Here is a 106,725-nt window from a genome sequence, read left to right as displayed (position 1 = left end):
CGCAGCGACGTCGGCCGGGGCTTCGCCCGTCAGCATTCAGGAAGGCCTCCATGGCGCGAGTCACAGTCGAAGATTGTCTGGAAAACGTCGAAAACCGCTTCAAGCTGGTGATGATCTCCACCCAGCGTGCCCGTCAGCTGGCTCGCGGCTCCCGCGACGCCCTGCTGCCCTGGGAGAACGACAAGCCCACCGTCATGGCGCTGCGCGAGATCGCCGAAGGCCTGGTCGATTCCAGCGTGCTGGATGAGCCCGTCGAGGCCGCGCCGATCCGCCCTCGCCCCGAGGCCGAGCCGGGCATCCCCGCCGAGGAGTGATCCGGCCCGCCGGAGTCCCGCCGACGCCTCCCCCAGGGCCATCACGAAACCTTCAGGGCGCGCCGCATGTTCACCATCGATGACCTGGCCGACCGTCTCGGCGGCTACCTTCCCCAGGACGAGATCCAGCAGGTCAAGCGTGCCTTCTACTACGCCGAGCAGGCCCATGACGGCCAGCGTCGGCGGTCCGGCGAGCCCTATGTCACCCACCCCCTGGCGGTGGCGAACATCCTCGCCAACATGCACATGGACCATCAGAGCCTGATGGCGGCCATGCTGCACGACGTGATCGAAGATACCGGGGTCGCCAAGGAGGCCCTCGGCGAGCAGTTCGGCAAGCCGGTGGCCGAGCTGGTCGACGGTGTTTCCAAGCTGACCCAGATCACCTTCGAGGACAAGGCCGTCGCCCAGGCCGAGAACTTCCAGAAGATGGTCCTGGCGATGTCCCGGGACATTCGGGTGATCATCGTCAAGCTGGCCGACCGGCTGCACAACATGCGCACTCTCGGCGCGCTGCGCCCGGAGAAGAAGCGCCGCATCGCCCGCGAGACCCTGGAGATCTACGCCCGGATCGCCAGCCGGCTGGGCATCAACACCATCCGCGTCGAGCTGGAGGACCTGTCCTTCCAGGCCCTGCACCCGATGCGCGCCGAGCGCATCAAGCGCGCCGTGGCCAGCGCCCGGGGCCATCGCCGCTCGACGATCCGCCAGGTCCAGAACAGCCTGCAGAAGAGCCTCGACGACGAGGGCCTGAACGGCTCCGTGGTGGGCCGTCAGAAGCATTTGCTGTCGATCTACCGCAAGATGCGCGACCAGCGGAAGTCCTTCGCCGAGATCATGGATGTCTTCGGCTTCCGCATCATCACCGAGAACGTCGACAGCTGCTACCGCATCCTCGGCGTGGTCCACAACCTCTACAAGCCGGTGCCGGGCCGCTTCAAGGACTATATCGCCATTCCCAAGGCCAACGGCTACCAGAGCCTGCATACCACCCTGTTCGGCAGCGGCGGCATGCCCATCGAGGTGCAGATCCGCACCCGCGAGATGGAGGCCATGGCCAACAACGGCATCGCCGCCCACTGGCTCTACAAGGCTGGCCAGACCGAGCACCCCATCGCCGAGGGCAGCCACGCCCGGGCCCGCGCCTGGGTCAAGGGGCTGCTGGAGATGCAGCGCCACGCCGGGGACTCGCTGGAGTTCATCGAGCACGTCAAGAACGACCTCTTCCCCGACGATATCTACGTCTTCACGCCCAAGGGCGATATCATGGAGCTGCCCCAGGGCGCCACGGTGATCGACTTCGCCTACAGCGTGCACACCGATATCGGCAACAGCTGCATCGCCTGCCGCATCGACCGTCACCTGGCCCCGCTGTCCTCCCGGCTGCAGAGCGGCCAGACCCTGGAGATCATCACCGCCCCCGGCGCCCGGCCCAACCTGGCCTGGCTCAACGTGGTGGTCACCGCCAAGGCGCGCTCGGCGATCCGTCATGCCCTCAAGCACCAGCAGCACACCGAGGCCGTCCAGCTCGGGCGCCGGCTGCTCAACAAGGCCCTCGCCGAGTTCGAGACCAGCCTCGAGGAACTGCCCGCCAAGCCGCTGGAGGTGCTGCTCGGCGAGCTCGGCCTCAAGAGCGAGGATGCGCTGCTGGAATCCATCGGGCTCGGCACCCGGGTCGCCCATGTGGTGTCGCGCCGGCTGGTCGACCTCCAGCATGGCGAGCCGGTCCCGGCCCGCAGTGAGCGCCGGGCCCAGGGTCCCATCCTGATCAGCGGCGCCGAGGGCATGGTGATCAAGTTCGCGCGTTGCTGCCATCCGCTGCCCGGCGACCCGGTCATCGGGCACCTCTCGGCCGGCAAGGGTATCGTGGTGCACCGGGCCGAGTGCCGCAACCTGGCCGACCTCAAGAGCGACCCGGACAAGCTGTTCGCCCTGGAGTGGTCCGACCAGGCCGATGAGGATTTCCCCGTGCCGCTGCGTCTGGAGATCGAGAGTCGCCGTGGCCTGGTCGCCGAGCTGGCAAGTCTCGTCACCGATGCCGACGCCAACATCGAGCGCATCGGCATCGAGGAGCGCGATGCGCGGCTGTCGATCGTCAACCTGACCCTGGCCGTGCGCAATCGCGTGCACCTGGCCCGCATCATCAAGCGCCTGCGCAACCTGTCGCATGTCGGCAGGATCACCCGCCTGGGCAATTGAAGCGTCCCGACCCCGCCCGTCGCGATCGCGGCGGGCGGGGTCTTTCATTAGCAGGACCCACCGCTAACAACACACGGAGCACATCATGAGCAACAAGGCCGTCATCAACACCGACCAGGCACCCGCCGCCATCGGTCCCTATTCCCAGGCCATCAAGGCCGGCAATACCGTCTACCTGTCCGGGCAGATCCCGCTGGACCCGGCCACCATGGAGATCATCTCCGACGACTTCGAGGCCCAGGCCCGCCAGGTGTTCACCAACCTGAAGGCGGTCTGCGAGGAGGCCGCCGGTACCCTGCAGGACGTGGTCAAGCTCAACCTCTACCTGGTGGACCTGGACAACTTCGCCATCGTCAATCAGGTAATGGAGGAATTCTTCAAGGCCCCCTATCCGGCCCGGGCCGCCGTCGGCGTCAAGGCGTTGCCCAAGGGCAGCCAGGTGGAAGCGGAAGCCGTGCTGGTCATCGGCGACTGAGGAAAGGTGGCCGCCTGGCGGCCCCGTCCCGTGGATAACTGAGTCAGCGACGCCATGCGACTCTTCCTGGCCCTGGTGCCGCCGCCGGCCCTGCGCCGGCGGCTGGGCACCCTGGCCGATGCCGCCCAGGCCCGCTGCGGCGGGCGGCGCATGCCCGATGACGGCCTGCACCTGACGCTGGCCTTCCTCGGCGAACAGCCGATCGAGCGCGCCGAGGCGCTCGCCGCCTGGCTGGCGCGCTTCTCGATCCTGCCGGGAAGCTGGCGGCTGGATGCCTGGGGCCACTTCCGCCGCCCGGGGATCGTCTGGGTCGGCGGGGCCGAGGGGGAACCGGCCCTGAGGGACCTGCAGCGCCAACTCTGGGACAGCCTCGAGGAAATGGGCATCACGGGTCGGCCCGACCGCTTCGCCCCCCACATCACCCTGCTGCGCAAGGCCCGGCGGTCGCCCGGCCCCGAGCTGCCGCGCATCGCCATGACATGGGACTATACTCGGGTAGAGCTAATACAGTCGGTCTTAAAGCAACAGGGTAGCCACTACCGCTCCCTCGCGCGGACCGTTCTGCCCGAGGAACTGCCATGACTCGCCTGCTACCCCGATGCACGACCGTCACCGTCCTCGCCGCCTGTCTCGGCAGCCCGCCGGCCGGCGCCGCCCCCAGCCTCGAGCTCGGCGCCACCAGCGAGGGCACCCCGACGCTGGGCGTGAACCTCGACTGGATGCATGACCTGAGCCACTGGCACCCGGCCCTCGACCTGCGCCTGGCCACCGGCCTGCTGCTGCTGCCGGGCGAAAACGGTGAGGACAACGCGGCCTGGAAGCTGAACCCGGCGCTGCGCTACCACCTCAATGGCGGCCGCGCCTTCCTCGAGGCCGGCCTGGGCGGAGGGCTTTTCATGGAGACGGAGGTGGGCGACCAGGCGCTGTCCACGGCCTTCCAGTTCGAGAGCCGCCTCGCGGTCGGGATGCATTTCGCCTACGGCGGCGAGCTCGGCGCCAGTGCTGCCCACTATTCCAATGCCCGGATGGACCTGCCCAACGAGGGGTTCGAGGTCTACGCCCTGGTCTATCGCCAGCCGCTCTAGTCCCCCATGGGGCCCAGGCTGGGCAAGCCGGCTAGCTCAGCGCCGAGCCGGAGGGCAGGAAGCCGCCCTCGCGCAGCACCTGGGCGTAGCCTTCCCGGAAGGTGGGGTAGCGGAAGCGATAGCCACTCTCGAGCAGGCGGGTGTTGTCGCAGCGCTTGCTGGCCCGGCGACGCAGCGGTGACTGGATGGTCTCGGTGGCCTCGACCTTGAGCTGCCCGGCGAGCCAGGTCATTACCTCGTGGAGCGGTGTGGGTTCGCAGTCGCTGGCCAGGTACAGCTCGTGGAGCGACTCGCCGGCGAGGACCCGGCCGATCAGGTGGGCCAGCACGCCGGCGCAGTCATCGCGATGGATGCGGTTGGAGTACATGGCCGGGGTCGCCGCGGCGATGCGCCCCTCGCCGACCTGGCGGATCAGCCGGTCGCGACCGGGACCATAGATGCCCGAGAAGCGCACCACGGTGCCCGGCAAGGGGTGTTCGATCAGCGCCTGCTCGGCCTCGCGCATCAGCTGCCCCGAGAAGCCGGCAGATTCGGCGGGGCTGGTCTCGTCCACGACCTCGCCGTCCTGCTGGGCATAGACGCTGGTGGAAGAAACGAAGAAGACGTGTTTCGGCGCCTGGTGGCGTCCGGCATACTCGGCCAGCACCGCCTTGAGGCCATCCGGGTAGGCCGTCCGATAGGCATCCTCATCGAAGTGATCCGCACTGACCACGTAGACCAGCAGATCGGCATTCGGCAGCTCGGCGAGCGCCGCGGCATCGGCCAGATCCGCGGCACACCCCTCGATGCCGCTGTCGGTCAATTTTTCGGCCTGGCGCCGCACGCCGACGACTCGATGGCCGGCCGTCATCAGCTCGCGGCCCAGCGTCGTCCCGATATCACCACAGCCCAGAATCAGCGTCGTGTTCTTCACCTTTCCTTCGCCCCCTGATAAAAAGTCCCTATCGGATGAGGGTGCCCTTATCGTGGGGCCCGTCACGCACATTAGAGGATGCCCCGGCACCAAGATGACTCTAACAGAACTCCGCTACATCGTAACCCTGGCCCAGGAGCGCCATTTCGGGCGCGCCGCCGAGCGCTGCTTCGTGTCCCAGCCCACTCTCTCGGTGGCGGTGAAGAAGCTCGAGGAGGAGCTGGGCGTGGCGCTGTTCGAGCGTTCCAAGTCCACCGTCCAGGTCACGCCGCTGGGCGAGAAGATCGTCGAGCAGGCCCAGCGGGTTCTGGAGCAGAGCAGCGTGATCAAGGAACTGGCCACCGCCGGGCGCGACCAGCTGGCGAGCCCGCTGCGCATCGGCGCCATCTATACCATCGGTCCCTACCTGTTTCCGCACCTGGTGCCGGAACTCACCCGCGGTGCGCCCCAGATGCCGCTGTACATCGAGGAGGGCTTCACCGGCGACCTGCGACGCAAGCTGCGCAGCGGCGAGCTCGATGCCATCATCGTGGCGTTGCCCTTCACCGAGACCGACGTGGTGACCAAGCCGCTCTACGAGGAGGCCTTCGAGGTGCTGATGCCGGCCGACCACTCCTGGGCCAGCCGACAGAGCATCGACAAGGAGAGCCTCCTCGAGGAGCGCCTGCTGCTGCTCGGCGAGGGGCACTGCTTCCGCGACCAGATCCTCGAGGCCTGCCCGGCCATCAGCCACAAGCTCAACAGCCCCCACAACACCCTCACCGCCGAGGGCGGCTCGCTGGAGACCATCCGCCACATGGTGGCCTCGCGCCTCGGCATCACCGTACTGCCGCGCTCGGCCATCGGTACCAGTCACTACGAGAGCGGCCTGCTGGTCAGCCGACCCTTCACCGCACCGGCTCCCGGGCGGACCGTGGCCATCGCCTGGCGTGCGAGCTTCCCCCGGCCCCAGGCCATCGATGCGGTGACCGAGGCCATCCAGCGCTGTCGCGCGGCCGAGCCGTCCCCGGCATGAGTGGCCTCGACGCCCCCGTCACGGACCTCAAGGGCGTCGGCGAGGCGCTGGCCCTGAAACTGTCCCGACTGCGCATCGAGACCGTCACCGACCTGCTGTTCCATCTGCCGCTGCGCTACCAGGACCGCACCCGTATCACGCCCATCGCCACCCTGCGCACCGGCGGGGAGGCCGTGGTGGAGGGCGAGGTCATGGCCGCCGAGGTGGTCCGCGGCCGGCGCCGCAGCCTGCTGGTGCGCCTGCGCGACGGCTCCGGCATCCTCAGCCTGCGCTTCTTCCACTTCTCGCCGGCCCAGCAGCAGCAGTTCCGCCCCGGGGGCCGGGTGCGCGCCTTCGGTGAGGCTCGGGCCGGCGCCACCGGGCTCGAGCTTTACCACCCGGAATACCGGCTGCTGGGGGAGGGCGCGCCGCCGGTGGAGGATCACCTGACCCCCATCTACCCGACCACCGAGGGTCTGCACCAGACCCGCCTGCGGGCGCTGATCGACCAGGCCCTGGCGCGCCTCGACGCCGCTCCCGGGGCCCTGCCGGAATGGCTGCCCGAGGCGCTGCGCCAACGCTTTGCCCTGCCCGAGCTCCACCACTGCCTGAGCGTGCTGCACCATCCGTCGCCGGAGGTCGACCCCGGCCTGCTCGCCGAGGGCCACCACCCGGCCACCCGGCGGCTGGCCCTGGAGGAGCTGCTGGCCCACCAGCTGAGCCTGCGGGAAGTGCGCCTGCGCATCCAGGCCGACGGCGCCCCGCCACTGCCCGACGGGCGCGGGCTGCAGGCGCGCTTCCTGACTCAGCTGCCCTTCTCGCTGACCGCCGCCCAGCGCCGCGTGCTCGACGAGATACATGCCGACCTCGCCGGCGAGATGCCCATGCTGCGCCTGGTGCAGGGCGACGTCGGCTCGGGCAAGACGGTGGTGGCCGCCATGGCGGCGCTATCGGCCATCGCCGGCGGCTGCCAGGCGGCCATGATGGCCCCTACCGAGCTCCTCGCCGAGCAGCACTACCGCGCCTTCCAGCGCTGGTTCGCGCCGCTGGGCATCGAGGTGGCCTGGCTGGCCGGCAAGCTCAAGGGCAAGGCCCGGCTGGATACCAAGGCGGCGATCCTCGACGGCCGGGCGCAGATGGTGGTCGGCACCCATGCGCTTTTCCAGGGCGACGTGCACTTCCAGCGCCTGGGCCTGGCGATCATCGACGAGCAGCACCGCTTCGGCGTTCACCAGCGACTGGCGCTGCGCGAGAAGGGCGAGGCCGGCGGCCTGACCCCCCACCAGCTGGTGATGACCGCCACCCCCATCCCGCGCACCCTGGCGATGAGCGCCTATGCGGACCTGGATGTCTCGGTGATCGACGAGCTGCCCCCCGGCCGCACTCCGGTGACCACGGCGGTGGTGCCCGATGAGCGGCGCCCCGAGGTGGTGGCACGGATCCGCCATGCCTGCGCCGAGGGCCGCCAGGCCTACTGGGTCTGCACCCTCATCGAGGAGTCCGAGGCCCTGCAGTGCCAGGCGGCGGAGGCCACCCGCGACGAGTTGGGGGAGGCCCTGCCGGAACTCGCCATCGGCCTGGTCCATGGCCGCATGAAGGCCGCCGAGAAGGCGGAGGTGATGGACGCCTTCAAGGCCGGCGAGCTGGACCTGCTGGTGGCTACCACGGTAATCGAGGTGGGCGTCGACGTGCCCAACGCCAGCCTGATGATCATCGAGAACCCCGAGCGACTCGGCCTGTCGCAGCTGCACCAGCTGCGTGGCCGCGTGGGCCGCGGTGCCACCGCGAGCTTCTGCGTGCTGCTCTACCATCCGCCGTTGTCGGATCACTCACGGCGCCGACTGACCGTGATGCGCGAGACCACGGACGGCTTTCGCATCGCCGAGCAGGACCTGGCGATCCGCGGCCCCGGTGAAGTGCTGGGCACCCGCCAGACGGGACTGGCCGCCATGAAGATCGCCGACCTGGAGCGCGATGCCGACCTGCTGCCCTCGGTCTCGCCGCTGGCCGAGGCACTGCTGGCCACCCGGCCGGAGGCCAGCCGACCACTGATCCGCCGCTGGCTCGGCGAGGAGGCGGGCCGCTATGGGCAGGTCTGACAGCTGGAAGCTGGAAAACAGGCTCATCCGGCACACGGCTCGATCAAGCCTTGTCTTCGAGCTTCCAGTCGCGAAGCGGCGCTCTTCAAGCTTCCTAAAGGTGCTTGAGCAGTCCTTGAAGCTTCTGCAGGTCGCCGGCATCGCCGACCAGGCGCACCTTGCCGGCCATCATGCCGTCGAGGAAGGCCTTCTGGGTGGGCTTTTTGAGCACCTGAACGGCCGTGTCGGCATCCTCGAAGCGCAGCTCCAGGTCGAGATCCACCGGCAGGCCCGGGCCGGTCTCGATCCCCCCGGGCGACATGCGATAATAGCGGGCGATGGCCAGGTTCTCCGTGGCGATCCCCCAGTCGAGGTGGCGCATCTCGGCCAGGCGGTCACGGAATCCCGCCTTGCGGCGCAGCGCCCGCTTGAGCAGCATGCCCAGTACCCACAGCAACAATCGCAGCTTCATCGGCGCCCATCCGGGGAAGGAAATCGGGAATAGCCGTCAGAACGTCCGCGGCCCGCCATGGGGCGGGCCGCAGCGGGTCCAGCTGGCCTTACTTGCCGACGGCATCCTTGAGGCCCTTGCCTGGCTTGAAGGCCACGGTCTTGCTGGCCGGAATGGTCAGCGGCTGGCCGGTCTGGGGGTTCTTGCCGGTGCGAGCGGCACGCTCGCGCACGGTGAAGGTACCGAAGCCGATCAGCGAGACATCCTTGCCATCGGAGACACTGCCCGTGATCTCGTCGAGGATGACATTCAGGACCTGGCTGGCCTTGTCCTTGGATAGATCGGCACGCTCGGCAATCGCCGCGGCGAGTTCTGGTTTGCGCATACAGCCCTCCTGGTTTCGATGAGCTACCGGTGATCCCACCGGCTTGTTGTTCTTCACGGGAAATCCGTGACTGCCCCACTCGCATGCGGCCGAGAGGGCGACATGCGAATGACGCCACTGTGCAACGCGACTCCCTGGCGTCCCGGCAACCCGGCAACCCGGCAACCCGGGGCGCCATCGTTGACGTCACTAGCCTAGCAATGGCGGTGCAGCCCGCGCCAGTTCGACTTTCCGACGCACGCAGCCGCCTGTCAACGCAAATCCAATCAAACGACCGTCTTCATCCTCGGCGAGGGCCGTCAGGTCTCGGCCTTTTCCCTCGAGACGCCAGCGGGCGGGGGCCTCGGTGGGCGGCAGCGACACCACCGGCAGCAGCGGCGTCTTGACCAGCACCGGCCAGGGGCCATAGCGCACGGAGGTCGGCGTGCCGGCCAGGGTCCTGGCCAGGGCCTTGGCGCCGGCCTGCAGCGGCTGGACATACATGGCATTGAGGCCATCGACACAGGCCACATCGCCCAGGGCGAAGATGCCGGGGGCCGAGGTGGCCAGCCGGCGATCGGTGTGGATGCCCGCCGGGCCGACCTCGAGCCCGGCGGCCGCGGCCAGCTCGCTCCGCGGTCGCAAGCCGGTGGCCACCAGCACCAGGTCGGCCTCCAGGCTCGCGCCATCGTCCAGGCCCAGCCCCACGCGGCTGCCGAGGGCCATCAGCTCGCGCACCGTCTGCCCCGTATGGAGCCGGATGCCGGCCTCGACGAAGGCCTCACCCAGGGCATGGCCCAGGGGCTCCGGCAGCAGCCGCGGCAGGGGCGCCGGTTCCGGGGCGACCAGCTCGACCGCATGGCCGCCGGCGGCCAGGTCGTTGGCAAACTCGCAACCGACCAGGCCGATGCCGACGATGGCGATCCTCGCCGGCCGCCCCAGGGTGGCCAGGACCCCGTGGAAGCCCCGGTAGTCGTCGAGGTCGTTGATGGTGAAGACCCGCTCCGCCACGGCCTCGGGAATCGCGAAGGGGGCGACCGGCGCGGCCCCGGTGGCCAGTACCAGCTCCCCATAGGTCAGGCGCTCGGCCCCGAGGGTCAGGGCCCGTGCCTGCGGGTCGAGGGCCTCGACCCGGCTATGGGTGCGCATCACCACCCCCAGCTGGTCGGCCACCTCGAGGGCCGAGCGGCTGGCCAGACGGGCGGGCGGCAGGCCCTTGGCAAAGCCGGTGGAGAGCAGTGGCTTGGAGTAGTCGTCACCACCGTCGGCGGTGATCAGGGTGATCGGCCGCTCGGCCTGGCCGGCACGCACCTGGCGCGCCAGGCCGAGACCGGCCATGCCGGAGCCGATGATGGTCAGGGGAGCGGTCATGCAATTCCTCGCTGCAAGAGGCACGGCAGTCCGTTACGGGATGGCCCCTAGGGGCCCGAACGGAATGGCGTATCGGCAAGCCATGGTACACTAGCCGCCCTTTGGATTGGACGCGGAGTAGAGCGGTGAAGCACGGCCCGGCACTCGCCCCCCGGTGGCGCCCCCTGGCGGCGGCGCGCCCGGCCATGAGCCCCGCCTGGTGGCACTGGGTCGCCTCCCGCGATTCCCTGACCAGTCGCCTGACCGAGGCCGGCCATCCCCGGCGCTTCCGGGTCCGCCTGCTCGGCCAGGGTACCGGCCGCCCCCGCCGCGACGAGGCCCTGGCCCTGGGCCTGCCGCTGGGTCGGCGGGCCTGGCTGCGCGAGGTGGCGCTGACCCTGGACGACCGCCCCTGGGTGATCGCCCGCTCGGTGGCACCGCTCGCCCAGCCGCACGGCCGGCGCCTCGAGCGGCTGGGCGAGCGCTCGCTGGGCCACTGGCTGTTCCGCCAGCCCGACCTGGAGCGCGGCCCCATCGAGGTCAGCGCCGACCCCGCCCCCTTCCAGCCCACCGCCGGCCCCTGGGGGCGTCGCTCGGTGTTCCGCCATGGCGGCTTCGCCGTGCTGGTGCAGGAATTCTTCCTGGAGACCATGGCGGATGACCTCGCCCTGCCTTCACGGTAGGCTTGGGCGGCAGGTGCCGAGGTGAGCCCGCCCCTGGCACACGCCCCGTTCGACCCACCCGAGAGACCCTGATGGACCGAACCCTGATGCGCCCCAAGGGGCTGGCCAGACTCCCCGACTTCCTGCACCTGACCCGTCTCGACCGCCCCATCGGCACCTGGCTGCTGATGTGGCCGACCCTGTGGGCACTCTGGGTGGCGGCGGGCGGCCTTCCCGAACGCCGGCTGCTGCTGATCTTCGTGGCCGGCGTCTACCTGATGCGCGCCGCGGGCTGCGTGGTCAACGACTACGCCGACCGCCACTTCGACGGCCACGTCAAGCGGACCCGCGACCGCCCCCTGGCCAACGGTCGCATCGCCGAGGGCGAAGCCCAGGGTCTGTTCGCGATCCTGATCATGGCCGCCTTCGTGCTGGTGTGGTTCACCAACCCCTTCACCGTGATGCTGTCCCTGGTGGGGGTGGCGCTCGCCGCCGTCTACCCCTTCATGAAGCGCTATACGCACCTGCCCCAGGTGGTGCTGGGGGCGGCCTTTTCCTGGGCCATCCCCATGGCCTTCGGGGCGGTGCTCGGCCATGTTCCCATGGAAGCCTGGCTGCTGTTCGCCGCGAACCTCGCCTGGACGGTGGCCTACGACACCGAATACGCCATGGTCGACCGGGACGACGACCTGAAGATCGGCATCAAGTCCACGGCGGTGCTGTTCGGTCGCGCCGACCGACTGATGATCGGCGCGCTGCAACTCGTGACCCTGGCCCTGCTGGCCTGGGCCGGATTGCGTCTCGGCCTCGGCGGCTTCTTCTGGCTGGGGCTGGCCGCCATGGCGGCCACCTTCGGGCACCAGCAGCGGCTGATTCGCCATCGCGAGCGCGAGCGTTGCTTCCAGGCCTTTCTCAACAACCACTGGTCGGGGCTGCTGGTCTTCGCCGGCATCGGCCTCAGCCTGTGGCCGGGACCGGGCGGCTGAGGGCGACAGGCCCAGGCTGTCACGGTATTGTCACAAGGACATGCTGTCATCGTCACCGACCTGTCATTGACCTGACCATGAGGCACCGGGATGACCGCCAAGACCGTACTGATCGTCGATGATGAAGCGCCGATCCGCGAGATGATCGCCGTGGCGCTGGAGATGGCCGACTATCGCGTCCTCGAGGCGGACAATGCCCAGACCGCCCATGCCATGGTCGTCGACCACCAGCCCGACCTGGTGCTGCTCGACTGGATGATGCCCGGCACCAGCGGTATCGAGCTCGCCCGGCGCCTGAAGCGCGAGGAGAGCACCGCCGAGCTGCCGATCATCATGCTCACCGCCAAGGGCGAGGAGGACAACAAGATCCAGGGGCTCGAGTCGGGGGCGGACGACTACATCACCAAACCCTTCTCCCCCCGGGAACTGGTGGCCCGTCTCAAGGCCGTGCTGCGCCGGGCCACCCCCCGCGGCGTCGAGGACCCGGTGGAGGTCGACGGCCTGATGCTCGACCCGGTCAGCCACCGGGTCAGCGTCGACGGCCAGTCCCTGGAGATCGGCCCCACCGAATACCGGCTGCTGCAGTTCTTCATGACCCATCAGGAGCGCGCCTACACTCGGGGACAGCTGCTCGACCAGGTCTGGGGCGGCAACGTCTACGTCGAGGAACGCACCGTCGACGTCCATATCCGCCGCCTGCGCAAGGCTCTGGGCGAGCCCCACCAGCAACTGATCCAGACCGTGCGCGGCACGGGCTACCGTTTCTCCGCCAAGGGCTGACGTGAGCCGGCTGTGGCGACGGGAACTGTGGCGACTGGCGGCCCTGGTGCTCGCCGGCGTGCTGATCGGCTGGCCGTTCTCGACCGTCGGGGCCGGCGTCGCCGTGGCACTGGCCCTGTACCTCTTCTATCAGCTGCGCCAGCTGCATGCCCTCCAGCAGTGGCTGACGCACCACCCCCAGGACGAACCGCCGGCGGCCTCCGGCCTGTGGGGCGAGCTCTTCGATCGCCTCTATCGCTACCAGAAGGGCCAGCGCATCACCCAGCGGCGGCTGCGCGATACCCTGCGGCGCATCCAGGAGTCCTCGGAGGCGATGCGCGACAGCGTGGTGATGCTCGACCGACACGGTGACATGGAATGGTGGAACAGCGCCGCCGAGCGCATGCTGGGCCTGCAGCCGGCCCATGACCGGGGCCAGCACATCACCAACCTGCTGCGCGATCCGCGCTTCGTCGACTATCTGCATGCCCGGGACTACCGCGAGCCCCTGACCCTCTCGTCGCCGATCGACGAGCAGATGATCCTGCAGTTCCAGATCACCCTCTATGGCGACGACGAGCGGCTGCTGATGGCCCGCGACATCACCCGCCTCCATCGCCTGGAACAGATGCGCCGCGACTTCGTGGCCAACGTCTCCCATGAGCTGCGCACCCCGCTGACGGTGCTGGCGGGCTATCTCGAGACCTACGGTGACATGGCCGACCAGCTCCCCCCACGGCTGGGACGGGGCATCGCCCAGATGCAGAGCCAGACCACGCGGATGCAGAACCTGGTCAACGACCTGCTGCTGCTGTCACGCCTGGAGATCGACCGGGGTGGCCAGGACGACACCCGCCTCGACCCCGCCACCCTGCTGGACGCCGTGCGCCGCGATGCCGAGGCGCTCTCTGCCGGGCGTCACCACCTCGAAGTGGTCGTCGAGGACCCGCGGGGGCTGCAAGGCTCGGAGAAGGAGCTGCACAGCGCCGTCTCCAACCTGGCCTTCAATGCCGTCCGCTACGCCGGCGAGGGCAGCCGGATCGTGCTGCGCTGGCGCGCCTGGGGCGAGGGCGCCTGCCTGGAGGTGGAGGACGATGGCGAGGGCATCGACCCCCTGCATATCCCTCGCCTCACCGAACGCTTCTACCGCGTCGACAAGGGGCGCAGCACCGCCACCGGTGGCACCGGCCTGGGACTCGCCATCGTCAAGCACGTGCTGCTGCGCCACGACGCCCGCCTCGAGATCGACTCCCGCCCCGGCGAGGGCGCCACCTTCCGCTGTCTGTTTCCCGCCACCCGACTGGTCGATGGCCAGCCACAGCCAGCCACGCAGCGCGCCTGACCTCCTCCCTTTCTTGACGCAGGTCAGCTCCGATGTCATTGCCTCGCCGCGGGCTTCAAGCCGGGACGCCGGGCGCCGATATCGCCAGTGGAATCCGCTCTCGGCCGCCCCCGCGCGAGCCGCTGCCCCCGCCCTGTTATGGAGTGATGCGTCCATGTTCGCCCTGCTGCACCGCCTTCCCGTCTCGCGGAAGTTCTGGCTGGTACTGGCCCTGCCCTTGCTGGCCCTGGCCTGGTTCGCCACCAGCGGCGCCATCGAGCGCCAACGCCTCGCCGCCAACATGGACAGCCTCGTCCAGCTAACGCGGCTCTCGGGCCAGGCCGGCCAGCTGATCCATGCCCTGCAGCTCGAGCGCGGCATGTCTGCGGGCTACCTGGGCAGCCAGGGGCGGCGGTTCGGCGACCGCCTGGCGGCCCAGCGCCCGACGACCGATGCCCGGTACGTCGCCTTCGACGAGGCGCTGGAGACGCTGGACCTGGCGGCCCTCGATACGCAGCTCGCCGAGAATGCCAACGAGGTCCGCCGCCGTATGGCCGAGACCGCCGCGATGCGCCAGAGGGTCGATACCCTGGCCGTGGCGAGCAACGAGGTGGTGGAGCACTACACTGCCCTGAACGCCTCCCTGATGGCCATGGTGGGGCGCCTGAGCCATGTCGCCGACGATGCCGGGATCACCCGCCAGCTGGGAGGATACGCCAGCCTGCTGCAGGCCAAGGACCTGGCCGGCATCGAGCGCGCCCTGTTGGCCAACGCCTTCGCTGCCGATGGCATGTCGGAGACCCGGTATCGCCGCCTGCTGGCCATGTTCGGCCGCGAGGCCGCCTTCCTCGCGGGCTTTCGCACCCAAGCCGACACACCGTTGAGCGAGCGCCTCGACCAGACCCTCAGCGGCCCGACGATCACCCGGGTCGAGGCATTGCGCCGACTCGCCATGGAGCGGGGCACCGGGGGCGGCTACGGCGTCGATCCCCAGCAATGGTTCGACTGGCAAACCGGCAAGATCGAGGGACTCAAGGCCGTGGAAGAAGCGGTGGCGATGCAGATCCTGGACGCCGCCACGGCGCTGCGTGACGAGGCGCAACGTAAGCTATGGCAATACCTGGCGATCGCGCTCCTCGCCTCGGCGTTGGCCCTCGCGCTGTCCAGCCTGATCGTCCACAGCATCCTGGGGCCACTGAACCGCAACCTGGAGGCCATCCGTCAGCGCGGCAGCGACCTGACCCGACGCCTGACAGTGCCCGGCAGCGACGAGCTATCGTCGCTCTACCAGGCGTTCAACGCGTCCTCGGACGAAACCGAACGACTGGTCGGCAGCATCCGCCGCGGCGCCCAGTCCGTGGAGCTGGCCAGCGGCGAGATTGCCATGGGCAACCAGGACCTGGCGCAGCGCACCGAGGAGCAATCAGCGTCGCTGGTCGAGACCGCATCCAGCATGGAGCAGATCACTGCCACTGTGCGGCACACCGCCGAGACCGCTCGCCAGGCCGAAACCATGACGGATCGGGTCGCCGACGAGGCCGGCGTGGCGAGCCGTGTCGCCGGCGAGGCCCGAGAGGCCATGCAGCAGATCCATGCCGCCAACCAGCAGGTGACCAGCATCGTCGGCGCCATCGATGGCATCGCCTTCCAGACGAACCTGCTGGCCCTGAATGCCTCGGTCGAGGCGGCTCGCGCCGGGGAGCATGGCCGTGGCTTCGCCGTGGTGGCCAACGAAGTGCGTCAGCTGGCCAGCCGCAGCGCCGAGGAGGCCGAACAGATCCGCCGGCTGATCGACAACAACGTGACCCGCATCGACGCCGGCGAGGCCCTGGTCAAGACCACCAGTGATACGCTGGACACCATCGCCCGGCAGGTACGTGACCTCGACGCCCTGGTCCGCGACATGTCGGCAGCCACCGACGAGCAGTCGACTGGCATCGAGCAGATCAACCAGGCCATGGCCCAGCTGGAGGAGGTCACCCAGCAGAATGCCGCCCTGGTCGAGCAGGTGGCCGCCGCCAGTCGTTCCCTGGATGATCAGGCCAGCGAGATGAACACCCTGATCGGACGCTTCCGGATCCGAAATGTCGGAGGCGATGCCATCGGGCCTGGGCAAGCCCGCGCCGTCAAGCCTCGGGCGGGGCCGCGCCGAACCGGCGTGACCCCGCCCCCGGGGCCTCAGCGTGCCCGGGGCGGTGCCGCCTGGCCGAGCGTCGCGAGGTCGCGGTAGTGGCGATCCCACATCAGCACCGCTGCGGCCACCGCGCCGGGCAACAGGAACAGATTCGCCAGCGGCAGCCAGGTGATCAGCGTCACCCAGCCGCCGTAGCTGAGTGTCGGCCAGCGCCGCGCCGCGAGGCGCCGGCGCATGTCGCCGAAGGTCACCTGGTTGTTGTCCATGGGGTAGTCGAGGTAGGTGATGGCCATGGTCCAGGCCGAGAACAGTGCCCACAACACGGGAGCGACCAGGTTCAGCACGGGGATCCAGCTGATCACGAAGAGCACTGCCATGCGCGGCAGGATGTAGCCCAGCTTGACCAGCTCACGCCCCAGGGCGTCGACGGCGGTGCGCAGGAAGCCGCGTTCATCCAGCGGCGCCCGGCCGGTCACTTCGCGCTCGACCCGTTCCGCCAGGAAGCCGTAGAAGGGGGCGGCGATCAGGTGGGTCACCAGGGTGAAGCTGAAGAAGACGATCACCACCAGGCTGATCAGGAACAGCGGCCAGATCAACCAGGACAGCCAGTCGAGCCAGGTCGGCACCATGGCCATCCACCCGTCCAGCCAGCCGCCGAAATGGGCCAGCACGAAGGCCAGCATGACGGCATAGACGAGCAGGTTGACGAGAATCGGCAGGAACACATAGCGGCGCAGCTCCCGGGAGTAGACCAGTCGGGTCCCCCGGGACAGCGCCGTGAAGGCATCCAGCATCGGTGTCATTTCCTCCATCACGACGAAAGCGGCCGTCGCCAGGGGCGACGGCCTGTCCAGAGACAGCCGGCGACGGGGGCCGTTCAGCCTTCGCCGAGCACGTCCTCGTCGAGATCATCCGGGTCCGTGTGGCGGATGTCGAGCCCCTTGACCAGGTAGACCACATACTCGGCCAGGTTGTTGGCGTGATCGCCGATCCGTTCCAGCGCCCGCAGGATCCACATGATGCCGAGGACCGGCGAGATCGCCCGGGCATCCTCCATCATGAAGGTCATCAGCGAGCGCATGGCCGTCTTGTACTCGTTGTCGACCTGGTCGTCCTCCTGTACCACCTTGAGCGCCAGCTCGGTGTCGAAGCGGGCGAAGGAGGTCAGGGCATCGCGTACCATCTTGCGCACGTGCTCGCTGATGATCCGCACCTCGACGAAGCCACGGGTGCCATTGTGGCTCTCGACCAGCTCCCCGGCATTGCGGGCGATCTTGCTGGCCTCGTCGCCGATGCGCTCCAGGTCGGAGGCGGCACGAATCACCGCCAGCACCAGGCGCAGGTCAGAGGCCGCAGGCTGGCGACGGGCCAGCACGCGCGTGCACTCATCGTCGATCTTGATCTGCATGTCGTTGACGGCACGGTCATTCTCGACCACCTGCCCGGCCAGGGTGGAATCCCCGTCGAGCAGGGCTCGGACGGCATCCTGCACCTGCTTCTCGACCAGGCCACCCATGGCCATCAGGTGGGTCTTGAGCTCCTCGAGCTCATGATTGAACTGCCGCGAGATGTGCTGGCTGTGGATATCGCTGGTGATGTCCATGAGACTCTCCTGGGGGCGCAGGGCATCAGGCCATGCGTCCGGTGATGTAATTCTCGGTGCGCCTCAGGCGCGGATTGGTGAAGAGGGTATCGGTGGGGGCATACTCCACCAGCTCGCCGTTCTGCAGGAAGGCGGTGTAGTCAGAGACCCGCGCCGCCTGCTGCATGTTGTGGGTGACCAGCACCAGGGTCAGGCTCGCCTTCAGGTTGCGGATCAGCTCCTCGACCTTGAGGGTCGAGATCGGGTCCAGGGCCGAAGCCGGTTCATCGAGCAGCAGCACCTCCGGCCCCACCGCCAGGGTGCGGGCGATTACCAGGCGCTGCTGCTGGCCACCCGACAGCGACCAGGCGGAGGCCCGCAGCCGGTCCTTCACCTCATCCCACAGGGCCGCGGAATGCAGCGCCCACTCGACGATGTCGTCGAGGCGTCGCTTGCGCAACCCACCCTGCAGGCGCAGCCCGAAGGCCACATTGTCGTAGATCGACATGGGGAAGGGGTTGGGCGCCTGGAAGACCATCCCCACCCGGCGACGCAGCTCTGCCACCGCCACCTCGGGCGCATGGATATCCTGCCCCTCGAGGCGGATCTCGCCCTCCTGCACCACCTCCTCATTGAGGTCGTGCAGGCGATTGAGGGCCCGCAGCAGGGTCGACTTGCCGCAGCCCGAAGGCCCGATGAAGGCCGTGACCCGATGCCGCGGCACCCGCAGGGTCAGGTCGTGGAGGGCCGGCTTGTCACCATAGCGCAAGCCGAAGCCACGAATCTCCAGACTGGTGGCCTGGGGATCGAAGTCGATGAACGCTCCCCCGGCGGGGCGCGCCTCCCGCGTCACTGGCATCAGGGCTCCTTGGGGCGACGGCAGTACCTCAATACGACGAGAGGGTACCGTGGCGCGATCTCAGATGATGGCGCAGAAATATTGCAGTCAGGTTAAGCATCAGAATAACCAGCACCAAGAGCAACGCCGTGGCGTAGATCAACGGCATCGCCGCCTGGACATCGCCACCGTGAAAGGCCGCATCGAAAATATGGTACCCCAGATGCATGAACTTCCTCTCAAGATGCAGGAAGGGGAAGTCGCCGTCCACCGGCACCTGGGGGGCCAGCTTGGCCACGCCGACCAGCATCAACGGTGCCACCTCTCCCGCCGCCCGGGCCACCGCCAGGATCACGCCGGTGAGCATGGCCGGCGTGGCCATGGGCAGTACCACCCGTGTCAGCATCTCCAGGCGCGTCGCCCCCAGCGCCAGGGCTCCCTCGCGCTGGCGGTGGGGGATGCGTGCCAGGCCCTCCTCGGTAGCCACGATGACCACCGGCAGGGTCAGCAGCGCCAGGGTCAACGACGCCCACAGCAACCCCCCGGTGCCGAAGGTCGGCGAAGGCAGCGAGGCCTCGAAGAACCAGCTGTCCAGGCGCCCGCCGATACCGTAGACGAACACGCCCAGGCCGAACACGCCGTAGACAATCGAGGGGACCCCGGCGAGATTGCGCACCCCGATGCGCACCAGACGGGTCAGGCGGCCCTGGTGAGCCACCTCGTTGAGGTACACCGCCGCCAGGACCCCGAAGGGCGTGACCAGCAGCGACATCAGCATCACCATGAGGATGGTGCCGAAGATCGCCGGCCAGACGCCGCCGGCGGTGTTGGCGGCCCGGGGCCCCTCGGAGAGGAAGCGCCAGACGTCCTGTCCCCAGGCGACGAGCTTGTCGAAAGCGGTCATGGCATTGGGGCGCCGGGCCCGCACGACCTCCTCCAGGGGCTGGATCAACCGCTTCCCGGACACGCTCTCCAGCACCAGGCTGGCCCCAGCCAGGGACGCACGCAGCTCGGCGACCCGGGCCTCGGCCATCGCCAGCGCCTGCGTGGCCTCGCTCTCGCCTTCACGCTCCAGGCGACGTACCAGCGGCAGGATGGTCTGCTCGCGCAGCTCGCGTATCGCCTCGCGGCGCGCCTCGAGTTCCAGCAGGCGCTCCTCGAGGGCCGACCAGGCCGCCTCGCCCTCGAGGCGGGGACCCGCCTCTGGCGCGAGGGCCACCAGCCGGCCGATGAACTCGCTCCAGCGGCGACGTTCCAGTACCACCAGCTCCTGCGGATAGTCGACGTCCCGGATCGCCGTCAGCGCCACCCAGTCCCAGATGGCCCCGTCCAGGTCGCGGTTGCCGGTGCGGTAGAGTCGCTCACGACCACTGCCGCCGGGCAGCGGGGCCTCCCTCACCGCCCGGCCGGCCAGCTGCCGACCGTCCTGCAGCGTCACCAGGGCGACATCCGCGGACCAGAAATGGCCCAGCCCGCGGCTCACCAGCAGCCCCAGCAGCAGGGCCAGCAGCAGCAACGACAGCGACACGCTGCCGGCGGACAGCCAGGCCCAGGGCCCCTCACCGCGGGGCAGGCGGGCGCGCCCCGACTCGCGACGCCACCACCTCATGACGGGCCTCCCAGACGACGGTAGCGACGGCGCAGCCGGGTCCGGACCACCTCGGCCAGGGTATTCACCAGGAAGGTAAAGGCGAAGAGCAGCAATGCTGCCAGCAACAGCAGGCGATAGTGGGTGCCTCCCGGCGCGGCCTCCGGCAACTCGATGGCGATACTGGCCGCCAGGGAGCGCAGCCCGTCCAGCGGGTTGGCCGTCATCAGAGCGGTATTGCCGCTGGCCATCAGCACGATCATGGTCTCGCCCACTGCCCGACCGGCACCGATCATGACCGCCGAGAGCACTCCGGGGCTGGCCGCCGGCAGCATGACCCGCCACAGGGTCTGCCAGCGGGTCGCGCCCAGGGCCTGGGCCCCCTCGGCGAGGCTTCTCGGCACCCCGGAGAGGGCATCCTCGGCCAGGGCATAGATGCTGGGAACGACCGCGAAGCCCATGGCCATGCCGACGATCACCGCATTGCGGTTGGCATAGTCCAGTCCCAGGGTGATCTCCAGCCAGCTGCGCAGGTCGCCGCCGAACCAGAGGCTCTCGAGGCGAGGCCCCAGCCAGTGCGCCAGGAGCCAGGTCATTACCAGCCAAGGCATCAGCCACAGCGCCGCCCAGCCCAGCGGCAGGCGTTGCTGCAGCCTGGCCGGCAGCTGTCGCCACAGCCCGCCGGCGAGCAGCAGGCCGGGCGGCAACAGCAGCAACAGCGCCAGCGCCAGGCCCAGGTGACGTTCCAACCAGGGTGCCAGCACCAGGCCGGCAACGAAGCCGATGACCACCCCGGGCAGGGCTTCCATCAGTTCCAGGGTGGGTCGCAGGCGGGCCCGCAGGCGGCGCGGCATGAACAGGGCCGAATGGGCCGCGGCCCCGAGGGCCAACGGCACGGCGATCACCAAGGACCAGGCGGCCGCCTCCAGGGTCCCCCAGGCCAGGGGCGTCAGGCTGAACAGCGGGCCGCCATCGTCGCCGAGTGTCGGCTGCCAGCGGTACGCCGGGGCCTCCAGCCCCGCCAGGTCCTGGGGCAACCACAGCGTCTCGAGGCCCACGCCGGGGGACTGGGCAGGCCAGAACAGTGGCATCACCTCGACCACCAGGAAGACCGCGATGCCCATCACCGCGGCGATCACGCCGATGCCTCCGGCGGTGATCAGGGCGGTGGCCAGGCGGTCGCGGCCCTGGCGCAGGCGCTGGCGCATGGGCAGGTTGGGAGCGGATGGCTTCATGGGGTCCCCGCCGGGATGGGTAAGCTAGCGGAAAAATACGACATTGTCATGACAGCCGGGTGACAAGCCCTATCGCGGCTCGAACCCCAGCTGTCGCCGCTGTCGCGACAGCACGGCCTCGGGCAGCGAGACGAATCCGAGTTCCTCGACGATCGCCTGTCCCTCGGCGGACAGCACCAGCTCGATGAAGGCCCGTTCCGCGGCCGGCAGGGACTCTCCCGGCGGCAGGTTGACGTAGAGGCGCAGATCCCGGGCCAGCGGATAGTCGCCGCGGCGCACGGCGGCCGGCACAGGGGCCCGGCGCACGCCCTCGGCATCCCGCAGGGGAACCGGCCGGACGCTGGGTGTCAGGTGGTTGAGACCGGCATAGCCGATGGCCTGAGGATCCTCGGCCACGGCCGCCACCACCGCGGCCGACCCGGGATGCTCGCTGACCGAGGGGCGGAAGCGACCGCCACACAGGGCCTCCCGACGAAACAGGCCATGGGTACCGGAGACGGCGTTGCGTCCATGCAGCACGATGCGCCCGGCCGGTCTCTCGAGCCCCAGCGAGGCCCAGCGAACAATGCCGCCCGCGGCCCCGCAACGATAGGTCTCCGAAAAGATGGCATCGAGCTGCGGCCGGGAGAGACTCGGCAGCGGATTGTGCCGATGCACCACCACCACCAGGGCATCCCGGGCCACCACCACCTCCCGGGGCGGATAGCCGTAGCGGTCCACGAAGGCCTGGTGTTCGGCCTCGGTCATGGGCCGGGACATGGGGCCCAGCAGGGTGGTCCCCGCGGTCAGGGCCGGGGGCGCGCTGGCCGAGCCGCTGGCCTGCAGCTGGACCCGCATCCCCGGGTGCTGACGGGCGAGTCGCTCGCCCCAACGGAGCATCAACCCCGCCATGGTGTCCGAGCCGACGGTGTCCAGGGTTCCGCTGCGATGCTTCGCCGCCGCAGGGCCGGCAAACAACACGGCCAGGATCAACAGCGCGGCCCAGAAGGGAGAGCGATGGACCCGTGTCATGCATCCTCCAGGGGAGACAGGCGCGAAGGCCCGCATTGCGTGGCATGATGTCGCAAAGGTGGAGCCTCCAGGGCCTTGCCGTTTATCATGAGTTGCCGATCCAGAGGCCCGCGGCACCGTCCCGGCTCCGGTTCCTGAGACCGTTCACAACAACAAGCCAGGAAAGCTCCCCCTCATGACCGATCTCGACGATATCCCGGCGCCCCGGGGCCAGTTGACCCTCAAGCTGGTGGCGAGCCGCCAGGACACCAACTTCCATGGCGATATCCCCGGCGGCTGGCTGGTTGGCCACATGGATCAGGCCGCCGAGCTGGCCGCCGGCCGCGAAGCACTCGGGCGCACGGCCACCGTGGCCATCGAGGCCATGGACTTCCTGTGCCCGGTACGCGTGGGCTCCATGGTCAACATCTTCACCGAAGTTCGCGAGATCGGCCACAGTTCGATCAAGATCGATGTGGAGGTCTGGAGTCGCGCGCCCCACGAGCGGGACCCCGACGAGTTGCACAAGGTGACGGAGGCACGCTTCGTGATGGTGGCCCTGGACGACAACGGGCGAATCCGCGCGGTACGGCAGGGCGGTTGAGGCCCGCCCCGCCGCTGACCAACCAGGCCAACGGGCCGCCCCGGGCTCAACCGACCAGGCGGTCCCGGGCCTTGAGGTAGGCGAACTCGCCGACGTCGGTGAAGGGCCTGACCTGCTGCTGGAAGTCGCGATAGGCCTCGTACACCCGGCGCGACGCCTCGTCGCTCGCCACCTGCTGCTGGAGGACCCGCTGCGAGGATTCGTGCAGCGCTGCCATGACGTCATCGGGGAAGGAGCGCAGCTTCACCCCATGCTCCTCGACCAGGGTCTTCAGCGCCTCGGCGTTACGGTAGGCGTACTCGCTGATCATCGCCAGGTTGGATGCTCTGGCCGCCTCGCTCACCACTGCCTTCAGATCATCCGGCAGGGCCTGCCAGGCGTCCAGGTTGACCGTGCCCTCGAGGATGGCACTGGGCTCGTTCCAGGCCGAGGTATAGTAGTACTCCGCCACCTGGTGCAGGCCGAAGGCCAGGTCGTTGTAGGGGCCGACCCAGTCCGCGGCGTCCAGCACCCCAGTCTGCATGGAGGTGAAGATCTCGCTGCCCGGGATGGTCAGGGTGGTCACGCCGATGCCGCTCATCGCCTCGCCGGCCAGCCCCGGCAGGCGCAGCTTGAGCCCCTGCATATCCTCCAGGGAGTTGATCTCCTTCTTGAACCAGCCGGCCATCTGGGTGCCGGTATTGCCCACCGCGAAGGGCTTGAGGTTGTGCTCGGCGTAGAGCTCGTCCCACAGTGCCTGACCGCCGCCCTGGTAGAGCCAGGCGTTGGTCTCGGTGGTGGTCATGCCGAAGGGCACTGCGGTGAAGAACTGCGCGGCCGCGACCTTGCCGCGCCAGTAGTAGGACGCGGAATGGCCCATCTCTGCGGTGCCGCCGGACACCGCGTCGAAGACCTCGAGGGGGGGGACCATTTCGCCGGCACCGTGGACCCGGACCCGCATGCGGCCCCCGGACATCCGCTCGATGCGTTCGGCGAACTCGTTGGCACCGGTACCCAGCGCAGGGAAGTTCGTGGGCCAGGAAGTGACCATGTTCCAGGTGACGGTCTCCTGGGCGCTGGCGGTGGAGACGAAGGGCGCAGCGACGGCACCGGCGGTACCGGCCCCCAGGGTCTTGAGGAAATTGCGGCGTTCCATGACGGGCGCGACTCCTTGATGATTGTTGTGTGGCGCGCCGTTCGGCCCGCCTGTCCGTCCAGCAGTATGCGTGAAAGCCGATTTCAGCGGCAAGCGAACGACCGAGTGCATGGCCGATCTCGACAGGCATTCACGGGACGCGCTGACTGATGGCCTGAGTGTTGACCGGCGGGGGCGCCTAGCCTGGCCGCCGGCGGCCAGAAGGGCAAGTTTAGCTCCATACGACACCAGGCACCTCCCTGCGGTGCGGTTCGTCGAGTGCACCAATCCGTCAGGGGTTGCCTAAAGCGGCGTGAGCTTGGCGAAGCCCAGCACCAGCCACTTGTCCCCCTCGCCCTCGAAGCTGACCTGGACGCGGGCCCGCTCGCCCTCGCCCTCGGCATTGAGAATCACCCCCTCGCCGAAGATCGGGTGATTGACCCGCTGGCCCAGCGACAGCGAGGGCAAGTCGGCGCCCCCGTCGACGGCGTCCTGACGCAGGCCCGGGGTGGGACGGGAGGCAGTGACCGGGCGCGAGATCTGGCCGCGCAGGCGCACCTCCTCGAGATATTCCTCGGGCAGCTCGCGCAGGAAGCGCGATGGCCGCTGGAAGGTCTCCTTGCCATGCAGCCGACGCAGCTCGGCGTGGGTGAGATAGAGCTTGCGCATCGCCCGGGTCAGCCCCACGTAGCACAGCCGGCGTTCCTCCTCGAGGCGACCGGGCTCTTCCAGGGACATCTTGTGGGGAAAGAGTCCCTCCTCGACGCCGGCGACGAACACCACCGGGAACTCCAGGCCCTTGGCCGAGTGCAGGGTCATCAGTTGCACGCAGTCCTCGAACTCGTCCGCCTCATGGTCGCCGGCATTCAGCGCCGCCTCGGCGAGGAAGGCCTCCAGGGCCGTCGTGCCCTCCCCGACCTCCACGGGCTCCAGGGCTTCGCCCTGGGTGAAGGCCTTGGCGGCAGTGACCAGCTCCTCGAGGTTTTCGACCCGAGCCTGCCCCTTCTCGCCCCGCTCGTTGCGGTGGTGTTCCACCAGGCCGGAGCGTTCGTTGACGTGGTCGATGATCTCGTGGAGCGCCAGGCCGGCGGTCTCGTTGTCGAGCCGCTCGATGAGGTCGGCGAAGGCCTTCACCGAGCTGGCGGCACGGCCCCGGAGGGCCCCATCCAGCGGGGCGTCGTGCAGGGCCTGCCAGAGGGACACCCCGGCATGCCGCGCCCGTTCGCGCAGCACCTCGACGGTACGGGTGCCGATGCCCCGGGCCGGGACATTGATCACCCGCTCCAGCGAGGCGTCATCATCGCGGTTGAGCAGCAAGCGCAGGTAGGCCAGGGCGTTCTTGATCTCCAGGCGCTCGTAGAAGCGCTGCCCGCCATAGATCCGGTAGGGCACACCCTGGCGAATCAGCGTCTCCTCGAGCACCCGGGACTGGGCGTTGGAGCGATAGAGGATGGCGATCTCGCGGCGGTTGATGCCCTCCTCGACCTTCTCGCGAATGGTGTCGACGATGAAGCGGGCCTCATCCAGATCGTTGAAGCCGCTGTAGACCGAGATCGGCTCGCCCCGCTCGCCGGCGGTCCACAGCTCCTTGCCCATGCGCTCGGCGTTATGGCGAATCAGGGCGTTGGCGGCATCGAGGATGGCACTCGTCGAGCGATAGTTCTGCTCCAGGCGCACCGTCTTGGTGGAGGGAAACTCCTGCTCGAAGCGGCGGATGTTCTCGATCCGCGCGCCCCGCCAGCCGTAGATGGACTGGTCATCGTCGCCGACCACGGTCATCGGCGTGTGCATGCCGGTGAGCAGCTTGAGCCAGGCGTACTGCAGGGTATTGGTGTCCTGGAACTCGTCGACCAGCACATGGCCGAAGCGCTCCTGGTAGTGGGCCAGCAGCGCCGGGTTGTCGCGCAGCAACTCGAGGCTGCGCAACAGCAGCTCGCCGAAGTCGACCAGGCCGCCGCGCTCGCAGGTCAGCTGGTAGCGTTCGTAGAGCTCGACCATCTGGCCCAGGTAGGCATCGCCATGGGCCTCCACCTGATGGGGACGCAGGCCCTCCTCCTTGCAGCCAGAGATGAAGGACTGCACCTGGCGCGGCGGGAAGCGCTCGTCGTCAATGCGATGGTCCTTCAGCAGGCGCTTGATCAGGCGAAGCTGGTCGTCGCTATCGATGATCTGGAAATGCTGGGGCAGGCGGGCATCCTGCCAGTGGGTACGCAGCAGGCGATGGGCGATGGAGTGGAAGGTCCCGACCCAGACGTGGCGCAGCGAGATGCCGAGCAGGGCCTCCAGGCGGGTGCGCATCTCCCGGGCGGCCTTGTTGGTGAAGGTCACCGCCAGCACGGCATAGGGCGAGAGCCCCTCGGCCTGCATCAGCCAGGCGATGCGGTGCACCAGCACCCGGGTCTTGCCCGACCCGGCGCCGGCCAGTACCAGCATGTTGCCCTGAGGCGCGCTGACGGCCTCGCGCTGGGCCGGGTTCATGTGGTCGAGAATCGCCGTGACGTCGTCCATAGCGGGAAGGCATCGCTGCTTGGAAAATGGGCCGACAGCTTACCATAGGGGCGAGGGGCGAGGGGCGAGGGGCGAGGGGCGAGGGGCGAGGGGCGAGGGGCGAGGGGCGAGGGGCGAGGGGCGAGGGGCGAGGGGCGAGGGGCGAGGGGCGAGGCAGTATCCCCTCCGGCTGCAAGCTACAAGGGATTTTCCTTGCAGCTTGCTCCTAGATGCTTGTAGCTGGCCTCAGGCCTAGGGCTTGCCTTCCTGCTCGGGGAAGCGCAGCGGGTTGAGGCTCTTCTTCACCGCCTTGAGCTGCTCGGCGAGCTTCGGGCCACGGGTCTTGGCCACCCCGACCGCCAGGACGTCGATCAGCACCAGGTGGGCGATGCGCGAGCTCATCGGCGTGTAGATCTCGGTGTCCTCGTGGACGTCGATATACAACGGCAGGGTGACCTCGTCGGCCAGCGGCGAGCCGCTGGGGCAGAGGCCGATCACCGTGGCGCCGGCATCTCTGGCCATTCGCACGCTGGCCACCAGGGCCCGGGTCCGCCCGGTCTGGGAGATGGCCACCACCACGTCGCCTTCCTTGAGGGTCGCTGCGGACATGTTCTGCATATGCGGGTCGGCATAGGCCGCGGTGGAAATCTGCAGGCGGAAGAACTTGTGCTGGGCATCGAAGGCCACCGCCCCGGAGGCGCCGAAACCGTAGAACTCCACCCGGTTGGCCATGCCCAAGGCGTTGATCGCCTTGCTCAGCGCCTCGTTGTCCAGCCGGTCGCGCACCGAGAGCAGGGTGCCGACGGTGGAGTCGAAGATGCTGTGGGAGAATTCCGCGACCGAATCGCTATCGTTCATCGAGAACTGGGCGAACTGGCTCCCGGTGGCCAGCATCTGCGCCAGCTTGAGCTTGAAGTCCTGGAAGCCGTTGCAGCCCAGGGCTCGGCAGAAGCGCACCACCGTGGGCTCGCTGACCTTGGCCTCGGTGGCCAGGTCGACGATACGCATGTGGATCACTTCGTCGGGGTTGCGCAGCACGAAACGCGCCACCTTTTGCTCGGAGCGACGGAAGTGCTCCATGCGGCGTCTCATCTCATCGAACAGGCCAAGGCTCACGCGGCACTCCTTGTCGGCGAGTCACCGAGCGGGCAGTCGGCGCGCCACGGGACTCAGCGGGTTATGGGCCATAGTATGCCCCATACGGGCCCTCGAGGGGGAATCTCGCCTTCCTCGCTGGCCTGGCCGGGTACGGACGCCATCGCCAGGGAACGTTGGCGCCCTGACCGTCATCATTCTGTCAAGTGAGGTATAGTAAGACTTGCAGTGTCGCGCAGCGTCCCCGATGCCGGCACCCTCACTGCAGACAGGAGAGTCGATCATGCGCAATGTCGAACGGTTAACCTCCGTCAAGAGCGAACTTCTCGACATCTTCATGAGCATGGAAGTCGCCGAACATGAACAGCGCTCCCGCACGGCGGCGCAGCGCAACCTGCGGGCCCGGCGGGGCATCGAGCTCCACGAGGAGTTCAAGCGCCTCAGCCAGGACATCGCCGACCTGCCGGAGGACGAGGCCAGCGACGACGAGATGCATTGACCTCGACCGTTCCGGACCGCACCACCGCACATGCAGAGCCCCGCCGCAGCGGGGCTCTGAGGGGACGCTCTCCCCCGATGATCGCCGGCCTGCCTTACAGGCTGGAGACGAACACCACCGCCACGCCGATGGGGGCGATAAACCGGGTCACCAGGTGCCAGATGCCGGCCGCGGTGCCCGACAGCCCCAGCTCTCGGGCCACCTCATGGCGATCCAGCTGCCAGGCGGTGAACAGGATCACCCCCAGCCCGGTCAGCGGCAGCATGAACTTGCTGGTCAGCTTGTCGAGCAGGTCGAAGACGTTGAGGCCGAACAGCACCGGGTCGCTCCACAGGTTGAACGACAGCAGCGCCGCGATCCCCAGCCCCCAGGCGGCCACACCGGCCACCAGGGTGGCGGCCACGCGGGACAGCGGGGTGCGCTCCTCGACGAACTCCACCACGGGCTCGAGCAGCGAGATGGCCGAGGTCAGGGCGGCAAACGTCAGCAGCAGGAAGAACATCAGCCCGAGGATGATGCCGCCGCCCATCTTGCCGAAGGCCAACGGCAGGGTGACGAAGATCAGGCCTGGACCGGAGGCCAGGTCGAGATCATTGGCGAAGACGATGGGGAAGATCGCCAGACCGGCGCCCAGGGCGATGACGGTGTCCATGATCACCACGGTACGGGCGGTCTTGAGCAGGTCGACTTCCTGGCCCAGGTAGGAGCCGTAGGCCATCATGATGCCCATGCCCAGGGACAGCGTGAAGAAGGCATGACCCAGGGCCGCCAGGACGGTCTCGCCGGACAGGGCGCTCCAGTCCGGATTGAACAGGTAGGCCAGTGCCTGGCCGAAGTGGCCGGTGGTCATGCCATAGCCGACCAGCACCACCATCAGCACGCCGAGCGCCGGCATCAGAGTGCGCACGGCACCTTCCAGGCCCTTGGTCACGCCACGGGCCACGATACCGATCACCAGCAGCATGAACACCGAGTGGCCGGCCAGCAGCAGTCCGGGGCTGGCCAGCATGGCATTGAACAGCGCGCCGATGCCGTCGGCATCCTGGCCGCTGAAGGCCCCGGTGACCGAGTTCAGGGTGTAGTACAGCGACCAGCCGCCGATCACGCTGTAGAAGGAGAGGATCAGGAAGGCCCCGAGGATCCCGCTGATGCCGACCAGCATCCAGGCTCGCGGGCGGCCGGCGCCCTTGGCCAGATCGGCCATGGCATTCGCCGGATTGTTCTGGCCGCGGCGGCCGATCAGCCACTCCGCCACCAGTATCGGCAGGCCGATCAGGCCGATGCACAGCAGGTAGACCAGCACGAAGGCTGCGCCACCGCTCTCCCCCACCATGTAGGGAAACTTCCAGATGTTGCCCAGGCCGACCGCGGACCCCGTCGCCGCGAGGATAAAGGCTAGCCGGGACGACCAGTGTGCATGTTGATGTTGCTTGATGGACATAAATCACCCTGATGGTACGTGTCGTCATCGATCGATCGGATGCGATGACGGCGTTGTGGTTGTAGTCGCCACGTCCGCACCCCCCGGATCGCGGGATGGTGCATTCAAGGGCATAACGAATGCCGAGCAGGATCGCTGCCGAGGCAACGCATCCGCCGACCGGGTGGCGGCGGAAACCTCATGGAGGGATATAGGCAAGATCACGCAGGATAGGCGTGAAACTCCGCAATATCCGATGGCAAGTGACGATCGACCCGTAAAAGTATCCGATCATACGCTTGATGACCAGCCATCGACGTGAAACCTGCCCGGCTTTTGAGGTCGATCAGAACAGCCGCGCCTGACGCTCGCCGGGAAAGGCCGGCAAGGCCGGCAGGTCGGTCCGTGCCGCCAGATCCCGGTAGAGCCGCCGGGCCAGCTCGGGCGCCTGACGGTTGTCGGCGGTATGCACAAAGAGGAAAGGGGTTTTCCCCTGTTTTATCCACAGGTCGAGGCGATCGATCCAGGGGGCGAAATAGCGGATATTGATCGCCGCGTCAACATGCCCGATGAAGCGAACCACCGGATGATCTGCCGTGGAGAGCACGTGCAGTGGACGTTTCGGCTTTTCACCCTGGGCCTGACGCAGGCCGGGATGGTCGCCGGCCGACGTGGCGAACAGCGGGCGGACATCGAGCATGACACGGTTCACGCCATGACTTATCAACAACCTGTTGAGAGCCGTCTCGGCCGCTCCCTTGTGGAAAAATTCCCTGTGTCGCACCTCCACGGCGCAGGGAATGGCCTTCGGCCAGCGGGCCAGCAGGGCCTCCAGCCGGGGCAGCTCGTCGGCGCCGAAGTCCCGGGGCAGCTGGATCATCACCGGACCGAGGCGATCGTGAAGGGGAGCCAGGGTCACCAGGAAGGCCTCGAGATCCCCCTCGATCCCGGCCAGTCGGCGCTCGTGGGTCAGGCTCGCGGGCAGCTTGAAGCAGAAACGGAAGGCCGACGGCGTCTGGCGCGCCCAACCGGCCACGGTCTCCGACCGCGGGGCCCCGCTGTAGAAGGTGGTGTTGCCTTCCACGGCGGAGAATACCCGGGCAAAGTCGTCCAGGTGGCCATCGCCGCCCCCGTGCGGCGGATAGAAACCGCCGCGCCAGTCGGGGTTGGCCCACATGGGCAGGCCCAGGTACAGGGGCGTCGGGGGGGCCGCCGCGCTCACTCCACGGTCACAGACTTGGCTAGGTTGCGCGGCTGGTCCACGTCGGTGCCCTTGAGCACCGCGACATGGTAGGAGAGCAGCTGCAGCGGCAGGGTATAGAGGATCGGCGCCAGCGCTTCGTGCACATGGGGCAGGCGCAGCACATGGACCCCCTCTTCCTCCGCCAGGCCCACTTCGTCGTCGGCGAAGACGAACAGCTCGCCGCCCCGGGCCCGCACTTCCTGGAGGTTGGACTTGAGCTTGTCGAGCAGCTCGTCATTGGGGGCCACCGAGATCACCGGCATCTCGCTGTCGACCAGGGCCAGCGGCCCGTGCTTGAGCTCACCGGCCGGATAGGCCTCGGCATGGATGTAGGAGATTTCCTTGAGCTTCAGGGCCCCCTCCAGGGCGATGGGGAAGTGCGCGCCGCGACCCAGGAAGAGGGCATGGTGCTTCTCGCCGAAGGCCGTGGCCAGTGCCTCGATGGCCGAGTCCAGGGTCAGCACGCGGCGTACCAACCCCGGCAGGCCGCGCAGGGCCTCGACCAGGTTGGCCTGTTCGTCGGGGTCCTGGCCGCGCACTCGGCCCAGCGCCAGGGTGAGCAGCATCAGCGCGGTCAGCTGGGTGGTGAAGGCCTTGGTCGAGGCCACCCCGATCTCCGGGCCGGCCTGGGTCATCAGTGCCAGGTCGGATTCCCGCACCAGGGAGCTGCCCGGCACGTTGCAGATCGCCAGGCTGCCCAGGTAGCCGCGCTGCTTGGCGAAACGCAGGGCCGCCAGGGTGTCGGCGGTCTCGCCGGACTGGGACAGGGTGACGAAGAGCGTGCCCTCGGGGACCACCACCTGGCGGTAGCGGTACTCCGAAGCCACCTCCACCTGCACGGGGACGCCTGCATAGCGCTCCAGCCAGTAGCGCGCCACCAGGCCGGCATGGTAGCTGGTCCCGCAGGCCACCAGGTGGATCTGCCGGACGCCGGCGAACAGCGTCTCGGCCCGGGGCCCGAAGCTCTCCACCAGCACGCTGCGATCGCCCAGCCGCCCTTCCAGGGCCGCGGCGATCACCGCCGGCTGCTCGTGGATCTCCTTGAGCATGAAGTGGCGGTACTCGCCCTTGCTGGCGGCGCCGTCGCCGTGCTCGAAGGTCTGGATCTCGCGGGTCACCGGGGTCCCCGCGGCATCGAGGATGGTGATCTCCCCGCCGGCGGCGAGACGCACCACGTCACCCTCTTCCAGGTAGATGAAGCGATCGGTGACGCGCAGCAGGGCCAGGGGATCGGAGGCCAGGAAGGCCTCCTCGATCCCCACGCCCACCACCAGGGGGCTGCCCTTGCGCGCCCCGATCACCACGTCCGGCTCGTCGGCGTGGATCACGCCCAGGGCATAGGCCCCGTCGAGGCGCGCCACTACTCGCTGCACCGCGCCGAGCAGGTCGCCTCGACGCGCCTCGCGCTCGAGCAGGTGCGCGACCACCTCGGTATCGGTCTCGGAGGCGAAGGAGTAACCGTCGGTCTCGAGCTCGTCGCGCAGGGCCTCATGGTTCTCGATGATGCCGTTATGCACCACCGCCAGTCGCTCCCCGGACTGGTGGGGATGGGCATTGGCCTCGCTGGGCCGTCCATGGGTCGCCCAGCGGGTGTGGGCGATGCCGCTGTGGCCGGCCAGGGGGGCCGCCACGAGCTTGTCCTCCAGGGCCGCCACCTTGCCCAGGGCGCGGCAGCGCTGCAACCGGCCGTCGCCGGCCCGGATGGCCATGCCTGCCGAGTCATAGCCGCGGTACTCCAGGCGCTTGAGGCCCTCGAGCAGGATGCCCTGGACGTTGCGCTGGGCGACAGCGCCGACGATTCCACACATGCCGTTCTCCTCAGTAGTCCTTGTGCTTGACCGGTCGCTGCCACTCTTCCTTGGTGATCAGCCGGGCTCGGCTCACCGCCAGGGCATTGTCCGCCACGTCGCGGCTCAGGGTGGAGCCGGCCCCCACGGTTGCGCCCTTGCCGACGCTCACCGGGGCCACCAGGGCGGTGTTGGAGCCGATGAAGGCGCCATCGCCGATCTCGGTGTGGTGCTTGTTGGCGCCGTCGTAGTTGCAGGTGATGGTGCCCGCACCGACGTTGACGTCCCGCCCCAGCCGGGCATCGCCCACATAGCTCAGGTGGTTGATCTTGCTGCCCTCGCCGACCTCGGCGTTCTTGGTCTCGACGAAGTTGCCGACCCGCGCGCCCACGGCCAGCCGCGAACCGGAACGCAGCCGGGCAAAGGGCCCGATGCGATTGTGGCCGGCGGCCACGGCGCCCTCGATGACGCTATGCGGCTCGACCACGGTCTCGGCACCGATGTGACTGTCGCGGATCACGCAATGCGGGCCGATGCGCACCCCCTCGCCGAGCTCGACGTCGCCCTCGAACACGCAGCCCACGTCGATCTCGACGTCGTGCCCACAGGTCAGGGTGCCCCGCACGTCCAGCCGTGAGGGATCCAGCAGGGCCACGCCTTGCGCCATCAGCGCCTCGGCAATATCCGCCTGGTGGGCGCGCTCGAGACGGGCCATCTGGGCGCGGTTGTTGACGCCTTCCACCTCCAGGGGACGCGCCGGCTGGGCGGTGGCGATCTTCACCCCCTCGGCGGCGGCCATGGCGATGATATCGGTGAGGTAATACTCGCCCTGGGCATTGTCGGCAGACAGCCGGGGCAGCCAGCGACGCAGCTGGGCGGCGGTCATGGCCATGATGCCGGTGTTGCATTCGCGAATGCTACGCTCGGCCTCGGAGGCATCCTTGTGCTCGACGATGGCCACGACCTCGCCGGCTTCGTTGCGCAGGATACGCCCGTAGCCGTTGGGCTCCTCGAGGGTCACGGTGAGCAGGCCCAGGTGCTGCTCGTCCACCTCCGCGAGCAGCTCGCGCAGGGTCTCGCGACGGGTCAGCGGAACATCGCCGTAGAGCACCAGTACCTTGCCGTCACCGAGGGCATCCAGGGTCTGGGCCACGGCGTGGCCGGTGCCCTTCTGCTCGGCCTGCACGGCGAAGCGCACGCGACAGTCGGCCAGCGCCTCGCGCACGTGCTCGGCACCATGCCCGACCACCACATGGGTTTGCTCGGCGTCAAGCCCCCGGGCCGTATCGATCACGTGACGCACCATGGGCTTGCCCGCCAGGCGGTGCAGCACCTTGGGCAGGGTGGAACGCATCCGGGTCCCCTGCCCGGCCGCCAGTATCACCACGTCGAGGCTCATCATGACTCCTTGTCCGGTTGTCTCAATCGTTTCATTCTAGGGTGTTGGCCGATGCGGCATCCACGTCGGCTCGTGCTTGGTCATCACGCCCCGGCTCGTCGGCCACCTCGAGACCCAGCTCCTCGACCACCGACTCGCCGAGCCGCTCGGCAAAGGCCGGGCTCGCCAGACTTCGCCAGCCGTCACCGTCGCGCACCAGCATCAGCACGGCCAGCGCCTCCTGGCGAGCCAGCGCCATGCCCTCCTCCTCGCCGAGCACCGTCATGGCCGTGGACCAGGCATCGGCCCGGGCATTGGAGGGATGCATGACGGTCACGGAGGCCAGGCGGTGACGGATCGGCCGGCCGGTGCGCGGGTCGATGGTATGGGAATAGCGCCGGCCGTCTTCCTCGAAATAGTTGCGATAGTCCCCGGAGGTGGCCACCGAGGTATCCTGCAGGGCCAGCACATGCTGGGCCTGAGGGCGGCCGTCCCGCGGCACCTCGATGCCGATGCGCCAGGGCGCCTGCTCGGCGTCGCGGAAGCCGGCAACCTTGAGCTCGCCGCCGAGATTCACCAGGTAGTGCTCGAGCCCCTGGGCCGACAGGTAGGCGGCCACCCGGTCGGTAGCATGCCCCTTGGCCACCCCCGAGAGGTCCACGAAGACGTCCCGCAGGCGCCGTGCCCGGCCCTCGTCGACGTCCAGCTCCAGGGTGTCCATGCCGACCTCGGCCAGCCGGGCGGCGATGGTCGCCGCGTCGGGGACGGCCCTGGGGCGCGCCTCGGGCCCGAAGCTCCACAGGTTGACCAGCCCGCCGACGGTGACATCGAAGGCGCCGCCACTGCTCCGGGCCACGGAACGGGCGATGGCCAGCACCTCGATCAGGGGCGCGGAGAGCGACTGCCACTCGCCCACCGGCGCCTGGTTGAAGGCCACCAGCTCGGCATCGTCGCGGTAGGTGGACATGGCGGCATCCACCGCCGCGAGCTCGGCGAGAATGCCCGCCTCGAGGGCGTCGCGCCGCTCGCCGGTGATCGGGTCGGCGATGGTCACCTGGTAGAAGGTGCCGAAGATGTCCCCCTCCAGGGTCACCGGGGAGGGCAGGGGCTTCGGCGCCTCGGAGCAGCCGGCCAAGAGGAGCAGCAAGAGGAGGACGACGGCAGGATGACGGGACACCAGAGGCATGGCACAGGAACTCCGAAAGATGGCCAGGGGAGGCTAGCCGAACAGCCAGATCAGCGCGACACCGAGCATGAGACGATAGACCACGAAGGGCTGCATGCCGATCCGCTTGATGAACACCAGAAAGAAGTGGATACACAGATAGGCGCTGATGCCGGACAGCAGCGTACCCGCCGCCAGGTCGAGCCAGGCTACCGGGGCCGGCGATTCGGCGAGGCTCAGCGCCTCGAGCCCGCCGGCGAGCACGATCACCGGGATCGACAGCAAAAAGGAGAAGCGCGCCGCGGCCTCGCGGTTCAGGCCCAGCAGTAGCGCCGCGGTCATGGTGATGCCCGACCGCGAGGTGCCGGGGATCAGGGCCAGGGCCTGGGCCAGGCCGATCCACAGAGCATCGTGCCAGTGCATGTGGTACTCGTTGCGTGACCCGCGATGCCGCCAGTCGGCATAGCCGAGCAGCAGGCCGAAGACGATCAGCCCGCCGGCGAGGACCAGCGGCGAGCGCATCACCACCTCGATGCTGTCCTTGAAGGCCAGTCCCACCACGCCCACCGGTATGGTCGCCAGGATCACCCACCAGGCCAGGCGGGCATCCTCGTCGGTGCCGCGCCCTGCGACGCTGCGCCCCCAGCTGCCGACCATGGCGACCAGTTCGTGGCGAAAGTAGAGTACCACCGCGGCGAGGCTGCCCAGGTGCAGGGCCACATCGAAGGCCAGGCCCTGGTCGGACCAGTCGGTCAACACGGGCAGCAGGATGAGGTGGGCGGAACTGGAGATCGGCAGGAACTCGGTCAGTCCCTGGATGAAAGACAGCAGGACAATCTGTAACCAATCCATGGAAGTATCCTGTGAGATGTTTGGAAACGGCGTTCGGGCGGAGCCAGAGAATACACTTTCGGGGCCACCCTGTCCGCCCCGCGGGTCAGCCCGCGGACAGCATCAGGGTGGCGAAGCCGAAGTAGATCAGTACCCCGGAGGCGTCGATCAAGGTGGTCACCAGCGGCGCCGAGGCGGTGGCCGGGTCCCAGCCCAGGCGGTCGAGCACGAAGGGCAGGCACATGCCGAGCAGGCTACCGAACAGCACGATGGCGATCATGCTCACCGCCACCACCAGGGCCACCGCCTCGCCGGCCCGGATCACTCCGATGGGGGCCACGGCCAGCGCCATGGTCAGGCCGAGCGAGCCGGCGACCAGCAGCTCGCGACCCAGCAGCTTGCCCCAGTCCTTGACCCCGACGTCACCGGTGGCCATGCCGCGCACCATCAGGGTGGCGGCCTGGGCCCCGGCGTTGCCGCCGCTGCCGATCAGCAGCGGCAGGAAGAACACCAGCGCCACCTGGGCGGCGATGGTGTCCTCGAAGTAGGCGATGCCGGCACCGGAGAAGAGGTTGCCGAACACCAGCAGCACCAGCCAGGTGACGCGCTTGCGGTACAGGCTGGCGAGCGGCACCCGGCTGACGCCGTCTTCCAACTGGCCGATGGACATCCCCTTGTGGATATCCTCGGTGGCCTCGGACTCCACCACATCCATGGCATCGTCATGGGTGACGATGCCCACCAGGCGACGCGTCTCGTCGACCACCGGCACGGCCAGCAGGTCATAGCGGGCGACCAGACGGGCGACCTCCTCCTGGGGAGTGTCGACGGCGGCATGGATGACGTCGCGGATCATCAGCTCGTCGACCCGGGCTCCCGGCCTCGCCACCATCAGCTGGCGCAGCGACATGGTCCCGGCCAGGCATCCCTCGGGATCGATCACGTAAAGCTGGTACACGGTCTCGGCGTCCGGCGCGGTCTGGCGCACCCGCATCATCGCCCGGGACACCGTCATGCCGGTGGGGATCGCCACGTAATCGGAGGTCATCAGGGCCCCGGCGGTGCCCTCCTCGTAGCTGGCCAGGCGCTTGAGCTCCTCGCGCTCCTGACGCGCCATGCGCCGCAACAGCGCCTCGCGGCGGTCCTCGCCGAGCACCTTGAACAGGTCGGTGCGCTCGTCGGCGCCCATTTCCTCGAGCACCGCCAGCAACACGTCATCGCCCATGGCCTCGGCGATGACGAGCTGCTCCTCGGCGTGCAGGTGGCCGATCACGCTGGCCCGCCGCTCCAGAGGCAGGCAGGCCAGCAGGGCGCGGCCGCGCAGCACGTCGTCATCCTCCAGCAGCTCCTGAAGGATCTCGGCGATGTCGGCGGAGCGCAGCTCGGGCAGCTGGGCATCGAGGCGCGCGCGGTCGTTCGCCTCCAGGGCGGACAGCAGTGCGGTCTTGTGAGGCATCAGGGACTCATCGAGTGGCATCGGGCTCATCCTCGCGATGCCTGAACGTGCAGGCAACCGAAACGAAAACGCCCCCCGACACGTGTCCGGGGGGCGCGATCGTCATGCATGGCAGGAGCCCTGGATCAGCTCCGGCCCACCTTGCGGCGCAGCTGCTGGATGGTCCTCAGCTGGGCCATCGCCTCGGCCAGCTCGGCCGAGGCACGGGTGTAGTCCATCTCCGCGGACTTCTCGTCCATCGCCTTGAGCGCCTGCTGGCGAGCCTCTTCGGCGGCGGCCTCGTCGAGGTCATCGGCGCGGATGGCCGTATCGGCCAGCACGGTGACGACCTCGGGCTGTACCTCGAGGAATCCGCCCGAGACGTAGAAGTGATCCTCGTCACCTCCCCCCAGGACGATACGGACCGGACCGGGGGCCAGCTCGGTGAGCAGCGGCGTGTGACCGGCCAGGATCCCGAGATCCCCCATGCGCCCGGCCGCCACGACCTGCTCGGCGGTCCCGGAGAAGATCGACGCCTCGGCGCTGACGATCTCGCACTTGAAGCTTTTCGTCATGATGACGTCTCCCAGGTGGAGGGATTACTTCATCTGGTTGGCTTTCTCGACGGCCTCGTCGATGGTACCGACCATATAGAAGGCCTGCTCCGGCAGCTCATCGTACTCGCCGTCGAGGATGCCCTGGAAACCGCGGATGGTTTCCTTCAGCGACACGTACTTGCCGGGAGACCCGGTGAAGACCTCGGCGACGAAGAACGGCTGCGACAGGAAGCGCTGGATCTTGCGCGCCCGGGAGACGGCCAGCTTGTCCTCGTCGGACAGCTCGTCCATGCCCAGGATGGCGATGATGTCCTTGAGCTCCTTGTAGCGCTGCAGCACGCCCTGCACACCGCGGGCGGTGTTGTAGTGCTCGTCGCCGACGACCAGCGGATCCAGCTGACGCGAGGTGGAGTCCAGCGGGTCGATAGCCGGGTAGATGCCCAGCTCGGCGATGGAGCGCGCCAGTACCACGGTGGCATCCAGGTGCGAGAAGGTGGTCGCCGGGGACGGGTCGGTCAGGTCGTCCGCGGGCACGTACACCGCCTGCACGGAGGTGATGGAGCCGGCCTTGGTGGAGGTGATGCGCTCCTGCAGGACACCCATCTCCTCGGCCAGGGTCGGCTGGTAGCCCACCGCGGAGGGCATGCGGCCCAGCAGCGCCGAGACCTCGGTACCGGCCAGGGTGTAGCGGTAGATGTTGTCGACGAACAGCAGCACGTCGCGACCTTCATCGCGGAACTTCTCGGCGATGGTCAGGCCGGTCAGGGCCACGCGCAGGCGGTTGCCGGGCGGCTCGTTCATCTGGCCGTAGACCAGCGACACCTTGTCGAGAACGTTGGACTCCTCCATCTCGTGGTAGAAGTCGTTACCCTCGCGGGTCCGCTCGCCGACACCGGCGAACACGGAGTAGCCGCTATGCTCTGTGGCGATGTTGCGGATCAGCTCCATCATGTTGACGGTCTTGCCGACACCGGCGCCGCCGAACAGGCCAACCTTGCCGCCCTTGGCGAAGGGGCAGACCAGGTCGATGACCTTGATGCCGGTCTCCAGCAGCTCGCTGGTGGCTGCCTGGTCGGCATAGCCCGGCGCCTTGCGGTGGATCGGCATGCGCTCTTCTTCGCCGATCTCGCCTGCCTCGTCGATGGGCTCGCCCAGCACGTTCATGATGCGGCCCAGGGTCGCCTTGCCCACCGGCACGGAGATGGCCGCGCCGGTGTTGGTGACGTCCATGCCGCGCTTGAGGCCCTCGGTGGAGCCCATGGCGATGGTGCGCACCACGCCGTCGCCCAGCTGCTGCTGGACCTCGAGAACGGTCTCCTTGTCGGAGACCTTCAGCGCGTCGTAGACCTTGGGAACATCGTCCCGCGGAAACTCTACGTCAATCACCGCGCCGATGATTTGTACGATACGTCCGCTCATCTTGGTTCCTCTCAAATACCTGCAAATGAAACCTGCTTGCCGGGAGGGCCGCGCCCTCCCCCGGGCTATACGGCGGCGGCGCCACCGACGATCTCGGAGATTTCCTGGGTGATGGCCGCCTGACGGGCCTTGTTGTACACCAGCTCCAGGTCGTCGATCAGATTGCCGGCGTTGTCGGTGGCACTCTTCATCGCGATCATGCGCGCGGCCTGCTCGCAGGCCACGTTCTCGACCACCGCCTGATAGACCTGCGCCTCGACGAAACGCACGAGCAGGCTATCCAATAGCTCCTTGGCATCCGGCTCATACAGGTAGTCCCAGCTACCGGGACGCTTGTGTTCTTCGTTCTGCGCATCATCCGCGCCCATCTCGGCGGACAAGGGCAGCAGCTGACGGACCACCGGCTTCTGGGTCATGGTGTTGACGAACTCGTTGAACACCACGTAGAGGCGGTCCAGCTTGCCCTCGTCGTACGCATCGAGCATCACCTTCACGCTGCCGATCAGGTCGTCCTGTGACGGGGCCTCGCCCAGGCCGCTCTTGGCCGCGACCAGGCTGCCGCCGTACTTGCGGAAGAAGGTGGTGGCCTTGCTGCCCAGGGCGCAGAAGTCGAGCTCCGCGCCGCTGTCGCGCCAGGCCTTGGCCTCCTTGACGACGGCCTTGAACAGGTTCACGTTCAGGCCGCCACACAGGCCACGGTCACTGGACACCACGATGTAGCCGACCCGCTTGACCTCGCGCTCCTCCATCCACGGATGCTTGTACTCCGGGTTGGCATCGGCGATGTGGCCCACGACGTTGCGGATCTGCTTGGCGTAGGGCTGGCTGGCCTTCATCCGGTCCTGCGCCTTGCGCATCTTCGACGCAGCGACCATCTCCATGGCACTGGTGATCTTCTGCGTGTTCTTGATGCTCCCGATCTGGGTGCGTATCTCTTTTGCAGCTGCCATAGCGATCTACCTTTGTTCGTGGCCTCAGAAAGCTCCAGGGCCCGCCCCCTGGCGGGGACGGGCCGACGGGATTACCAGCTCTGAGTCGCCTTGAACTTGTCGAGACCTTCCTTCAGGCCATTCTTGATCTCGTCGCTGTAGTCGCCGGTCTGGTTGATCTTGTCGAGCAGTTCGGCGTACTCGGACTTCATGAAGTCCTGCAGGGCACGCTCGAAGTCCAGCACCTTCTTGACATCGACGTCCTCCAGGTAGCCCTCGTTGGCGGCATACAGGGAGACGGCCATCTCGGCCACGGACATCGGCGAGTACTGGTGCTGCTTCATCAGCTCGGTGACGCGCTGGCCATGCTCGAGCTGCTTGCGGGTGGCCTCGTCCAGGTCGGAGGCGAACTGGGCGAAGGCCGCCAGCTCGCGGTACTGGGCCAGGGCCAGGCGCACGCTACCGCCGAGCTTCTTGACGATCTTGGTCTGGGCCGAGCCGCCGACGCGGGATACCGAGAGGCCGGCGTTGATGGCCGGACGGATGCCCGAGTTGAACAGGTCGGTCTCGAGGAAGATCTGACCATCGGTGATGGAGATCACGTTGGTCGGCACGAAGGCGGAGACGTCACCGCCCTGGGTCTCGATGATCGGCAGTGCGGTCAGCGAGCCGGTCTTGCCCTTCACCTCGCCATTGGTGAACTTCTCGACGTAGTCGGCGTTCACGCGAGCGGCACGCTCGAGCAGGCGGGAGTGGAGGTAGAAGACGTCACCCGGGAAGGCTTCGCGGCCCGGCGGACGACGCAGCAGCAGGGAGACCTGACGATAGGCCACGGCCTGCTTGGAGAGATCGTCGTAGACGATCAGCGAGTCTTCGCCGCGGTCGCGGAAGTACTCGCCCATGGTGCAGCCGGAGTAGGCGGCGAGGAACTGCATCGGGGCCGGATCGGCGGCGCCGGCGGCGACCACGATGGTGTGTTCCATGGCGCCGTGCTCCTCGAGCTTGCGCACCACGTTGGCAATCGTCGACTGCTTCTGGCCGATGGCCACGTAGACGCAGGTGACGTCCTTGCCCTTCTGGTTGATGATCGCGTCGATGGCGATGGCGGACTTGCCGATCTGGCGGTCGCCGATGATCAACTCACGCTGGCCGCGGCCGATCGGCACCATGGCGTCGATGGACTTGAAGCCGGTCTGGATCGGCTGGTCGACGGACTGGCGGGTGATGACGCCGGGGGCGACCTTCTCCACCGCGTCGGTCATCTTGGCATTGATGTCGCCCTTGCCGTCGATGGGGTTGCCCAGGGCATCGACCACGCGGCCGCGCAGCTCGGGGCCCACCGGCACCTCGAGGATGCGCCCGGTGCACTGGGCGGTCATGCCCTCTTCGAGCTGCAGGTAGTCGCCCAGCACCACGGCGCCGACATTGTCACGCTCGAGGTTGAGCGTCATGCCGAAGATGCCGCCGGGGAATTCGATCATCTCGCCGAACATCGCGTCGGCGAGGCCGTGGATCTGCACGATGCCGTCAGACACGCTGACGATGGTGCCCTGGTTACGGGCTTCGGATGCGACATCCAGCTTCTCGATACGCTGCTTGATGATGTCGCTGATCTCGGAAGGATTCAGTTGCTGCATGCCATGTCCCTCAGACTCAGGCGGAAAGGGCCTCGTGGAGGCGGTTCAGTCGACCGCGGACCGACCCGTCGATGACGGTGTCGCCGGCGCGCAGGATGACGCCTCCCAGGAGGGTGGAATCCACCTGAGTGGTAATGGAGATTTCGCGATTCAGACGCTTGGCCAGCGCACTCGCCAGCTTGTCCTGCTGCCCGTCATCCAGCGGGAAGGCGGAGACGATGTTCACGTCCATGCGCTTCTCCTGCTGGGCCTTGAGCAGCTCGAACTGCTCGGCGATGGCGGGGAGAGCCGCCAGGCGACCCTTCTGGCCGACCAGGCGCAGGAAGTTGCGGACGCCGTCATCGACGGCGTCGCCGCAGATGTCGACGAGGGCATCCGCCTTCTGTGCGCTGGACAGCCGCGGATTGCCCAGCACCCGGCGGCGCATGTCGTCGTCGGCGACGACCTGCGCCACGGTGGCAAGCATGCCGGACCAGTCGGCGAGCGCCTTGGTCTCAACGGCGTGTTCGAAGGCCGCCTTGGCGTAGGGGCGAGCGACGGTAGACAGTTCCGCCATGGGTCACCTCCTCAGAGCTCTTCGGCGAGTTTGTCAACGAGCTTGCCGTGTTGCTTCTCGTCGATGGCGGACTCCAGGATACGCTCGGCGCCGACAATGGCGAGTCGCGACACCTGCTCACGCAGCTCTTCCTTCGCGCGGTTGATTTCCTGCTCAATCTCGGACTTGGCCTGCGTGATCATGCGCTCGCCTTCCTGGCGGGCCTGCTCACGTGCCTCGTCGATCATCTGGTTGGACCGCTTGTGGGCCTGCTCCAGGATTTCGGCCGCCTGCTCCTTGCTCTCGCGCAGCGTCTCGTTGGCCTGCTCTTCGGCCAGTTCGAGATCGCGTGAAGCACGGCTGGCAGCATCCAGGCCATCGGCGATCTTCTTCTGGCGTTCCTGCAGGGCTTGCATGACCGGCGGCCAGACAAACCTCATGCAGAACCAGACGAAGAACGCAAAGGCGATAGCCTGGCCGATCAGGGTTAGGTTCAGGTTCACGCCAGCACCTCTCGCGTCACAGGTTTGGGGTTAACGTCACGACGGGTCTTGCGACCGTCGCGGTTTAACCGACAAACGGGTTGGCGAAGGTGAAGAACAGCGCGATACCCACACCGATCATGGTCACGGCGTCCAGCAGGCCGGCGACGATGAACATCTTGACCTGCAGCATCGGGATCATCTCCGGCTGACGCGCGGCGCCTTCCAGGAACTTGCCGCCCAGCAGACCGAAGCCGATGGCGGTGCCCAGTGCCCCCAGGCCGATCAGCAGGGACACGGCGATGGCGGTCATACCCAGAACTTGTGCTTCCATGGTGGTCTCTCCAGTTTTCGTTTAGTGGTTAATGGTTAAGGGTGAGTGGGTTAAGGGTTAAACGGTCAGTGCTTTTCCACCGCCATGGCGAGATAGACGATGGTCAGCATCATGAAGATGAAGGCCTGCAGGGTGATGACCAGGATGTGGAACACCGCCCAGGGGAAGTGCAGCGGCAGCTGCCACAGCCCGATCATCGCGATCAGGATGAAGATCAGCTCGCCGGCGTAGAGGTTGCCGAACAGACGCAGTGCCAGGGAGATCGGCTTGGCGATCAGGGTCACGGTCTCGAGCAGGAAGTTGACCGGCACGAAGAGCGCCTGCACCAGCTTGTTCGGAGAGTTGAACGGGTGCAGGGTCAGCTCGCCGATGAAGCCCGAGAAGCCCTTGGCACGGATGGTATAGAAGATGATCAGCGCGAAGACCGACAGCGACATGCCGAGGGTGGCATTGACGTCGGTGGTCGGCACGACCTTGAAGTAGACGTGGGCGGGATCGGCCCCGAACATGGCACCGACCTTCTGCGCCAGCATGGGCAGAACGTCCACCGGCACCAGGTCCATGAGGTTCATCAGGAAGACCCAGCAGAAGATCGTCAGCGACAGCGGCGCGATCAGGTTGCTCTTGCCGTGGAAGGTGTCCTTGACCGAGTTGTCGACGAACTCGACCATCAGCTCGACGAAGTTCTGCACGCCGCCGGGGATCCCGGTGGTCGCGCTCTGGGCCACCTTGCGGAACAGCAGCATGAACACCAGGCCGAGCCCGATCGACCAGCCGAGGGTGTCGAGGTGGATGGCCCAGAAGCCCATCTCGGCGGCCTCGTCGGCCGAATGGGCGATGCTCCAGCCATGCTCCGGATGATTCCCGAAGGTCAGGTTCTGCAGGTGGTGCTGGATGTACTCCGTCGGAGTCGGGTTGTTTCCTGCCATGATCTGCCTCGATTTCAGGTGTGTGACGGTCGCCCAAGGAGCCAGGGCCCCAGCCAGTGAACGAACAACGTCACCACGTAAGCGCCAAAGAAGAAAGCGGGGTTTGAGGGGGGCACTGCGACGAACACCAGGGTGAACAGAGCCGCCGTCAAACCGAACTTCCCGGCTTCCGCGCGATAGAAGCCGTTGACGATGTTCCTGGAATGCCGAGCCCCCTGATAGCGGAAGACTCGCCAGGCAAAAAAGGCATTGGGCAGGAAGGCCACCATTCCCCCCAGCAGCGCCGAGAGTGCGACGGGACCACCGCCGGAAGCCGCGCCGAGTGCCGCTGCGAGGCAGACCACCGCGACCTGCGCCAGGAGCAGACGTCGGATGCTGGGACGCTTGATGCTGGCTGCCATGGGGTCTCCGTGAACTCTGCCGACGCTTGGCGTCCCACCTGCCTCGAGAACCGCCGCCTCACACCAACGGCAGGTCCGGCGCGATTATAGGGAAGCCCCACCCAGGCTTCAACCAATCGCGAGCCGATTTCGCGCGATATCGCGCCAGCTTACGACTAAAAGTCGAGAAAAATTGCGCAACGCCAATTAGCTCGCTAAACGTTTTCCCGTCGATCGAGCGGGATGTTCAGCGGATGTGTTCGAGGATGCCGTCCAGCTCGTCGAGACTGGCATAGCGAATGGTCACTCGCCCCTTGCCGCCGCGGCCATGCTGGATCTTCACCGGCGCGCCGAGCAGGTCGGCCAGGCGCGACTCGAGGCGCGCCACATCGGGGCTCGGCGACGCAGCCTCCGCCTTTTTCGCTTCGCCGCTGCTCAACTGTTTCACCAGTGCCTCGGTGGCCCGCACGGTGAGGTCCTTGTTGACCACTTCATGAGCGGCCTTGCGCTGCTTGACCCCGGACAGCGCCAGCAGGGCCCGGGCATGGCCCATGTCCAGGTCGCCGCGCTCGAGCAGGGTCTGCACCTCGGGATCCAGGGCCAGCAGGCGCAGCAGGTTGGCGACCTGGGCCCGGGAACGGCCCACGGCATCGGCGGCCTGCTGCTGGGTCAGCTCGAACTCGTCGAGCAGCCGCTTCAGCGCCATGGCTTCCTCGATGGGGTTGAGGTTCTCGCGCTGGATGTTCTCGATCAGGGCGAGCGCCAGGGCGACCTCGTCGCTGACCTCGCGCACCACCGCCGGAATGACGTCGAGCTCGGCCAGCTGGGCCGCCCGCCAGCGCCGCTCGCCGGCGATGATCTCGTAGCGCTGGTCGCCGGTCGGCCGTACCACGATGGGCTGCATGACGCCCTGGGCACGGATCGAGTCGGCCAGCTCCTCGAGGGCCTCGGGCTGGATGTCCCGACGGGGCTGGTACTTGCCGCGGGACAGCTGGCCCAGCGGCAGGCGCTCGAGGCGTTCCTCGGCGCCGGCGTCCTTGGGCTCCGCACCATTCAGCTCGCCGTCCTGCAGCGTCGTGTCGACCTCGGGCAGGTCCAGGCTTTCGCGGCGACGGGCGCCGGCGCCGATCAGGGCATCCAGGCCGCGTCCCAGGGCGCGTTTACGCGTCATCGACAATCCCTCATCACTAAGAGCGGAGTAGGTGCTCGGGTTACAGCGACAGTCGGCGGATCAGTTCCTTGGCCAGCACCCGGTGGGCCTGGCTGCCCCGCGAGAAGCGCGCGTACTTGGTCACCGGCAGGCCGTGGCTCGGTGCCTCGGCGACCCGCACGTTGCGCGGGATGGTGGTCTTGAGCAGGGCATCGCCGAAGTAGTCGCGCAGCTGCTTGCTGACATCCCGGGTCAGGCTGTTGCGGGAATCGAACATGGTACGCAGGATGCCGAACATCTCGAGACGCGGGTTCACGCTGTCCTTGATCTGCTCCACGGTGTCGAGCAACGCCGAGAGCCCCTCCAGGGCATAGAACTCGCACTGCAGGGGAATCAGCACGCCGTCCGCGGCGGTCAGCCCGTTGACGGTCAGCATGTTGAGGGACGGCGGGCAGTCGATCAGCACCACGTCGTACTCGTCGGCCACCTCGGCCAGCGCCTTGACCAGGCTCTGCTCGCGCCCCTCGTCACGCTCAAGCAGTTCCACCTCGGCGGCGGTCAGGTCGCCGTTGCCCGGCAGCAGGGCATAGCCTGCCTCGGGGCAGTCGAGGATGACATCGCTGGAACGGCGTTCGCCGAGCACCACGTCGAGCACGCTGCCATCCAGCTCGTGCTTGTCGACGCCGCTGCCCATGGTGGCATGGCCCTGGGGATCCAGGTCGACCAGCAGCACGCGACGGTCCAGCGCCGCCAGGCTGGCGGCCAGGTTGACGGCGGTGGTGGTCTTGCCCACGCCCCCCTTCTGGTTGGTCAAGGCGATGATCTTGGTCACGGCGACTTCCTTGCGAGTGACGGACGCCTCAGGGGCGGCCCTGGGTGGAATGAGTGCGCTCGAGGATCACGAGCCGACGACTGCCGGCCACGAAGGGCACCTTCAGCTCGTGGCAGGCGACCGGCACCACGTCGTCCGGTAACCCGCCCAGTTCATCTTCCACGGCAGGCCCCTTCATGGCCAGCCATTGCCCGTCCACGCTCGGCAACGACTCGCTCAACGTCACGAATTCCTGGAGGCTGGCGAAGGCCCGGGAGATCACCTGATCGAAGCCCGCCGAGGGGGGGGCGAACGCCTCGACCCGTGCCTGCACCGGGGTGACGTTGCTCAGCCCCAGTTCCATCACCGCCTGGCGCTGGAAGCGTACCTTCTTGCCGTTGCTGTCGAGCAGCGTCACCTGCAGGTCAGGGTTCAGGATCGCCAGCACCAGGCCCGGCAACCCGGGGCCGGCACCGACATCGAGGACCGTCGGCCCGCTGACGAAGGGCAGCACGGCGGCGCTGTCGAGGAGGTGCTTGGTGACCATTTCCTCGGGGTCACGTACCGCGGTGAGGTTATAGGCGCGATTCCACTTGTGCAACAGCCCCACCAGCGCCAGCAGCCGGTCGCGACGAGCCGGGGCCACGCTCAGGCCGAGGGTATCCAGGCCGTCCGTCAGGCGCTGCCTGAGCCGCTTGTCGTCGATCGTCATCCGTTGGCCACCCGGCTGTCATCGAGCAGGCGACGCTTCTTGAGATGGATCAGCAGGATCGATACGGCCGCCGGGGTGACGCCGGAAATCCGCGAGGCCTGGGCCAGGGTTTCCGGACGGGCCTCGGCGAGCTTCTGGCGGATCTCGTGGGACAGCCCCTCGACCCCGGAGTAGTCGAAGTCCTCGGGCAGCCGCGTGGCCTCGTGACGCTTGAGCTTGTCGATCTCGTCCTGCTGCCGGTCGATATACCCCTGGTACTTGGCCTGGATCTGCACTTGTTCGGCGACCCGCTCGTCCGCCACCGGCTCGCCGGTCAGGTCGGCGACGTCGGCGTAACCCAGCTCCGGGCGCTTGAGCAGGTCCATCAGGCTGTACTCCCGGGGCAACGGCTTGCCGGTCTTGGCGGCGACCCGCGTCGCGGCCTCGCTGCCGGGCTGGATCCAACTGGCCTTGAGGCGGGCACTCTCGCGCTCGATGGCATCGCGCTTGGTGCTGAAGTCGCGCCACCGCGTCTCGTCCACCAGGCCGAGTTCCCGGCCGGCCTCGGTGAGGCGCAGGTCGGCGTTGTCCTCGCGCAGCAGCAGGCGATATTCCGCCCGGGAGGTGAACATCCGATAGGGTTCCTTGGTGCCCAGGGTGATCAGGTCGTCCACCAGCACGCCCAGATAGGCCTGGTCGCGCCGCGGCCACCAGGCGTCCAGGCCCCGCGCGCGCCGTGCCGCGTTGAGCCCGGCCAGCAGCCCCTGGGCGCCGGCTTCCTCGTACCCCGTGGTGCCGTTGATCTGCCCGGCGAAGTACAGGTTGTGGATAAACTTCGTCTCCAGGGAGTGTTTCAGGTCCCGGGGATCAAAGAAATCGTATTCGATGGCATAGCCGGGCCGGGTGATATGGGCGTTTTCCAGTCCGTGGATGGAGCGCACCACCTGCAGCTGAACATCGAAGGGCAGCGACGTCGAGATGCCGTTGGGGTAGAGCTCGTGGGTATCGAGTCCCTCGGGCTCGATGAAGATCTGGTGGCTGGCCTTGTCCGCGAAGCGATGCACCTTGTCCTCGATGGACGGGCAATAGCGCGGTCCCACGCCTTCGATGGTCCCCGAGAACATCGGCGAGCGATCCAGGTTGGCCTGGATGATCTCGTGGCTGCGCTCGTTGGTGTGGGCGATGTGGCAACTCACCTGTCGCGGATGCAGCTCCCGCCGGCCCAGATAGGACATCACCGGCGTGGGGCTGTCGCCGGGCTGTTCCTCGAGGACCGAGAAATCCACGCTCTTGGCGTCCAGTCTCGGCGGCGTGCCGGTCTTCAGCCGATCCACCCGGAACGGCAGGGCCCGCAGTCGCTCGGCCAGCGCATTCGAGGGCGGGTCACCGGCCCGGCCACCGCGACTGTGATCGAGGCCGATGTGGATAACCCCGCCGAGGAAGGTGCCTGTGCACAACACCACGCTCTCGCCCAGGAAGCGTACGCCGGTCTCGGTCACTACCCCGCGGACGGTGTCGCCATCGACGATCAGGTCGCCGGCAGCCTGCTGGAAGAGCGTCAGGTTGGGCTGGTTCTCCAGCATGCCGCGGATCGCCGCCTTGTAGCGGACCCGATCGGCCTGGGCGCGGGTGGCGCGCACTGCCGGCCCCTTGCGGGCGTTGAGCACCCGGAACTGGATGCCGCCCAGGTCGGTGGCCAGGCCCATGGCCCCACCGAGGGCATCGATCTCCTTGACCAGGTGGCTCTTGCCGATCCCGCCGATGGCGGGATTGCAGGACATCTGCCCCAGGGTCTCGATGTTGTGGCTCAGCAGCAGGGTCCGGCAGCCCATGCGGGCCGAGGCCAGGGCGGCTTCGGTCCCCGCATGACCGCCACCGATGACGATGACGTCGAAGCGGTCGGGGTACTCCAAGGTTCACCTCGTTCGGCGCGCCAGCGCCGATATTGCGAATCGGGGGTATGAAATCAGCCGCCCAGTATAACTGGCCTGTGGGTAATCGTCAGGGTTTTCCACACCCGGACAGTTCGCGTGCGATTTCCCCGAAGACAGATAGACAAATACATAGAATAAGAAAGAGAAGTTCTGTTGTTGTAGTGACTATTGGTGTGGACAATTTCGGTGGATAAGCATGTTTAGCCTTTTTTTATCAACAGCTTGAATTGTTGACCAGAACAAGGAAAAGCGGCGCGCGACCTGCGGAGGAGGTGTTCGGGGGCTGTGGACGAAAGCCGGGGTTGCCCACAGCCGCGACGAGTCACCGCTTGTCCACCGTCCTCTCCCGCGCTTGTCACCGTGGCTGTGAACAACCGCCGCGTTTGATCCCCAGGCCCGGCAGCATGGGCGCTGTGGGCGAATCGCCCGGGGCCTGTCGCAGCTCTTGTCCACAGGCAAAAAAAAGCCCTGTCGCGTACGACAGGGCCTTGATTCAGGACTCGTGGGGCGGCCTCAGTGCTTCAATACCCGGGCCAGGAAGTTCCGGGTGGGCTCTTCCCGGGGTGAATCGAAGATCGTCTCGGGAGGGCCCTCCTCGGCAATTTCCCCCTTGTGGATGAAGATCACCCGATCGGCCACCTCGCGGGCAAAGCCCATCTCGTGGGTCACGATCATCATGGTCATGCCTTCGTTGGCGAGCTCGCGCATGGCATCCAGTACCTCGCCGATCATCTCCGGATCCAGTGCCGAGGTCGGCTCGTCGAAGAGCATCAGCCGGGGTTCCATGGCCAGCGCCCGGGCCAGGGCCACCCGCTGCTGCTGGCCGCCGGACAGCTGGCCGGGATACTTGACGGCCTGGTCGCTGATGCCGACCCGCTCGAGCAGTCGCTCGGCGATCTCGGTGGCATCGGCCCGGCTCCAGCCGCGGACCTTCATGGGGGCCAGGGTCACATTGTCGAGCACGCTGAGGTGGGGGAAGAGGTTGAACTGCTGAAACACCATGCCCACCTCGGTGCGGATCTTCTGCAGGGCCTTGGTGGCCTTGCCGTGGGGCAGCAGCGGGTTGCCATCCACCTCGAGGCTGCCCTTCTGGAATTCCTCCAGGCCATTGATGCAGCGGATCAGCGTGGACTTGCCCGAGCCACTGGCGCCGATGACCACCACCACCTCGCCGGGGGTGACCTCGAGGTCGATGTCCTTGAGGACATGCAGACTGCCGAAGTGCTTGTTGACCTTGTCCAGGCGCACGATGGGCTCGCCGCCGGACTTGGACGTCTCTTGGTTCATGTCTTGCATTCCTTATTGTCCGACCAGGCCCTTGCGCTCCAGGAAGCGAAGCGCCACCGACAGCGACAGGGTGATCACCAGGTAGAGCATGGCGACCATCAGGTACACCTCCAGGGCGTTGAAGGTGGTGGCGATGTAGACCTGGCCCTGGCGAACCAGCTCGCCGACACCGATGACCGAGAACAGCGAGGTGTCCTTGATGCTGATGATGCCCTGGTTGCCCAGCGGCGGGATCATGCGACGGAAGGCCTGGGGCCAGATGATATAGCGGAAGGTCTGGCGCCGGGACAGCCCCAGGGACAAACCGGCCTCGCGCTGGCCGCGTTCGATGGACTGCACGCCGCCGCGAACGATTTCCGAGATATAGGCCCCGGAGTTCACCGCGATCGCCGCGATACCGGCGACCAGGGCATTGATGGGACCGCCGAGCAGCTGCGGCAGGCCATAGAAGATGAACAACACCTGGACCAGGACCGGGGTACCACGGAAGATCTCGATGTAGGCCACGGCCGGCCAGCGCAGCCAGGAGACCGGGCTGATGCGCAGCAGGCCGAAGATAATGCCGATGATGAAGCCGATGGCCAGCCCGCCGAAGGAGATCAGCAGGGTGTAGGGAATACCCGTCAGCAGGTGCGGAATGGAGGCGAAGGCCGCCTGCCAGTCGAATTGGAAAGTGACGTCCACGAGGGATCTCCGTCAGGATGCGTCATGAAGAAGCGGTGTCGCGACGCCGGGGTCGCAACGCGACGGGGCCGGGTCATGGGACCCGACCCCGTCATCAGGCGAGCGTCAGCGTCATTCGCCGCTGGGGCTGCCGAACCACTTGGCGTGGATCTCGTCGTAGGTGCCGTCTTCCTTCATGGCCGCCAGAGCCTCGTTGACGGGTTCCACCCACTCGCTGCCCTGGACGAAGACGATGCCGTACTGCTGGCCCTCGTAGAGGGGCCCGACGACCTTGGTGCGGCCCTCGCCACGGGTCTGGGAGAAATAGCCGACGTTCGGCGCATCATAGAAGACCGCATCGACGCTGCCGCCGAGCAGCGCCATGTACATGTCACTCGACCCCGGATAGGGGGTGATATCGGCTGACTCGCCGAGGTTCTCTTCCAGGTAGTCGTAGCTGGTGGAGCCGATCTTGGTGCCGATCTTCTTGCCTTCCAGGTCCTCGACGGTCTCGACGCTGTCGTCGTTGGCGCCGACCAGGATGCGCAGGCCGCTGTCGTAGTAGGGATCTGAGAAGTCGACGATCTCGGCGCGCTCATCGGTGATGGTGATGCCGGCAATGGCGATGTCGACGTTGCCGGTCTGCACGGCGGGAATGATGCCGTTGAAATCCATGGTGCGCAGGTTGTAGTCGAAACCGGCGCGCTCGGCTAGCTCGGCGATGATGTCCATGTCGAAGCCGACCATCTCGCCGGTTTCCTGGTCCATCATCTCGAAGGGCACGAAGCTCGGGTCGGTGACGACATCGAGCACATGGTTGTCGGCGCCGGCGGTGGCGGACAGGCCCAGGGTCAGGCCAAGACAGGAAGCCAGCGAGGCCGCCTTCAGGTGACGTTTCATGTGACTCTCCATGGAAGAATTTGTTTTGGAGTACCTAATCAACCATGGCGAGTTGTCGTGAGAGCGTCAAGTCCCGGCAAAAGGCGCTGAGCCACGCCGACTCAACGGTGGGCGTCAGACCATGAAGGAGGCACCACAGCCGCAGGTAGTAGTGGCATTGGGGTTCTGGATCAGGAAGCGGGCGCCGGCCAGACCTTCCTCGTAGTCGACGGTGGAGCCGACCAGGTACTGGTATGACAGCGGGTCGACCACCAGGCCCACCTCGCCGAACTCGACCAGGGTGTCGTCCTCGGCCACATCCTCGGCGAAGTCGAAGCCATACTGGAAGCCCGAGCAGCCGCCGCCGGTCACGTAGACCCGCAGCTTGAGGCGGGGGTTGCCCTCCTCCTCGATCAGCGCATGGAGTCGCGCCTTGGCGCTGTCGGAGAGCAGCAAGGGGGTGGGAACGAAGGTTGCGGCACCGCTCATGGGTGACCTCCCCGGAATCGGTGAATGTCTTGCAGGACGACGATTATCCACAACCCCCAGCAAAAGGGTCAACTATTGGTGGGGCAGGCATGGCTATCGATGTGAATGTTGTTGTTCGAGACTACGCCGTCGACAGGTCTGCGAGGGGGCGCTGTAAACCCTTCCATGGGCAAAAGCCCCCTTTTCGACCTGTCCCCGGCGCCTCTCACGCGCAGCTGGCGGCGATAGCCCGAGGGCGATGAAGCAAGTTCAGGGCATCATGGCCGGGGCGTCGAGGCCGGCGTGCTCGTCGAGGCCGAACATCAGGTTGAGGTTGTGCACGGCCTGGCCGGAGGCCCCCTTGACCAGGTTGTCGATCACCGCGAGGACCACCACGGTGTCGCCGTCGCCGGGGCGATGGACGGCCAGTCGACAGACGTTGGCGCCCTTGACGCTGCGCGTCTCGGGGTGGCTGCCCGCCGGCATCACGTCGACGAAGGGCTCGTCGGCGAAGCGCTGCTCGAAGCGCGCCTGCAGATCGCCCGGCTCGCCGGTGAGGCGGCCGTAGAGGGTGGCATGGATGCCGCGGATCATCGGCGTCAGGTGGGGCACGAAGGTCAGCCCCACCCGGCCGCCGGCGGCATCGCCCAGGCCCTGGCGGATCTCGGGCAGGTGCCGGTGCCCCGAGGCGCCGTAGGCCTTCATCGATTCGCTGGCCTCGGCCAGCAGCGAGGGCACCTTGGCACCGCGCCCGGCACCGGTGACGCCGGACTTGCAGTCGGCGATCACGTGCTCGGCATCGATCAGCCCGGCCTCAAGCAGCGGCAGCAGGCCGAGCTGCACCGCGGTGGGATAGCAGCCGGGAACGGCAATCAGACGGGCCTGGCGGATACGCTCGCGGTTGACCTCGGGCAGGCCATAGACGGCGCCCTCGAGCAGCTCGGGGGCGCCATGGGGCTGGCCGTACCAGCGCTCCCATTCGGCGGCATCGCGCAGGCGGAAGTCCGCCGAGAGATCGATCACCCGGGTACCGCGCTCGAGGAGCTCGCCGGCCAGGGCATGGGCCACGCCGTGGGGGGTGGCGAAGAAGACGGCATCGCAGGCCGCCAGGCGAGCCGGATCCGGTTCGCTGAAGCGCAGCTCGTCATAGTGGCCGCGCAGGTTGGGGTAGAGCTCGCTGACGCCGAGGCCGGCCTCGCTGCGCGAGGTGATGGCCTCGATGCGCACCTCGGGGTGGCGGGCCAGCAGCCTGAGCAGTTCGACACCGGTGTAACCGGTGCCGCCGACGATTCCGACCTTGATCACGATGGACTCCTCGTTGTGGGACGCTGGGACCTCTGTGCCTGGATATGATACACAAGAGAGGCGTGTTCCACCCAGAGCCGGGTGGGGCCTTGTCGCCTGGACGAACAGGAAGGTCAGCTTGCCGCGTCTGCCGTTACCCCGTTACAACCTGGACCGATTTCGTCGCCAGCTGGCCAGCGTGGATGCCCTCCCCCAGCTGTGCGTGCTCGGGGTAGTGTCGGGGCTGATCACCGGCGGGCTGATGGTGGTGTTCCGTCTGCTGCTGGCCCTCGGGGCCCTGGTCTTCCTGCCCGGGGGCAACCCCGAGGCCTTCGAGGGACTGGCACCAGCCGCCCGGGCGCTGCTGCCGCTGCTGGCGGTGGCATTGATCGGCCTGTGGCTGTGGCGTCAGCCGGTCGCCGGCCGCCAGATCGGTGTGGCCCATGTGATTTCCCGCCTGACCTATCACCAGGGGCGCTTTCCACTGCGCAACTGGCTCACCCAGTGGTGGGTGGGGCTGATCTCGGTGCTGGGCGGGCTCTCCGCGGGGCGCGAGGGTCCGGCCATCCATCTCGGCGCGGCGGCGTCCAGCGGACTGGGCCAGCGCCTGCGCCTGCCCCACAACAGCCTGCGCGTGCTGGTGGCCTGCGGCACTGCCGCGGGCATCTCGGCCTCCTTCAATACCCCCATTGCCGGGGTCATCTTCGCCATGGAAGTGGTGATGATGGAGTACACCATCACCGGGTTCATGCCGGTGATCCTGGCCTCGACCATGGGGGCCGTGGTGGCGCAGGCGGTGTTCGGCTTCGAGCGTCCCTTCCAGGAGACCGGGGTGGCGCTGGGCTCGCTGTTCAACCTGCCCTGGATCGTGGTCAGCGCCCTGGCCATTGGCCTGCTGGCCGGCCTCTTCGTGCGGCTGGCCCGCTCCGGCGTGCGGCTCGACGCCCTGCCCCTGGCAGCACGCTTCGCCCTGGCCGGCAGCCTGGTCGGTGTGGTGGCCTGGTGGTATCCCCAGGTGCAGGGCATGGGCTACGACACCCTGGGCCTGACCCTGGCCGGTGAGCTGAGCCTGGACGTGCTGCTGGCAGTGGCCATCGGCAAGCTGCTGCTGACGGCCGGTGCCGTGGCTTGTGGCATCCCGGTCAGCATCATCGGCCCGATCCTGGTGGCGGGGGGGGCCGCCGGTGCCCTGTGTGGCCTGCTCGGTGCCCAGCTGATGCCGTCGCTGGCCGCCGGCCCCGAGGTCTATGCCATGCTCGGCATGGCGGCCATGATGGGTGCCGTGCTCCAGGCACCGCTGGCCGCGCTGATGGCGCTGCTCGAGCTGACCCATAATCCCAACCTGATCCTGCCGGGCATGCTGGCCGTGGTGGTGGCCGGGCTGACCGCCCGTCAGCTGTGTGGCTGCGATGGCTTCTTTATCAGCGTCACCCGGCATGGGCTGCATCCGCTGCAGCAGCCCCTGATGCAGGCCCTCTCGCGGGTCTCGGTGCCGGCGGTGATGGAGCGTGATCTGGTGCGCACCCGACGGCGGGTGACCCGCGAGCAGGCCAGTGCCTTGCTGGAAGCCAAGCCGATCTGGGTGGTCATCGAGCGTTCCAGCGATGACAAGCCGGCCCTGGCGCTGAAGGCCGCGGATCTGGCCCGCTGGATGCTGGAGCATGATGACGACGACAAGATCGGCAAGGATGGCAAGCTGGACCTGCTGGAGATCCCCGGCCAGCGACTGGACATGGCGCCGATTCACTTGCAGGCCACGCTCTCGGAGGCCTTCACCCGGCTCAACGACAAGGCCGTGGATGCGCTCTACGTCGAGCACGGCCATCGACCGAAGCAGAAGCGGATTTCCGGTATCATCACCCGGGACGCCATCGAGCGTTACTATCGCTACAGCGACACACCTCCAGCCTAAGGAAGCGACATGTATCCCTGGATCAAGGCCCTGCACCTGGTGGCCGTGGTGACCTGGTTTGCCGCCCTCTTCTACCTGCCCCGGCTCTACGTCTACCACGCCATGGCCCGTGACCGAGGGGAGCAGCAGGCCATCGACTATTTCACCGTCATGGAGCGCAAGCTCTACCGCGGCATCATGACGCCGTCGATGATCGCCGTGCTGGTGCTGGGCGGCATCCTGCTCTATCTCAGCCCGGCCTGGCTCGACCAGGGCTGGATGCACGTCAAGCTCGCCCTTGTCGTGCTGCTGGTCGCCTATCACCATGTCTGCCTGGTCTATCTGAAGCAGTTCGTTTCCGGCCGCTGCAGCCGTGGCCACCGTTTCTTCCGCATCTTCAACGAGTTGCCCGTGATCGCCCTGCTGGCGATTGTCATCCTCGCCGTCGTGAAGCCGTTCTGATGTCGCCCTCCCCTGACACGAACCCCCACCTGCCCATGGTACTGGTCCTCGCCGGCCATGATCCTACCGGCGGCGCCGGTCTGGTGGCCGATGCCGAGGCCGTGGCGGCCTGTGGCGGCTGGGCGCTGACCATCCCTACCGCCCTGACGGTACAGAACTGTCGTGATGTCATGGCCGTTCAGCCGGTGGCGGCGGATACCATCCGCGACATGGCGTCCGCCCTGGAGGATACCGAGATCGCCGCCATCAAGGTCGGCTTGCTGGCCGCCCCGGAGACCCTGGAGGCCGTGGTGGAGATCATCGCCCGCCGTCCGGGGGTGCCGGTGGTAGTCGACCCGGTCCTCCGAGCCGGGGGGGGCAAGGAGATGTCCACGGGTGACCTGGTGGGGGCTTTCCGCCGGCACATGCTGCCGCTTGTGGATATCCTCACCCCCAATCGCCAGGAGCTCGCTCGCCTGGCCGACGCCGATTGCCTGGACGAGCCCCAGCGCGTGGTGAGCCTGATGCATCTGGGCTGTCAGGGCGTGCTGGTCACTGGCACTGACGAGCCCGATGCCCGCACCGCCTCCGATCGGGTAGTGCACACCCTTCACTCCCCGGATGGCGACCGCCAGTGGAGCTGGCCGCGCCTGCCCGGCCAGTTCCATGGCTCCGGCTGCACCCTGGCGGCGGCCCTGGCCACTCGCCTGGCTCTGGGGGAGTCGCTGGTCGGTGCCTGCCAGCAGGCACAGGCCTTCACCTGGCAGGCCCTGGCCCATGGCTGGCAACCGGGACGGGACCAGCGGCTGCCGCGCCGGCTGTGGCGCCTGCCAGTGACCCTTGAGAGCTGACGGGAGCCAGGCATGGGCTGGCCATCCGGGGCGTCTGCATCGAGAATAGGACCAGCGGGAGGATTACGGGACAAAGTGACGCTGTTCGGCGACATTCACCATCAGATCACCGGTCGCCACAAGCTTATCCAGAGAACTATCCACAGGCCGGAGCGCCGTGCCATGGGGCTTTCCGGCCGACGAGACATATTCGCTCAACAGCAAAGGGGTTGACATGACCACATCCGCACAGCTCTTCGAACGGGCCTGCCGACACATCCCCGGCGGTGTCAATTCGCCGGTGCGTGCCTTCAAGGGGCTGGAACGCTCCCCGGTTTTCATGGAGCGTGCCCAGGGTGCCTATCTGTTCGACGTGGAGGGCAAGCGCTACATCGATTACGTCGGGTCCTGGGGGCCGATGATTACCGGCCATGCCGACCCCGAAGTCCTGGGAGCGGTGCGCGAGCGTCTCGACAATGGCCTGTCATTCGGCACGCCGACGGCCATCGAGACCACCATGGCCGACCTGATCTGCGAGATGATCCCCAGCATCGAGATGGTGCGCATGGTCAATTCCGGGACCGAGGCCACCATGTCGGCGATCCGCCTGGCCCGCGGCTATACCGGTCGCGACAAGATCGTCAAGTTCGAGGGTAACTACCATGGGCACTCCGATTCCCTGCTGGTCAAGGCCGGTTCCGGGGCCCTGACCCATGGCGAGCCCAGTTCCCCGGGCGTGCCGGCATCGCTGGCCGAGCATACCGTGACCCTGTCCTACAACGATCCGGATGCCGTCGAGACCTGCTTCGAGGAGATCGGCGACGAGGTGGCCTGCATCATCGTCGAGCCGGTGGCCGGCAACATGAACTGCATCCCGCCCCAGCCCGGCTTTCTCGAGACCCTGCGCCGGGTCTGTGACCAGCACGGCAGCGTGCTGATCTTCGACGAGGTGATGACCGGCTTCCGGGTGGCCATGGGCGGGGCCCAGGCGCACTACAACGTCGAGCCCGACCTGACCTGCCTGGGCAAGATCGTCGGCGGTGGCATGCCGGTCGGGGCCTTCGGCGGTCGCCAGGCGATCATGGAGAACATCTCGCCGCTGGGGCCGGTCTACCAGGCCGGAACCCTGGCAGGCAATCCGCTGGCCATGGCGGCCGGCATCGCCCTGCTCACCAAGCTGCGCGAGCCTGGTTTCCACGATGCCCTGGCCCAGCGCGTGGAGACGCTTTGCCATGGTCTCCAGACACGTGCCGACGCAGCCGGTATCGACATGATGACCCAGCAGGCGGGGGGCATGTTCGGCCTCTTTTTCACCGGCCAGAGCCGGGTGGATAACTTCGCCCAGGCCACCGCCTGCGATGGCGGTGCCTTCCGCCGGTTCTTCGCCGCCATGCTGGATCATGGCGTGTATATGGCGCCCTCGGCTTTCGAGGCCGGCTTCATGTCCAGTGCGCATGCGCCCGAGGACATCCAACTGACCCTGGACGCGGCTGAGGCTGCCTTCGCGTCGATGCGCCAGGCGTGATCCGCGCCGGCGACCCAGCGAGGAGACTGCGATGAATCAGCGACATCCCCATGATGCCACCCTCGTCGGGGAGGACTTCTCCCTCGAGGCCGTGGTCGAGCGCCTGAGCGTCTGGCACCGTGAGCATCGCTGTCATGACCGGGACTCCGCGGCGGCCCTGGCGGCGGTCAGGGCGCGCAGTGACGCCGAGATAAAGGCCCTGGAGTCGCTGATGGTCGGTGACGAGGATCGCCAGCGTCTGGCCAGTCTGTCACGCTGGTTGAAGGAGAGCCTCGAGCGGCTGACCCCCGTGCTGCAGTCCCGGGGAGACCATCGGCTACCGTACAGCTGGGCCTGTGACCATCCGCACAGTCGCCTGGTGGGGGAAGGACGTGTGCTGATGGCCAATGCCATCGACCGTGACCTCGCGGGACCTGGCGCGCAGACCGCGCTGGATCCGGGGGGGGACCTGGCCTCGCTGCTGGTGGGACTCGAGATCCGGGGGGAGACGCGTCTGGCCCGCCGGGCGCTCGACCAATATCTGCGGGAGTCGGGCGACTACGGTATGCCTCCCCTGCTGTCGATCTTCCGGGTGATCGAGGCCCTGGCTGGTGCCAGGCGGGCCCTGAGGCGCCGGCAGGAGGCCGTCGGTGACGACGAGCAGCCGGCCCTGCTGGCGGAGACCATGGGGGCCTGCCGTCGCTATCTGACGCTGGCCGAACAGCATGCCGAGTTCCGCTTTCCCCCCCTAGTGATCGGGGTGGGGGTGACCGGCAGCGGCAAGAGCCGGTTCACCCGTACCCTGGTCGGCCAGTTGGGGGCGGTACGGCTCTGCTCTGACGCAGAGCGCCGTCGCCTGCATGAGGGTTATCCACAGGCCTCACAGAGCGAACCGCCGGTGGATATCTTCTCGGATGAGGCCACCGAACGTACCTATCGGCGTCTGGCCGACTGTGCCGGCCGGCTCCTGGATGCCGGCTTCCCGGTCTGTATCGATGCCACCTGTCTCAAGCGAGAGCAGCGCAACCGCTTGCGCCACCAGGCGGAGAGCCGTGGCTTGCCCGTCCTGCTGGTCAGTTTCGAGGCCGACGAGGCCACCCTGGAACAACGCATCCGCAAGCGCGCCAGCCGCCGGGGCGGCAATGCCCGGGATGGCCTGGCCGTTCTCCACCGCCAGCGAGCCGGATTCGAGGGGTTCACCAGCGATGAACGCCTGCATCTGATCCACCTGGATACCACGGCGGACAATGCCGGCGAGACGCTCGCCGGCCTGATCCAGGAGCATGCCCACTGGACCTGACTTGCCATGGGGCCAGGCCCCGTGGCTCCCGCTCGACCTCTCGTGTCTCCCCTCTTCAGGCTTTCCCGCCGTGTGGCGGGATCCGGTGTAACAACAAGTGATCAGCCGTAGTTGCCGCGTAAACTGGAGGACTACTCTCCAGTCCATTGTTTTCGCTATGGAAAATGTCAGTGTGTGGGAAGTGTCACTTCTGCAACGAATTTGTTTCCTTCCTGTATCATCAAGTTAATTAATTGATTTTTAAGCGTTAATCCAGCCAACCAGCGGTTGGGTGCCGATGCTCTGTTTCACGGGCTTAACAGTTCCTGAATGATTCCCCCCTCTAAACCCTCCCCAGCCCCGTGTTCCACAGCCAAGAACACGAACTCTCTCCAATATTGTCAGCTGGTTACGTATTCCTGGCACGCATTATGCCCCAGGTAGCTTGCCTGCGAGCGGGATCTTCGAGGGCTCAAGGTCGACCTTTGAACTCGACCAAGAGCAGGCAACCAGAACCGATGCCGTTATCGACCTTCGAATCGGCCCGGTTCGCAGCGGACGAAAATGGTCCAGCCGAATCGAACGGGAGAGTGATCATGAAAGCATATGTAATCGCGGGGACTTCCCTGCTGACCCTGGTCATGGCGATTTCCACCGCCCAGGCCAACCCCACGAATGGCGTCGTCAAGGGCGACTCCGACCAGGACGTTGACTCCGCTGCCCTTGCCGTGGGTGGCAGCAGCGGCAGTGCTGATGGCGGGTCCGGCTTCGGGCTGGGCCTGGGCTCCGGGGGCAGTGCCGATGGCGGTGATGGCGGTGACGACGGCTTCGCCGATGGCGGCAATGGCGGAACCGGCGGGAACGGTGCCGGCACCGGTCTGGGCACCGGTGGCGGCGGCGGCATGACCGGCCGCGGCGGCGATGCCTGGGCCATGAGCGAGTCCTACAACACCTCCATCAGCGTGATTTCGCTGCAGAAGATGCGCTCGAATGTCAGCGGCGCGCCGATCAACGTCTATGGCGGTGATGGTGCCCGTGGCGCCGATGGTGCCGCCGGTGGTGGTGCGCTCGCGGTCAGCGTCGGGCTCGGTGTCGGCGGTGACGGCGGCAACGGTTATGGCGGCGACGGCGGCGGTGCCGGCGCCCTGGGCGCGGGTAACGGTGAAGGTGGCGACGGTACCGGAACCGGTCTAGGTCTGGGGGCTGGCATCGGCGTGGGTGGCGGTGCCAATGCCGGCAGTGGTGCCGGTAGCGACGCAGATGCCGACAACGATGACGCCGGCGGCGGGCTCTTCGGTGGCGGCAACCAGGATGCCGGTGCCGGGTCCAGCGCCGGAGCGAGTGCCACGGCCGGTACAGGGGGCGCCGGCAGCGGGACCGGTAGCGGGACCGGTGCAGGCTCCGGGACCGGCGGCGACGGCAGCGGTAGCGGCTGGGCCCAAGCAGTGGCCGGTGACGGCGGCGACGGCTATGGCGGCGGCGGCGGCGGCGGCCTCGGCCGCGGCGGTAACGCCTTTGCCGCTGGCGGCGCCGGCGGCGACGGTGGTGCCGGTGGTGCCGGTGGTGCAGCCATCCTGAGGACCGGCGCGGCCAGTGTCTCGGTCGCCGCAGGCGGCGTCTACGGTGGAGTTTCCAACATCAACAACTCCACCGGCTTCTACAACTCGCAGCTGTCCGGCACCAGCATCGCCGCTCACAGCGGTGTCAACATCGGCAACTGATGGCACGAGTCCTGTAAGGGACTGATGGTTGCCAAGCCTGGAACTGGCGGAGCACGTCTCCGCCGGTTCCTTCACTGCTCGGTGGAGATCAGCGGAGGCAAGGTGATGAAGATGTCGAGGTGGTTGCGGGTCAAGGGGCGGGTCGCGCTGTTGGGCTCGGCCACGATCCTGGCGATGACATGGGCGGGAGCCAGTCTCGCCGAAGAACTTCAGCAAAGCGGTTTCGATACCCTCCAGCGCATGGCGCCCGGGGAGATGGCGCAGGCAAGGGGGCGAGACGGCGTCAACGTGCAACTTGACCAGGTCAATGTCCAGAGCGTTCAGGACATGGAGGCCGTGGCCGCCGGGTCGAGCTTCACCGTCGTCAATGGCGACATGATGACGGGCCCGATCACCTTCGAACAGGACTCGATGGGACACTATAGCGGCACGGGAATCTTCAACAACGTGACGGGCAATGCCAATGCCATCAACAATGCCATCGGTATCAGCGTGTACGTATCCAGTCCCTGAGGCATGGCATTGGGAGTGTAGTCGCTGATGCGCTACCCGGTCGAGGAATGGGACAGACATCCCGAGGCGGTAAACATGATCAAGTTTCTATGGCGTGCCTCCCTGCTTGTGGTCTGGATGATGGCGGGAGGCTTCGTCATGTCCGTACAGGCCGGCACCGTCGTCATCTCCAACCCGTTCGGTACCTTTCAGGTCGAGGCCAAGAGCCTGTCGGAAATCAGCTGGGAAGGCGTGGTGCGCCAGGAGTATGACTTCAGCTGCGGCTCCGCAGCCGTCGCCACCTTGATGACCTATCACTATGACCGACCGACAAGTGAGGTGGACGTCTTTGAGGCGATGATCCGCGAGGGGGACAGGGAACAGATCCAGACCTACGGCTTTTCCATGCTGGACATGAAGCGTTATCTGGATGCCCAGGGCCTGAATGCCGATGGCTTCGAGATTACCCTCGATGATTTCATCCGCATCGGGGTGCCGGCCATCACCCTTATCAATACGGGGGGCTACAAGCACTTCGTGGTCGTCAAGGGGGTCGATCGGGACAACGTGCTGGTGGGGGATCCGGCGGCCGGCACCGTGGTGGTGCCGAGGGAGCTGTTCGAGACCCTGTGGAGCAACAAGGTGTTGGGGGTGAGAGCGGAAGTCGAGCTGGCGCGTGAACACTTCAATAGTGAACGTGACTGGCGAGTTCGCCCGGCCTCACCACTGGAAAACGGGTTGCAGCGCTCCAGCGTAGGATCCTACATGCTGACGCTGCCGGGAATGAATGAAATCGGTAGGTAATACCACTCAGGGGAGTTACCGGCCATGAAAAGCAAGATCAAGATCGGCGAGTCAGGGCGCAAGGGGCGTATCCTGGCTACGTCATTGCTGGTGGGGAGCGTGCTGGCAAGCACCTCCAGCCTGGCGCTGACATCCGCCCCGGTGTCGGGGCCGGGCTTGTTGTCGGGTGCCACACATGACATCTATTACCGGGGCGAGGTGATCCCGACGACGGCCCTGGACAGTTTGCGCGGGGGGTTCAGCCTCGCGGGGCTGGAGGTGAACTTCGGCGCCAGGCTGACCACCCTGATCAATGACAGGGTTCGCTACGAGACCCAGTTGGCCTTCAGCCAGGCAGGCACGGATATCATCTCCCGTCGGCTCGATGTCGCGGGAGGAGGCGCCGAGACCTTGACCCAGGTGGGGCCCGAAACGGGCGTCAGTGTCGCCGATATCACCGGCCAGCTGAACCTGGCCGGCCTTGGTGGTTACAGTGGTGTGGTGCTCGATGACGGCATGGGAGGTGCCACGGCTGCCCTGCACAGCATTACCCAGAACGCTATTGTCAGTACCCTGTCGACCACGGCCAGCGGGCAGAGCATTCGTAATAATATCGATGTCAGCGTGCATATCCTGAACGCGGGCGAGCTGCGATTGCAGCGACAGAGAGCCCTGATCCTGAACTCCCTGTTAGGGGCGCCGCGGTAACGAGAAAAGGCTGCCGGTCTGGCAGCCTTTTCTCTGAGGGGAGCATGCCTAATAGACGTTGAGACCGATAGGCGCGCGAAGGGTAAGGGTGGTATCGGGCGCATCCTCGGTAACGCCCAGTTCCAGGCCCAGGTTCAGCACCGAGCTCTGGTTGAACTGATAGGACCAGCCCAGCAGCATGGCACCGACATTCAGGCTGCGTGAACTCTGCGTCGACTGTGCGCCAGTATCGGGGTCGGTGAAGGTCGTATCCGTCTCGTCGATGAAGTCATTCTTGTAGCCCAGGGTGAAGGACGACCTGGGGTTGATCGAGTAGGACATGCCAAAGCTCATGCGCACGGCATCACCGGGATCGACCTCCTCGACTCGGACATCACCGATCTGCTCGTTGACATCGTCCTCCAGGTTGAACAGGTAGCCGAGGTTGGCAAAGTAGACGGCGGGCGCCGATGGAACCAGGACGGTTAGGCTGGGCTCGATGGAATGAAAGCCGGAACCGGTGGGCAGCTCCTCTTCGATGCCGTTGCTGTCGCGGCTGACGTCGAAAGGACCGTCACCGGTCGTCGATTTGTAGCGCAGGTTACCCACGAAGTAGGGGACACCATTTCGACCACTGTTGATCTGGTAGTGAGCGGCGAACTCGACATCCCCTAGCCCATCCCCACTCTGGCTCCTGTCGAGTTCGAACTGGTCGGGATCCTCGATGGAAAAGTTGGCCGTGTCATCCCGGTACAGGTAGGGCAGTCTGAGTTCCAGTTCTAGGCGGTCCGTAACCCCTAGCCGGCCGGTGAGTGCCGTGGTGTAGGTGTCACGATCCACATCCTCGGCCGCCAACACCCCGACTTGCAGGGTACTGAGGATCTCCACGCCACGGAAGGTCAAGCGGTTGACGCTGGCATGGGAATACTGGAATTCGGGTTCAAGCACGAGGCGCCCCTTGGGCGTCAGGACGCCGCCAATATCCGGGATGGCCTGAACCTCGGGGGCTTCCTGTGAGGGCGGTGGACGCTGCCCGACGGGCTGGATAGTGTCTTCTCCCGACGATTGGGCGGCGGCATGGCCTGAGATTGCCAGAGGGGCCAGACTGCAGGCGAGGGCGAGCCTCTTGAGTTCGAACGTCATGACGTGTTCCCTATTTCCTTGAATTAACATAAGATTTTTAGGTTATGACCACTACTCCTGCCATTCTGCGCTGTTTCTCACTCTGTGATTGTCTAGGGTAGTCCTTCGAGGAGCCAGGATCGAGTTGGCGATGTCATTTCAGGGGCGGGGCACAGAAGCGCCTTCACTTCAGGCTAGCGGTCTCGCCGAGCGAATATCGTCGAGAAATACTCTGCTGCTGACACGATGTGCTCCTCCTGATTCTAGGAAGGGCCTTTCTTGATGGAGGAAAAGTGAAGTACATTGGTAAGATCCCTGGATGTTCCATCCTCAACAAGCCCCCCCTTCTGGCTTGGAGCCTCGCTCGCTCGAGTGATCTTGTGTTTCTCCATCAAACGATAGAGGGTCACTCGAGATATGCCAAGTTCTCGGGCGGCGTGCTGGATGTTGAAGCTGTTGCGAGCCAGTGCGGCCTGCACGACACCGCGTTCGGCGATGTCGCGGGCTTCTTCAAGACTCTCCGCATGGCGTGAGGCGCAGTGGCGCCTCTCCAGCCCGAGGTCGGCGGGGCGGATCAAGTGATGATCGCACATGACCATGGCGCGCCGTACCCGGTTAATGAGCTCGCGAATATTCCCCGGCCACTCATAGAGACGCATCAGGGCCAGGCTCTCCTTGTTGAAGCCTGTTACCTGAAGGGACTTTTCATTGGCAAACTTATTGAAGAAGTGCTGGGCAAGAATCTCGATGTCATCTCCGCGTAATCTCAGTGCCGGCACTCTGACCTGAAGGACATTGAGGCGATGATATAAGTCTTCTCGAAAACTGCCTTCCTCAACGGCATTCTCCAGGTCTACATGGGTTGCGGCGAGGACTCGAACGTCGACCTCGATTTCCTTCAGGCCACCGACACGTTGAATGGTATGGTTTTCCAGAAAACGTAGTAGATTGACTTGCAGTTCCAGAGGCAAGTCTCCGACCTCATCGAGGAAAAGCGTTCCACCCTGAGTATTCTCGATGATGCCGATCTTGCGTTGACTCGCACCAGTGAAAGCCCCCTTCTCATGGCCGAAGAGCTCCGACTGGATCAGGTTGCTGGGCAGGGCCCCACAGTTAACGGCATTGAAAGGATTGTCGGCTCGACGCGATTCCTCATGGATGGCTCGCGCCGTCAGCTCCTTTCCGGTTCCGGACTCGCCCTGGATAAAAACCGGGGCATCAACGACAGCTACCTTGTGTATTGTCTTGAAGAGAGCCTTCATGATGGGACTGTTGCCCACCATCTTGTACTCCATTGGGTCCGCTTCACTTTGGCAACTTGGTGACACTGTAAGTTGTGCAATTTCCAGGAGGGTCTCCAGGGTGAAGTGAAGTTTTTTTGGGTCGATCGGCAGCGTATGATACGCACAGAAGAGCTGGCCGATGACCTGGCAGATCTTCTTATCAGATAATAGTTGCTTGTCGACAATGGCTGTCCATCGTGTCGAGCTCTCATTGATCAAGTTTTGGATTTCACTGGATAGAATAGAGTGACTTGATTCAATGAAAATCAGGCCGACCAAGGGAGGGTTAATCCTGGCTTTCTTAAATGCTTGCTTAACACAGCCGACATGAGACACTGTCCATCCCATGGTCGATAACTGATTGATAATATGATCCTTGTTATCCCCTTCCCCTATGATCATTATGCTTTTTAGTGTCTTCATTACTGGTCCTTTGACATTTCGTCAAGTAAAGAAAAACACAGCTCCGAGCGCGATAAATACCAAAATAGCAGCTCGCTAATCGAGGCTATTATGGTTTTTTCTAATGTTTTTTCATGACTTGCAATTGGGTCGTCGTTCGGTCAGCGGAGGAGGCGTTCCCAGGTTTTGCCTTGCCCAGTTAACGGCCTGCAGGCGATTATGGACCTCTATCTTCTTGAAGATGTTATAGAGGTGAGACTTGACGGTATGCTCACTGACGAAGAGGCGATCGGCGATTTCCATATTGGATGCGCCGGACCCGAGCAGGCCGATGATCTCCAGCTCCCGCTGTGTCAAGCCACAGGCCGGACGATAGGCATTGATCTGATGACGGCGATAGAATTCGAGCATGCGTGCCATCAGGTGCCGTGACATCCATAGCTGACCATCCAACAGCGTGGACAGACCCTTGCAGATAAGCGGTAGCGGATCACTGCGATAGAAGATGCCCTGAAGGTGCATCCCGGAGAGGGTCTCGACCGCATGGTCCTCATCCCGTAGGTTGAAGGCGGCCAGGGAAATATTGGGGTGTTCCGCTCGATGGGTCTGCCATGCCTGCATGGAGGCCTCATCCATGTGGTCCGCATCAAGGAGTACGAGGACATCCCCATTGTTCTCCCTGGGCTTCCAGGCAGTACCTGGGACCACGACCCCCACCGGGCACTCGAGCTGTTGATGCAAGTAGTCGGTGAAGAGCTGTGACTGCGGGTTGGACTCGGTCACCAGCAGTATTTGACGTTTTTCGTGGACCATGGTGTAACCTCAGCATCTGTGACGATAACCATCACCTCGCCTGATGAAATCTTTGGGCAATGTCGTCTGCCAGTTATGAGTGTCGGACGCAATGTAAAAACATGTAACTAACTTTTCGTTATATGACGTTCCTTGCTTAGTTCTTTCCGACGCTCATGATCCTTTTATATTCATAAAATCAGTTGGTTATATAGTTGTTAGGCCCTTCTCGACCAGATATCTGCTTCTAGGGTATTAGACAAACCATGCCGCCTTGGATAATGCCTCCTGAAGGGATTGATGCTCGACTTCGAGCAATAGAATGATTCTATTTCGTGTTACCTCCTTGCCTTTCCTCCTCCCGAGGGGCTGGCTCGCGTAGAATTGCTTCGAGACATACCAACCAAGGTGCCGCCATGATGACGAGATTGGTGCTGGCGAGTGGTAATGCCGGCAAGCTACGCGAATTCCATCAGCTGCTCGCCCCCCTTGGCGTCGACGTACGGCCCCAGTCCGACTTCGCCGTTTGCGAGGTCGAGGAAACGGGGCTGACCTTCGTCGAGAACGCCCTGCTCAAGGCCCGCGAGGCGACCCGCGTCAGTGGACTGCCAGCCCTGGCCGACGATTCGGGACTGGCCGTGGATGCCCTGCAGGGCCAACCCGGTATCCATTCGGCGCGTTTCGCCGGTGAGCCGCGTGACGATGGACGAAACAATCGCCGCTTGTTGGAGGCCCTGGCCGAGGTGCCTGACCAGAAGCGCACCGCTCGCTACTGGTGTGTGCTGGTGTTGCTTCGCCATGCCGAGGATCCGGTGCCGCTGATCGTCCAACGCAGCTGGGAGGGTGAGATCCTGCCTGTGCCCAGGGGGACGCAAGGCTTTGGTTATGACCCCTTGTTCTGGATCCGCGATCTGCAGATGACCGCGGCCGAACTGCCCGCCGAGGAAAAGAACCGGCTAAGCCATCGCGGGCGTGCCCTGCGAGCTCTCCTTGACTCGTTGTCTGCCGGATCGCTGGCATGAGGGTCGCGGCACTGCCACCGCTCGCGCTCTACGTGCACGTGCCCTGGTGCGTGCGCAAGTGCCCCTACTGTGATTTCAACTCCCATGGTGTAGGGCGTGGGGCCGAGCTTCCTGAGGCGGAGTACCTGGCAGCGCTGATTGCCGACCTGGATGCCGACCTGCCGCTGGCGGGGGGGCGGGAGCTGGTCAGCGTCTTCATCGGGGGAGGCACGCCGAGCCTGATGTCAGCGGCCTTCTACCGTGACTTGCTGGATGCCGTCGCCGAGCGACTGCCGCTGGCCGCCGATATCGAGATCACCCTCGAGGCCAATCCCGGCACCCTCGAACGTGGCCGTTTCGCGGGCTATCGACAGGCCGGCATCAACCGCCTGTCGCTGGGCGTGCAGAGCTTCCAGGATCACCAGCTGTCCGCCCTGGGGCGTATCCACTCCGGCCGGGATGCCGTGGCGGCGGTCGAGGAAGCCCGCGAGGCCGGCTTCGAGAATCTCAATGTCGACCTGATGCATGGCCTGCCTGGCCAGACCCCTGCCCTGGCCCTGGATGACCTTGAGCGGGCACTGGCGCTCGGCCCTGAGCATCTCTCCTGGTACCAGCTGACACTCGAGCCCAACACCGAGTTTCATTCCCATCCGCCTGCATTACCCCGGGAGGAAGTGCTGTGGGACATTCAGGACCGCGGCCATGAGCGACTACAGGTCGCCGGCTTTACGCGCTACGAGATCTCCGCCTATGCACTCGCCGGTCGCCGGGCGCGCCATAACCTGAACTACTGGCGCTTCGGCGACTATCTGGGCATCGGCGCCGGAGCGCATGGCAAGCTGAGCGTGCCCGGGCTGGGGGGGCACGCCATCGAACGGCGCTGGAAGACCCGCCAACCCGATGCCTACCTGCGGCGACTGCACGATCCGCGGGGCTTCGTGGCGGGTCGTGAGGGGATCGACGCCGAGGAACTGCCGCTGGAATTCGCCATGAATGCGCTGCGCCTGACCGATGGGGTGCCGCTGTCCGACTGGCAGGACACGACCGGACGCCCTGCGGCGCTGCTGCTCGACCGCCTCGCCGCCGCCCGCAAAAAAGGACTTCTCGTGGAAGATGCCGGGAGGCTACAAGCCTCCCCCCAAGGTCTATTATTCTTGAACGAGTTGCTGGCCTCGATCGACACATCGGGCTAGTGCAGGACGCCAATCGTCAAACAAGGAGTCGACGACACCATGACCAGAAGCTTTCGCCTGATTGCGCCGCTTGCCGCCGCGGCCTTGCTGGTGGGGTGTACCACCACCGACCCCTATTCCGGTCAGACCCAGCGCAGCAAGACCGGCACCGGCGCCGCCATCGGCGCGGTGGTCGGGGCCGCCGCCGGGGCCCTCAGCGGGGATGGCAGCACCAGTCGTCGCGACCGTGCCCTGATCGGCGCCGCCGTGGGTGCCGCCGCGGGCGGTGGCATCGGCGCCTACATGGACAAGCAGGAAGAGCAGCTCCGCCAGGACATGCAGGGCACCGGCATCGGGGTCGAACGCCGCGGCGACGACATCGTGCTCAACATGCCCAGCAGCGTGACCTTCGGCTTCGATTCCAGTGAGCTGACCATGACGGCCCGCAATGCCCTCAACGATGTCTCCTCGGTGCTGACCCAGTACCCGGAGACGCGGGTCAATATCGCCGGCCACACCGACAGCACCGGCGAGGCCGCCTACAACCAGCAGCTCTCCGAGCGCCGTGCCCAGGCCGTGGGCAACTACCTGACCCAGAGCGGCGTTGCGTCCAGTCGCCTCTACATGAGCGGCTATGGCGAGAACCAGCCGGTGGCCAGCAACGCTACCGAAGCGGGACGCGCCCAGAATCGTCGCGTGGAGATCACCCTGAGCCCCATCGCCCAGCGCTGATCCGCGCTCAGGCGCCATCCGGGCCCGTCACCTTGCCGGTGGCGGGCCTTTTCCTTGCCCAATCACTGATGTGAGAGCCATGCTTTCCTACCAGCACGCCTATCATGCGGGTAACTTCGCCGACGTTCACAAGCACCTGGTGCTGTATGCGGTCGTCGAGCATCTATTACGTAAAGAATCCGCTGTTACGTATATTGATACCCATGCCGGTCGCGGGCTCTATCCCCTCGCCTCCGGGGAGGCCAGCAAGCTGCAGGAGCATCGGGATGGTGTCGGCCGGCTGTGGCAGGCGCGCCAGCGCCTCGCCGGCGAGCCCCTGCTGGAAAACTGGTTGGCGGCCCTGGCCAGGGTCCAGCGCGGGAGAGCCCTCGACCACTACCCTGGCTCTCCCTGGTGGCTGAGCCAGGGGCTGCGCGCCCAGGACCGGCTGCGGCTGTTCGAGCTGCATCCCGGGGAGCATGGCCATCTGGCCGAGCAGGCGCTGCCCGCCAATGTGCGACGGGTCCATGGCGATGGCCTGGCGGGCCTGCTGCAGGGGCTGCCGGTGTCGACCCCTCGGCTGTGCGTGCTGATCGATCCCAGCTATGAGCGCAAGGCGGAGTACAGCGAGGTCGCCGAGACCGTGCTCAAGACCATGCGCAAGTCGCGGCATGCCCAGGTCCTGGTGTGGTACCCACTACTGCCGGCGGGGCGGCATCAGGCGCTGCTCGACGGACTGCGTGATCACGGGCTGCGCAAGGTCTGGCGGAGTGAACTGACCCTGGGCGGGCCCGGCGAGGGGCATGGCATGTACGGCAGTGGCATGCTGGTGGTCAATCCCCCCTGGGGGCTGGAGGCGCGCCTGGCAGACACCATGGCAGCCCTCACGCCCCTGCTGGGCGATGCCTGTCGGCATCGGGGAGACTGGTGGGTCCCGGAGTAGGGCAGGGCGCTGACTTCCCAATGCGAGGCGGCCGAGGATCCCGCCCGGCAGCCATCGGTTGAGACGGCGCCTCGGCGCCGACGGCTGGGGCACCAGGACAAAGATATCGCGCTACTTGCCGATACAGAAGCTGCCGAAGATCTCGCCCAGCAGGTCATCGGCGCTGAACTCCCCGGTGATCTCGCCGAGGGCCTGCTGGGCGTCCCGCAGGTCCTCGGCGAGAAGCTCCCCGGCCCCGTAGCCGGAGAGCTGGTCCGCCCCATTGCCGAGGGCCCGCTCGGCGCGGTCGAGGGCCTCCAGATGCCGCCGACGCGCCGAGAAGCGGCCCTCGGTGGTGGCCGAGAATCCCATCACCGCCTTGAGGTGCTCCTTGAGGTTATCCACACCCGCGCCGGTCTTCGCCGACAGGCGCAGCACCGGAGTGGCTGTGGACAAGTCGAGTCCCGGCGTCTCGCGGCTGGTATCGATCTTGTTGCGGACCAGCGTCAGTCGCGAGGGATCGGCCAGCCGCTCGACGAACTCCGGCCAGATGGCCATGGGATCGATGGCATCCGTGGTGGCGGCATCCACCATCAGCAGCACCCGGTCGGCCGTCTCGATCTCCGTCCAGGCGCGGGCCACCCCGATCTTCTCCACCGCGTCCGGCGTGTCCCGCAGCCCGGCGGTATCGATCACGTGCAGGGGCATGCCATCCAGGTGAATGTGTTCGCGCAGCACGTCCCGGGTGGTGCCCTCGATATCGGTGACGATGGCGGTGTCCTGCTCGGTGAGGGCGTTGAGCAGGCTCGACTTGCCGGCATTCGGGCGCCCGGCGATGACCACGTTCATGCCCTCGCGCATCAGCGCGCCCTGGCCGGCGGCCGCCCGCACCTCGGCAAGCTCCGCCTGGATCCCGCTGAGCGTGTCCCCGACCCGGCCGTCGGCAAGGAAGTCGATCTCCTCCTCGGGAAAGTCGATGGCGGCCTCCACGTACATGCGCAGCTCGATCAGTTGCTGCACCAGCCCCTCCACCCGGTGCGAGAACTCGCCCTGCAGCGAACGCAGGGCGTTCTCGGCGGCGCCGCGGGAACTGGCCTCGATGAGGTCGGCAATGGCCTCGGCCTGAGCCAGGTCGAGCTTGTCGTTGAGGAAGGCCCGCTCCGAGAATTCGCCGGGGCGGGCCAGCCGGGCGCCAAGCTGCAGGCAGCGCTCCAGCAGCAGGTCCATGATCACCGGTCCGCCGTGGCCCTGCAGCTCGAGGACGTCCTCGCCGGTGAAGGAGTGGGGGTCCGCGAAGAAGAGGGCGATCCCCTCGTCGATCATGGCCGTCTCCCCCCGGAAAGGGCCGTACAGGGCCCGGCGGGGTTCGGGGCAGTGGCCCAGCAGGCTGCCGGCGATCGTCCGGCAGGCGGGGCCGGAGACGCGGATGATGCCCACGCCACCGCGCCCCGGCGGGGTGGCCAGGGCGGCGATGGTGTCCTGGGGATAGAGGCTCTCGGCCATCGGTGACTCCTCGGGTGGGACGTCGCTATTGTCCGTGTCGGGGGACACAAACGCCAGACCCCCGCCGGGGCGGGGGTCTGGCGGGATAGCGAGGGCGCGCTATTTGGTTTTCATGCCCTTGCCGATACTGGGATCGGCCTCGATCTTGCGGGTGATCACGTACTGCTGGGCGATGGAGGTGATGTTGTTCACCACCCAGTAGATCACCAGGCCGGCCGGGAACCACAGGAAGAAGAAGGTGAAGACGATCGGCAGCATCTTCATGATCTTGGCCTGGGTCGGGTCAGGCGGCGTCGGGTTCAGCAGCTGCTGCACGAACATCGAGGCGCCCATCAGGATCGGCAGGATGAAGTAGGGGTCCTTCACCGAGAGGTCCTGGATCCAGAACATGAAGGGCGCATGGCGCAGCTCCACGGACTCGAGCAGCATCCAGTACAAGGCGATGAACACCGGCATCTGCACCAGGATCGGCAGACAGCCCCCCAGCGGGTTGATCTTCTCCTTCTGGTAGAACTTCATCATCTCCTGGGACATCTTCTGGCGATCATCGCCGTACTGTTCCTTGAGGCGCTGCATCTCCGGGCCCAGCTTGCGCATGCGGGCCATGGACTTGTAGGCCTTGGCGGAGAGCGGCCACAGGGCGGCCTTCACCAGCAGGGTCAAGATGACGATGGACCAGCCCCAGTTGCCGATCAGGTCATGGATGTGATCGAGCAGCCAGAACAGCGGATTGGCGATGAACCACAGCCAGCCGAAGTCCACGGTCAGCTCCAGGTGGGGGGCGATCTCTTCCAGACGGTCCTGCACCTTGGGGCCCATGTACAGGGTCGCGCCCAGGGCGGCCTCGCCGGCGGCGGCCACGGTACGGGTGGGACCGGCGAAGGCGGCCACGTTGCGATCCTGGGAGTCGGTGGTGGCGTAGTAGAGGTTCTGCTGGTCCTGGGGCGGCGCCCAGGCCGAGGTGAAGTAGTGCTGAATCATGGCGACCCAGCCGCCCTCGACATCCTTGTTGGCGAAGTTGCCCTCCTGGATATCCTCGAAGTCGATCTTCTCGTAGCGGGTTTCCGGAGAGGAGTAGGCGGCGCCGAGGAAGGAGCGCATGCCCATCTTGGGGCCGCTGGAGGGGTCGCTGCTGTTGTCGCGGGCCAGCTGGCCGATGAAGCGGGCGGTAACCGGCGTCTCGCCATTGTTGGCCACGAAGTAGTCGACGTCGACGGCATAGCTGTCCCGCGCGAAGGTAAAGCGCTTGAGCACGTCGACACCGTTGAGGGTGGCGCTCAAGTCGACTTCCAGCTGTCCCTCGTCCTCGTCGAGACGATACTCGGTCTTCTCGGGATTGTAGGTGATGCGTCCCTGGTGGCCTTCCAGCTGCAGCCCCGAGCGTGCCACGTAACTCATCGAGGCGTTGTCTGCCAGCAGCACGAAGGGCTGGTCGGATTCCTGGGCGAACTTGTGCTGGGGCAGGGCTGCGTAGACGATGTCACCACCCTCGGGATCGATGCGCACATCGAGCACGTCGGTGGTGACGGCCACGAGGTCGCGGCTGTTGCCGGCGCTGGCATCGCCCGGCATGCTGCCGGCCATGTCCGACGCGGCGGCGTCGCTGGGCACAGCGAGATCATCGCTGCCGGAGGCCGTCGGAGACGGGGCGTCGCCGGCGTCACTGGAGATGGCCGGGGCCTGCGGTGCCGTGGCCACCTGGCCGTAATCCTGATTCCACTGCACGACGATCAGGTAGGCGAGGACCGCCAGGGGAATCAGCAATAAGAGTCGTTTTACGTCCATGAGGGTTCTGCCCGATGGGTGGTGAACATTCCGATGGCGCAGCGCAGGTCGCACACCCGACATACACGAAAGCCTGCCGAGGGCAGGCTAGCGTTCGTCAGCAGAGCGTCTGCTTTCGGCGTGACGGCGTCAAGGATGGCGGCGAGTAGCGTGGTCATGCGCATGCTGGCTCCGCAACGGTGCCGACAGCGGTTGGCTGGGCGTGTCATCGACGCTCGGTCATGAGGTCACCGGCCGATTGTCTCTCTTCCACCTTCCTCGCTTCCCGCTCCAGTCGTCGCCACATGCCGTGCAACTGGCGATGTACGGTCGCATTGTCCAGTTCCTGAACGCCGCGTCTGGCGAGCAGCACGATATCCACGGCGGGCAGGCGATGCTGGCGGAGGCGAATGGATTCGCGCGCGAGGCGTTTGAGGCGGTTGCGGTCGACGGCACGCCGGACGTTCTTCTTGCTGAAGATGAGCCCGAGGCGGGGATGCCCCAGAGAATTGGGGGTGGCCAGGACCATCAAGCCCTTGCCGTGGACCTTGAAGGCAGCCGTATCGAAGACACGTCGATAGTCCCCGGCGTTGAGTAGTCTCAGTCGCCGGGGAAAGCCCTGACAGGACACGCGAGGTCCGCGGTCAGGCGCTCAGGCGCTTGCGACCCTTGGCGCGACGACGCGCCAGGACGGCACGACCATTCTTGGTGGCCATGCGAGCACGGAAGCCATGCGCGCGCTTGCGCTTGAGAACGCTGGGTTGAAAGGTGCGTTTCATAACTCGTTATTCCCACGTGGTTTTTGGAACAAATCGGCGATTCAGAGGCGCCCGGGTTCCGGTGGGGAATCCGGGTAGATTCGGCTCAAGACCGGAAATTGTAGTGATTTCGCGGCCCCAACGCAATTTTTCCGTGCCCTCCGGGAGAGGTGCCGCGACGGCATGTCCCCGTTGCCGGCTCTTCTATTACTATTCAGGAAGTTCTATTGAACCTTGTTACTATTGATGGGGACGTTTGTTGTGGATAAGTCGATTTCCCCTTTTTGAGACATCCGCTTATGAACGCCATAGGGCTGTGGGCAAGCGGCGAATGGCCGGCCTATAAGCTGTGGAAGGCCAGTGGGTGAATGCTCGAGCTGTCCACACCCCCAAGGTTGCTCGCGTTCGACGCCCAGGGAGTCCCTGACTCGACAGCAGGTTTTCCACAGCGGCGGCGGAAGCCGGCTGTCATGTGGATAACCCGGCGGCAGGACGATACAATGTGCGGTCGTTCTTCAACCGAATGGTGAGGTCGCGTGTCGCTCGCTCTCTGGCAACAATGTCTGGATACCCTGCAGGACGAACTGAACTCCCAGCAGTTCAATACCTGGATTCGTCCGCTGCAGGCGGAGGAAGGGGAATCCAATCAGCTGCGCCTGCTGGCGCCCAATCGCTTTGTACGCGACTGGGTCAGCGACAAGTATGCCAAGCGCATCAGTGAGTTGATGCGGGAGCTGTCGCCGGCCAAGCCGCCCAAGGTGGTGCTGACCGTGGGCAGTCGCCGGGCGGCTGCCCCGGCACCCCAGCCCCGCGAGCTGGGCGATCCGGTTTCTGCAGCGCCCCGGGCGCCGAGCGTGCAGACGCCTCCCCGGGGGGACGTGGCCGATGAGCGCGAGATCGATCAGCTCCGCGAGGAAGGGGAGGGCGCCCGCCGTCCCGGCGGAGAGCGGCAGGTCCAGGTCGAGGGCAGCCTCAAGCACAACAGTGGCCTGAACCCCAACTTCACCTTCGAGACCTTCGTCGAGGGCAAGTCCAACCAACTGGCGCGCGCCGCTTCCCGCCAGGTATCGGAGAACCCGGGTGGCGCCTACAATCCCCTGTTTCTGTATGGCGGGGTCGGCCTGGGCAAGACCCACCTGATGCATGCCGTCGGCAATGCGCTGGCCGGCCGGCGCGAGAACGCCCGGGTGGTCTACCTGCACTCCGAGCGCTTCGTCGCCGACATGGTCAAGGCGCTCCAGCTCAATGCCATCAATGATTTCAAACGCTTCTACCGCAGCGTCGATGCCCTGCTGATCGACGACATCCAGTTCTTCGCCGGCAAGGAACGCTCTCAGGAGGAGTTCTTCCATACTTTCAATGCCCTGCTCGAGGGCGGTCAGCAAATGATCCTGACCTCGGACCGTTATCCCAAGGAAATCAGTGGCGTGGAGGAGCGGCTCAAGTCCCGCTTCGGCTGGGGGCTGACGGTGGCGATCGAGCCGCCGGAGCTCGAGACCCGGGTGGCGATCCTGATGAAGAAGGCCGATCAGGCCAAGGTCGATCTGCCGCATGACGCGGCCTTCTTCATCGCCCAGAAGATCCGCTCCAACGTCCGCGAGCTGGAGGGCGCGCTCAAGAAGGTCATCGCCGACTCCCACTTCATGGGCAAGCCGATCACACAGGACTTCATCCGTGAGTCCCTGAAGGATCTGCTGGCCCTGCAGGACAAGCAGGTGGGGGTGGACAACATCCAGCGCACCGTGGCCGAGTACTACAAGATCAAGCTGGCCGATCTGCTCTCGAAGCGCCGCTCGCGTTCGGTGGCCCGCCCGAGGCAGGTTGCCATGGCGCTCGCCAAGGAGCTGACCAACCACAGTCTGCCCGAGATCGGCGATGCCTTCGGTGGGCGCGATCACACCACGGTGCTGCATGCCTGCCGCAAGGTGCAGGCGCTTCAGGAAGAGAGCGCGGACATTCGCGAGGACTACAAGAATCTGCTGCGTCTTCTAACCAGCTGATTTTACGAATATTTGATCGACCGGTCGGGTCGCCGGCCTCAATCTCTCCAGGACCAGAAGTGGAGCCGACATGAAATTTTCCATCTCCCGAGAAGCGCTGCTGCGCCCGTTGACGCTGGTGGCCGGCGTCGTCGAGCGCCGCCAGACCCTGCCGGTGTTGTCGAACGTGCTGATCCAGGTCGATCAGGATCAGGTCTCGCTGACCGGTACCGACCTCGAAGTCGAGCTGATCGGGCGCACCGCGGCGAGTCTCGTCGAGGAGACGGGCTCCGCCACCGTGCCGGCTCGCAAGCTCATGGATATCTGCAAGTCGCTGCCCGACCAGGCGGAGATCCAGCTGTCCCTGGAGGAGGGCCGTGCCGTGCTGCGCAGTGGCCGGTCGCGCTTCACCCTGTCGACCCTGCCGGTGGCCGAGTTCCCTAACATCGAGGATGGCCAGAGCAGCGTCGAGCTGAGTCTGCCCCGGGGCACTCTCAAGCACCTCATCGATGCCACCTCGTTCGCCATGGCGCAGCAGGACGTGCGCTACTACCTGAACGGCATGCTGCTGGAGTTCGGTTCCAATCTGGTGCGCACGGTGGCTACCGATGGCCACCGCCTGGCGGTCTGTTCCCGGCCGGTGGATGTCCAGGTCGACCCTGCCCAGAAGCTGATCGTGCCGCGCAAGGGCGTGCTGGAGCTGGTGCGGCTGCTCGACGACGGTGACGAACCGGTCAGTCTGACCCTGGGGGCTACCCATGTACGCGCCCATACGGGTGATTTCACCTTCACGTCCAAGCTGGTGGATGGCAAGTTTCCCGACTACGAGCGGGTGGTGCCGCGCGGCGGTGACAAGGTGTTCATCGCCGAGCGTGCCGAGTTGCGCCAGGTGCTGTCGCGCACGGCCATCCTATCCAACGAGAAATACCGCGGCGTGCGCCTGAATCTCGAGGAAGGCAACCTGCGCGTGATGGCCAATAACCCCGAACAGGAGGAGGCCGAGGAAAACGTGGCCATCGAATACAGCGGCCCGGCCATGGAGATCGGTTTCAACGTCGGCTACTTGGTCGATGTGCTCAATGTGCTGGGTGAGGATCGCGTGCAGATGACTCTCGCCGACCCCAACAGCAGCGCCCTGATGGAAGAGCCCGGTGGCGGTGACGCCCTCTATGTCGTCATGCCGATGCGCCTCTGAGCGCGTCGCTGACGCCCTCGGCGAGTAGCCTTCCGGCCATGCCCCTCGATCGTCTCGCCTTCCAGGGCCTGCGCAACCTGCAGGCCCTGGATCTGCATCCTTCCCCCCGGATCAACCTCTTCGTCGGTGACAACGGCAGTGGCAAGACCAGCCTGCTGGAGGGTATCCATGTGCTCGGCATGGGGCGATCCTTCCGCACGCGCCAATTGCGCCATGCCATTGCCCATGAGGGCGAGAGCATGGCCCTGTATGGGCGCCTGGCCGGCGATCCGCCACTGGGCATCGGCGTGCGCCGCCGTCGCGAAAGCGCCGAGCTGGAGATGCGCCTGGGTGGAGAGCGATTGGAACGTGTCTCCCGGCTGGTGGAGGTGCTGCCGCTGCAGCTGATCAATCCGGATGCCTTTCGGCTGCTTGAGGGCCCGCCGGCCGGGCGGCGGGAGTTCCTCGACTGGGGGGTGTTTCACGTGAAACAGGGCTTCCTGGATGCCTGGAGGCGCTTCCGGCGCGCGCTGAAACATCGGAATGCCCTCCTCAGGCATGGTAGAATGAATAATGCTTCACTGAACGCCTGGGAACAGGAACTGGTGCTTTGGGGCGAGCGATTGGATGCATTGCGCCGCGACTGGATGGCTGCCTTCCAGCCGGTGTTTGCAGAGACGCTGGAGGGGTTGATCAGCCTGCCGGGGCTGGAGTTGCGCTACTCGCAAGGTTGGGATCGCAAGCGTCCCCTGGCCGAGGTCCTTCGCCACGGCCGAGACACCGATCGCCAGATGGGATTCACCCAGCAGGGACCGCAACGGGCCGATCTCGGGATTCGCCTGGGTAAGCGGCCGGCGGCGGAAGTGCTCTCTCGTGGCCAGCAGAAGCTGGTGGTTAGTGCCCTCAAGCTGGCTCAGGGCCGCCTGCTGGAGCAGGCCACGGGCCTTTCCTGTGTCTATCTGATCGATGATCTCCCCGCCGAGCTGGACAGCGAGCATCGCCGCATCTTCTGCGAATGGCTGGAGCGCATGCGCTGCCAGGCGTTCATCACCAGCGTCGATCCGGATGCCCTGGCCGACCTGTGGAGTGCACAGACCCCGGTTGCGATGTTTCACGTGAAACATGCCGGGACGGGGCAGGGGCAGCTGCTGCCAATGGACAGACAGACTTCATGACGGAGTAGTCAATGAGCGAACAGGCTTACGACTCATCGAGCATCAAGGTCCTCAAGGGCCTGGATGCGGTACGCAAGCGGCCCGGCATGTACATCGGCGATACCGATGATGGGACAGGCCTGCACCACATGGTGTTCGAGCTGGTGGACAACTCCATCGATGAAGCCCTGGCCGGCCATTGCAGCGAGATCCGAGTGGTAATCCACCCTGACGAATCGGTCACGGTGAGCGACAACGGACGCGGCATTCCTACCGAGATTCACGAGGGCGAGGGAGTGTCGGCGGCCGAGGTGATCATGACCGTGCTGCATGCCGGCGGCAAGTTCGACGACAACTCCTACAAGGTCTCCGGGGGGTTGCACGGCGTGGGGGTCTCGGTGGTCAATGCCCTCTCCGAGGAGCTCAAGCTGACCATATGGCGTCAAGGCCAGGTCCATGAGCAGATCTACCACCATGGCGTGCCGGCGAGCCCGCTCAGCGTGGTCGGCAAGACGGAGCAGACCGGCAGCCGGGTGCACTTCAAGCCGTCTCCGGAGACCTTCCACAACATCGAATTCCACTATGATGTGCTCGCCAAGCGGCTGCGGGAGCTGTCCTTCCTGAACTCCGGCGTAGCGATCCGGCTGATGGACGAGCGCAGCGGCAAGGAAGAGCTGTTCCACTATGAGGGTGGCCTCAAGGCCTTCGTCGACCACTTGAACACCAACAAGACGGTGCTTAATCCGGTCTTCCATTTCAGCGTCGAGCGCGAGGATGGCGTCGGTGTCGAGGTGGCGATGCAGTGGAACGATACCTTCGCCGAGAACATCTTCTGCTACACGAACAATATCCCCCAGAGTGATGGCGGCACCCACCTGGCCGGTTTCCGGGCCTCCCTGACCCGCACGCTCAATCATTACATCGATAGCGAAGGCTTGCTGAAGAAGACCAAGGTGAACACTTCCGGGGACGATGCCCGGGAGGGCCTGACGGCCATCATCTCGGTCAAGGTGCCCGATCCCAAGTTCTCCTCCCAGACGAAGGACAAGCTGGTCTCGTCCGAGGTCAAGACGGCGGTAGAGCAGGAAATGGGCCGGCAGTTCGCGGACTATCTGGTCGAAAAGCCCAATGAGGCCAAGGCCATCGTGAACAAGATGCTGGATGCGGCTCGGGCCCGCGAGGCGGCGCGCAAGGCTCGCGACATGACCCGGCGCAAGGGGGCCCTGGACATCGCCGGCTTGCCCGGCAAGCTGGCCGACTGCCAGGAAAAGGATCCCAGTCTTTCCGAGCTCTTCCTGGTCGAGGGTGACTCGGCAGGCGGGAGTGCCAAGCAGGGCCGCGATCGTCGCACCCAGGCGATCCTGCCGCTCAAGGGCAAGATCCTCAATGTGGAGAAGGCGCGGTTCGACAAGATGCTGTCTTCTGCCGAGGTGGGGACCCTGATCACGGCGCTCGGTTGTGGCATCGGCCGGGAGGAGTTCAATCCCGACAAGCTGCGCTATCACTCGATCATCATCATGACCGATGCCGATGTGGACGGCTCGCATATTCGCACCCTGCTGCTGACCTTCTTCTTCCGGCAGATGTCGCAGCTGATCGAGCGTGGCCATGTCTTCATCGCCCAGCCACCACTCTACAAGATCAAGCGTGGCAAGCAGGAAAGCTACCTCAAGGACGAACAGGCGCTGACCGACTACCTGACCACGACGGCGCTTGACGGAGCGCGTCTGCATGTCAATGCGGACGCCCCGGGAATCGCCGGCGAGCAGCTGCAGTCGTTGGTTGACCAGTATCGTGACGTCATGCGTCGCATCGACCGCCTGTCGCGGGTCTATCCGGACGTGGTGCTGCGCAAGATCGTGCATGCCGCCCGGCTCGAGGGTGAGACCAGCCTGCGGGATCGGGTGACCATGCAAAACTGGATCGAGTACCTGCAGGCCGAGATGGACGCCATCGTTGCTTACGAGGGCGGGCCTCGCTATACCTTCCGCCTGGAAGAGGATGCCGAGCGCGGCTTCTACCTGCCGGCGGTGAGCCTGACCGCCCATGGCGTCACCACCGACTACGTCTGGGGCGTCGACTTCATCACCAGCGCCGACTACCGTGCCATCGCCGGGCTCGGCGAGACCCTGGATGGCCTGGTCGAGGAGGGCGCCTTCGTGGCTCGCGGCGATCGCCATAAGCCGATCGGCAGCTTCTATGATGCCCTGGAATGGCTGATGAACGAGGCCCAGCGCGGCCTGTCCATCCAGCGCTACAAGGGCCTCGGGGAGATGAATCCCGATCAGCTGTGGGAGACCACCATGGATCCCAGCACCCGCCGCATGCTGCGGGTTTCCATCGAGGATGCCGTGGCCGCCGACATGATGTTCAATACCCTGATGGGGGACGAGGTCGAGCCGCGCCGGGACTTCATCGAGCGCAACGCCCTGGTGGCCAACCTGGACGTGTGACGCCTGACGCTGGTTGTTTCACGTGGAACATCCAGCGCGTCCCCCCATGCAACAGGCCGGCTCAAGAGCCGGCCTGTTGCATGTAATGGCCCCTGGGGCCATTCCGGTATCACTCATTTTTCGGGCTGGGCCAGCAGCCAGTCGGCAAAGGCGGCGAGGTTCGTGAAGACCCGAGCCTGCTCCAGCCCCTTCCCCTTGGCCAGGGTCCGTTCCCCCTTGCCGGTGCGCACCAGTGCCGAATGGCAGCCCGCGGCTTCCCCCGCCTGGAGGTCGCGCAGGCTGTCCCCAACCATCCAGGCCCCTTGAAGGGAGGCCATCCCCAGCTCCTGACGGAGCCGTTCGAGCAGGCCCGGCAGGGGCTTGCGGCAATCGCAGTCATCGTCGGGCCCATGCGGGCAGTGGACGATACGCCGGATCTCGCCTCCCCGTGCCCGAACCAGGGTCTCCAGCCGCCCATGCATCGCCGCCAGTGTGGCTTCGTCGTAGTAGCCGCGAGCGATACCCGACTGATTGGTGGCAACGGCCACCGTCCAGCCGGCCCGGGAAAGGCGGGCAATGGCGTCGATGGCCTGTGGGTAGGGCAGGAATTCGTCGAGCGATTTGACGTAGTCATCGGAATCCCGGTTGATGACGCCGTCGCGATCCAGGATGACGAGCTTGGGGGACATGACGTGCCTCGTGAGAAGGAGTCGCCAGTGTAGGGCACGTGTTCCACGTGAAACAACTGCAGGCGGCTCAGCGCTGCTGCTTCCCGAGGCAGGGCTTGCCATGGGTGATTGTGAAGACCGCCTCGGCGAAACGGCCGGCCTCCCCCATGCCGGGTGGGCCGGCTTCGGTGAGAAGCCGATAGGCCATGGTGCGCTACCTCGCCGGAGAGGCGTCTCAAGGCGGTCGCTATCCGGCAAGGGGAGAGCCGCGAACATCTTGGCGATGTGTGGGGCCATGTCGTTTGCCTGCGATCATCGAGGGGCACTCAGTATCGCCTCCTGGGACTGGGAGGGTAGTGGTTCGTCGACAGGTGGCGCGGACACGCTGGTCAAGCGGCCTCGAAGGGCTGGCGTGAAACGTGACGCCTCGAAAGATGGTTTCCGCGCCAGAGGGGAGGGCGGGCCGCGGCCCACGGCCACGCCTTGAGGGACGGCGTGCCTGTGTATCGTCGGCCGCGGAGAACACTCAGGCGAAGCGCACGATGACGTTCATATGCCGTCGACCATGGCCTGCGCTGGGGCCCGCGTGTGTGGGGGCAAGAGGCCGAGGCTCACGTGACGTCGCAGGGCCTCTACGCCCTGTTGTTCAAGCCCCGGTTGACGAAAGGCCAGCGGGGGAAGGGCTGGGTATCGGCTGGCGGGCCACTCATCCTGGCGTAAGACGGGCTGGCGTGGCGCTTCAGGTGGCGAGGGGGGAACGGTGCTTGATCGAGGCCCAATTCCCGCTGTCTTTGGCGTGCTGGACCTGCGGGTCGCCGCGGTCGCTGGACGTCATGCAGATGGACGTCGCCGTCGTGCGGACACTGTGATCGCTCGATCTCACGACGGTTACCACCGGCTCGCGATGCCCGACGTCGAGCAGCGTCATGCGGGAACGCCAGTGAGTCGGTCAGCCTGCGGGCTGCGGCGAGTGCCTCGGAATAGGAGGGCCGTGGTGGCCAGTTATCGTGGGTTGCGGACCGAACTGCCACTTGGCGTGCCTGCGGCTACCGGCCGCTGGTCCCGATGGTGCGTGATTGAGATCGCCCACCGCGTGTCCGGTCGAAGCGGTCGTCGCGAGGCCGGCCGGGCACAGTCCGTGTTTCACGTGAAACAGGAGAGGGCGTGACTTCAGAACGGGATGGGATGCCTGCAATCGAAAGAGGGCCTGTTTCACGTGAAACAGGCCCTCTGAGCGATCGCTGTTACCTGGGGCGGTAACGGATCAGTGTTGGAGCTCGGCGATATCCGCGACTTCCAGGAACAGTGCCTGCAGACTGGCCAGCAACGCCAGACGGTTGCGCTTCACCGCCGCATCCTCGGCCATGACCATCACCTCGTCGAAGAAGCGGTCCACGGGGGCGCGCAGGCCGGCCAGGACGTCCAGGGCATCGCTGTAGCGCGCATCGGCGAACAGCGGCGTGACCTTGCTCTGGCAGCTCGCCAGGGCCTCGGCCAGCGCCTGCTCGGCATCCTCTTGGAGCAGTCCGGCGTCGACCTCGGCCAAGACGCCATCGCCTTGCTTGGCCAGGATGTTGGAAACCCGCTTGTTGGCAGCGGCCAGGGCGGCGGCCTCCTCGCGACGGGCGAAGGCATTCACCGCCAGCAGGCGGCGGGCGAAGTCCAGTGGCCTGGAGACCGGTCGGGCGCGGACCGCCAGGTAGACCTCGGCGCCGATGCCCTCGTCCTGTCCCCAGGCGCGGAAGCGGTCGAGCATGTAGGACAGTACCTCGTCGACCAGGCCCTCGGCGTAGGGAAGCTCTTGGTGCTGGGCGGCGGCGAGCTCGAGTAGCTCGCGCAGGTCCAGGTCGAGCTCGCCCTGGATCAGGATATTGAGCACGCCGATCGCCGCGCGGCGCAGGGCGAAGGGGTCCTTGGTACCGGTGGGGCGCTGGCCGATGCCGAAGATCCCGGTCAGGGTGTCGAGGCGGTCGGCCAGTGCCAGGGCCTGGCCGGTACGGGTCTGCGGGATGGCATCGCTGGCGAAGCGCGGCAGGTACTGTTCCTCCAGGGCCTGGGCGATCTCGGCATGCTCGCCGTCATGGGTGGCGTAGTAGCGCCCCATGATGCCCTGCAGTTCGGGGAACTCCAGGACCATCTCGGTGACCAGGTCGCACTTGGCCAGTTCGGCGGCACGCCGGGCATGCGTCACGTCGCCGTCGATCCGGCCGGCGATGAAGGCGGCCACCGCGGCGTTGCGATGGGCCTTGTCGGCCAGGGTGCCGAGCTTCTGCTGGAAGACCACGCTGGAGAGGTCCTTGATGCGCTCGGCCAGCGGACGCTGGCGGTCGGTCTCGTAGAAGAAGGCGGCATCGGCCAGGCGGGGGCGAATCACCTTCTCGTTGCCCTGAATCACCAGCTCAGGCGAGGGACTGTCGATATTGGCGACGGTGATGAAGCGCGGCTTGAGGCGGCCCTCTTCATCCAGCAGGTGAAAGTACTTCTGGTTGGCCTTCATCGAGGAGATCAGGCACTCGGCCGGCACCTCGAGGAAGCGCTCGTCGAAGCCGCCTGTCAGCGCCACCGGCCACTCGACCAGGCCGCTGACCTCGACCAGCAGGTCCTCGTCGATCACCGCGTGGGCCTCCTGGACCTCGGCCTCGGCCAGCACCTGCTCGCGGATGCGCTCGCGGCGTGCCTCGCGGTCGGCCATGACCCAGGCCTGCTCGAGCGTGGCCAAGTAGTCGTCGGCATGGGCCAGTTCGATGGGCGCCGGGGCATGGAAGCGATGTCCGCGGGTGGTGCGACCGGCGTCGAGACCCAGGGCGCTGGCCTCGACGACGCGATCGCCGTAGAGCATCACCAGCCAGTGGGCGGGACGGGAGAACTCGACCCGGGAGGCGCCCCAGCGCATGTTCTTGGGCACCGGCAGGGCGGCGATCGCCTTTTCGACGATGCCGGGCAACAGGGCGGTGGTGGCCTCGCCCTGCTGCTGTTCGCGATAACCTAGCCAGGTGCCCTTGTCGGTCTCCAGGTGAATCAGCTGGTCGACGTCGACACCGCAGGAGCGGGCGAAGCCCTCGGCGGCCTTGGTCGGCTGGCCATCCTTGAAGGCGGCGGCCAGCGCCGGGCCGCGACGTTCGACCTCGCGGTCCGGCTGCTTGTCGGCCAGCGCCTTGACCTGGACCGCCAGGCGGCGCGGGGAGGCGTAGGCGCCCACCTCGCCATGGACGATATCGGCCTCGGCCAGGCCTCGGCGGATGCCTTCGGCAAAGGCATCGGAGAGGTCATCGATGGCGCCCGGGGGCAGCTCCTCGACGCCCAGTTCGACCAGAAAGGTATCGGCAGCCATCTCAATCGTCTCCCTGTTCGGCTAGCAGTTCGTGGCGCAGGGCCTCGGGAGCCAGCGGGAAGCCGGCGGCCTTGCGAGATTCGTAGTAGGCGTGGGCCACGTCCCGGGCCATGGTGCGTACGCGCAGGATGTAACGCTGACGCTCGGTGACCGAGATGGCGTGTCGGGCGTCGAGCAGGTTGAAGGTGTGCGAGGCTTTGAGTACCTGCTCGTAGGCGGGCAGCGGCAGACTGGCCGCGAGCAGCTTGGTGCACTCACGCTCCTGGTGGTCGAAGGCGCCGAACAGCGCCGGCACGTCAGCGTGCTCGAAGTTGTAGGTCGACTGCTCGCGCTCATTCTGCAGGAAGACGTCGCCGTAGGTGACCTTGGTGCCGTCCGGAGCGATGGTCCAGACCAGGTCATAGACGCTGTCGACGTCCTGGACGTACATGGCGATGCGCTCGATGCCGTAGGTCAGCTCGCCGGTGACCGGGTAGCACTCCAGGCCGCCGGCCTGCTGGAAGTAGGTGAACTGGGTCACCTCCATGCCGTTGAGCCAGACCTCCCAGCCGAGCCCCCAGGCGCCGAGGGTCGGGGACTCCCAGTTGTCCTCGACGAAGCGGATGTCATGGACCAGCGGGTCGAGGCCGAGACGCTTGAGCGAGCCCAGGTAGAGCTCCTGGAGGTCGGCGGGGGAGGGCTTCATCACCACCTGGAACTGGTAGTAGTGCTGCAGGCGGTTGGGGTTCTCCCCGTAGCGGCCGTCGGTGGGGCGGCGGGAAGGCTGCACGTAGGCGGCATTCCAGCTCTCGGGGCCGATGGAGCGCAGGAAGGTGGCCGGGTGGAAGGTCCCGGCACCGACCTCCATGTCCAGGGGCTGGAGGACCACGCAGCCCTGTTCGGCCCAGTACTGCTGCAGGGCCAGGATCAGCCCCTGGAAGGTTGTCACGTCTGGCGTCGACTGTGTCATTGCGGAAGCACCGTTGGCCATGAATTCACGAGCCGTCAAGTATACAATCACAGGCAGATCGGTTATAGGCACACGCCCACGGAGACAGAGGAATCCCCATGATCGTAGTGACAGGCGGAGCCGGCTTCATCGGCTCGAATCTGGTCAAGGCACTCAATGCCCGCGGCCGCGACGACATACTGGTGGTCGATGATCTCCGTGACGGCACCAAGTTCGTCAACCTCGCCGATTGCACCCTCGGCGACTACCTGGACAAGGACGACTTCCTGGCCCGGGTGCGCGCCGCCCTCAATGGCGAGAACGCCCACCTGCCGCCCATCGAGGCGATCTTCCACGAGGGGGCCTGCTCCGACACCACCGAGTGGGACGGCCGCTTCATGCTCGAAAACAACTTCGAGTACTCCAAGGAGCTGCTGCACTTCTGCCAGCTCAAGGGTATCCCCTTCCTCTATGCCTCCTCCGCCGCCACCTACGGCGGCAGCGAGGTGTTCCGCGAGGAGCCCGAGCACGAGAAGCCGCTCAACGTCTATGGCTATTCCAAGCTGCTGTTCGACCAGTACGTCCGCGCCCGCCACGACGAGTTCGAGAGCCAGGTGGTGGGCTTTCGCTACTTCAACGTCTATGGGCCCCGCGAGCAGCACAAGGGCAAGATGGCCAGCGTGGCCTACCACCACCACACCCAGGTCAGTGCCGGCGAGAACCTGCGGCTGTTCGGTGCCTGGGACGGCTACGAGGCGGGCATGCAGAGCCGTGACTTCGTCTATGTGGGCGATGTGGTAGATGTCAACCTGTGGTTCCTCGATCACCCCGAGGCCTCCGGCATCTTCAACCTGGGCACCGGTCGCGCCGAGCCCTTCAAGGCTATCGGCGAGGCGGTGATCGACTTCTACGGCAAGGGCCGGATCGACTACATCGACTTCCCCGAGGAACTCAAGGGCCGCTACCAGAGCTACACCCGGGCGGATATCGCCCGGCTACGCGAGGCGGGCTATGACCGGGAGTTCCGTACCGTGGCCGAAGGGGTGCGGGCCTACCTGGAGTGGCTGAATGCCTGAGGCGGGCGAGCGCATCCTGGTCGTCGGTCCCTCCTGGGTCGGCGACATGGTCATGGCGCAAAGCCTGTTCAAGACCCTTCGCGCACGGAGCCCCGGGGCGCGGATCGGCGTGGTGGCGCCGGCCTGGTCGCGGCCGATCCTCGAGCGGATGGCGGAGGTCGACGAGGTGGCCGCCCTGGAGGTGGGCCACGGCGAGCTCGGTTGGTCGGGGCGGCGCCGGCTGGCGAGCTCGCTGCGTGGTCGCTTCGACCGCGCCATTGTCCTGCCGCGTTCCTGGAAGTCGGCGCTGGTGCCCTTCCTGGCGCGCATTCCCCGGCGGACCGGCTTCCTCGGTGAGCAGCGCTATGGCCTGCTCAACGATCGTCGCGCGCTCGACAAGACGGTCCTCGACCAGACCGTCAAGCGCTTCGTGGCCCTGGGGCTGCCGGCGGACGAGGCCGCGCGGGGCGACTTCGCCGTGCCGCGGCCGGCGCTGCGTCGTGACGACGCCAACCTGGCGTCCCTGCGGGCCGAGCATGAGCTGGGGGCGCGGCCGGCCATCGCCATGATGCCCGGTGCCGAGTATGGCCCGGCCAAGCAGTGGCCGCTGGCGTACTTCCGTGAGCTGGCCGAGGCGCTGGTGGCCGAGGGACATGAGGTGCGCGTGCTGGGCGGGCCCAAGGACGCGGAGGCCGGGGAGACCATTGCCACCGGCCTCGCCCACGTCCACAACCTCTGCGGCCGTACCCGCCTGGCGGATGCCGTGGACCTGCTCGCCGACTGCCGTCAGGCGGTGACCAACGACTCCGGCCTGATGCATGTGGCCGCGGCGGCGGGCACCCGGGTCCAGGCCCTCTATGGGTCCTCCTCCCCGGCCTATACGCCCCCGCTCACGGCGGATGCCGCGATCCACTACCTGGCGCTGGACTGCTCCCCCTGCTTCCAGCGGACCTGTCCGCTGGGGCATACCAACTGCCTCAATCTGCTGACGCCGTCCCGGGTGCTCCAGGCGCTGCAGTCGACCTAGCCGGAGGGATTTCCGACGGCGGGAAGGGCGGCCGGATGTCCAGCCCCTGCCACAGCCGTTCCTGAAGGGCCGTCTCCTCCTTGAGCCGGGCGTTGAGGGTCTCCAGGCCGTGCCCCTCCACCAGGGTCGGGTCGTGGGCGAACAGCGAGACGCCCAGGCCGGCCCGGTGGCGGTCGAGGGTGAAGCCCATGGCTTCCAGCACCGTGGGCAGCACGTCCATGGTCGAGGCCTCGACCCGGATGCGCCGAGGCGGAAGGTCGTTGCCGATCAGCATGAAGGTGTTGGCGCGGGGGCCGGCGATCAAGCGGTCCCACGCCGAGACGCGCATGGTCAGGTGGTCGCTGGCGATCACCACCAGGGTGTCCTCGAGCAGGCCCTCGGCCTCCAGGCGACGGACCAGGCGGCTCACCAGCCAGGCCGAGCATTCCACCGAGTAGAGGATATCCACGCCGTCGAACTCCCCCTGACGCTCGCGGCAGGCGCGTGCCGGGAAGCCGTGGGGCGGGTGGGTGCCGAGACTCAGGTTGACCAGCCCCCAGGGGCCTCCTTCAGCCTCGAGACGGCGCACCTCCTCCTCCACGAAGCCGTAGAGGCTGTCGTCGTAGAGGCCCCAGCTGTTCAGATAGCTGGGGTCGTCGAGGCGCGGCGCGAGGGTCTCGCGGCCCCTCACCCGATCGAAGCCATGGTCGGTATAGAAGCGCCCCTTGCCGGCGAAGCGGGTGCTGGCGCCGCCGAGATAGCTGAGGGTATAGCCTCGGGCCGCCAGCAGGTCGCCCAGGCAGTCGACCCCCGGGACGACCCGTTCGAGGGGCTCGAACTGGCTGTCGTGGAGCAGCCCGGCGGGCATCAGTGGCGTGCCGCACTGGCTGGCAATCATGCCGGCCATGGTCCAGCCGGTGTTGTCGAGCTGGCGCACCCCCTCGAAGACCACCCCCCGCTGGCCCAGTGCCGCGAGCGGCGCATAGGCCTCGGCGAAGCCTTCACGGTCGGCATAGGTCCGCTCCAGGCTCTCCAGGTAGAAGACCAGCAGGTTGGGGGGCGTCGGCGGCGCCTGGCGGATCACCGGAGCCACGTACTGGCGATCGAGCCAGGCGCCGTCCTCGGTGACGATGGCCGCACTCCGCTGGCCGAGGCCGAACAGCAGGGGGTTGCTGGCGAGCAATACCAGGGCGAGCAGGCGTTCCTGCAGCCGCCAGCGATGGTCGACCCGCACCAGCCAGGTGAAGGCCGCGAGCACCAGCAGCATCGCCAGGGTGTAGAGCACGGCGGCGACGATGCGCTCGCCGCCGCCATGCTCGCTGATGCCCGCCTGGAGGTGGAAGAATACCGCCCCCAGGTCGACGATGCCGAAACTGTCGGCGAGGTAGACGTAGACGCCCCAGACGGCCAGCGGCGCCAGCGACCAGGGCCAGACCCGGGCCGGCGGCTCGGGATGAGGCGGCGCGCCCCAGCGCAGCCGTCGGGCCAGCAGCAGCCAGCCGGCGACCAGTGGCACCAGCATCGGCCCCGGCAGGCGGGTGACGGTCACGGCGGTGAAGCCCAGGGCCAGGCCCAGGGTGAGCAGTGCCCACCAGCGCGGTCCACGCAGCCAGCGGGGCAGGGCGAGATCAGACATGATCGGCGTCGGGGGTCGCGCGCTCGTTCTCGTAGAGTTCGTTCAGCTTGGCATATTTCATGTAGGCATGGAACGCGGTGGTCATGGCCACGGTGAAGCCGTCCGGTCCCTGGAGCAGGCCGCCCTTGAGGATCAGCTTGCGGAAGGCGGCGCTGGCCGCGTGCAGGGTGGGGCGATACCGCGAGGGAGGCTTGCCACGCTCCTTCATGGCCCAGGCATCGCGGCTCGACAGCTGGTCGATGCGGGTGATCCAGTGGGAGAGGTCGCGGTAGGTGAAGTGGCGGATATGCCCCGTGAGGTCGACCACGCGAGGCGCCTGCACCGAGGAGTGGGCCTTCTTCGGCAGGTAGCCGGCGGTGGTGCGATTGTAGAGCCGGGTGACCGGGTCGGGATAGAAGCCCGCGGCGCGGATCCAGTGGTGGCCGGCGAAGTTGCGCCGCCGGAAGCGATAGGCCGTGCGAGGATCGTCCAGGGACAGGGCGCGGATCGCCGACACCGCATCCTCATCGAGTCGCTCGTCGGCGTCCATGGCGAGGATCCAGTCGTGGCCCGCCTGGGGTACCGCGACGGCCTTCTGGGGACCGTCGCCCAGGTACGGCTGGTGGATGACCCGCGCTCCCGCCGCCTCGGCGAGGCGCACGGTGTCGTCCTCGCTTCCGGAGTCGACGACGAGCACCTCGTCGCAGACCTGGCGCAGCGAGGCAATGCAGTCACTGACATTGGACGCCTCGTTGAGGGTGATGATGATGCCGGTGATGGACGTCATAGGTGAGGCTCGCTGGTCGGGGAGGGTTGCAGCTGTCGGGCAATGCGCGCCGCGGCGTCGTTCAGGTCGATGGCCGTCATGTCCGCCTCGTGGGCGTCGCCGGGGGGGCAGAAGGCCAGGCGCCGGTCCTCGCTGTTGCAGGTCTGCCAGCGCAGTGGGGTCGCCGAGCGCCGCGAGGGGTAGAAGCCGGCGGTGGGGCGGTTCAGGCAGGCAGCGATGTGCAGCGGACCGGTGGAGCCCGCAATGAACAGGTCCGCCGCCGCGAGAGAGTGGGCGAAGGCCTCGAGCCCCGGGCTCGGCGGCAGACGGTGGGCGGCCAGGCCGGCCTTGCGCAGGGTGGCGGCGAGGGCCTCGGCGTGGCTCTCCTCGCCGGGACCGGCGGTCAGCACCCAGGCCGGGGCCTTGCCCCTGGCGCGCAGGCGGGCATCCACGTCGCAGGCCAGCCGTGCATAGGCCGCGGACGTCAGGTTGACCGCCGAACCGCCACTGCCGGCATGCAGGAACAGCCAGGGCCGTTCGGCCTCGAGACCCAGGGTCGCGGCGATGGCAGCCCGCTGCGCCGTCCGCTCCGCCCCGGACAGTGGCCAGTAGGGCGGCGCCGGCCGGGGCGGACGCTCCAGGTCCAGGGAGGCCAACAGCGCCTCGGCCAGCTCCAGATTGTAGACGTATTCGGGTTTCGCCGAGCGTGACCTGCGCTGAGGCACCCGACGATTGTAGAATAGCTGGGCCCACTTGGTGGCCGGGGCCAGGCGCAGCGGGATGCCGGCGCGCCAGCCGAGCCAGCCGACCCGCGGCGTGGAGAACAGCGTGAGCAGGGCATCGAAGCCTGCGCTCTTCAACTGCACGAGCAGCTCCTGCTGGTGGCCGCGATCGCCGCTGTCACCCGGGTCGAGGATCACCTCGTCGACCCATGGGCAGCAGCGCGCCAGGGGTGCGGTATAGTCGGGCACCAGCACGCTGACGTGGGGGGCCGGGGTCGCGGCCTTGAGAGCGGCCAGGGCCGGCCAGGCCAGCATGAAGTCGCCGAGCTTGTCGTTGCGCACTACCAGGATGCGCGGCGGCCGTTGGGCGGAGAAACTCGTCATCTGGGCTCCCGGGCCCCGACACCGCTAAGGAGGACGCCTTGGCACGCAAGGTCATGCATCTCTGCCTCTCGGACGGCTGGGGCGGACTGGAAATGTATCCTGCGCGGATTATACCCGAGCTGGCCCGCCAGGGGTGGGAGGCCCACGGCCTGGCCCTGGACGGCTCGCGGGTTGCCGAGAGCCTCGTCGCGGCCGGCGTCACCCCGCTGACCATGGCATCCCGGGGGCAGGCGCTGTGGCGGGTCCGCCGTATCCTGGCCTACTTGAAGGCCCGGGAGATCGAAGTGGTGCACTGCCACAAGTCCAGCGACCTGCGTCTGGGGGCGCTGCTGGCGTCCCTGCGCCCGGGGTTGCGGCTGTTCTTCACCGACCACATGGGCGTCACCCGGCCCAAGCGGGACCCCTACCACCGCTGGGCCTATGGACGGCTGACCCGGCTGTTCTCGATCAGCGAGACCACGCGGGCCCGCAACCTCCGGGCCTTCCCGCTACCCCCCGAGCGCATCCGCCGGCTCTACCTGGGCATCGACCCGGCACCGTATGTTGCCGGGCTTCCCGCGGACGAGCGCCTGGCGCTGCGCGCCGACCTGGGCGTGCCGGAGGACGCGGTGGCCATCGGCTTGCCGGGACGGATCACCCCGGGCAAGGGCCAGCGGGTCTGGGTCGAGGGACTGGCTCGGCTGGTCGATGCGCGGCCCGAGCTGGCCTGGCACGGCGTGCTGATCGGCGGGCTCGCCGCCGACGAGGGCAGCAACGCGGCCTTCGTGGCGGAACTGCGCGACCGGGTGGCGGCCCTGGGGCTCAGCGAGCGGGTCCACTTTGCCGGCTTTCGTGGCGACCTGCCACGCTGCCTCCAGGCCCTGGACATCGTCTGCGTGCCGTCGCGCAACGAGGCCTTCGGCCTCACCGTGATCGAGGCCATGGCCGCCGCTCGGCCGGTCGTGGGCGCCGACAGCGGGGCGATTCCCGAACTGGTGGACGCCAGCACCGGACGCCTGGCCGCCCCCGAGGACCCCGAGGCGTGGGCCGAGGCCCTGGGCGAGCTCGTCGCCGATCCCGCGCTGCAGTATCGGCTGGGTCAGGCCGGCCGGGCGCGGGTGCTCGAGGCCTTCACCCTCGAGAGGCATGTCCGTGCGCTGGTGGGGGAATACGCCGGCGAGCCCGCCGCCTAGCCTCCCCGGTAGCATCTCAGGCGGGTGCGGGCGCCGTGTAGCCCTGGCGAATGTCGCCCATGGCCGCGCCGGCGTCGAACTTGACCAGCGAGCGAGCCAGGCGGTCGAGGTTGGCCTCCCGCCAGGCACCGGGGCGCCGTCGCCGGCAGCGGTCCAGGTCGATCAGCCAGACACCGTCGTCGGGAGCCACCAGCAGGTTGCGGGCATTGAGGTCGACATGGTCGAGGCCGGCATCGTGGAACCGGCGCACCGTGCGGCCCACCTCCCGCAGCAGGCCCGCATCGGCCTCGCCGCTCGCCAGACGCTCGGCCAGGGCTCGGGCGCCGGGCACGCGGACGGTGAGCAGGGCGGCCTCGTAGGTGAGGCCGTGGCGGGTGACGCCGGCGGCCACCGGCCGGGGCACGGGCAGGCCCAGGGCGAAGAGCTCGGCGGTCAGGCGCATCTCGCGAAAGGCGCGGGTGCGCTCCCGCCCGGTCCACAGGTAGCGGGCGTCGCTGACCCGGGCGACCAGGCCGCCGCGCCGGTAGGGGCGGAGGACCCACTGCTCCGCGCCGGCCGCGAGGAACAGGCTGGCGCCGCGGCCGGGCGCCTCGCCCACCACCCGGCCCGCCCGACGCCAGTGGTCGGGGTCGAGGCTGTGCGGACCGATTTGTGGCGCCCCGTCGGCGTCACATAAACTGTCCGCATCATATAGAATGAAAACCTTTCCCGTTCGATACGTTGCCAATCGCATGAAGCATCCTCTGCCCGCCCGACCCGAGCACATCGGCGTGCTGCGTCTCTCCGCCCTGGGCGATGTCTGCAACCTGGTGCCGACGGTGCGTGCCCTGCAGCGCCAGTGGCCGGAGGCGCGCATCACCTGGATCATCGGCAAGGGCGAGCACAGTCTACTGGCCGGCCTTTCCGGGGTCGAGTTCGTCGTCTACGACAAGGCCTCGGGGATCGCCGGCATGCGCGAGCTGTGGCGCGAACTCGCGGACACCCGCTTCGATGTCCTGCTGCACATGCAGCAGGCGCTGCGCGCCAGCGTCCTCTCGCTGGGCCTCAAGGCGGACGTGCGCGTGGGCTATGACAAGGCCCGGGCCAAGGATGCCCAGCACTGGTTCACCCATCGCCAGCTGGCCCCGCATCCCCGGGCCCACGTGGTGGACTCCTTCCTCGACTTCGCCCGGCTGCTCGGCGTGGAGGAGCTATCCGCGCAATGGGACCTGGCGATCCCCGAGGCCGCCTTCGAGGAGGCCGCCGGGCTGACCGGCGACGCCCCCTACGTGCTGATGAGCCCCTGTGCCAACCCGCGACTGCGCAACTTTCGCAACTGGTCCGCCGAGGGGTACGCGGCGGTGGTCGAGCACGCCTGGGTGCAGCATGGCCTGACGACCGTGCTCACCGGCGGCGGCAGTACCCAGGAACGCGAGATGGGCAGCCGCATCCAGGCCCTCAGCCAGCCCGGCGCGGTCATCGACGCCATCGGCGCGTCCTCGCTGAAGGGCCTGCTGGCGCTGATTGCCCGGGCCCGGGCGGTGGTGGCCCCGGACTCGGGGCCGGTGCACATGGCCAATGCCCTCGACACCCCGGTGGTCGGCCTGTTCGCCACCACCAACCCCGATCGCGCCGGCCCCTATCGCTGGCGCGACTTCGTGGTCAACCGCTATCCCGAGGCGGTGACGACCTACCTGCACAAGGACCCCGAGACGCTGCCCTGGGGCCAGCGGGTGCGCCATCCCGATGCCATGTCGCTGATCCGCGCCGACGACGTCATCCGCAACCTCGAGGCGCTGCTCGCCGCCTCCTCGACCCGCAAGGAAACGGAGCCTTCCGATGAAGCTTGATCTGACCGCCCTGGAGCGCTCGCGCCTGCTGGTGGTGGGCGACGTCATGCTCGACCGATACTGGCATGGCGGCACCTCCCGCATCTCCCCCGAGGCCCCGGTGCCGGTCGTGCGGGTCGACGAGGCCGAGGACCGCCCCGGCGGCGCGGCCAACGTGGCCCTCAACATCGCCGCCCTGGGCGCCCAGGCGGGACTCGCCGGCCTGGTGGGCTACGACGAGAATGCCGACCGCCTGGAGAGTCGCCTGCAGGACGCCGGAGTGAGCACTCACTTCGCGCGCAGCCGCGAGGTGCCGACCATCACCAAGCTGCGGGTCATGAGCCGCAACCAGCAGCTGATCCGCCTCGACTTCGAGCAGGGCCTCGGCGAGGTCGATACCAGCGGCCTGGCCCTGCGGGTCGAGGAAGCCCTGCCCCGGGCCGACCTGGTGATCCTCTCCGACTATGGCAAGGGCACCCTGGCCGATGTGGAGGGGCTGATCGCCACGGTGCGCGGTGCCGACAAGCGGGTGCTGGTGGATCCCAAGGGCGGCGATTTCCGCAAGTACCGCGGGGCCAGCGTGATCACCCCCAACCTGGCCGAGTTCGAGGCGGTGATGGGCGCCTGTCCCGACGATGCCACCCTGGCCGCCAAGGGCGAGGCCCTGCGTGCCGAGCTCGAGCTGGAGGCGCTGCTGATCACCCGCAGCGAGAAGGGCATGACCCTGATCCGTGCCGACCACGAGCCCCTGCACCTGCCGACCCGAGCCCGGGAGGTCTTCGACGTGACCGGTGCCGGCGATACGGTGATCGGCGTGCTGGGCCTGGCGCTCGCCGCCGGCCACGGTTTCCCCGAGGCCATGACCCTGGCCAACCTGGCCGCCGGCCTGGTGGTCGCCAAGCCCGGGACCGCCACGCTGTCCATCGCCGAACTCTACACTGCCCTGCACGGTGACAAGCTGGCCGAGTTCGGTGTCATCGGCGAGGCACCGCTGATCGAGGCGGTTCGCGCCGCCCAGGCCCGCGGCGAGCGGGTGGTGATGACCAACGGCTGCTTCGACATCCTCCACGCCGGCCATGTGGCCTACCTCGAGCATGCCCGCCAGCTCGGCGACCGGCTGATCGTGGCCATCAACGACGATGCCTCCATCGGGCGGCTCAAGGGCCCCTCGCGGCCGATCAATCCGCTGGCCCGGCGCATGCAGGTGCTGGCCGGCCTGGGCGCCGTCGACTGGGTGGTGCCCTTCTCCGAGGACACCCCACAGCGGCTGATCGAGGCGGTGCTGCCAGACGTGCTGGTCAAGGGCGGTGACTACCGTCCCGAGCAGATCGCCGGCGGCGAGGCGGTGCGCGCCGCCGGGGGCGAGGTGAAGGTGCTCGGCTTCGAGGACGGCGTCTCCACCACGGCGATGATCGCCACCATTCTCGACCGCGAGACCTGATGGCGGGGCATCCCTGGGCGCGGCGACTCTATTCCGCTGCCCTGCTGGCGCTGTCGCCGCTGATCTGGCGGCGGGCCTGGCGGGAACAGCTGCCCGGCCGGCCCCGGGCCGAGCGCCTCGGCGCCATCCCGGCGGCCCCTTCGGGCTCCCGCACCCTGTGGCTGCACTGTGCCTCGGTGGGGGAGGTCCAGGCCGCCCGGCCGCTGATCGAGGCCCTTCGCCGGCGCTACCCGCGACATCGCCTGGTGATCACCACCATGACCGCCACCGGCGCCGAACGCAGCCTGGCCCTGGTGGAGAAGGCCGCCGAGCGGGGGGATGGCGGTGAAGTGAGTCATCACTTCGTGCCCCTGGATTTTCCCGGCGCGGCCCGGCGTTTCGTCGAGCGACTGGCGCCCGACCTGGCGATCTTCTTCGAGACCGAGCTGTGGCCCAACCTGCTGGCGGCCTGCGACCGCCGGGGAGTGCCGGTGGCGGTGGTCAACGGTCGGCTCTCGCCGCGGGCCTTCCGCCGCTACCGGCGCCTGGGACGGCTGATGGCCGAGGCGCTCTCCCATGTGGCCTGGCTGGGGGCCAAGTCCGCGGCGGATGCCGAGCGGTTCCAAGCGCTGGGCATGGCGCCGGATGCCATCCGGGTGACCGGTTCGCTGAAGTTCGATCTGGCCCCTGACGAGGCGGCTTGCGAGGTGAGTGAGCGCTTGCGTCGAGACCTCGGCGAGCGTCCGGTGTGGGTGGCCGGCTCGACCCATCCCGGCGAGGAACAGGCGGTGCTCGAGGCCCATGCCCGGCTGTGCGAGTCGCGCCCCGGGGCGCTGCTGATCCTGGTCCCCCGGCATCCCCAGCGCTTCGCGGCGGTGGCCGAGTTATGTGCGGCCCGGGGACTGGTCACGGCGCGTCGCTCGGCGGACGAGGCGGTCACGGCCGAGACGGCGGTCTATCTGGGCGACACCATGGGCGAGCTCGCGGCCTTCTACGGGGCGGCGGACCTGGCCTTCGTCGGCGGCAGCCTGGTGCCGGTGGGCGGCCACAACCTGCTGGAGCCCGCCGCCAGGGGGGTGCCCGTGCTGACCGGCCCGGCACTGGCCAATTTCGAGGACGTCGCCGAGGCCCTGCGCGAGCGCGAGGCCCTGGTGGAGGTCGCCGATGCCGCGGCCCTGGCCGAGGCGTTGCAGGCGCTGTTCGCCGATGCGCCGGCACGGGAGCGTCTTGCCGCCGCCGGGCAGGCGGTAGTCGAGGCCAATCGCGGCGCCCTGGCCCGCACCCTGGCGGGCCTGGAGCACCTGTTGCCCACGGAGTGAGCGCTTACTGCGGTGTGCGGCGCTCGACGCCCTGGTCGGTGCCGAGCAGCAGCACGTCGGCGCCACGGGCGGCGAACAGGCCATTGGTCACCACCCCGACAATGGCGTTGAGGCGCGCCTCCATGGCCACCGGGTCGTCGATCATGAACTCGTAGCAGTCGAGGATCTGGTTGCCGTTGTCGGTGACCACGCCCTGGCGGTAGACCGGGTCGGCGCCCAGCTTGACCAGTTCTCGGGCGACGTAGGAACGCGCCATGGGGATCACCTCCACCGGCAGCGGGAAGTCGCCCAGCCGCTCGACCAGTTTGGAGGCATCGGCGATGCACACGAAGCGCTCCGCGCAGGCGGCGACGACCTTCTCTCGGGTGAGGGCCGCGCCGCCGCCCTTGATCATCTGTAGGTGAGCGTTCACTTCGTCGGCGCCGTCGACATAGACGGGCACGGTGCCGGTCTCGTTGAGCTCGAAGACATCGATGCCATGGCTTCGCAGGCGCTCGGCACTGGCCTCGGAGCTGGCCACGGCGCCGCGGAAGTCACCGCGCAGGGTGGCCAGCCTGTCGATGAAGCGATTGGCCGTGGAGCCGGTGCCGACGCCGATGACGACCTGGCGGCCGAGAAGGGGGCGGATCTCGTCGAGGGCGGCGGCTGCCACGGCGTCCTTGAGTTCGTCCTGGGTCATGTCCTGCTCGCTTTGGTGGGTGGCGAATGCCGCGCCATTATAGGCCATGGCGCGGCCTCGTGCTGGACGCCAAGGTGGCCGGAATGCTACCAATAGGGGTTCCCTTCGTGCCGCGTCAGCGGCCCTCTCGCGTCACCCCATTGGGATATCAGGATGCTCGAAGCCACCGTCAAGAAGATTCTCCAGGCCCGGGTCTATGAGGCCGCCCGGGAAACGCCGATCTCCCCGGCCCCCTTCCTCTCTCGCCGATTCAACAACCAGATCCTGATCAAGCGCGAGGACCTTCAGCCGGTCCATTCCTTCAAGATTCGCGGCGCCTACAACAAGATGGCTCAGCTCACCGACGAGCAGAAGGCCAAGGGCGTGATCGCCGCCTCGGCGGGCAACCATGCCCAGGGCCTGGCCATGGCGGCCAAGCAGATGGGTGTCAAGGCGGTCATCGTCATGCCGCGGATCACCCCCGAGATCAAGGTGGCCGCCGTGCGGGCCCGGGGCGCCAAGGTGGTGCTCAAGGGCGACGCCTTCGCTGCCGCGGCCGCCCATGCCCAGGAGCTGATCGCCGAGCATGGCTATACCTACATCCCGCCCTTCGATGATATCGACGTCATCGCGGGGCAAGGCACCGTCGCGGTGGAGATCCTCCGGCAGAATCCCGGCCGTCTGGATGCCATCTTCGTGCCGGTCGGCGGCGGTGGCTTGATCGCCGGCGTGGCTGCCTACGTCAAGTACCTGCGTCCCGAGATCAAGGTGATCGGCGTGGAGTCGGAGGACAGCGCCTGCCTGAAGGCGGCCCTGGACGGTGGCGAGCGCGTGACTCTGGACCAGGTCGGGGTCTTCGCCGAGGGCGTGGCCGTGGCCCAGATCGGCGAGGCGCCCTTCGCGGTGATGCGGGACCTGGTGGACGACGTCATCACCGTCAATACCGACGAGATGTGCGCGGCGGTCAAGGACATCTTCGAGGACACTCGGGCGGTTTCCGAGACCTCCGGCGCCCTGTCGCTGGCGGGCCTCAAGAAGTACATCCAGCAGAGCGGCGCGTCGGGCGAGACCCTGGTCTGCATCAACTCCGGGGCCAACACCAACTTCGATCGCCTGCAGCACATCGCCGAGCGCACCGAGCTTGGCGAGCAGCGCGAGGCGATCCTGGCGGTGACGATCCCCGAGAAGCCGGGGAGCTTCAAGAAGTTCTGCCGCACCATCGGCAAGCGCATGGTCACCGAGTTCAACTATCGCTATGCCGATCCCGCCCAGGCGCACATCTTCGTCGGCGTCCAGGTCAAGCCCGGCGGGGAGGATCGCCAGGCGGTGATCGACAAGCTCCGCGAGGCCGGCTATCCGGTGGAGGACCTGACCGACAATGAGCTGGCCAAGCTGCACATCCGCCACCTGGGGGGCGGACGGCCCAAGGAGCATTTCGACGAGGAGGTTTATCGCTTCGAGTTCCCCGAGCGTCCCGGCGCGCTGATGAACTTCCTCACCCACCTGCCCCAGGACTGGAATATCTCGCTGTTCCACTACCGCAACCACGGCGCGGCCTACGGGCGGGTGCTGGTGGGTATGCAGGTGCCCAACGGGGATCGCAGCCATGTCGAGGAATACTTCGATGACATCGGCTATCGCTACTGGAAGGAATCCGATAATCCCGCCTATCGCCTGTTCATGGCCTGAGTCGAGCCGGCCGGGGTGAGCGCTGACACACCCCGGATGGCCGGTCCCGCCTGGCATGAATTTTCTCATGTGTTGAGCATGACAGTTGTCATGTCCGGGGGCTTTCGCTAGGCTCTCGTCGTCGATGGGCGACGAGGGTGTCGCCCAATCGCGACCTCAACGTGGTGAACCGAAGGGAGTCGAGGGATGAAGCGCAAGCCCGATCTTGTCATGACGCTGGTGCTGATCTTCGGGATCGGGGTCGTGGCGACCGGCTATGCCCAGGCGCTGGCCGGCAACTGAGCCGCTGCCGCGCCCCCGGGGCCTGGATGACGAAAGACGGCCGATGCCCTGCATCGGCCGTCTTTTGCGTTGTCGGGACTGGGCGCCTCAGGGACGCAGAGTGCGGCTATCGCTGACGATGGCGTCCAGCGGCACGTCCCAGGGTGCCACGGGCAGGCGCTCGACGCGCTGGCAGTCGTGGGCCAGGCCGATCAGCCTCGGGCGCGGGCCGGGGCGGCGGGTGAAGGCCAGCGTACGATCGTAGAACCCCCCGCCCATGCCGATGCGCTGGCCGTGGTCGTCGAAGCCCACCAGTGGCAGCAGGATCAGGTCGAGTACCCAGGGTGCCCGGCGACGTGCCCGATGGGCGCCATGACGGGTGCAGGGCTCGGGAATGCCGAAGCGGTTGGTCACCATGGGAGTGCCATGATGGTAGTGCACGAACCACAGGGCGTTATGGGTGAGGGGCTTGAGCACCGGCAGATAGACGCGGGCATTGCGGTCGCGCAGCCAGGGCATCAGCGGGGTGGGATCGATCTCGCCGTCGTTGGGCAGGTAGAGGGCCACGCGCTTGGCGTGACGCACTTCGGGAAGCTGGTGCAGGCGTTGACATAGCCGGGTGGCGGCCTGGCGTTGCTGCCTGGCGCTCAGCGCACGGCGACGGCGCCTGAGGTCGCGGCGCAGCCGGCGGCGGGCGTCGTCTCGTGTGACGGGTGCGGCGATATCCTGCATATCGGTCATGTCGGATGAAGTTCCCCAGAGTGCCGCTGTCGTTCTGGCCCTTGAACCCAGCGGTTCAAGGTGGGTGGCCGCAGCCGAGCCGTCAGGCTTTCCGTCGCACGGACATGCACACGGGCTCGGCTAGCATTTGGCCCCCTGGGTATTGCTCATAGGCTCGAGGGACTATAACGACTGGCGCACACCCCAGGGAACGTCTCCATCCTAGCAGAGCCGCCGAGCGGGCCAAAGTGAAGAATCCTCAGCGACCGGGCGCATCGGCCAGGGCGCGCTCCAGGCGCTGGCTGAGATCGCTCAGGCTCTGCTCGCCGGCGCGGCGTTCGTCCAGGGCCTCGAGGAGCTCATGGGTGATGTTGAGGGCAGCCATGATGGCGATCTTCTCCCGGTCGACCACCCTGCCCTGGGCATGGATGCCCTGCATGGCGCGATCCAGGTAGCGGGCGGCACGCTCCAGCTTGTCCTCTTCCTCGGGGGGGCAGGCGATGACGTACTGGCGTTCCAGCAGGGTGATCTCGGTGGTAGGCCGCGAGGCGTCGGTCATGGGGTCTCCGGCGGGGCCACGGCGCACGGTTCCTTGCGGGTGCGCGCCCAGGGGGCCCGATGCGTTAACATCGTGGGCATCACGACTATCAAACCACTATAAGAGAGCCGTTTGCAGGCGGTCAACGCGCCGCGCGGCTCCAGCACGGACGGGTGCCATGTCACTGATCAACGAACGCCAGGATTTCTCCGATATCGCCGACACCTTTCTGCTGCATGGCAGCATGCAGTCGCCGGCCTTCCTCGATGGCCGCCTGTGCGCCTCCCTGGCGCTGCACGACCTCAACGCCGAGGCCTGGCTGGAGGCGGTGTGCCTCAGCCTAGGGGTCGAACAGCCGCGGGACGAGGCCGCCGCCGAGCGGTTGCTGGGCTGGCGGCGCCAGACCCTGGAGGCGCTGGCCGGCAGCGAACTCAACTTCGAGCCGCTGCTGCCGGACGAGCTGTTCTCGCTGGCCGAGCGGGCCCAGGGCCTCAAGGAATGGACCCAGGGCTTCCTCGAGGTGATCCAGGATGCCGGCGAGGCCCCGCGCCGGGACTGGTCCGAGGCGCTGCGGGAAGCCATCGACGATCTCCAGGGCCTCACCGCCATCGAGACCGAGATCGACGACAGCGCCGAGAACGAGAACGACCTGTTTGCCCTGACCGAGCACGCCCGCATGGCGGCCATGCTGCTCTACACCGAGCATCACCCCGGCCAGCCCCAGGTGGAGCAGGTGGATGACCCCGCTCCCCAGCATTGAGGCCCGTGTCGCCCCGTCCTGCCGCCCCCACCCCGCTCCAGGAGTCGCCATGTTCGCCGAGCCCCTGCCTCGCCCCGCTCCCATCGGCCTCGAGGAATTCCGTGAGCGGCGCTGCCGCCTGATGGCCCAATTGCCGCCGGACGCCGCCGTGCTGCTGCCGGGCGCCTCGCTGGTCACCCGTTCCCGGGACAGCGAGTTCGCCTTCCGTCAGGACAGCGACTTCCATTACCTGACCGGCTTTCCCGAGCCCGATGCCCTGCTGCTGCTGCTGCCCGGCCGGGAGGCCGGTGAGAGCGTGCTGTTCTGCCAGGATCGGGATCCCGATCTGGAGGCCTGGACCGGCCGGCGCCTCGGTGCCCGGGGCGCCGAGCGCCACCACGGCCTCGACGAGGCCTTCGAGAACGCCGAACGCGATGCTCGTCTTACCGAGCTGCTGGATGGTCGCACCACTCTCTACCTGCCGCTGGATGATGCACGGACCCTGCGTCTCGCCGAGCGGATCCGCGGCAGCCTGCTGGCCGGAGCGCGTCGCGGAGCGCGGGCTCCGCTGTCCTTCGCCGATATCGCCGGTCCCATTCACGAGCTGCGCCTGGTCAAGAGCACCGCCGAACTGGCGCTGATGCGCCATGCCGGCGAGGTCACCGCCCTGGCCCACCGGCGTGCCATGGTCGGGGCCCGTGCCGGCCTCGCCGAGTACCAGCTGCAGGCCGACCTCGAGCACGAGTTCCGCTGGCAGGGGGGCAGCGGCCCGGCCTATGCCAGCATCGTCGCTGGCGGGGCCAATGCCCGTGTGCTGCACTACATCGAGAATCGCGACCCGCTGCGGGGCGGGGAGCTGGTGCTGATCGATGCCGGTGCCGAGTTCGACCTCTACGCCGGCGATGTGACCCGGACCTTCCCGGTCGATGGACGCTTCACCGTGGCCCAGCGGGCGCTCTACGAGGTGGTGCTGGAGGCCCAGGAGCGGGCCATCGGCGCGGTGCGTCCCGGGGCCACCCTGGGGGGCATCCACCGCGGGGTGGTGCGCGACCTCACGGCGGGGCTGTTGCGCCTGGGGCTGCTGGAGGGGGAGCTGGAGGCCTGTCTCGAGGCCGATGCCTGCCGCCGCTTCTATCCCCACGCCACCTCTCACTGGCTGGGACTCGATGTCCATGATGTGGGCAGCTATCGACTGGATGGCGAGCCTCGTTCGTTGGTGCCGGGCATGGTGCTGACCATCGAGCCGGGGCTCTACGTGCCCGAGGATGCCGACCTGCCCGAGGCTTTCCGTGGCCTCGGCATCCGCATCGAGGACGACGTGGCGGTGACCCCCGACGGACATGAGGTGCTCACTGCCTCGGCCCCCAAGCGGGTGGACGATATCGAAGCCCTGATGGCGGAAAAATGATCAGCTGACCAAGAGGTTGGCTTGTCTTTATGTAATTTACGTTACGGAATAATGGAGGGTCGCATGAGCGAGTCGGCCGTGGGCGAGGCCCCGCGTCGCGTGGATATCGCCATCATCGGCGGCGGGCTGGTCGGGGCCAGCCTGGGCTGTGCCCTGGCGCCGCTGATCCGGCGGCTGGGGCTGACGGTGGCGGTGATCGAAGCCGCCCCCCTGTCGACGGACCTGGAGGCCCCCTGGCAGCCCAGCTTCGATGCCCGGGCCAGCGCCATCGCCCAGGGCTCGGTGCACCACTTTGTCGAGCTGGCGCTGTGGCCGGCGCTGGCCGAGCAGGCCGCGCCCATCCGCTGCATCCACGTCAGTGAGCAAGGGCGTCTCGGCGCGACCCGACTGCGCGCCGCGGAACTCGACAGCGAGGCACTCGGTCAGGTCATCCCGAATGCCTGGCTCGGCCGCGTGCTGCATCGCCGCCTCGGCGAGCTACCGCTGGACTGGCATTGCCCGGCCCGGGTCGAGACGATTCAGCCCGTGGCCGGCGGCCACCGCCTGCGCCTGTCCGACGGCGCCTGCCTCGAGGCCGGCCTGACGGTGCTCGCCGACGGGGGCCGGTCGGGGCTCAAGGAGCGGCTCGGCATCGAGAGTCGGGAGCGCTCCTACGAGCAGGTCGCACTGATCGCCACCGTGGCGGTCGATCGTCCCCATGGCGGCACGGCCTTTGAACGCTTCACCACGGCCGGCCCCATCGCCCTGCTGCCCCTCAGGGAGCAGGCCATGGAACTGGTCTGGACCCACCAGGCCGGCCGCGAGCACGCCCGGATGGCGCTGGCGGACGGCGACTTCCTGGCCCAGCTGCAGGCGGCCTTCGGCGACCGGGCCGGACGCTTTCGCCGTGTGGGGCGACGCCACGCCTATCCGCTCTCGCTGGTCACCGCCCAGGAGACGACCCGGCCGGGGCTGGCGGTGCTGGGCAATGCCGCCCATGCACTGCACCCGGTGGCTGGCCAGGGCTTCAACCTCGCGCTGCGCGGCGTCATGGACCTGGTGGCGGCCATCCAGGCCGGCGCGGACCGGGCCGAGTCGCCAGGCAGCTCGGCGACCCTGGCGGACTTCGAGGCGCGACGCGCCGGGGATCGGCACAACGTCATCCGCTTCAGCGATGGCCTGGTGCGGTTGTTCGGTCTCGACAGCCCCGTGTTGTCCCATGCCCGAGCCGCGGGCCTGGTGGGGCTCAATCTGGTGGGGCCGCTGCGTCGCACCCTGGCCCGGCGGGCCATGGGGGTGGAGCGATGAGTGCCCCGCGACAGGAGGAGGAAGTGGCGATGACGGACGAGGTGATCATCGTCGGTGGCGGCATGGTCGGCGCGACCCTGGCCTGCCTGCTTGGCCAGGCCGGTGTGGCGGTGACCCTGCTGGACGCCCGGCAAGGGCCCGTCGATGCCGATGCGGTGGGGTGCGGCCAGCCCGGACTCCGGGTCAGTGCCCTGACCCCGGTGTCGCAGCGATTGCTCGACGGGCTGGGGGCCTGGGCGTGGATGCGCGCGCGCCGTGTCACCCCCTACCGCCAGATGCAGGTATGGGACGGCGAGGGCACCGGCGAGGTGACCTTCTCCGCCGACCAGGCAGGCTTGCCGGTGCTCGGTCATATCGTCGAGAACGACGTGGTGGTGGCGGCCCTGGAGGCCCGCCTGGCCGCGCTGCCGACGGTGCGGCGGCGCTTCGGCGCCCGGGTGACGGGCCTGGAGGCCACGCCCCGGGGGCGCGAGGTGGTGCTGGAAGGGGGCGAGCGGCTGGCCGCGCCGTTGGTGGTGGCCGCCGACGGAGCCCGTTCGCCGCTGCGCGAACTGGCCGGCATCGAGGTCGAGGCCCATGACACCGGCCACGCGGCGGTAGTCACGACCGTGCGCACCGCTCGGCCCCATGGCGGCGTGGCGCGCCAGGCCTTCCTGGCCGACGGTCCGCTGGCCTTCCTGCCGCTGACCCTGGAGGACGACGCCGGCTATTGTTCCATCGTCTGGTCGACCTCCCCCGAGGAGGCCATGCGGCTGACCGGCCTCTCTGCCGAGGCCCTGGGCCAGGAACTGGAAACGGCGATCGAGGGACGGCTCGGGGCGGTGACGGTGATCGACCAGGCCCAGGCCGTGCCGCTGACCCAGCGTCATGCCCGGCGCTATGTGCTGCCGGGGCTGGCGCTGGTGGGGGATGCCGCTCACAGCATCCACCCGCTGGCCGGTCAGGGGGTCAACCTGGGGCTGATGGACGTCGCGGTGCTGGCCGAGGAGCTGCTCGCGGCTCGCCGGCGGGGCCTGGCCACCGGCAGCGAGGTCTGGTTGACCCGCTATGCCCGGCGACGGCGCGGCGACAACGCCGCCATGCTCAAGCTGATGGATGGCTTCCGACTGCTGTTCGGCGCGCGCCACCCGGCGCTCACCCTGGCCCGCAACCTGGGGCTGGCCGGGGTCGACCGGCTGGCCCCGCTCAAGCGGCTGCTGATGCAGCAGGCCACCGGCCGGCGTGGCCGCCTGCCGGCCTCCTGCCGCTAGCGTCCCGTTTCAGAGGCCAGCGTCTGGCGGCGTGGCCATGCCTGGCCATGCCGCCCGCCCCCTGCGCTCGCCAGCCCGGTGCAACCGGTCACGAGGCCAGGGCGAGCCTCGGCGCCTCACTCGGCGCCGGACGGCGACTCGCGCTGGCGCAGCACGTTGAGGGCCTTGAGCAGGTTGAGGGCCTCGCCGAGCTGATAGTCGTCGCGCAGACGGTCGCTGGTCGTGCCCGCTTCGGCGCCGTCCTGATCGCCGGCCAGGTGGCCCTCGAGGTCGGCCTCGCGCACCCGCAGGCCGGTGCCTTTGGCGACCTCCAGGCGGCCGCGGACCACCTCCACGTCGGGGACGATGCCCAGGGCCTGGATCGAGCGGCCGTCGGGCGTGAAGTAGAGGGCGGTGGTCAGCTTCAGGGCCTCGCCGTCACCGAGCGGCATGATCTGCT

The 106,725-nt window shown here is 67.1% G+C and carries 99 protein-coding genes and 1 other RNA gene (1 of these 100 only partly in view); 42 read left to right on the top strand and 58 right to left on the bottom strand.

Translation table 11 applies throughout. The annotated features are described in order from the left end of the window. Positions 1-50: 50 nt before the first annotated feature. The 5 genes from rpoZ (at position 51) to EKG36_RS06325 (ending at position 4,073) form a co-directional block, all read left to right on the top strand. Complete coding sequence (gene rpoZ, locus EKG36_RS06345) at positions 51-314, top strand: DNA-directed RNA polymerase subunit omega (protein ID WP_126482171.1); 264 nt, start codon at positions 51-53, stop codon at positions 312-314. Between the two features lie 66 nt (positions 315-380). Beyond that, positions 381-2,513: a RelA/SpoT family protein gene (locus EKG36_RS06340; protein ID WP_126482169.1), complete on the top strand. Its 2,133-nt coding sequence runs from the start codon at positions 381-383 to the stop codon at positions 2,511-2,513. Between the two features lie 85 nt (positions 2,514-2,598). Then, positions 2,599-2,988, top strand: coding sequence for a RidA family protein (locus EKG36_RS06335; protein WP_126482167.1), 390 nt, complete (start codon positions 2,599-2,601; stop codon positions 2,986-2,988). Between the two features lie 54 nt (positions 2,989-3,042). Next, positions 3,043-3,570, top strand: coding sequence for an RNA 2',3'-cyclic phosphodiesterase (gene thpR / locus EKG36_RS06330; RefSeq protein ID WP_126482165.1), 528 nt, complete (start codon positions 3,043-3,045; stop codon positions 3,568-3,570). Then, complete coding sequence (locus EKG36_RS06325) at positions 3,567-4,073, top strand: acyloxyacyl hydrolase (RefSeq protein ID WP_126482164.1); 507 nt, start codon at positions 3,567-3,569, stop codon at positions 4,071-4,073. Before thpR ends, EKG36_RS06325 begins: the two co-directional genes overlap by 4 nt. A gap of 31 nt (positions 4,074-4,104) precedes the next feature. Here the strand turns inward: EKG36_RS06325 and EKG36_RS06320 are convergent, their stop codons facing one another. After that, complete coding sequence (locus tag EKG36_RS06320; RefSeq protein WP_126482162.1) at positions 4,105-4,986, bottom strand: SDR family oxidoreductase; 882 nt, start codon at positions 4,984-4,986, stop codon at positions 4,105-4,107. A gap of 94 nt (positions 4,987-5,080) precedes the next feature. Here EKG36_RS06320 and EKG36_RS06315 point away from each other — a divergent pair, with 94 nt between their 5' ends. Then, complete coding sequence (locus tag EKG36_RS06315) at positions 5,081-6,001, top strand: hydrogen peroxide-inducible genes activator (RefSeq protein ID WP_126482160.1); 921 nt, start codon at positions 5,081-5,083, stop codon at positions 5,999-6,001. Further along, positions 5,998-8,079 carry an ATP-dependent DNA helicase RecG gene (gene recG / locus EKG36_RS06310; RefSeq protein ID WP_126482159.1) on the top strand — a complete coding sequence of 694 codons (2,082 nt, stop codon included), beginning with the start codon at positions 5,998-6,000 and terminating at the stop codon, positions 8,077-8,079. The genes EKG36_RS06315 and recG overlap by 4 nt, the downstream gene beginning before the upstream one ends. 94 nt (positions 8,080-8,173) lie before the next feature. Here recG and EKG36_RS06305 read toward each other — a convergent pair whose 3' ends face one another. The 3 genes from EKG36_RS06305 to EKG36_RS06295 form a co-directional block, all read right to left on the bottom strand. After that, positions 8,174-8,530: a hypothetical protein gene (locus tag EKG36_RS06305; RefSeq protein ID WP_126482157.1), complete on the bottom strand. Its 357-nt coding sequence runs from the start codon at positions 8,528-8,530 to the stop codon at positions 8,174-8,176. Between the two features lie 88 nt (positions 8,531-8,618). Then, entirely contained in the window at positions 8,619-8,933 is a 315-nt protein-coding gene (locus tag EKG36_RS06300; RefSeq protein ID WP_281274419.1) for an HU family DNA-binding protein, read from the bottom strand. Positions 8,934-9,083: 150 nt separating this feature from the next. Next, positions 9,084-10,244 (bottom strand): NAD(P)/FAD-dependent oxidoreductase, encoded by a 1,161-nt coding sequence (locus tag EKG36_RS06295; RefSeq protein WP_126482153.1) that lies wholly within the window; start codon positions 10,242-10,244, stop codon positions 9,084-9,086. Between the two features lie 185 nt (positions 10,245-10,429). On the opposite strand from EKG36_RS06295, the gene EKG36_RS06290 reads away from it, so the two are divergent. From EKG36_RS06290 to EKG36_RS06270, 5 genes are all read left to right on the top strand, one after another. Continuing rightward, complete coding sequence (locus tag EKG36_RS06290; protein ID WP_126482199.1) at positions 10,430-10,906, top strand: chorismate--pyruvate lyase family protein; 477 nt, start codon at positions 10,430-10,432, stop codon at positions 10,904-10,906. Between the two features lie 71 nt (positions 10,907-10,977). Beyond that, positions 10,978-11,871, top strand: coding sequence for a 4-hydroxybenzoate octaprenyltransferase (gene ubiA / locus EKG36_RS06285; protein ID WP_126482151.1), 894 nt, complete (start codon positions 10,978-10,980; stop codon positions 11,869-11,871). 90 nt (positions 11,872-11,961) lie between these two features. Continuing rightward, the gene (gene phoB, locus EKG36_RS06280) at positions 11,962-12,651 is read left to right on the top strand and encodes a phosphate regulon transcriptional regulator PhoB (protein ID WP_126482149.1); all 690 of its coding nucleotides are present in this window, start codon (positions 11,962-11,964) and stop codon (positions 12,649-12,651) included. Position 12,652: 1 nt separating this feature from the next. Further along, positions 12,653-13,972, top strand: coding sequence for a phosphate regulon sensor histidine kinase PhoR (phoR, locus tag EKG36_RS06275; RefSeq protein ID WP_126482147.1), 1,320 nt, complete (start codon positions 12,653-12,655; stop codon positions 13,970-13,972). A 154-nt stretch (positions 13,973-14,126) separates the two neighbouring features. Further along, positions 14,127-16,181, top strand: coding sequence for a methyl-accepting chemotaxis protein (locus EKG36_RS06270; protein WP_126482145.1), 2,055 nt, complete (start codon positions 14,127-14,129; stop codon positions 16,179-16,181). Here EKG36_RS06270 and cysZ read toward each other — a convergent pair. The 6 genes from cysZ to EKG36_RS06240 all read right to left on the bottom strand — a co-directional run bounded on the left by cysZ (position 16,130) and on the right by EKG36_RS06240 (position 22,339). After that, entirely contained in the window at positions 16,130-16,879 is a 750-nt protein-coding gene (gene cysZ / locus EKG36_RS06265; protein ID WP_126482143.1) for a sulfate transporter CysZ, read from the bottom strand. The two genes, EKG36_RS06270 and cysZ, sit on opposite strands and share 52 nt — an antisense overlap. An 83-nt stretch (positions 16,880-16,962) precedes the next feature. Next, positions 16,963-17,688 (bottom strand): phosphate signaling complex protein PhoU, encoded by a 726-nt coding sequence (gene phoU, locus EKG36_RS06260; RefSeq protein WP_126482141.1) that lies wholly within the window; start codon positions 17,686-17,688, stop codon positions 16,963-16,965. A gap of 25 nt (positions 17,689-17,713) precedes the next feature. Beyond that, entirely contained in the window at positions 17,714-18,526 is an 813-nt protein-coding gene (gene pstB / locus EKG36_RS06255; RefSeq protein ID WP_126482139.1) for a phosphate ABC transporter ATP-binding protein PstB, read from the bottom strand. A gap of 28 nt (positions 18,527-18,554) precedes the next feature. Next, a complete protein-coding gene (pstA, locus tag EKG36_RS06250) occupies positions 18,555-20,114 on the bottom strand; it encodes a phosphate ABC transporter permease PstA (protein WP_126482137.1) in 1,560 nt (519 codons plus the stop codon). Next, positions 20,111-21,328, bottom strand: a complete 1,218-nt coding sequence (locus EKG36_RS06245) for an ABC transporter permease subunit (protein WP_126482135.1) — start codon at positions 21,326-21,328, stop codon at positions 20,111-20,113. The genes pstA and EKG36_RS06245 overlap by 4 nt, the downstream gene beginning before the upstream one ends. A 69-nt stretch (positions 21,329-21,397) precedes the next feature. Then, on the bottom strand, positions 21,398-22,339 hold the full coding sequence (locus tag EKG36_RS06240) for a phosphate ABC transporter substrate-binding protein (protein ID WP_126482133.1): 942 nt from the start codon (positions 22,337-22,339) through the stop codon (positions 21,398-21,400). Between the two features lie 175 nt (positions 22,340-22,514). Here EKG36_RS06240 and EKG36_RS06235 point away from each other — a divergent pair, with 175 nt between their 5' ends. Beyond that, on the top strand, positions 22,515-22,922 hold the full coding sequence (locus tag EKG36_RS06235) for an acyl-CoA thioesterase (protein WP_126482131.1): 408 nt from the start codon (positions 22,515-22,517) through the stop codon (positions 22,920-22,922). Between the two features lie 46 nt (positions 22,923-22,968). On the opposite strand, the gene EKG36_RS06230 is transcribed toward EKG36_RS06235, so the two are convergent. From EKG36_RS06230 to hexR, 3 genes are all read right to left on the bottom strand, one after another. Continuing rightward, on the bottom strand, positions 22,969-24,057 hold the full coding sequence (locus EKG36_RS06230) for a TRAP transporter substrate-binding protein (RefSeq protein ID WP_126482129.1): 1,089 nt from the start codon (positions 24,055-24,057) through the stop codon (positions 22,969-22,971). Positions 24,058-24,339: 282 nt separating this feature from the next. Further along, positions 24,340-26,544, bottom strand: a complete 2,205-nt coding sequence (uvrD, locus tag EKG36_RS06225; RefSeq protein ID WP_126482127.1) for a DNA helicase II — start codon at positions 26,542-26,544, stop codon at positions 24,340-24,342. 231 nt (positions 26,545-26,775) lie between these two features. Beyond that, positions 26,776-27,639, bottom strand: a complete 864-nt coding sequence (gene hexR / locus EKG36_RS06220; RefSeq protein ID WP_126482125.1) for a transcriptional regulator HexR — start codon at positions 27,637-27,639, stop codon at positions 26,776-26,778. A gap of 262 nt (positions 27,640-27,901) precedes the next feature. Here hexR and EKG36_RS06215 point away from each other — a divergent pair, with 262 nt between their 5' ends. Then, positions 27,902-28,117 carry a PA3496 family putative envelope integrity protein gene (locus EKG36_RS06215; protein ID WP_126482123.1) on the top strand — a complete coding sequence of 72 codons (216 nt, stop codon included), beginning with the start codon at positions 27,902-27,904 and terminating at the stop codon, positions 28,115-28,117. A gap of 94 nt (positions 28,118-28,211) precedes the next feature. On the opposite strand, the gene EKG36_RS06210 is transcribed toward EKG36_RS06215, so the two are convergent. From EKG36_RS06210 to argC, 25 genes are all read right to left on the bottom strand, one after another. Then, the gene (locus tag EKG36_RS06210; protein ID WP_126482121.1) at positions 28,212-29,558 is read right to left on the bottom strand and encodes a sodium-dependent transporter; all 1,347 of its coding nucleotides are present in this window, start codon (positions 29,556-29,558) and stop codon (positions 28,212-28,214) included. A 325-nt stretch (positions 29,559-29,883) separates the two neighbouring features. Continuing rightward, positions 29,884-30,714 carry a DUF72 domain-containing protein gene (locus EKG36_RS06205; protein ID WP_126482119.1) on the bottom strand — a complete coding sequence of 277 codons (831 nt, stop codon included), beginning with the start codon at positions 30,712-30,714 and terminating at the stop codon, positions 29,884-29,886. Positions 30,715-30,755: 41 nt separating this feature from the next. After that, a complete protein-coding gene (gene glmS, locus EKG36_RS06200) occupies positions 30,756-32,588 on the bottom strand; it encodes a glutamine--fructose-6-phosphate transaminase (isomerizing) (protein WP_126482117.1) in 1,833 nt (610 codons plus the stop codon). 10 nt (positions 32,589-32,598) lie between these two features. Beyond that, on the bottom strand, positions 32,599-33,969 hold the full coding sequence (gene glmU / locus EKG36_RS06195; RefSeq protein WP_185827490.1) for a bifunctional UDP-N-acetylglucosamine diphosphorylase/glucosamine-1-phosphate N-acetyltransferase GlmU: 1,371 nt from the start codon (positions 33,967-33,969) through the stop codon (positions 32,599-32,601). A gap of 28 nt (positions 33,970-33,997) precedes the next feature. Next, positions 33,998-35,131: an FAD:protein FMN transferase gene (locus tag EKG36_RS06190; protein WP_126482113.1), complete on the bottom strand. Its 1,134-nt coding sequence runs from the start codon at positions 35,129-35,131 to the stop codon at positions 33,998-34,000. A gap of 33 nt (positions 35,132-35,164) precedes the next feature. After that, a complete protein-coding gene (locus EKG36_RS06185) occupies positions 35,165-35,962 on the bottom strand; it encodes an undecaprenyl-diphosphate phosphatase (protein ID WP_126482111.1) in 798 nt (265 codons plus the stop codon). An 85-nt stretch (positions 35,963-36,047) separates the two neighbouring features. After that, positions 36,048-37,418, bottom strand: a complete 1,371-nt coding sequence (gene mgtE / locus EKG36_RS06180; RefSeq protein WP_126482109.1) for a magnesium transporter — start codon at positions 37,416-37,418, stop codon at positions 36,048-36,050. Between the two features lie 104 nt (positions 37,419-37,522). Continuing rightward, positions 37,523-37,951, bottom strand: coding sequence for a F0F1 ATP synthase subunit epsilon (locus EKG36_RS06175; protein ID WP_126482107.1), 429 nt, complete (start codon positions 37,949-37,951; stop codon positions 37,523-37,525). A gap of 24 nt (positions 37,952-37,975) precedes the next feature. Further along, positions 37,976-39,352, bottom strand: coding sequence for a F0F1 ATP synthase subunit beta (gene atpD / locus EKG36_RS06170; protein WP_126482105.1), 1,377 nt, complete (start codon positions 39,350-39,352; stop codon positions 37,976-37,978). A gap of 65 nt (positions 39,353-39,417) precedes the next feature. Beyond that, positions 39,418-40,302, bottom strand: a complete 885-nt coding sequence (gene atpG / locus EKG36_RS06165) for a F0F1 ATP synthase subunit gamma (RefSeq protein ID WP_126482103.1) — start codon at positions 40,300-40,302, stop codon at positions 39,418-39,420. 71 nt (positions 40,303-40,373) lie between these two features. Continuing rightward, positions 40,374-41,918 (bottom strand): F0F1 ATP synthase subunit alpha, encoded by a 1,545-nt coding sequence (gene atpA, locus EKG36_RS06160; protein ID WP_126482101.1) that lies wholly within the window; start codon positions 41,916-41,918, stop codon positions 40,374-40,376. Between the two features lie 16 nt (positions 41,919-41,934). Further along, complete coding sequence (locus EKG36_RS06155; protein ID WP_126482099.1) at positions 41,935-42,474, bottom strand: F0F1 ATP synthase subunit delta; 540 nt, start codon at positions 42,472-42,474, stop codon at positions 41,935-41,937. 11 nt (positions 42,475-42,485) lie between these two features. Next, the gene (locus EKG36_RS06150) at positions 42,486-42,956 is read right to left on the bottom strand and encodes a F0F1 ATP synthase subunit B (protein ID WP_126482097.1); all 471 of its coding nucleotides are present in this window, start codon (positions 42,954-42,956) and stop codon (positions 42,486-42,488) included. Positions 42,957-43,020: 64 nt separating this feature from the next. Beyond that, the gene (gene atpE / locus EKG36_RS06145; protein WP_126482095.1) at positions 43,021-43,269 is read right to left on the bottom strand and encodes a F0F1 ATP synthase subunit C; all 249 of its coding nucleotides are present in this window, start codon (positions 43,267-43,269) and stop codon (positions 43,021-43,023) included. Between the two features lie 65 nt (positions 43,270-43,334). After that, entirely contained in the window at positions 43,335-44,198 is an 864-nt protein-coding gene (atpB, locus tag EKG36_RS06140; protein ID WP_126482093.1) for a F0F1 ATP synthase subunit A, read from the bottom strand. Positions 44,199-44,212: 14 nt separating this feature from the next. Further along, positions 44,213-44,599: an ATP synthase subunit I gene (locus tag EKG36_RS06135; RefSeq protein WP_126482092.1), complete on the bottom strand. Its 387-nt coding sequence runs from the start codon at positions 44,597-44,599 to the stop codon at positions 44,213-44,215. A gap of 226 nt (positions 44,600-44,825) precedes the next feature. Continuing rightward, positions 44,826-45,749, bottom strand: a complete 924-nt coding sequence (locus EKG36_RS06130) for a ParB/RepB/Spo0J family partition protein (protein ID WP_126482090.1) — start codon at positions 45,747-45,749, stop codon at positions 44,826-44,828. Positions 45,750-45,789: 40 nt separating this feature from the next. Beyond that, positions 45,790-46,560: a ParA family protein gene (locus EKG36_RS06125; RefSeq protein ID WP_126482088.1), complete on the bottom strand. Its 771-nt coding sequence runs from the start codon at positions 46,558-46,560 to the stop codon at positions 45,790-45,792. Between the two features lie 28 nt (positions 46,561-46,588). Then, on the bottom strand, positions 46,589-47,251 hold the full coding sequence (gene rsmG / locus EKG36_RS06120; RefSeq protein WP_126482086.1) for a 16S rRNA (guanine(527)-N(7))-methyltransferase RsmG: 663 nt from the start codon (positions 47,249-47,251) through the stop codon (positions 46,589-46,591). Further along, positions 47,248-49,143 carry a tRNA uridine-5-carboxymethylaminomethyl(34) synthesis enzyme MnmG gene (gene mnmG / locus EKG36_RS06115; RefSeq protein WP_126482084.1) on the bottom strand — a complete coding sequence of 632 codons (1,896 nt, stop codon included), beginning with the start codon at positions 49,141-49,143 and terminating at the stop codon, positions 47,248-47,250. Before mnmG ends, rsmG begins: the two co-directional genes overlap by 4 nt. 534 nt (positions 49,144-49,677) lie before the next feature. Continuing rightward, positions 49,678-50,451, bottom strand: a complete 774-nt coding sequence (locus EKG36_RS06110) for an amino acid ABC transporter ATP-binding protein (protein WP_126482082.1) — start codon at positions 50,449-50,451, stop codon at positions 49,678-49,680. Positions 50,452-50,463: 12 nt separating this feature from the next. Beyond that, a complete protein-coding gene (locus EKG36_RS06105) occupies positions 50,464-51,135 on the bottom strand; it encodes an amino acid ABC transporter permease (protein ID WP_126482080.1) in 672 nt (223 codons plus the stop codon). Between the two features lie 111 nt (positions 51,136-51,246). Beyond that, complete coding sequence (locus EKG36_RS06100) at positions 51,247-52,014, bottom strand: transporter substrate-binding domain-containing protein (RefSeq protein ID WP_126482078.1); 768 nt, start codon at positions 52,012-52,014, stop codon at positions 51,247-51,249. Between the two features lie 114 nt (positions 52,015-52,128). Next, entirely contained in the window at positions 52,129-52,482 is a 354-nt protein-coding gene (erpA, locus tag EKG36_RS06095; protein WP_126482076.1) for an iron-sulfur cluster insertion protein ErpA, read from the bottom strand. A gap of 249 nt (positions 52,483-52,731) precedes the next feature. Then, positions 52,732-53,766 carry an N-acetyl-gamma-glutamyl-phosphate reductase gene (gene argC / locus EKG36_RS06090; RefSeq protein WP_126482074.1) on the bottom strand — a complete coding sequence of 345 codons (1,035 nt, stop codon included), beginning with the start codon at positions 53,764-53,766 and terminating at the stop codon, positions 52,732-52,734. A gap of 118 nt (positions 53,767-53,884) precedes the next feature. On the opposite strand from argC, the gene EKG36_RS06085 reads away from it, so the two are divergent. From EKG36_RS06085 to EKG36_RS06045, 9 genes are all read left to right on the top strand, one after another. Next, positions 53,885-55,657: a chloride channel protein gene (locus EKG36_RS06085; protein ID WP_126482072.1), complete on the top strand. Its 1,773-nt coding sequence runs from the start codon at positions 53,885-53,887 to the stop codon at positions 55,655-55,657. Positions 55,658-55,666: 9 nt separating this feature from the next. Continuing rightward, positions 55,667-56,098, top strand: coding sequence for a protoporphyrinogen oxidase HemJ (gene hemJ, locus EKG36_RS06080; protein WP_126482070.1), 432 nt, complete (start codon positions 55,667-55,669; stop codon positions 56,096-56,098). Next, positions 56,098-56,928: a bifunctional hydroxymethylpyrimidine kinase/phosphomethylpyrimidine kinase gene (gene thiD, locus EKG36_RS06075; protein ID WP_126482068.1), complete on the top strand. Its 831-nt coding sequence runs from the start codon at positions 56,098-56,100 to the stop codon at positions 56,926-56,928. The genes hemJ and thiD overlap by 1 nt, the downstream gene beginning before the upstream one ends. A gap of 214 nt (positions 56,929-57,142) precedes the next feature. Further along, positions 57,143-58,432 (top strand): glutamate-1-semialdehyde 2,1-aminomutase, encoded by a 1,290-nt coding sequence (hemL, locus tag EKG36_RS06070; protein WP_126482066.1) that lies wholly within the window; start codon positions 57,143-57,145, stop codon positions 58,430-58,432. Positions 58,433-58,463: 31 nt separating this feature from the next. After that, positions 58,464-59,711, top strand: a complete 1,248-nt coding sequence (locus EKG36_RS06065; protein WP_126482064.1) for a P-loop nucleotide/nucleoside kinase family protein — start codon at positions 58,464-58,466, stop codon at positions 59,709-59,711. 575 nt (positions 59,712-60,286) lie between these two features. After that, entirely contained in the window at positions 60,287-61,411 is a 1,125-nt protein-coding gene (locus EKG36_RS20445; RefSeq protein ID WP_185827489.1) for a hypothetical protein, read from the top strand. A gap of 105 nt (positions 61,412-61,516) precedes the next feature. Further along, positions 61,517-61,924, top strand: coding sequence for a hypothetical protein (locus tag EKG36_RS06055; protein ID WP_148113484.1), 408 nt, complete (start codon positions 61,517-61,519; stop codon positions 61,922-61,924). Positions 61,925-61,951: 27 nt separating this feature from the next. Beyond that, complete coding sequence (locus EKG36_RS06050; RefSeq protein WP_246007445.1) at positions 61,952-62,707, top strand: C39 family peptidase; 756 nt, start codon at positions 61,952-61,954, stop codon at positions 62,705-62,707. Between the two features lie 24 nt (positions 62,708-62,731). Next, positions 62,732-63,394, top strand: coding sequence for a hypothetical protein (locus EKG36_RS06045; protein WP_126482059.1), 663 nt, complete (start codon positions 62,732-62,734; stop codon positions 63,392-63,394). 48 nt (positions 63,395-63,442) lie between these two features. Here the strand turns inward: EKG36_RS06045 and EKG36_RS06040 are convergent, their stop codons facing one another. From EKG36_RS06040 to EKG36_RS06030, 3 genes are all read right to left on the bottom strand, one after another. Beyond that, positions 63,443-64,516, bottom strand: coding sequence for a transporter (locus EKG36_RS06040; protein ID WP_126482048.1), 1,074 nt, complete (start codon positions 64,514-64,516; stop codon positions 63,443-63,445). Between the two features lie 242 nt (positions 64,517-64,758). Then, positions 64,759-66,201, bottom strand: a complete 1,443-nt coding sequence (locus EKG36_RS06035) for a sigma-54 dependent transcriptional regulator (RefSeq protein WP_126482046.1) — start codon at positions 66,199-66,201, stop codon at positions 64,759-64,761. 111 nt (positions 66,202-66,312) lie between these two features. Next, the gene (locus EKG36_RS06030; protein WP_126482044.1) at positions 66,313-66,993 is read right to left on the bottom strand and encodes a LuxR C-terminal-related transcriptional regulator; all 681 of its coding nucleotides are present in this window, start codon (positions 66,991-66,993) and stop codon (positions 66,313-66,315) included. A gap of 395 nt (positions 66,994-67,388) precedes the next feature. Here EKG36_RS06030 and rdgB point away from each other — a divergent pair, with 395 nt between their 5' ends. The 4 genes from rdgB to EKG36_RS06010 all read left to right on the top strand — a co-directional run bounded on the left by rdgB (position 67,389) and on the right by EKG36_RS06010 (position 70,799). Next, complete coding sequence (rdgB, locus tag EKG36_RS06025) at positions 67,389-67,994, top strand: RdgB/HAM1 family non-canonical purine NTP pyrophosphatase (RefSeq protein ID WP_126482042.1); 606 nt, start codon at positions 67,389-67,391, stop codon at positions 67,992-67,994. Then, positions 67,991-69,166 carry a radical SAM family heme chaperone HemW gene (gene hemW, locus EKG36_RS06020; RefSeq protein ID WP_126482040.1) on the top strand — a complete coding sequence of 392 codons (1,176 nt, stop codon included), beginning with the start codon at positions 67,991-67,993 and terminating at the stop codon, positions 69,164-69,166. The genes rdgB and hemW overlap by 4 nt, the downstream gene beginning before the upstream one ends. 39 nt (positions 69,167-69,205) lie before the next feature. Continuing rightward, positions 69,206-69,877, top strand: a complete 672-nt coding sequence (locus EKG36_RS06015) for a YiaD family glycine zipper/OmpA-like lipoprotein (RefSeq protein WP_126482038.1) — start codon at positions 69,206-69,208, stop codon at positions 69,875-69,877. Positions 69,878-69,956: 79 nt separating this feature from the next. After that, positions 69,957-70,799, top strand: a complete 843-nt coding sequence (locus EKG36_RS06010; protein ID WP_126482036.1) for a 23S rRNA (adenine(2030)-N(6))-methyltransferase RlmJ — start codon at positions 69,957-69,959, stop codon at positions 70,797-70,799. 111 nt (positions 70,800-70,910) lie between these two features. On the opposite strand, the gene mnmE is transcribed toward EKG36_RS06010, so the two are convergent. The 4 genes from mnmE to rpmH form a co-directional block, all read right to left on the bottom strand. Continuing rightward, positions 70,911-72,281, bottom strand: coding sequence for a tRNA uridine-5-carboxymethylaminomethyl(34) synthesis GTPase MnmE (mnmE, locus tag EKG36_RS06005; protein WP_126482034.1), 1,371 nt, complete (start codon positions 72,279-72,281; stop codon positions 70,911-70,913). Positions 72,282-72,380: 99 nt separating this feature from the next. Next, positions 72,381-74,066, bottom strand: a complete 1,686-nt coding sequence (gene yidC / locus EKG36_RS06000; RefSeq protein WP_126482032.1) for a membrane protein insertase YidC — start codon at positions 74,064-74,066, stop codon at positions 72,381-72,383. A gap of 205 nt (positions 74,067-74,271) precedes the next feature. Continuing rightward, positions 74,272-74,676, bottom strand: a complete 405-nt coding sequence (rnpA, locus tag EKG36_RS05995) for a ribonuclease P protein component (RefSeq protein ID WP_126482030.1) — start codon at positions 74,674-74,676, stop codon at positions 74,272-74,274. 13 nt (positions 74,677-74,689) lie between these two features. Next, the gene (gene rpmH / locus EKG36_RS05990; protein WP_008959105.1) at positions 74,690-74,824 is read right to left on the bottom strand and encodes a 50S ribosomal protein L34; all 135 of its coding nucleotides are present in this window, start codon (positions 74,822-74,824) and stop codon (positions 74,690-74,692) included. 515 nt (positions 74,825-75,339) lie between these two features. Between rpmH and dnaA the strand changes: the two genes are divergently transcribed. From dnaA to gyrB, 4 genes are all read left to right on the top strand, one after another. After that, positions 75,340-76,803, top strand: a complete 1,464-nt coding sequence (gene dnaA / locus EKG36_RS05985) for a chromosomal replication initiator protein DnaA (RefSeq protein WP_126482028.1) — start codon at positions 75,340-75,342, stop codon at positions 76,801-76,803. A 70-nt stretch (positions 76,804-76,873) separates the two neighbouring features. Beyond that, a complete protein-coding gene (gene dnaN / locus EKG36_RS05980; protein ID WP_126482026.1) occupies positions 76,874-77,977 on the top strand; it encodes a DNA polymerase III subunit beta in 1,104 nt (367 codons plus the stop codon). A 38-nt stretch (positions 77,978-78,015) separates the two neighbouring features. After that, the gene (gene recF / locus EKG36_RS05975; RefSeq protein ID WP_126482024.1) at positions 78,016-79,131 is read left to right on the top strand and encodes a DNA replication/repair protein RecF; all 1,116 of its coding nucleotides are present in this window, start codon (positions 78,016-78,018) and stop codon (positions 79,129-79,131) included. A gap of 11 nt (positions 79,132-79,142) precedes the next feature. Then, positions 79,143-81,563, top strand: a complete 2,421-nt coding sequence (gene gyrB / locus EKG36_RS05970) for a DNA topoisomerase (ATP-hydrolyzing) subunit B (RefSeq protein ID WP_126482022.1) — start codon at positions 79,143-79,145, stop codon at positions 81,561-81,563. A 113-nt stretch (positions 81,564-81,676) separates the two neighbouring features. Here gyrB and gmhB read toward each other — a convergent pair whose 3' ends face one another. From gmhB to glyQ, 4 genes are all read right to left on the bottom strand, one after another. After that, positions 81,677-82,333 carry a D-glycero-beta-D-manno-heptose 1,7-bisphosphate 7-phosphatase gene (gene gmhB / locus EKG36_RS05965; RefSeq protein ID WP_342774435.1) on the bottom strand — a complete coding sequence of 219 codons (657 nt, stop codon included), beginning with the start codon at positions 82,331-82,333 and terminating at the stop codon, positions 81,677-81,679. A gap of 616 nt (positions 82,334-82,949) precedes the next feature. Continuing rightward, the gene (locus EKG36_RS05960) at positions 82,950-83,138 is read right to left on the bottom strand and encodes a hypothetical protein (protein ID WP_126482018.1); all 189 of its coding nucleotides are present in this window, start codon (positions 83,136-83,138) and stop codon (positions 82,950-82,952) included. Between the two features lie 336 nt (positions 83,139-83,474). Continuing rightward, positions 83,475-85,541: a glycine--tRNA ligase subunit beta gene (gene glyS, locus EKG36_RS05955; protein WP_126482016.1), complete on the bottom strand. Its 2,067-nt coding sequence runs from the start codon at positions 85,539-85,541 to the stop codon at positions 83,475-83,477. Between the two features lies 1 nt (position 85,542). Further along, on the bottom strand, positions 85,543-86,490 hold the full coding sequence (gene glyQ / locus EKG36_RS05950; protein WP_126482014.1) for a glycine--tRNA ligase subunit alpha: 948 nt from the start codon (positions 86,488-86,490) through the stop codon (positions 85,543-85,545). 98 nt (positions 86,491-86,588) lie between these two features. On the opposite strand from glyQ, the gene rfaD reads away from it, so the two are divergent. Then, on the top strand, positions 86,589-87,545 hold the full coding sequence (rfaD, locus tag EKG36_RS05945) for an ADP-glyceromanno-heptose 6-epimerase (protein ID WP_126482012.1): 957 nt from the start codon (positions 86,589-86,591) through the stop codon (positions 87,543-87,545). Further along, positions 87,538-88,551, top strand: a complete 1,014-nt coding sequence (waaF, locus tag EKG36_RS05940; protein WP_126482010.1) for a lipopolysaccharide heptosyltransferase II — start codon at positions 87,538-87,540, stop codon at positions 88,549-88,551. The genes rfaD and waaF overlap by 8 nt, the downstream gene beginning before the upstream one ends. Here the strand turns inward: waaF and EKG36_RS05935 are convergent. The 3 genes from EKG36_RS05935 to EKG36_RS05925 are packed head-to-tail and all read right to left on the bottom strand — an operon-like array spanning position 88,502 to position 92,017. Next, positions 88,502-90,166, bottom strand: coding sequence for a sulfatase-like hydrolase/transferase (locus EKG36_RS05935; RefSeq protein ID WP_126482008.1), 1,665 nt, complete (start codon positions 90,164-90,166; stop codon positions 88,502-88,504). The two genes, waaF and EKG36_RS05935, sit on opposite strands and share 50 nt — an antisense overlap. Then, positions 90,159-90,932 (bottom strand): glycosyltransferase family 2 protein, encoded by a 774-nt coding sequence (locus EKG36_RS05930; RefSeq protein WP_126482006.1) that lies wholly within the window; start codon positions 90,930-90,932, stop codon positions 90,159-90,161. Before EKG36_RS05930 ends, EKG36_RS05935 begins: the two co-directional genes overlap by 8 nt. Continuing rightward, positions 90,929-92,017, bottom strand: a complete 1,089-nt coding sequence (locus tag EKG36_RS05925) for a glycosyltransferase family 9 protein (protein ID WP_126482004.1) — start codon at positions 92,015-92,017, stop codon at positions 90,929-90,931. Before EKG36_RS05925 ends, EKG36_RS05930 begins: the two co-directional genes overlap by 4 nt. Before the next feature lie 38 nt (positions 92,018-92,055). Here EKG36_RS05925 and EKG36_RS05920 point away from each other — a divergent pair, with 38 nt between their 5' ends. Further along, entirely contained in the window at positions 92,056-93,189 is a 1,134-nt protein-coding gene (locus tag EKG36_RS05920; RefSeq protein ID WP_246007444.1) for a glycosyltransferase family 4 protein, read from the top strand. A 16-nt stretch (positions 93,190-93,205) separates the two neighbouring features. On the opposite strand, the gene EKG36_RS05915 is transcribed toward EKG36_RS05920, so the two are convergent. Then, positions 93,206-93,922 carry a 3-deoxy-D-manno-octulosonic acid kinase gene (locus EKG36_RS05915; RefSeq protein ID WP_126482002.1) on the bottom strand — a complete coding sequence of 239 codons (717 nt, stop codon included), beginning with the start codon at positions 93,920-93,922 and terminating at the stop codon, positions 93,206-93,208. Here EKG36_RS05915 and EKG36_RS05910 point away from each other — a divergent pair. Genes EKG36_RS05910 through waaA form a run of 3 tightly spaced genes read left to right on the top strand, consistent with a single transcriptional unit; the run spans position 93,921 to position 97,736 of the window. Further along, positions 93,921-95,018 carry a glycosyltransferase family 9 protein gene (locus EKG36_RS05910; protein WP_126482000.1) on the top strand — a complete coding sequence of 366 codons (1,098 nt, stop codon included), beginning with the start codon at positions 93,921-93,923 and terminating at the stop codon, positions 95,016-95,018. The genes EKG36_RS05915 and EKG36_RS05910 overlap by 2 nt on opposite strands. Next, the gene (gene hldE, locus EKG36_RS05905; protein WP_126481998.1) at positions 95,008-96,438 is read left to right on the top strand and encodes a bifunctional D-glycero-beta-D-manno-heptose-7-phosphate kinase/D-glycero-beta-D-manno-heptose 1-phosphate adenylyltransferase HldE; all 1,431 of its coding nucleotides are present in this window, start codon (positions 95,008-95,010) and stop codon (positions 96,436-96,438) included. The genes EKG36_RS05910 and hldE overlap by 11 nt, the downstream gene beginning before the upstream one ends. Beyond that, on the top strand, positions 96,438-97,736 hold the full coding sequence (waaA, locus tag EKG36_RS05900) for a lipid IV(A) 3-deoxy-D-manno-octulosonic acid transferase (RefSeq protein ID WP_126481996.1): 1,299 nt from the start codon (positions 96,438-96,440) through the stop codon (positions 97,734-97,736). The genes hldE and waaA overlap by 1 nt, the downstream gene beginning before the upstream one ends. Positions 97,737-97,740: 4 nt before the next feature. Here the strand turns inward: waaA and rpiA are convergent, their stop codons facing one another. Beyond that, positions 97,741-98,415: a ribose-5-phosphate isomerase RpiA gene (gene rpiA / locus EKG36_RS05895; protein ID WP_126482193.1), complete on the bottom strand. Its 675-nt coding sequence runs from the start codon at positions 98,413-98,415 to the stop codon at positions 97,741-97,743. A gap of 153 nt (positions 98,416-98,568) precedes the next feature. On the opposite strand from rpiA, the gene ilvA reads away from it, so the two are divergent. Continuing rightward, positions 98,569-100,083: a threonine ammonia-lyase, biosynthetic gene (gene ilvA, locus EKG36_RS05890; RefSeq protein ID WP_126481994.1), complete on the top strand. Its 1,515-nt coding sequence runs from the start codon at positions 98,569-98,571 to the stop codon at positions 100,081-100,083. Between the two features lie 369 nt (positions 100,084-100,452). Here ilvA and EKG36_RS05885 read toward each other — a convergent pair whose 3' ends face one another. From EKG36_RS05885 to EKG36_RS05875, 3 genes are all read right to left on the bottom strand, one after another. Continuing rightward, positions 100,453-101,085: a 5-formyltetrahydrofolate cyclo-ligase gene (locus EKG36_RS05885; RefSeq protein ID WP_126481992.1), complete on the bottom strand. Its 633-nt coding sequence runs from the start codon at positions 101,083-101,085 to the stop codon at positions 100,453-100,455. A gap of 8 nt (positions 101,086-101,093) precedes the next feature. Continuing rightward, positions 101,094-101,278, bottom strand: a non-coding RNA gene (gene ssrS, locus EKG36_RS05880) — 6S RNA. 45 nt (positions 101,279-101,323) lie between these two features. Beyond that, positions 101,324-101,623 carry a cell division protein ZapA gene (locus EKG36_RS05875; protein ID WP_126481990.1) on the bottom strand — a complete coding sequence of 100 codons (300 nt, stop codon included), beginning with the start codon at positions 101,621-101,623 and terminating at the stop codon, positions 101,324-101,326. A 157-nt stretch (positions 101,624-101,780) separates the two neighbouring features. On the opposite strand from EKG36_RS05875, the gene EKG36_RS05870 reads away from it, so the two are divergent. From EKG36_RS05870 to EKG36_RS05855, 4 genes are all read left to right on the top strand, one after another. Then, positions 101,781-102,362: a UPF0149 family protein gene (locus tag EKG36_RS05870; protein ID WP_126481988.1), complete on the top strand. Its 582-nt coding sequence runs from the start codon at positions 101,781-101,783 to the stop codon at positions 102,360-102,362. A 49-nt stretch (positions 102,363-102,411) separates the two neighbouring features. Continuing rightward, positions 102,412-103,749, top strand: coding sequence for an aminopeptidase P N-terminal domain-containing protein (locus EKG36_RS05865; RefSeq protein ID WP_126481986.1), 1,338 nt, complete (start codon positions 102,412-102,414; stop codon positions 103,747-103,749). 63 nt (positions 103,750-103,812) lie between these two features. Further along, positions 103,813-105,036 (top strand): 2-octaprenyl-6-methoxyphenyl hydroxylase, encoded by a 1,224-nt coding sequence (gene ubiH / locus EKG36_RS05860; RefSeq protein WP_126481984.1) that lies wholly within the window; start codon positions 103,813-103,815, stop codon positions 105,034-105,036. Continuing rightward, complete coding sequence (locus tag EKG36_RS05855; RefSeq protein ID WP_126481982.1) at positions 105,033-106,286, top strand: UbiH/UbiF/VisC/COQ6 family ubiquinone biosynthesis hydroxylase; 1,254 nt, start codon at positions 105,033-105,035, stop codon at positions 106,284-106,286. The genes ubiH and EKG36_RS05855 overlap by 4 nt, the downstream gene beginning before the upstream one ends. Before the next feature lie 116 nt (positions 106,287-106,402). On the opposite strand, the gene EKG36_RS05850 is transcribed toward EKG36_RS05855, so the two are convergent. Beyond that, a protein-coding gene (locus EKG36_RS05850; RefSeq protein ID WP_126481981.1) for a S41 family peptidase crosses the window boundary here: on the bottom strand, positions 106,403-106,725 show its final stretch. 985 nt of this gene lie beyond the right edge of the window; only the last 323 of its 1,308 coding nucleotides appear in the window; its start codon lies beyond the right edge, outside the window; the stop codon is at positions 106,403-106,405.

The sequence above is a fragment of the Halomonas nitroreducens genome (genome assembly GCF_003966155.1).
GTDB classification, from domain to species: Bacteria; Pseudomonadota; Gammaproteobacteria; order Pseudomonadales; family Halomonadaceae; genus Halomonas; species Halomonas nitroreducens.
The sequence above is the reverse complement of the archived record's forward strand: the minus strand, read 5'-3'. Positions and strand labels throughout refer to the sequence as shown.

Coding starts and splice junctions, on each gene's coding strand:
- glyS (WP_126482016.1), bottom strand. CDS start 85,541: ATGGCTGCCGATACCTTTCTGGTCGAACTGGGCGTCGAGGAGCTGCCC.
- mnmE (WP_126482034.1), bottom strand. CDS start 72,281: ATGGCCGAGAGCCTCTATCCCCAGGACACCATCGCCGCCCTGGCCACC.
- atpE (WP_126482095.1), bottom strand. CDS start 43,269: ATGGAAGCACAAGTTCTGGGTATGACCGCCATCGCCGTGTCCCTGCTG.
- atpA (WP_126482101.1), bottom strand. CDS start 41,918: ATGCAGCAACTGAATCCTTCCGAGATCAGCGACATCATCAAGCAGCGT.
- EKG36_RS06295 (WP_126482153.1), bottom strand. CDS start 10,244: ATGACCGCTCCCCTGACCATCATCGGCTCCGGCATGGCCGGTCTCGGC.
- ubiA (WP_126482151.1), top strand. CDS start 10,978: ATGGACCGAACCCTGATGCGCCCCAAGGGGCTGGCCAGACTCCCCGAC.
- EKG36_RS06035 (WP_126482046.1), bottom strand. CDS start 66,201: ATGAAGACACTAAAAAGCATAATGATCATAGGGGAAGGGGATAACAAG.
- EKG36_RS06215 (WP_126482123.1), top strand. CDS start 27,902: ATGCGCAATGTCGAACGGTTAACCTCCGTCAAGAGCGAACTTCTCGAC.
- EKG36_RS06065 (WP_126482064.1), top strand. CDS start 58,464: ATGAATCAGCGACATCCCCATGATGCCACCCTCGTCGGGGAGGACTTC.
- yidC (WP_126482032.1), bottom strand. CDS start 74,066: ATGGACGTAAAACGACTCTTATTGCTGATTCCCCTGGCGGTCCTCGCC.
- EKG36_RS06110 (WP_126482082.1), bottom strand. CDS start 50,451: ATGAACCAAGAGACGTCCAAGTCCGGCGGCGAGCCCATCGTGCGCCTG.
- EKG36_RS05875 (WP_126481990.1), bottom strand. CDS start 101,623: ATGACCGACGCCTCGCGGCCTACCACCGAGATCACCCTGCTGGAACGC.
- hemJ (WP_126482070.1), top strand. CDS start 55,667: ATGTATCCCTGGATCAAGGCCCTGCACCTGGTGGCCGTGGTGACCTGG.
- atpG (WP_126482103.1), bottom strand. CDS start 40,302: ATGGCAGCTGCAAAAGAGATACGCACCCAGATCGGGAGCATCAAGAAC.
- EKG36_RS06040 (WP_126482048.1), bottom strand. CDS start 64,516: ATGACGTTCGAACTCAAGAGGCTCGCCCTCGCCTGCAGTCTGGCCCCT.
- ubiH (WP_126481984.1), top strand. CDS start 103,813: ATGAGCGAGTCGGCCGTGGGCGAGGCCCCGCGTCGCGTGGATATCGCC.
- EKG36_RS06235 (WP_126482131.1), top strand. CDS start 22,515: ATGACCGATCTCGACGATATCCCGGCGCCCCGGGGCCAGTTGACCCTC.
- erpA (WP_126482076.1), bottom strand. CDS start 52,482: ATGAGCGGTGCCGCAACCTTCGTTCCCACCCCCTTGCTGCTCTCCGAC.
- EKG36_RS06230 (WP_126482129.1), bottom strand. CDS start 24,057: ATGGAACGCCGCAATTTCCTCAAGACCCTGGGGGCCGGTACCGCCGGT.
- phoB (WP_126482149.1), top strand. CDS start 11,962: ATGACCGCCAAGACCGTACTGATCGTCGATGATGAAGCGCCGATCCGC.
- EKG36_RS06100 (WP_126482078.1), bottom strand. CDS start 52,014: ATGAAACGTCACCTGAAGGCGGCCTCGCTGGCTTCCTGTCTTGGCCTG.
- EKG36_RS06290 (WP_126482199.1), top strand. CDS start 10,430: ATGAGCCCCGCCTGGTGGCACTGGGTCGCCTCCCGCGATTCCCTGACC.
- thiD (WP_126482068.1), top strand. CDS start 56,098: ATGTCGCCCTCCCCTGACACGAACCCCCACCTGCCCATGGTACTGGTC.
- recG (WP_126482159.1), top strand. CDS start 5,998: ATGAGTGGCCTCGACGCCCCCGTCACGGACCTCAAGGGCGTCGGCGAG.
- EKG36_RS06335 (WP_126482167.1), top strand. CDS start 2,599: ATGAGCAACAAGGCCGTCATCAACACCGACCAGGCACCCGCCGCCATC.
- EKG36_RS06205 (WP_126482119.1), bottom strand. CDS start 30,714: ATGTGGGCCAACCCCGACTGGCGCGGCGGTTTCTATCCGCCGCACGGG.
- hldE (WP_126481998.1), top strand. CDS start 95,008: ATGAAGCTTGATCTGACCGCCCTGGAGCGCTCGCGCCTGCTGGTGGTG.
- ilvA (WP_126481994.1), top strand. CDS start 98,569: ATGCTCGAAGCCACCGTCAAGAAGATTCTCCAGGCCCGGGTCTATGAG.
- EKG36_RS06015 (WP_126482038.1), top strand. CDS start 69,206: ATGACCAGAAGCTTTCGCCTGATTGCGCCGCTTGCCGCCGCGGCCTTG.
- recF (WP_126482024.1), top strand. CDS start 78,016: ATGCCCCTCGATCGTCTCGCCTTCCAGGGCCTGCGCAACCTGCAGGCC.
- EKG36_RS06030 (WP_126482044.1), bottom strand. CDS start 66,993: ATGGTCCACGAAAAACGTCAAATACTGCTGGTGACCGAGTCCAACCCG.
- EKG36_RS06185 (WP_126482111.1), bottom strand. CDS start 35,962: ATGGATTGGTTACAGATTGTCCTGCTGTCTTTCATCCAGGGACTGACC.
- EKG36_RS06245 (WP_126482135.1), bottom strand. CDS start 21,328: ATGAAGCCATCCGCTCCCAACCTGCCCATGCGCCAGCGCCTGCGCCAG.
- hemL (WP_126482066.1), top strand. CDS start 57,143: ATGACCACATCCGCACAGCTCTTCGAACGGGCCTGCCGACACATCCCC.
- EKG36_RS06010 (WP_126482036.1), top strand. CDS start 69,957: ATGCTTTCCTACCAGCACGCCTATCATGCGGGTAACTTCGCCGACGTT.
- rfaD (WP_126482012.1), top strand. CDS start 86,589: ATGATCGTAGTGACAGGCGGAGCCGGCTTCATCGGCTCGAATCTGGTC.
- EKG36_RS06270 (WP_126482145.1), top strand. CDS start 14,127: ATGTTCGCCCTGCTGCACCGCCTTCCCGTCTCGCGGAAGTTCTGGCTG.
- EKG36_RS05870 (WP_126481988.1), top strand. CDS start 101,781: ATGTCACTGATCAACGAACGCCAGGATTTCTCCGATATCGCCGACACC.
- glyQ (WP_126482014.1), bottom strand. CDS start 86,490: ATGACACAGTCGACGCCAGACGTGACAACCTTCCAGGGGCTGATCCTG.
- EKG36_RS05960 (WP_126482018.1), bottom strand. CDS start 83,138: ATGACGCTGCTCGACGTCGGGCATCGCGAGCCGGTGGTAACCGTCGTG.
- EKG36_RS06210 (WP_126482121.1), bottom strand. CDS start 29,558: ATGTCCATCAAGCAACATCAACATGCACACTGGTCGTCCCGGCTAGCC.
- waaF (WP_126482010.1), top strand. CDS start 87,538: ATGCCTGAGGCGGGCGAGCGCATCCTGGTCGTCGGTCCCTCCTGGGTC.
- dnaN (WP_126482026.1), top strand. CDS start 76,874: ATGAAATTTTCCATCTCCCGAGAAGCGCTGCTGCGCCCGTTGACGCTG.
- EKG36_RS06340 (WP_126482169.1), top strand. CDS start 381: ATGTTCACCATCGATGACCTGGCCGACCGTCTCGGCGGCTACCTTCCC.
- EKG36_RS05910 (WP_126482000.1), top strand. CDS start 93,921: ATGAAGCATCCTCTGCCCGCCCGACCCGAGCACATCGGCGTGCTGCGT.
- EKG36_RS06240 (WP_126482133.1), bottom strand. CDS start 22,339: ATGACACGGGTCCATCGCTCTCCCTTCTGGGCCGCGCTGTTGATCCTG.
- thpR (WP_126482165.1), top strand. CDS start 3,043: ATGCGACTCTTCCTGGCCCTGGTGCCGCCGCCGGCCCTGCGCCGGCGG.
- EKG36_RS06130 (WP_126482090.1), bottom strand. CDS start 45,749: ATGACGCGTAAACGCGCCCTGGGACGCGGCCTGGATGCCCTGATCGGC.
- EKG36_RS05930 (WP_126482006.1), bottom strand. CDS start 90,932: ATGACGTCCATCACCGGCATCATCATCACCCTCAACGAGGCGTCCAAT.
- rdgB (WP_126482042.1), top strand. CDS start 67,389: ATGATGACGAGATTGGTGCTGGCGAGTGGTAATGCCGGCAAGCTACGC.
- gmhB (WP_342774435.1), bottom strand. CDS start 82,333: ATGGCAAGCCCTGCCTCGGGAAGCAGCAGCGCTGAGCCGCCTGCAGTT.
- EKG36_RS05925 (WP_126482004.1), bottom strand. CDS start 92,017: ATGACGAGTTTCTCCGCCCAACGGCCGCCGCGCATCCTGGTAGTGCGC.
- EKG36_RS06190 (WP_126482113.1), bottom strand. CDS start 35,131: ATGCCTCTGGTGTCCCGTCATCCTGCCGTCGTCCTCCTCTTGCTGCTC.
- EKG36_RS20445 (WP_185827489.1), top strand. CDS start 60,287: ATGAAAGCATATGTAATCGCGGGGACTTCCCTGCTGACCCTGGTCATG.
- rpmH (WP_008959105.1), bottom strand. CDS start 74,824: ATGAAACGCACCTTTCAACCCAGCGTTCTCAAGCGCAAGCGCGCGCAT.
- rpiA (WP_126482193.1), bottom strand. CDS start 98,415: ATGACCCAGGACGAACTCAAGGACGCCGTGGCAGCCGCCGCCCTCGAC.
- EKG36_RS06055 (WP_148113484.1), top strand. CDS start 61,517: ATGAAGATGTCGAGGTGGTTGCGGGTCAAGGGGCGGGTCGCGCTGTTG.
- EKG36_RS06325 (WP_126482164.1), top strand. CDS start 3,567: ATGACTCGCCTGCTACCCCGATGCACGACCGTCACCGTCCTCGCCGCC.
- EKG36_RS06305 (WP_126482157.1), bottom strand. CDS start 8,530: ATGAAGCTGCGATTGTTGCTGTGGGTACTGGGCATGCTGCTCAAGCGG.
- EKG36_RS06050 (WP_246007445.1), top strand. CDS start 61,952: ATGCGCTACCCGGTCGAGGAATGGGACAGACATCCCGAGGCGGTAAAC.
- rpoZ (WP_126482171.1), top strand. CDS start 51: ATGGCGCGAGTCACAGTCGAAGATTGTCTGGAAAACGTCGAAAACCGC.
- EKG36_RS05935 (WP_126482008.1), bottom strand. CDS start 90,166: ATGTCTGATCTCGCCCTGCCCCGCTGGCTGCGTGGACCGCGCTGGTGG.
- atpB (WP_126482093.1), bottom strand. CDS start 44,198: ATGGCAGGAAACAACCCGACTCCGACGGAGTACATCCAGCACCACCTG.
- cysZ (WP_126482143.1), bottom strand. CDS start 16,879: ATGCTGGATGCCTTCACGGCGCTGTCCCGGGGGACCCGACTGGTCTAC.
- EKG36_RS05865 (WP_126481986.1), top strand. CDS start 102,412: ATGTTCGCCGAGCCCCTGCCTCGCCCCGCTCCCATCGGCCTCGAGGAA.
- EKG36_RS06175 (WP_126482107.1), bottom strand. CDS start 37,951: ATGACGAAAAGCTTCAAGTGCGAGATCGTCAGCGCCGAGGCGTCGATC.
- rsmG (WP_126482086.1), bottom strand. CDS start 47,251: ATGACGATCGACGACAAGCGGCTCAGGCAGCGCCTGACGGACGGCCTG.
- EKG36_RS06045 (WP_126482059.1), top strand. CDS start 62,732: ATGAAAAGCAAGATCAAGATCGGCGAGTCAGGGCGCAAGGGGCGTATC.
- EKG36_RS05855 (WP_126481982.1), top strand. CDS start 105,033: ATGAGTGCCCCGCGACAGGAGGAGGAAGTGGCGATGACGGACGAGGTG.
- mgtE (WP_126482109.1), bottom strand. CDS start 37,418: ATGCCACTCGATGAGTCCCTGATGCCTCACAAGACCGCACTGCTGTCC.
- pstA (WP_126482137.1), bottom strand. CDS start 20,114: ATGAGGTGGTGGCGTCGCGAGTCGGGGCGCGCCCGCCTGCCCCGCGGT.
- hemW (WP_126482040.1), top strand. CDS start 67,991: ATGAGGGTCGCGGCACTGCCACCGCTCGCGCTCTACGTGCACGTGCCC.
- EKG36_RS05915 (WP_126482002.1), bottom strand. CDS start 93,922: ATGCGATTGGCAACGTATCGAACGGGAAAGGTTTTCATTCTATATGAT.
- EKG36_RS05885 (WP_126481992.1), bottom strand. CDS start 101,085: ATGACCGATATGCAGGATATCGCCGCACCCGTCACACGAGACGACGCC.
- glmU (WP_185827490.1), bottom strand. CDS start 33,969: ATGATGAGCCTCGACGTGGTGATACTGGCGGCCGGGCAGGGGACCCGG.
- pstB (WP_126482139.1), bottom strand. CDS start 18,526: ATGCCAGTGACGCGGGAGGCGCGCCCCGCCGGGGGAGCGTTCATCGAC.
- atpD (WP_126482105.1), bottom strand. CDS start 39,352: ATGAGCGGACGTATCGTACAAATCATCGGCGCGGTGATTGACGTAGAG.
- glmS (WP_126482117.1), bottom strand. CDS start 32,588: ATGTGTGGAATCGTCGGCGCTGTCGCCCAGCGCAACGTCCAGGGCATC.
- EKG36_RS06315 (WP_126482160.1), top strand. CDS start 5,081: ATGACTCTAACAGAACTCCGCTACATCGTAACCCTGGCCCAGGAGCGC.
- EKG36_RS06155 (WP_126482099.1), bottom strand. CDS start 42,474: ATGGCGGAACTGTCTACCGTCGCTCGCCCCTACGCCAAGGCGGCCTTC.
- uvrD (WP_126482127.1), bottom strand. CDS start 26,544: ATGGACGACGTCACGGCGATTCTCGACCACATGAACCCGGCCCAGCGC.
- EKG36_RS06135 (WP_126482092.1), bottom strand. CDS start 44,599: ATGGCAGCCAGCATCAAGCGTCCCAGCATCCGACGTCTGCTCCTGGCG.
- phoU (WP_126482141.1), bottom strand. CDS start 17,688: ATGGACATCACCAGCGATATCCACAGCCAGCACATCTCGCGGCAGTTC.
- gyrB (WP_126482022.1), top strand. CDS start 79,143: ATGAGCGAACAGGCTTACGACTCATCGAGCATCAAGGTCCTCAAGGGC.
- waaA (WP_126481996.1), top strand. CDS start 96,438: ATGGCGGGGCATCCCTGGGCGCGGCGACTCTATTCCGCTGCCCTGCTG.